We start from the raw sequence: 113,470 nt of genomic DNA, 5'->3' as shown, positions 1-113,470 counted from the left end.
GCAAGACGGGCTCTATGCGCTGGCGGTGATCGATCGCGAACCCTCCACCCGGATCATCGCGGCGCATTCGGACGCGATCGGACCCGGCGAAGGTGCGCGGCTGCGGAAACTGCTTGCCTCGCCCGAAGTGCGGATCGCGACGAGCACGGTCACCGAGAAGGGCTATTGCCTCGCCGGCGACGGCAGCCTCGATTTCGCGCATCCCGATATCGTCCATGATCTCCGGCGCCCTGCCGAGCCTGCAAGTGTGATCGGCTGGATCGTCGCGGGCCTGGGAGACCGCCGCGCCGCGGGGTCGGCGCCCTTCGCGATGCTGTGCTGCGACAACATGACCGGCAACGGCGCCAAGCTCCGCGCGGCATGCGTGGCGCTGGCGCGCGCGCAGGACGCCGGACTCGCGGACTGGATCGCGGACGAAGTCGCCTTCCCCGATTCGATGGTCGATTCGATCACTCCGGCGAGCGACGCCGCATTCCTCGCTGGAGTGCGCGAGACGCTGGGTGTGGAAGACCGTGCGGCGGTCCAGCGCGAAAGCTTCACGCAATGGGTGCTCCAGCGCTTCGATATGGCTGATGTGCCCGATCTCGCTGCGGCCGGTGTGACGCTCACCAGCGATGTGCGGGGCTATGAACAGGCCAAGTTGCGCATCCTGAACGGCGCGCACTCGACTCTGGCCTATGTCGGGCTCGCGCGGGGGCACGAGACGGTGTTCGAGGCGATGTCCGACGGCACGCTCGAAAGTTTCGTCACGCGGCTGGTGCATCAGGACATCGCCGCCTCGCTTGTGCCGGTCGAGGGGCTCGACAAGGCCGCTTATGCCGATGCGGTGCTGAACCGCTTCCGCAACCCGGAGATCCGCCATTTGCTCGCGCAGATTGCGTGGGATGGCTCGCAGAAGCTTCCCTATCGTCTGCTCGATACCACGCGTGCGGCGCTCGACGCCGGGCGCGGTGTCGAGCGGCTGGCGGTGCCGGTGGCGGCGTGGATCGCGTTCGTGCGCCGCAAGGCCGAGGCTGGCGAGACGATCACCGATCCGCTCGCCGATTCGCTCGCCGCCGCCGCGACCAGCGCCAATCCGGTGACGGCGATGCTGGCACTGGAGCCGGTGTTCGGTGCGCGGCTGGGTGGAGACGAACGATACCGCGCCGCGGTGCGCGAGGCTTTCCAGTATTTCGCGCAGGGAGACATTACGCCGCTGCTGGGCCGCTAGCTTTCCGTGCTCCGGCGAAGGCCGGAGCGTTGGCCGCAAGCGGCGCATTCGAAATCCAGCGTTCCGGCTTTCGCCGGAGCACGGCCAGGGTCACAGTGCCCGGGGGCCCTCCAGCCCCAGCACGTGCGTGCAGAGCTGCGCCTGGGGCGTATCGTCGGCCTCCAGCGCGGCGACGGTGACCCAGCCCTCGGCGCGCAGCTTCGCGCCCGCATCGGCAGGGGTGCCGAAGGGCAGAAATAGCCGGCGGCGCTCGCCCGGGCTCAGCCCAGCGTCGAGGATCGGATCGGCGAACAGCGAAAAGCCCACTGCCGGCTCTTCGCGGCCGTCGCCATGGAGGATCGTATAGGTGCCGCCGCGGCCGATTTCGCCGCGTACGCCCTGCGCGAAGATCGAGAAGCCGAGCCAGCTTTGATATTCGAAGCCGTGGCGCTCGGTCGGGTCGAGCGTCAGCGCCGCCTGTCCGTCGATGCTCGCGGCGATCCGGGCGAGTCCGTCGAGCCTGCTCGCCAGCGCATTGCCCGCATCGATTGCGCGCAACCGTTTTATCGCCCCGTCGAACGGCCCCGCGGCTTCGATCAGAGGCAGCCAGCGGGCGTCGATCGCGGCGACGCCGCCTGCGTCCTTGGCGTCGAGCCGGTCGCGCAGCAGCGCCAGCGTGCCGGGATCGAGATCGGCGGCAAGCGTGTCGGCGAGATCGGGAAGCGTGAAGTCGATGGCGATGCCGGTGACGCCCGCGGCCTGCAGCGCCTCGATCGCGACGCGGACCACTTCGATCGCCGCGGCGACGGTGTCGCGCCCGATCAGCTCGCAGCCGAGCTGGCGCATCGCGCGCTGCGGGTTGAGTTCGGAGGCACTCAGCTTGACCACCGCCCCCGCATAGGAAAGCCGCACCGGGCGTGGATGGTGGCCCATCCGGGTTGCCGCGATACGCCCGACCTGGGCGGTCAGGTCGGGCCGTATGGCGAGCGTGCGTTGCGAGACGGGATCGACGAAGCGCACCGCGTTGCGCACTCCGCCCGCCTTGAGCCGCGAGGCCAGCTCGTCGGCGAATTCGGCGAGCGGCGGATCGACTTGCTCATAGCCATAGAGCCGCGCCACCCCGAGCACGCGCGCCTCCAGCCCCGCCGCCGCATCGGCGGCGGGCGGAAGTCGGTCGTGAAACCCCTCGGGAAGTAGGCCGCTCATCGACCCGCCGCTAGCGCACTCAGAACTTGAGCGCCATCGCCGTCTTCACGCCGGGCAGCGCGCGGACCGTGGCGACGAGCTCGGGCGTGACTTCATTGTCGATCGACAGCAGCAGCACCGCTTCGCCGCCGGCATCGCGGCGGCCGAGATGGAAGGTGCCGATGTTGACGCCCGCTTCGCCCAGAGTGGTGCCGAGCCGGCCGATGAAGCCCGGCGCATCCTCGTTGACGACATAGAGCATGTTGCCGATCAGATCGGCCTCGACCTTGATCCCGAACAATTCGACGAGGCGCGGCTGCGCGTTCGAGAACAGGGTGCCGGCGACCGAACGCTCACCCGCCTCGGTCTTGACCGAGACGCGCAGCAAAGTGTGGTAATCGCCTTCCTTCTCGTTGCGGACTTCGCGCACTTCCATGCCGCGCTCCTTGGCGAGATAGGGCGCGTTGACCATGTTCACCGTGTCCGAATGGACGCGCAGGAAACCGGCGAGCACGGCGCTGACGATCGGCTTCTGGTTCAATTCGGCCGCGGCGCCTTCGCTGTGGATCGAGACGCGCGCGATCTCGCCATGCGCGAGCTGGCCGATCAGGCTACCGAGCTTCTCGGCGAGCGCCATGTACGGCTTGAGCCGCGGCGCTTCCTCAGCGGAGAGCGAAGGCACGTTGAGCGCGTTGGTGACGCCGCCCGAGACGAGATAGTCCGCCATCTGCTCGGCGACCTGGATCGCGACATTGACCTGTGCCTCGTTGGTCGAGGCGCCGAGATGCGGTGTCGAGATGAAGTTGGGCGTGCCGAAGAGCGGCGATTCCTTGGCCGGCTCCTGCACGAACACGTCGAGCGCCGCGCCGCCGATATGGCCCGATTCCAGGCCCTCCTTGAGCGCTGCCTCGTCGATCAGCCCGCCGCGCGCGCAATTGATGATGCGGACGCCCTTCTTCGTCTTGGCGAGGTTCTCGCGGCTGAGGATGTTGCGCGTCTGATCGGTCAGCGGCGTGTGCAGCGTGATGAAGTCGGCGCGCAGCAGCAGATCGTCGAGCGTCATCTTCTCGACGCCCATCTCCAGCGCGCGCTCGGGCGTGAGGAAGGGATCGTATGCGATCACCTTCATCTTGAGGCCAAGTGCGCGGTCGGCGACGATCGAGCCGATATTGCCTGCGCCGATCAGGCCCAAAGTCTTGCCGGTGACTTCGACGCCCATGAAGCGGTTCTTCTCCCACTTGCCGGCCTGAGTCGACTTGTCGGCCTCGGGCAGGTCGCGGGCGAGCGCGAACATCAATGCGATGGCGTGCTCGGCGGTGGTGATCGAATTGCCGAACGGGGTGTTCATGACCACCACGCCCTTGGCCGAGGCCGAGGGGATGTCGACATTGTCGACGCCGATTCCGGCGCGTCCGACGACCTTGAGGTTGGTGGCGGCTTCGAGGATTTCCTTGGTCACCTTGGTCGAGCTGCGGATCGCGAGGCCGTCATACTGGCCGATGATCGCGATGAGCTCTTCGGGAGTCTTGCCGGTGATTTCGTCGACCTCGACGCCGCGCTCGCGGAAGATCTGCGCGGCCTTGGGGTCCATTTTGTCGGAAATGAGGACTTTGGGCATTTTCATTCTCCATTCCCTCTCCCCTTCAGGGGAGAGGGCAAGCGAGCGTAGCGAAGCGAGGGAGAGGGGCAGTGATGGAGACGAGCGGCTCGCGATATGCCCCTCTCCCCGACCCTCTCCCCTGAAGGGGAGAGGGAGTTAAGCTGCCTTGGCGGTCACGTAGGCCCAGTCGAGCCAGGGCCCGAGCGCCTCGATATCGGCGGTGTCGACGGTCGCGCCGCACCAGATGCGCAGGCCCGCGGGGGCATCGCGATAGCCGGCGACGTCATAGGCGGCGCCTTCCTTGTCGAGCAGCCCGGCGAACGTCTTGATGAACGCCTCGTCGGCGCCCTCGACCGTCAGGCAGACGCTGGTGGTCGAGCGGATCGATTCGTCTTCGGCGAGATTGCCGAGCCAGTCGCGTGTCGCGACGATCTTCTGGAGCGCGGCGGCGTTGGCATTGCTGCGGGCGATCAGGCCCTGGGCGCCGCCGATCGACTTACCCCATTCGAGCGCGAAGATCGCGTCCTCGACGGCGAGCATCGACGGGGTGTTGATCGTCTCGCCCTTGAACACGCCTTCGGCGAGCTTGCCCTTGGCGACGAGGCGGAACACCTTGGGCAGCGGCCAGGCGGGAGTGTAATTCTCGAGCCGCTCGACAGCGCGCGGGCCGAGGATCAGCACGCCGTGACCGCCCTCGCCGCCCAATACCTTCTGCCACGAGAAGGTCGCGACATCGATCTTGTCCCATGGCAGGTCATAGGCGAACACCGCGCTGGTCGCGTCGGCGAAGCTCAGGCCCTCACGGTTGTCGGGGATCCAGTCGCCGTTCGGCACGCGCACGCCCGAGGTGGTGCCGTTCCAGGTGAACAAAACGTCGTTCGACCAATCGACCTGGTCGAGATCGGGAAGCTGGCCATAGTCGGCGCGGAGCACGGTCGGATCGAGCTTGAGCTGCTTGACCGCATCGGTGACCCAACCTTCACCGAAGCTCTCCCAGGCAAGCGTGGTCACTGGGCGCGCGCCGAGCATCGTCCACATCGCCATTTCGAAGGCGCCGGTGTCCGATCCGGGAACGATGCCGATGCGATGCGTGTCCGGCAGCTGCAGCAGCTCGCGCATCAGGTCGATGGCATATTGCAGGCGGGTCTTGCCGATCTTCGAGCGATGCGAGCGGCCGAGCGATTCGCTGGCGAGCTTCGACGCATCCCAGCCCGGAGGCTTGGCGCAGGGACCGGAAGAGAAAAAGGGGCGGGCCGGCCTGGTGGCGGGCTTGGCAGTGGACGCAGCTGTGGCGTCGGTAACGGCAGAATCACTCATGTCAGTCTCTCCTTGCAGAGAGCACGCGCGGCGTTGGGACCGCGTGGCCCGTCGACGGCCCTAGCGGCGGCGGGCGCGAAGTCAACCCGCGAACTTCTACGGTTTCGACGGCTCGGGCGGCCATTTCGCCAGAAGGCCGCGGTCGGTCATCCAGTCGGTGATCCGTGACGGCCAGTTGCGCAGACTGACCATCGGCGTGCTCTCGCCCATGTTGAACGCATGACCGCCCGCCGCATACATGTGGAGCTCGGACGAGGCGCCCGCGGCGCGATACGCGTTCAGCAAGTCGATGATCGGTTGCGAGCAGCATTGGTCGTCATTGGTCGCGGCCATCAGCAAGGGCGGCGAATCGCGGGTGATCTTCTCCTCGCCGTGCAGCGGGCCCGGGAAGACCAGCACGCCGAAATCGGGACGGGACGAGAGCCGGTCGACTGCGTCGCCTTTGCCCGGCGCGGGGACCGGTGGACTGAGCAAGGTCACGCGCGCCAGCTCGCCCCCGGCGGAGAAGCCGACCACGCCGATCTTGTGCGGATCGAGCTTCCATTCGCCGGCCCGCGACCGGATCGTCCGCATCGCGCGCTCGGCATCCTGGCGGGCATGTTCGAACTTGTACGGCGAATCCTTGCCGCGGAAGAGCCTGTAGCGCAGCACGAATGCCGCGATGCCGCGCTCGTTGAACCAGCGCGCGGCATCGTTGCCTTCGCTGGTGATGACGAGGAATTGGTGCGCACCGCCGGGCATCAGCAACACCGCCGCGCCGGTCTCGCGTCCGGGGCGGGCGGGGAAATAGGTGATGCTCGGGTCGTTGACCGGCTTGAGCCAATAGGCCTCGGCCTGTTCGGGGATATTCTTGCGGCTCTCGAATCCCGGCGCGCCATCGGCCCATAAGGCGATCCGCTGCGGCGTGGCGGGCGGATCTTGCGCCCAGGCCGGCGATGCGAGCAAGGCGAGCGCCCAGGCGAAGGCGGCGAGCAGTCTGGTCATGGGCCTCTCCGGTGCGCACCGTCTCAGGGCGATGCCTTGGGACATGGTAGCGCTACCAATGCGAGAGTCAAACCGGTGCGTCCGTGCGACGAGCAGCAGCGAATCTTCAGAATCGCCATGCTATGCCCGTGACATGCGCATCGGCGTCATGTTCCTCGCTCTATTGCTTGCCGGTTGTGCGGGCGACGACAATGACCGTCCGGCGCCGATTCGGGAGCGCAGATCGGGGCCGATCACGCTCAACCGGCCCACCCCGCGCGAGACGCAGCAATGCTTCGCCGACCTGTCGCGCGAGCGGGTGCGCTATTCGCCGCTGCCCGATCGCGATTTCGGCAGTGGCTGCATCGTCACCGGCGCCGTGGAATTGCTCGATATCGGCGTGCCGGTAACCAATCTCAAGTCGATGCGCTGCCCGCTGGCCCGGACCTTCACTGCGTGGGTGCGCTTCGCAGTCGCGCCCGCGGCCAAGCAGATCCTCGGCAGCGAACTGGTCCGGGTCGAGAGTTTCGGCACCTATTCGTGCCGGGGCATCATCGGCGGCGGCGGACAATCGGGCGCGCGGATGTCCGAGCATGGCCTCGGCAACGCCGTGGACGTGGGCGGCTTCGTGCTTGCCGACGGCCGCAGGATCCGCGTCGAGACCGGCTGGAGGTCAGGCGATCCGGCCGTCCGCCAATTCTTCGAAGTGATCCACAATTCGGCGTGCAAGCGCTTCAGGACGGTGCTCGGCCCCGACTATAATGCCGCGCATTACAACCACCTCCATCTCGACATGGGCCGGGGACCGTTCTGCGCCTAGGCAAGACCGCGCGATCGGCCTAAGCCGAGCCAAATGAGCAACGACACACGCGTCCCGAGCCGCGTCTTCCGCCCCGCGCAGCAGGAAGCCGAGAACGCCAACACCAACAGCGGCACGCCCCAGACCGAACATCCGGCCTATCGGCTTGCGTTTCAGGATATGGATTTCCTTTTGCGGGAGGATCTGCGGCCGGTTCGCTTCCAGCTGGAGCTGCTCAAGCCGCAATTGATCCTCGACGAGGCCAATATCGCCTCGACCTTCGTCGTCTACGGCTCGGCGCGCATCCCCGAGCCGGAAAAGGCGAAGGCGCTGCTCGAGCTCGCCGACACGCCCGAGCAGAAGAAGATCGCCGAACGGCTGATCGAGAAATCGCATTATTACGACGTCGCGCGCGAGCTGGCGCAGATGGTGAGCAACTTCCCGCTCGACGCGGCAGGCAAGCGCCACTTCGTGGTGTGCTCGGGCGGCGGCCCGTCGATCATGGAAGCCGCGAACCGCGGCGCGCGCGACGTCGGCGCGGACACGGTGGCGCTCAACATCGTGCTGCCGCACGAGCAGGCGCCGAACCCCTATGTCACGCCGTCGCTGTCGATGCAGTTCCACTATTTCGCGCTCCGGAAAATGCACTTCCTGCTCCATGCGCGCGCAGTGGCGGTGTTCCCGGGCGGCTTCGGCACGTTCGACGAGAGCTTCGAGCTGCTGACCCTGATCCAGACCGGCAAGATCGATCCGATCCCGGTGCTGTTCTACGGCAAGGACTTCTGGCAGCGCGTCGTCAATTTCGAGGCCCTGTGCGAGGAAGGCGTGATCGGCCCGCGCGACCTGGGCCTGTTCCACTTCGTCGAGACGGCGGAGGAAGGCTGGCGGATCGTCCAGGACTTCTGGCGCGACAAGCAGGCCAAGGGCTGAGGCACACGTCCGCACGGCGACAGGGCGTGCCTCCGGGCATCTCCCTTGTTGCCATGCAACATGCTTTCCCCCATCACCGCGCCTTCGAAAGGAAGCGCAATTGGCCACCCGCGCCGCGACATCGTTGTTCGACGCCGCGACCATCGCCGATCGCTGGATCGCTGATTATTGCGGCCATGTTCCCGACAGCGACGTGCTCTGCGCCAGCGGCCGCGATCCGGCGTGGAGGGCAATGTTCGAGGAACTCGCCGCGGTTTCGGGCGAAGGCCTCGAACCCGCCCGCGAGCGCGCGCAACGCCATGCCGAGGATATCGGCACCGGTTTCCGCATCCCCGACGAAGGCGAGGAGCGCCCCTGGCCGCTCTCGCCCGTCCCGCTGCTGATCGGAAAAGCCGAATGGGACGGCATCGCCCAGGGTGTCGTCCAGCGCGCCGAATTGCTCGAAACCATTCTCCAGGACCTGTACGGCGAAGCGCGGCTGGTCGCCGATGGCCACGTCCCCGCCGCGCTCGTAACCGGCAGCCCCTTCTTCCTTCGCCCGCTCGCCCGGCTCACGCCGCCCGGCGGCCACCATCTCCAGTTCGTCGCCGCCGATCTGTGTCGCGGGCCTTCGGGCGAATGGCGCGTCCTCGCCGATCATCTCCGCGCGCCCGCCGGCGCAGGCTATGCGCTGGAGAACCGGCTGGCGATCGCGCGGACCCTGGGCGAGCTCCAGTCGCGGCTCAACATCGAGCGCCACGCACCCTTCTTCGCCGCCTTCCGTGAAGGCGTGGCGGCGGCGTGCCGGCGCGCCGAGCCGCGGATCGCCTTGCTCACGCCCGGCCGCCTCAACCCGAGTTACGCCGAACAGGCGCATCTCGCCCGCTATCTCGGTTTCCTCCTCGTCGAGGGCGCCGATCTCGCGGTACTCGACGACAAGCTCTATGTCCGCACCATTGCGGGCATGAAGCGAGTCGATGCCCTGTGGCACCGGCTCGATCCGCGACTGCTCGATCCGCTCGCGCTCGATTCGCATTCGACGATCGGCGTGCCCGGCGTGATCGACGCGATCGCCGCGGGCAATGTCGTCATCGCCAACGCGCCCGGCGCCGGGCTGCTCGAAGCACCCGCCTTCGCCGCATTCCTGCCGCGGCTGGCGGAAGTGCTGACCGGCGCGCCGCTCGCGCTTCCCAATATCGCGACCTGGTGGTGCGGGCAGGATGCCGAACGCCAATATGTCGCCGCCAACCTGGAATCGCTGCTGATCGCGCCGGCGTTCGGGAGCGCGCCGCTCGGACTGCCCGCCGGCGAGACGGTGCTCGGCGCGGCGCTGGGCCCCGACGAACGCGCCGCCCTGCTCGACGATATGACGCGCCGCCCGCAAGATTATGTCGGGCAGGAGATCGTCCGCCTCTCGACCATGCCGACGGTGGCCGGGGATGGGCTTGCGCCGCGCCCGTTCACGCTGCGCGTCTTCGCCGCACGCGACGGCGAGGGCCGCTGGACCGTGCTCCCCGGCGGCTTCGCGCGCATCGGCGAGCATCCGGATCCGCGCGCCGCGGTGATGGGAGAGGGGATGTGGTCGGCCGATGTCTGCATCCACGGGCCCGATCCGGTCGCACCGGTATCGCTGCTGCCTTCGGACGACACCACCCAGCTCCGCCGCAATCCGGGCACCCTGCCCAGCCGCGTCGCCGACAATCTGTTCTGGCTCGGCCGCTATCTCGAACGCGGCGAGGCATTGCTCGGGCTGCTCCGCGTCCTGCTCGGCCATTCGATCAGCGCCGACACCGGTGCCGCGCTGGCAGCGGATACCGTCGCGCGCCTCACCCGGCTGGTCGTGGCTGCGGGCGCGGCGCCCGAGCCCAAGGGCTTCAAACGCGCCGATCTGACTCAACTCGCGCGTACCGCGCTGGAAGACGAGGGGGAGTATTACAGCGTCCGCGCGATCAATGGTCAGGCGCGGCTGATCGGCGAGGTCTCGCGCGAGCGGCTCTCGGCCGACATGATCCGCCTGCTCGACGCGCCCTTCCCGCAACGCGGCGTGCTGCTCGACAAAGCGGGCTCGCTCCAGCGCCGCTATTCGGCGCTCAACGGACTGGCGAGCGAGCATATGACGCGCACCGATGCGTGGCGCTTCCACGACATCGGCCGCCGGATCGAGCGCGCATTGGGCGCGATCCGCTTCATCCGCGCCTTTGGCGGCGCGCAGGCGACCAGCGACGATCTGTCGACCCTGCTCGACCTGCTGGACAGCCAGATCAGCTATCGCCAGCGCTACCTGACCGGGATGGCGCGCGTGCCCGTGCTCGATCTGGTGACGCTCGACCCCCATAATCCCCGGGCGCTCGCCTTCCAGGTCGCGGCGATCTCGGCGCATCTCAACACGCTGCCGGTGCTTTCCGACGACGGTCTCGCCGAGCCGCAACAGGCACAGGCGCGCGAGATCGCGGCACTCCTCGTCACCGCCAGCGCGACGCGGCTGAGCGATGCGATGTTGGGCGATCTCGAAACCCGCCTGACGAATCTTTCGGGGGCGATCGCAAGGCGCTACTTCCTGCACGGCGCCGAACCGCTGCGTGCCGCCGGCCTCGTCCTCGCATAACCGGCATGCTGTACCAGATCCGCCACGTGACCCGGTTCGACTATGCCGAGCCTGCCGCTTTCGCCCGCAACAACCTCCGCCTCAAGCCGATCCTCTGGTCGGGCCAGACGGTCGAGGATTACGACCTGATCATCGAGCCGCAGGGCCGCGTGTTTCCCGCCCGCGCCGAGGCGGGTCTCGCCAATGTCGTCCGGCTGGTCGTCGAGCAACCCGCGCGCACGCTCACCATCGAGAGCCGCGCCCGCGTCCGCGTCGATCGTGCGGTGCCGATCCCGGGCCCGTCCGATCCCGATATCGTCCAGATCGCCGAATGGGCGCGGGCGAGTCGCGATGTATCGCCGGCGGGGCCCGCCGCCTATCTGTTCCCGTCGCCGCTGATTCCGCTCGACCGAGAGATCGCCGAATGGTGCGCGCTGGACCTCGATCCCGGGCGCGCCGTGCTCGAAGCGGTGATCGCGCTCGCGCTTCGCATCCAGCGCGAATTCGCCTTCGACCCCACGGCCACGCTTGTCGACACGCCACCCCGCGAGGCGTTCCTCAAGCGCGGCGGCGTGTGTCAGGATTTCGCGCAGATCATGATCTCGGGCCTGCGCGCCGCCGGACTGCCCGCAGCCTACGCCTCGGGCTATATCCGCACCCTGCCACCGCCGGGCCAGCCGCGGCTCGTCGGTGCCGATGCGACGCATGCCTGGGTGCTGGTCTGGGCAGGGCCGCAGCTCGGCTGGGTCGGCGTCGATCCCACCAACGGCATCTGGATGGCGGGCGACCATATCGTCGTCGCGATCGGCCGCGACTATGCCGATGTGGCCCCGATCGACGGGATCGTCCTCGGCTGGGGCGCGCAGAAGATGCAGGTTTCGGTCGATGTCGAGCCGCTGGAACAGATCCCCGCCTGAGGCGGGCTTGCGCAAAGCCCGTCCGGCAACGATGTTCGCGGGCGCACTGCTTCTATAAGGAGCGCACGACATTGGTGATACGAACGGGGAATTGAGTGGCCGATCCTTATGCAACTCTGGGCGTGGCAAGGGGCGCGAGCGAGGCCGACATCAAGAAGGCCTATCGCAAGCTCGCCAAGGAGCTGCACCCTGACCGTAACAAGGACAACCCCAAGGCCGCCGAACGCTTCAGCCAGGTCGCGTCGGCCTATGATCTGCTGAGCGACAAGGACAAGCGCGCGCGCTTCGATCGCGGCGAAATCGATGGCGACGGCAATCCCACCGCGCCGTTCGGATATGGCAGCGGCGGCCCGCAGGGGGGCTTTCGTCCCGGCGGCAGCGGCGGTTTCGATTTCGGCGGCGAAGCGAACGACATCGGCGATATTTTCGAGGGACTGTTCGGCGGCGGCGCGGGGCGGCGCGGCGGCGGCGGATTCAGCGGCGGCTTTGGCGGATTCGGCCGGCGGCCGGCGGCCAAGGGGGCGAACGTCGCCTATCGCCTCGCCGTGGCCTTCGAAGATGCCGCCAGGCTCACGCCGCAGCGGATCACGCTGCGCGACGGCAAGACGATCGACCTCAAGCTGCCCGCAGGCGTCGAAAGCGGCACCCAGATGCGGCTAGCGGGCAAGGGCGAGGAAGGTCCCGGCGGTTTCGGCGACGCTATCGTGACGATCGACGTCCAGCCGCATCGATTCTTCGTGCGCGAGGGCGACGATGTCCGGCTCGATTTGCCGGTCAGCCTGTCCGAAGCGGTGCTCGGTGCCGAAGTGCGCGTGCCTACGCCCGATGGCGCGGTGATGCTCAAGGTCCCCAAGGGCTCGACCTCGGGCAAGGTGCTGCGCCTCAAGGGGAGGGGTTTCCACAAGAAGGCCGGCGGGCGCGGCGATCTGCTGGTCACGCTGATGGTCGATCTGCCGGTCGACGACGATGCTTTGGTCGAGTTCGTGCAGGGCTGGCAGGACAAGGGGAACCCGCGTGGCCGCATGGGCGTCTGAGCCCTTGTGAAAGAAGCGGAATCCGCCGACGCCGCCGAGGCGAAGCCGGGGCCCGGTGCCCGGCTTCGCGCGGCGATGGGCAGGATCGGTTTCGGACCCAGATTCTTCCACGTCATCGGCCGCGTCGTGACGGACACCTTCAACGAAGGGTTCACCTATGCCGGCAATTTCGCATATCTGTCGCTCGTCACGCTTTTTCCGTTCCTGATCGTCGCCGCGGCGATCGCGCAGCTGATCGGTCGCAGCGCCGAAGGGATACGGACGCTCGAGGCGTTCCTGCAGACGATGCCGCCCGACGTGGGGGAAGTGCTCCGCAAGCCCGCTGCCGACGTGCTCCAGGCGCGCACCGGAAATCTCCTGTGGTTCGGCGCACTCGTCGGCTTGTGGACCACCGCCGGCTTCATCGAGACGCTGCGCGGAATCCTTCGCCAATCCTATGGCGTGAAATCGAGCACGCCCTTCTGGCGCTATCGGCTGGGCGCGATCGGCATAACCGTCGCCTCGGTCGTCCTGGCAATGGCGGCGTTCAGCTTCCAGGTGCTGCTGACCGGCGTCGAGCAATTCATCTACCGGTTGCTGCCCTGGGCATCGCAGACGCTGACGATCGTTTCCGCCACCAGGGCATTGCCCGCGTTGGTGCTGTTCGGTGCGCTGTACATGCTGTTCTATTCGCTGACGCCGAGCCGCTATCGGTTTTCGAACTGTCCGAAATGGCCCGGGCCGGCTTTCATCACCTTGTGGTGGCTGTTCGTCACGGCGATGCTGCCGCGCGTGCTGGCGCTGCTCGGCAGCTATGACCTTACTTATGGTAGTCTCGCCGGCGTGATGATCGTATTGATCTTCTTCTATCTGATCGGGCTCGGCATGGTCGCCGGCGCCGAACTCAACGCCGCCCTAGCCGAACCGGTGCCGGACGGAGTAGAGGGGACGCCGAAAAAGGAGAACGGTGCGTCGTGACGGGATTGATGCAGGGCAAGCGCGGGCTGATCATGGGCCTGGCGAACGATCGTTCGCTGGCATGGGGGATTGCCCGGAAGCTGCGCGAACAGGGCGCGGAACTCGCGTTCAGCTATCAGGGTGAAGCACTCGAGAAGCGCGTGCGGCCGCTCGCCGAGCAGCTCGGCAGCGATTTCCTGATCGACTGCGACGTTGCCGACATGACCGAGCTCGACAAGACCTTCGCGACCCTGGCGGAGCGTTGGCCGACGATCGACTTCGTCGTTCATGCGATCGGCTTCTCCGACAAGAACGAGCTGCGCGGCGGCTATGTCGACACCAGCCTCGACAATTTCCTGATGACGATGAACATCAGCGTCTATTCGTTCGTCGCGGTCTGCAAGCGCGCGGCGGCGATGATGCCGAATGGCGGCTCGCTCCTCACCCTCAGCTATTACGGCGCCGAGAAGGTGATCCCGCACTACAACGTGATGGGCGTCGCCAAGGCTGCGCTCGAGACCAGCGTCCAGTATCTCGCGGTCGATCTCGGCCGCGACAATATCCGGGTCAACGCGATCTCGGCCGGCCCGATCAAGACGCTGGCCGCATCGGGCATCGGCGATTTCCGCCTGATCCTGAAATGGAACGAGCTCAACTCGCCGCTCAAGCGCAACGTCACGATCGAGGATGTCGGCGGCGCGGGGCTGTATCTGCTCTCGGACCTCGCTTCGGGCGTGACCGGTGAGACGCACCATGTCGATGCCGGCTACAACGTCATCGGCATGAAGGCCGAGGACGCGCCCGACATCGCATTGGTATGAATTCCCTCTCCCTGAAGGGGAGAGGGAAGGGGCCCGCCGCCGAAGGCGGTGGGAAGGGTGAGGGGATGAAGCGACCGCCCGGTTACGAATCGCTGAAGTTCCAGCGCAAGGCCCGGCGCGACCGCACCGAGCCCGAAAAGCGACTATGGCAAGCTCTGCGCAATCGACAACTCGGCGGAGCCAAGTTTCGCAATCAGGTTTGGTTGGGGCCGTTCCTCGTCGACTTCTACTGCGCCGATGCCAAACTTGCGGTTGAGGTTGACGGCGACACCCATGCGCACCAGCAGGATTATGACGAGCGGCGAACGGCGTGGCTCGAGGAGGAAGGGTTCCGCGTGATCCGCTTTTCGAATGACGAGGTGATGCGGAATCTGGAAGGAGTGGCTTCAGCCATCTCCGCTGCCCTCGTGCCCTCACCCTCCCACTCGCCTTCGGCGAGCGGGCCCCTCCCTCTCCCCCTTGGGGAGAGGGGTCAATGAGCTTCAATTCCTTCGGACGCGTCTTCCGCTTCACTACCTGGGGCGAGAGCCATGGGCCGGCGCTGGGCGCAGTGGTCGACGGCTGCCCGCCGGGGCTGGAATTGTCCGAGGGCGATATCCAGCCTTTCCTCGACAAGCGCCGCCCGGGCCAGTCGCGCTTCACCACGCAGCGGCAGGAGCCCGACCAGGTCCGCATCCTGTCAGGGGTGTTCGAGGGGCGCACCACCGGCACGCCGATCAGCCTGATGATCGAGAATGTCGACCAGCGCTCGAAGGATTATTCCGAAGTCGCGCAGGCCTATCGCCCCGGGCATGCCGATTATGCCTATGACCAGAAATACGGCTTTCGCGACTATCGCGGCGGCGGGCGCTCCTCGGCGCGCGAGACCGCGGCGCGGGTCGCTGCCGGCGCAGTGGCGCGGCTCGCCATTCCCGAAGTGAGGATCCGCGCCTGGGTCGAGGCGATCGGCGGCGATGCGATCGACCCTGCCAATTTCGACGCCGACGAGATCGACCGGAACCCCTTCTTCTGCCCCGACGCCGCGGCCGCCGCGCGCTGGGAGAAATTGGTCGACGACGCGCGCAAGGCCGGATCGTCGCTGGGCGCAGTGATCGCCTGCGAGGCGACCGGGGTGCCGCCGGGCTGGGGGGCGCCGCTTTATGCCAAGCTCGACAGCGAGCTGGCGGCGGCGTGCATGTCGATCAACGCAGTCAAGGGCGTCGAGATCGGCGACGGTTTCGCCGCGGCGACGCTGACCGGCGAGCAGAACGCCGATGCGATGCGGCCCGGCAATGACGGCGTGCACTTCCTTGCCAACCACGCGGGCGGCATCGCGGGGGGCATTTCGACCGGACAGCCGGTGCTGGTGCGCGTCGCCTTCAAGCCGACCAGCTCGATCCTGACGCCGGTCGAGACCATCAACCGCGAAGGCGAGGCGACCGAGATCCGCACCAAAGGTAGGCACGACCCGTGTGTAGGTATTCGCGGCGCGCCGGTGGTCGAGGCAATGGTTGCATTGGTGCTGGCCGATCAGAAACTTTTGCACCGGGCGCAGTGCGGCTGATCCCGCGATAGTGTCGGCTCGCGGTTAATCGGTTTCGTTACAGCGGCGAAGCGTCCCGTCCACGCGCAACCAGCGCGCGGCAGACCCGTTCAATTCCTGCAAGTTGTCTAACTGCAGGAGTGTAAAACATGCGTAAGCTTTCGTTGTTCCTTGCCGGGGCCCTGATCTTCCCGGCCGCCGCGATGGCCCAGTCGACGCCGCAGTCGACCCCGAGCCAGGACCCGTCGGCCACATCGCCCGACAGCACGACGAGCCAGGATCACAAGAAGGACAAGAAAGACAAGAAGAGCGATCCGAGCGCCGACACCAGCACGTCGCCGGCGCCCGACAGCGGCACGAGCGGGAGCGGGACCACCGAGCCGACGCCCGATCCGAGCGCGGCGCCTGCGCCCGAGCCCGCTACACCGACGCCGCAGCGTTAAGCGGCGGGGCCCCGGCGGCAGCGTCGCCGGGGCCCAGCTTTCGACCTAATCCGCGAAGGGATCGCGGACCAGAATGGTGTCCTCGCGCTCAGGGCTGGTCGAGACCAACGCGACCGGGCATTGGATCAATTCTTCCACCCGACGGATATACTTGATCGCCGCGGCGGGCAGTTCCGCCCAGCTGCGCGCGCCAGCGGTCGATTCGTGCCAGCCGGGCATGGTTTCGTAGACTGCCTCCACCGCCGCCTGATCCGCGGCGTTCGACGGATAATAATCCAGCACCTCGCCGCGCAGCTTATAGCCCGTGCACACCCGAATCTCGTCGAAGCCGTCGAGCACGTCGATCTTGGTCAGCGCGATCCCGGTGATCCCCGATACTGCCGCCGACTGGCGCAGCAGCACTGCATCGAGCCAGCCGCAGCGGCGCTTGCGCCCGGTGACCGTGCCGAATTCGTGGCCGCGCGTGCCGAGCCGCTCGCCAATTGCATTGTCCTGTTCGCTCGGAAAGGGCCCCGAGCCGACGCGCGTCGTATAGGCCTTGGCGATGCCGAGCACGAAGCCGACTGCGCTGGGACCGAGGCCCGATCCGGCGGCGGCGGTGCCGGCCACCGTGTTCGACGACGTGACGAACGGATAGGTGCCGTGATCGATATCGAGCAGCACGCCCTGCGCGCCTTCGAACAGAATGCGGCGCCCGCGTCCGCGCGCCTCATTGAGCATCCGCCATACCGGCTGGGCGAAGGGCAGGACGAAGCCGGCGATTGCGCGGAGTTCCTCCACCAACGCGGCACGGTCGATCGGCGGCTCGCCGAATCCGGCGCGGAGCGCGTCGTGGTGCGCGGCGAGGCGATCGAGCTGGGGACCGAGTTCGTCGAGATGGGCGAGATCGCAGACCCGGATCGCGCGGCGGCCGACCTTGTCCTCATAAGCCGGGCCGATGCCGCGCCGCGTCGTGCCGATCTTGCCCGCGCCGCTGGCATCCTCGCGCAGCGCGTCGAGATCGCGGTGGAAAGGCAGGATCAGCGGGCAGGTATCGGCGATCTTGAGCGTGTCGGGCGTGATGTCGATGCCCTGGCCGCGCAGTTTCTCGACTTCGGCCTTGAGGTGCCACGGATCGAGCACCACGCCGTTGCCGATGACCGAGGGCGTGCCGCGGACGATGCCCGAGGGGAGCAAAGAGAGCTTGTAGACCTTCTCGCCGACGACGAGCGTGTGCCCGGCATTGTGCCCGCCCTGGAAGCGCACGACGACATCGGCGCGCTCGGCGAGCCAATCGACGATCTTGCCCTTGCCCTCATCGCCCCATTGGGCGCCGATCACTGCGACATTTGCCATGAATACGATTCTCCGCCTGCCGGGGCGGACCCAAGGCCGCCCTTCGACAGGACTCGGCGACCGGGCGGTATCGGGGCCGGGGGAAGTGCCCCGAAGCCGCGGCGCCAATGGCGTCCGGCGCGGGTCGCGTCAAGTGCCTGGCCGATGATTCGAACAACGAAGCGACGGGAGCGTGGTTGAAAACGATGAAGACAAAGATGGTTTGGCCGCAGCCGCTCGACTTGGGCGCCGGCGGCCCTATGCTGATCGAAACGGGAGAGAATGGATGAAACTGGCCAGCCTGAAGCACGGCCGCGACGGCAAGCTCGTCGTGGTATCGGACGATCTGGCGTGGTGTGCCGATGCGACCACGATTGCGCCGACGCTGCAGGCGGCGCTCGACAATTGGGATCAGGTCGAGGGCGATCTTCGCAATCTCGCCACCGATCTCGGGCACGAGACGATCCCGATGCTGCGCTTCCACGAGCGAATGGCGGCATCGCCGCTGCCCCGGGCATATCAATGGGCGGACGGCTCGGCCTATGTGAACCATGTCGCATTGGTCCGTCAGGCACGCGGCGCCGAGATGCCCGAGAGCTTCTGGCGGGATCCGCTGATGTACCAGGGCGGCTCGGACGGGTTCCTCGGCCCGCGCGATCCGATCCCGCTCGCCGACGAGGCATGGGGGTGCGATCTCGAGGCCGAAGTGGTGGTGGTGACCGGCGACGTGCCGCTCGGCGCCTCGCGCGACGAGGCGCTGGCGGCAGTCCGGCTGGTCGGCCTCACCAACGACGTGAGCTTGCGCAACCTCATCCCGGACGAGCTCGCCAAGGGCTTCGGCTTCTTCCAGTCCAAGCCGGCAAGCGCCTTCTCGCCGGTGTTCGTCACCCCCGACGCGCTCGGCGACTGGTGGAAGGACGGCAAGCTTCATCGCAAGCTGATGGTCGACGTCAACGGCAAGCCCTTCGGCCGCGCGGAGGCGGGCGAGGACATGACCTTCGATTTCGGCACGCTGATCGCGCACGCCGCGAAGACCCGCGCGCTGGGCGCGGGGACGATCATCGGCTCGGGCACCGTCTCGAATCGCGACGCGGATGGCGGCCCCGGCAAGCCGATCGCCGAGGGCGGCGTGGGCTATTCGTGCCTCGCCGAACTGCGCACCATCGAGACGATCCGGGGCGGCAAGCCCGAGACGCCTTTCCTCAAGGCCGGCGACACCGTCCGCATCTGGGCCGAGGATGAAAGGCACCATCCGATCTTCGGGGTGATCGAGCAGACCGTCGGCGGTTAGGGGAGAGTGTGGCGAGCGGGTTCGCGCCCATGGCGAGGGAAGGCACATGAACGATTCGCTGGGATCCGGCGACCGGCCTGGTCTTGGAAGCGAATCGATCTGCCACAGGCCGTCCGACAATGATCTGCTGAGCGAAGTATTGCGTGACCTGCGCCTCGCCCATGCGAGCTATGGGCGCAGCGAACTGACGGCGCCGTGGGGCATCGCCGTGCCGTTCAGGGAAGGGGTGCGCTTTCACGCCGTCATCGACGGCCGGTGCTGGATCCAGGCGGAGAGCTTGCCGCCGCTCCTGCTCGAAAAGGGCGACGTGCTCCTCCTTCCCCACGGAACGGAGCACATCATGTCGGATGCGCCGCGGCGGCGGCCATTGCCGCTTGCGGATGCCGGGCCGGAGCTGGTCGGCAACGGGACGTACAGGCTGAAATCCGGCGGTGGGGGTGCGCGATCCCTGATCGTGTGCTGTACGATCGGCTTCGAGGGTCCCACCGCAAATCCGCTGCTGGAGCTGCTCCCGCACGTGATGCACATCCGCAGCGCCGACCACGACGATGCCGATCTCACCAGTCTCCTCGCGATCATGGCGCGCGAGGTGGAGGGACAGAGGATCGGTTCCGCGACGGTCATGGCGCGCCTCGCCGATATCGTCATGACGCAGGTGATCAGGAGCTGGGTCGAGATGCGTTCCACCGAACTGACCGGCTGGCTGGCTGCCGTGCGGGATCCGCAGATCGGCGCCGCGCTGGCGAGGATCCACCGCTCTCCCGGGGAAAACTGGACGGTCGATCGCCTGGCGGTCCTGGCCGGGCTGTCGCGTTCGAGATTTTCGCAACGATTCAAGAGCCTGCTGTCGGTGTCGCCGGCACGCTATCTCCTGCAATGGCGCCTTCGGCTGGCGGCCTCATGGTTGCGAAACGGATATATGCCGCTGTCCCAGATCGCCTCGGAGCTCGGATATGAATCCGATGCGTCCTTCAGCCGGGCATTCAAGCGCTTCCTCGGCGTATCGCCGGGCGCGGTCCGGAATTCGGAGCGCATCTGAGCGCATCCGAAGCGCGACAAACGGCCAAGAGTTCAGGTGTTCCTGCCATAGCCAGCTCCTGCTCGGCGGATCAGCATGTGTGCCTGCGGCCGATCGCGGATCGCCCATACGAGCAACGCAGGTCCAAAGGGAGACGAGGATGAAATGGGGTATCTGTTTGCTCATCGCGCTGACCGGATCGTCCACGACGCTCGCTCAGGAGCGCACGACGCCTGGCAATCGCTATCTGCCCGCCGACAAGGTGCCCTGGGCGGGAGAAGCCGGGGCGCCGGTTCAACTCGGCGCGCTCTGGGGCGATCGCGCGGAAGGTGAAGCCGGCACATTGCTGCGCACCCCGCCCGGCTTCCGATCCGGCCTCCACTCGCACACCGCCGATTATTGGGCAGTCGTCGTCCAGGGCAGCTGGGAACATTGGGTGCCGTCCACCGGAGAGGGGCGCGGCATCCACCTGGAAAGCGGCGCCCATTGGACGCAGGTGAAGACCCAGCTGCATGAGGATGCCTGTGTATCCGTCGTGCCTTGCACCATCTTCCTGTTCAACAAGCAGCCCTACGTCACCGAATATCCTCCGAGGCCGCGATGATTGCGGGAAAATGGCGCCTTGCGATGGGATCGCTCGCCTTGCTCGCGATCGGGGTGCCCATCGCGGCCAGGTCGCAAGACCGGGAGCCGGTGTCCCGTAGCCTGAGCGTCGCCGCGGACGCGATGCGCTGGCAGCGGCAGACTCCGAATCTTCCGATCATGATCGGTGAGCTGTGGGGGAACCGGCAAGCAGACGGCGGTTTCGGCGAGTTGGTGCGTTTGCCGCCTGGCTTCGATTCTCGCCTCCACGCCCATAGCGGCGATTTTCACGGCGTGCTGGTCAAGGGGGTCTGGATCCACGAAGGGCCGGGCGGCGAAGGCCGTGACAAGCGCCTGCTTCCGGGATCCTATGTCCGCCAGGCGGGCGGGGAAATGCACATCGACCGGTGTGTCAGCGAGGAACCCTGTGTCCTTTTCCTGTTCCAATATGCCCGCGCCGACATCATCTGGCCCGATGGCGATGGCCGAGCCGCGGAACGGAGCGCCCCATGAAGATCCTGTTCATCTCGAGTATGGCGATCGTCGCGCCCGATCCGGCGCAGAGCCGAAAACTCTTCATCGACACGCTGGGATTGCCGCTCGAGCGCCACGAGGGCGACGACTATTATTTCAGCGAGCATATCGGCGGCAGCAGGCATTTCGGCGTATGGCCGCTCTCGCAGGCGGCCGAAGCCTGTTTCGGCAGCCGCGATTGGCCGGCGGATCGGCCGGTGCCGCAAGCCTGTATCGAATTCGAAGTCGAAGACCTGGACAGCGTCGCCGCCGCCGCGGAGGAGCTCGAGGCAAAAGGCTATGCGCTGTTGCACGGCGCGCGCACGGAACCCTGGGGCCAGACCGTCGCCCGGCTCCTCACAATGGAAGGAGTCATCGTCGGCATCTCCTATGCACCCTGGATGCATTAGACCTGATCGGGCGCAGAATTTGTCCCACCAATGGTGCATCCAGGCTTGCGCCGACGATGCACCGTCGATCGCCGGGACCAAACCCCTAACGCTTCTTCAGCGCATCATTGACTTCGATCCAATAGCCGTCGGGGTCCTGCAGGAAGATCTGGCGGACGCCGTCGGTACGCGTGGCGTTGATCGCGCCCGGCGTGCCGGCGATGTCGCTCCAGCCCTGCCCGTGCGCCTTGAGCCACGCCATCACCGGATCGATGCTGGCGAGCGCGATCGCCATGTGGACGCGGCGCGGCTGGGTGACGGGTTCGATGCGCCCGGGCTGGATATGCAATTCGACGCCATTGGCCAGATGCATCCAGCGCGGACCGCCCGGCGGGAAGGGCGAGGGGAACTCGGTCAGGCCGAACACGGCGTGATAGAAATCGATGCTCTTCTGCATGTCCGCCGACCAGATCGCGACATGGTCGAGCCGCGCGACCGGCGCGGGCGTGTCCTGTGCCAGGGCCGGCGCGGCGAGCGGGAGAAACAAGGCAGCGATGAGCAGTGCGCGCAGATTCATTCGGTATCTCCTCTTCGCCGAGCCTATCATCCCAGTGCGCCAGCGGAAGTAGGACCAAAGGTCTAGAAGAGCGATCCCTGCCTTGGTTCGAGCGGCCAGCTGTCGAGCAGTTGATGGCCCTTGCCGTGGACGCTGTTGATCAGCAGGAGTTGCCGGACTTGCCAGCGGATCGGCGAAACCGGCGTGTTGCGCGGCTTCCATTCCTCGTAGGTGAGCGATGCGTGCGGATTGAATGCATAGTCCGGAAGGTCGACTCCGAACGCTTCGAGTCGCGTCACCAGCGATCGCTGGAAATCGCGCACGGCCTGCATCCTGCTGCCGACAAGGGCATTGCCTTTGATCCGGTCGAGCGTGACCTGGAAAGGCTCGGCCTGCAGCGACGCGGCGGCACGGTGGATCAGATCGAGATTCTGTGGCGAGATCGTCCGGATGTCTCCGAACGGCACCAATGTCATGTGGATGCGGTCGACTGCATACTTGCGCGACAGGCCATGCGTTCGGCGCAGACCGTCCATCGCCGCCGCCTGCCCGGCATAGGGCTTGATCATCAGATAGAGCAGCTGGTCGTCGCGGCGCATTTGGCCGGGCGTCTGTTTCCCGAGGGGCGGGATCATCATCGTCATTCTCCTAGTGGAAGTCGCGCGAGCGCACCGGGATCAGGTCGGGCGCCTTGAGGCTGCGGCGCGGCGGCCAGCTTTCGAGCGCGCGCTGGCGCGGCAGTTCGAGCCGGTCGCGCGGGTCGATCGTCCCGCCATGCGTCGCGCCGTCGCCGGGCATGGTCATGTTCGGCAATTCGAGTTCGCCCACTTCGCGCAGCCACGGCGTGAGATCGGTGATCGCCTCGGCGACGAGGTGGATCACGATCCCCTCGCGCTGCACCTTGCCGCGGATCGCCAGCATCGTCGCGGACATCACCGTGCGCCGGTTCGCCTCGAACCGATCGGCCCAGAGCACGGCATTGGCGATGCCGGTCTCGTCCTCGAGCGTCACGAACACCACGCCCTTGGCGCTGCCCGGGCGCTGGCGGACGAGGATCAGGCCCGCGACTTCGATGCGCGCGCCGTCCTTCATCTCCATCAGATCCGCGCATTTCGCGATCCGCCGCGCCGCCAGCCGTTCGCGCAGAAAGGTCACCGGATGCGCGCGCAGGCTGAGCTGGGTCGCGCGGTAATCCTCGACCACTTCGCGGCCCTGGGTCAGCGGCACCAATGCGACTTGCGGTTCCATGGCCTCGGGCACGGTCTGGCCCTCGCGCGCATCCGCGGCGCTGAACAGGTCGAGCGGCTTCTGGCCGAGCCCCTTGATCGCCCACAAAGCCTGCCGTCGATTATGCCCCAGTGCCTGAAAGGCATCGGCACGCGCCAGCCGTTCGAGCGCCGCCGGCTTGACGCCCGAGCGCCGCCAGACATCCTCGATCGAGACGAACGGCGCGCGGGCACGTGCGTCCAATATCTGGTTCGCATCTTCCTGTGACAGCCCCTGCACGATCCGCATGCCGAGCCGGACCGGTTGAAGGCTCTCCCAGTCCTCGTCAGTCCCGCAGAAAGCCGAATGCCGTGGCCGCATGTGGACGCCCTCGGGCACCATCCGCGTATCCCAGTCGCTATCGTTGATGCACACCGGCCGCGCCTCGACGCCGTGCGCCCGCGCATCGCGGATGATCTGCGCGGGGGCATAGAATCCCATCGGCTGCGCATTGAGCAACGCCGTGCAGAACACGTCCGGATGATGGCATTTCATCCAGCTCGACGCATAAGCGATCTTGGCGAAGCTGGCGGCGTGGCTCTCGGGGAAGCCGTAATTGCTGAAGCCTTCGATCTGCGCGACGAGTCGCTCGGCGAATTCGAGGCTGATGTCGCGCTCCAGCATGCCGTTGATCAGCTTGGGTCGAAATTCGCCGATTTCGCCGCTCGATTTGAAGGTCGCCATTGCGCGGCGCAGCCGATCCGCCTCGCTCGGCGTGAAGCCCGCGCCGATGATCGCGACCTGCATCGCCTGTTCCTGGAACAGCGGCACGCCCAGCGTCTTCTTCAGCACTCCCTTGAGCGCCGGCGAGGGATAATCGACCAACTCGGGATTCTGCCGACGCTTGAGATAAGGGTGGACCATATTGCCCTGAATGGGTCCCGGGCGGACGATCGCGACCTGGATCGCGATGTCATAGAAGCAGTCGGGCTTCATCCGCGGCAGCATCGACATCTGCGCGCGGCTCTCGATCTGGAAGACGCCGAGCGTATCGGCCTGCTGGATCATCTCGAAGGTCAGCGGATCCTCGTCCTGCATGAGCGGCGAGGCGAGCGTGAGATGAGTCGCCTTGTGCCGGGCGAGCAGATCGAAGGTGCGCCGCATGCAGCCGAGCATGCCGAGGCCGAGAATGTCGACCTTCATGAAGCCGAGCTCCTCGATATCGAGCTTTTCCCATTCGACCACGCGGCGATCGACCATCGCCGCGGGTTCGACCGGAATCAGGTCGTGCAGCTTGTCGCGGGTCAGTACGAAACCGCCCGGGTGCTGCGACAGATGACGCGGCGTGCCGATCAGCTCGCGCGCGAGTTGCAGGGTCAGCGCGAGCCGCGGGTCGGTGCGGTCGAGATTGAGTGCGTCGGCATGCTTGTCGTCGACGTCGTTCGACCACCCCCAGACCTGCGAGGAAAGCGCCGCGGTCAGATCCTCGGGCAGGCCCAGTGCCTTGCCCACTTCGCGCAGCGCCCCGCGTGAGCGGAAGCGGCTGACCACTGCAGTGAGTGCGGCATGGTCATGGCCATAATTTTCGTAGATCCACTGGATCACTTCCTCGCGCCGCTCATGCTCGAAATCGACGTCGATGTCGGGCGGCTCCTTGCGTTCGGTCGAGATGAAGCGCTCGAACAGCAGCTGGTGCTTGATCGGGTCGATCGAAGTGATGCCGAGCGCGAAGCAGATTACCGAATTGGCCGCGCTTCCCCGTCCCTGGCAGAGGATATGCTGGCTGAGCGCGAACTGGACGATCGAATTGACCGTGAGGAAATAGGGCGCGTAGCCCATCTTTTCGACGAGCCCGAGCTCGTGCGTCAGCAGGTCCTGATGCGCTTTGGAAGGCTTGCCGGCGAACCTGTGCTTGAGCCCGTTCCACGCCAGCGCGCTCAGCGCCTCCTGCGCGGTGCGTCCGTGGATGACGGTCTCCTCGGGATATTGATGCTCGAGCTGGCGCAGCGAGAAGGTGCAGCGTTCTGCGATCGCGAGGCTCGCGTGCAAGGCTTCGGGATAGTCGCGGAAGCGCCGCGCCATCTCCTCGGGCGATTTGAGATGCCGATCGGCATTGCGTTCGCGGCGGAAGCCGAGTTCGTCGATCGTGCACTTCTCGCGGATCGCCGTGACGACGTCCTGCAGCATGCGGCGATCGGGCGTGTCGTAGAGTATGTCGCCGGTGGCGAGCGGAGTGAGCCCGAAGCGTCGGGCGGCTTCGTCCAGCCGGTGGAGCCGCATCGCGTCGCCGGGCCGGCGATGCTGGGTCAGGCAGACATGGCCGCGTGTCCCGAACACGTCCGTCATCCAGCGCAGTGACAAGGGGTCGCCGGGATCGGCGAGACCCGGCACCAGCGCGCCGACCAGTCCTTCCGCGGATTCGGCGAGATCCTCCCAATGGAGGAAGCATTGGCCCTTCTCGCCATGTTGGGAGTCGGCGCGCGACTTGCCGAGCGTGAGCAACCGCGTGAGCCGTGCCCAGGCCGCGCGATCCTCGGGCCAGACGAGCACCGAGCTGCCGTCGACAAGGTCGAGCCGGCACCCGGCAATCATTCGGATATTCACGCCGAGCGCGGAAAACTGCTCCGCTGCGACCAGCGAGCGGACCACACCGCCTACCGAATTGCGATCGACGATGCCCAATGCGGGAAGCCCGAGCAGAGCCGCCTGGCGGAACAGCTCCTCGGGGGAAGACGCACCGCGCAGGAACGAGAAATGCGTCGTCACCTGGAGTTCGGCGTAACTCATCCGAATACGCCGTGGAGATACCAGCTGAGGTCGCCGGTCACGGCGCGTTCGCCGTCGCCCGAACGGAACAGCCAGTAGCGGCGCCCGGCTTCGTCCTCGACGCGGAAATAGTCGCGTACGCTCGCCCGCTCGGCATCGCGCTTCCACCATTCGCCATGGATGCGCTCGGGCCCGTCGGCACGGATCACGCGGTGGGCATGGCCGCGCCAGGTGAAGCGGCGCGGGGCATGATCGGGGAGCTCGGCCATGACGTGGTCGAGCCGCTCGGGGCGGGCGAGCAGCCGCGCCGGCTTGGGCCATTCGGGATGCCAGGGGTGGAGCATCGGGCTACGATCGAGCTGGCCGATATCGTCGATCCTGGTACGCGCGCCGGGACGTGCCGGCGGATCGAGTACGGCCATCCGTGCCACCGAACGTTCGGGCACATCGCTCTCGACCGGACGGCTGCGCCACATCGCGGACAGGCCGATGCGGGTGGCCAGCGTGTCGACCAACGGCGCGAGGTCGGGGGCGGCTTCTTCGTCCAGCCGTTCAGTCACTGGTTCAGCCCCGAGCGGGCTTGAACGACGCAAGTGAAGCGCCATCGCGTCGATGCCGAAGCCGGGTTCGATTTGTTCGATCCGCCGCGTGAAAAGTCTAAGCAAATGAAGAGGATCCCGGTTGGCACGGGCGAGGCCGACGCGGATGCGCTGGGGCACGCCGTCGACACGATCGGCGATCAGCTCGATGCGGAGCGCGCCAAGCCCCCTGGCTTCGAGCGCAGCGGTAAGGCGCGGGACGAGCATGCCCAGCCAATGCTCGATCGCCTCGGGCGTCGCGATCGGTTCGGCGAAGCGCTGTGCAACGGTGATCGGCTCGGGCGGGACGACGGGGTGGAGCGGTTCGGGGAGGCGGCCCAGTGCCCGTTCGAGGCGCATGGCGAGGCCGGCGCCGAAACGGCGGACCAGCGGTGCGCGGGGCATTGCCGCGAGCTGGGCGATGCGCGTGACGCCGAGGCGATGGAGCAATTCGACCGCTGCGGGATCGATGCGCAATGCCTCGATGGGAAGCGGGGCGATCGCTTCGGCATGCTGGCCCGAAGGACAAAGCGTCGGCTGGTGGAAATGCGCCAGCGCCCAGGCCGCGCCAGGGGTGTCGGCGATGGCGATGCGGGCGGTGTAGCCGAAGCGGGCGAGCATGTGGCGCAGGCGGGTCGCCATCGCCGCTTCGCCGCCGTGGAGGTGCGCGACGCCGGTCAGGTCGAGGAACAGAGTATCGTCGCCTTCGATCGCCACGGTCGGGGTCCAGCGCCGGGCCAGCGCGATTGCGAGGCTGGCGAGATGCACCTGGTCGCCTTCCGGGTCGGCATCGCGGATGTCGAGCCCGGCGATCTGCGCGCGCGCCTGGGCGAGCGCCATGCCGGGTGCGAGTCCGAGCGCGCGCGCCTGCGGGCAAGCGGCGGCGATGACGACGCGATTGCCGTCGCGGATGCTTGTGATGAGAGGTGCCAATTCCTCCCCGAGCTTGTCTCGGGGAGGGGGACCGCCGCCATAGCCGGTGGTGGAGGGGCGCGGCGGTTTACCGCCGCGTGCCGCGGCGGCCCCTCCACCATCGCTGCGCGTTGGTCCCCCTCCCCGAGCGGGCTCGGGGAGGAATTGGGAGTGGTCGCCATCCGGCGGCAGCGCGACATGGCCGAGCTGGTCCTCGCGCGCCCAGCGCGCGCCGGGGCGCCAGCCGCCGCCGCGCGGCACCGAACGGGCGGGTTGCTCCTCGGCAGCCAGGGACGCGCGCGGCTCAGGCGGCGCGGCGTGCCGCTCCGCCCGCCGCAGCCTTTCGATCGGCCACATTGGCAGGAAGAGCGCAGCGACCCGTTGCATCGCATGCCTCCACTTGCATCTCGAAGGGCTCGCCGCCTTTCTGGCGCACCAGCGCCAATTGCCAGCGCGCGCGTCCCACACCTTCCACCGGCAGCGGCGTCGAGGGCGCGCAGCCCACGCGCCAGCGCGTCACCGCCGCCGAGGTCGCGCTCAGCGGATCACTGCCTTCGCGCGCATGTCGCCGCATCAGCAATGCGATCGTGCGCCCGCCTTCGGCAGCGAGCTGGAGCCGGCGGCTCGCAGTCATGTCGGCGCGCTTCACTTCGCCGATCACCGCGCCGAGCCCGCGATGGCGCAGGCCTTCCTCCATCACCGCGAGCAATTCGGCATCGTCGCGCGCTTCGGCATAGATCAGGCGCTTATGGTCGAGCCCCACTTGCGACAGGCCCGGCGCGAACAGGTCGCGCCGCCGCACCACCCACAAAACCGGGCCCCAGGCGCGCGCGGCGATTCCCGCCATGAACAAAGTGGCTGCGCAATCCTCGGCCATGTCGCTCGATGCGGCGGCGATCTCGTGCAGCGCGTCGAGCCTCAGCCCGCCATTGGCCAGCCGCGAATCGAGCGCCTGCATCCCGAACGGCAGCACCGGCCGGCGACGGAAACCTTGGGTCTCCATCGCGCGCAATTGCTCGCGAAGCTGGGCAAGGACGGCGGGATCTGGCATCGGGCTGCAGCGGCACCTCACGACTCGGGAACAAGAATGTTCCTATTCTGTTCCAATGGAACAAAGAGTCAACCCGCCAGCGCTGTTGCCTTCGCGCTCTATCGCCCCCTAGTGTCCTGCCATCCTAAAGCACGTCTCCGGGGGGCCCGATTTCCATGACCCAAAAGCTGCGTCTCGCGTTGATCGCCTCGACGGTGCTTGCCGCCATTCCCGCCTTCGGAGCCGCCATGCCGCAGACCCAGACCGCACCCGCTGCCGCCGCGATCGATCCCGCGCCTTTGCTCGAGCCCTGGCCCGGCCCTTATGGTGGGGTGCCGCCCTGGCAACTGGTCAAGCCGGCGCTGTTCCCGCCCGCATTCGAGGCGTCGATGGCGACGTTGCGCACCGAGATCCACGCGATCCGCGATGCGAAGACCAAGCCGAGCTTCGAAACCGTGATCGTGCCGATGCAGCTCGCCGGCGATACGATGGATCGGGTTCAGTCGATGTGGGGCGTCTACACCAGCAACCTCGCGACCAAGGAAGTGCAGGCGATCGACAAGGAGTGGAGCCCGAAGCTCACGGCGTTCTACGACGAATTGTTCCTCGATCCCAAGCTCTTCGCCCGCGTGAAAGGCGCTTATGACAGCCGCGCCTCGCAGAAGCTCGACGCGCAGCAGCTCCGGCTGCTCGAACGTACCTATCGCAGCTTCGTGCGGCGCGGCGCCGCGCTGACCGACGCGCAGCGCGCCGAGGTCACGCGCCTCAATCAGGCGCTCGCCACGCAGTTCAGCGACTTCTCCCGGCGCGTCCTCGCCGACGAGGAGACCTGGATCGTGCTCGATTCGGAAGCGCAGCTCGCCGGTCTGCCCGACAGCTTCAGGGCTTCGCTCAAGGCCGCGGCGGAGGAACGCAATCTGCCCGGCAAATGGGCGGTGGTGAACACGCGTTCCTCGGTCTCGCCGTTCCTGACCAATTCGACCGACCGGGCGCTCCGCGAAAAGGTCTGGCGCGCGTTCATCGGCCGCGGCGACAATGGAGACGTCAACGATACCAAGGCCGTGATCGCCGAGATCCTCAAGCTGCGTCAGCAGCGCGCGGTGCTGCTCGGCTTCAAGAACCATGCGCTGTACCGGATGGACGATACGATGGCCGAGACTCCGGCCAATGCGATGAAGCTGATGCTGTCGGTATGGCCCGCCGCCCGCGCGCGCGTCACGCAAGAAGTCGCCGACATGCAGGCGCTGGCCGACAAAGCGGGCGCCGGGATCACGATCGAGCCCTGGGACTATCGCTTCTATGCCGAGAAGGTGCGCAAGGCGAAGTACGACCTGGATGAGAATGAAGTGAAGCCGTATCTCGAGCTGGGCAACATCCTGCAGGGCGCCTTCTACGCCGCGGGCCGGCTCTATGGCCTTAGCTTCAGGGAAGTGAAGGACGTGCCGGTCTTCGATCCCGCGGTGCGCACCTTCGAAGTCACCGACAGCGCGACTGGCCGCAATATCGGGATCTTCTATTTCGACGGCTATGCGCGGTCGGGCAAAAGGTCCGGCGCCTGGGCGACGCGCTACCGTGGGCAGCAGGAGCTGGGCGGCCATCGCAACACGCTGGCGTCGAACAACAATAATTTCGTCAAGGGCGGCGCGGGTGAGCCGACGCTGATCAGCCTCGACGACGCGACGACTCTGTTCCACGAATTCGGCCACGCGATCCACAGCCTGCTCCAGAACGTCACTTATCCGGGGCTGGCGGGCACGCCGCGCGATTTCGTCGAGTATCCGAGCCAGGTCAACGAGAACTGGCTGCTCACCCGCGACGTGCTCGACAAGTTCGCGAAGCACTACAAGACCGGTGCGCCGATGCCGCAGGCTTTGGTCGACAAGATCGAGAAATCGTCGACCTTCAACCAGGGGTTCGACACGGTCGAATATCTCGCCGATGCGATCGTCGACATGCAGCTCCACGACCGCGAAGTGCCGGTGACCGATGTCGCCGCGTTCGAGCGCGACGCGTTGAAGGCGCTCGACATGCCGAAGGAAATCGCGCTGCGGCACCGGCTTCCGCAGTTCAATCACCTGTTCTCGAGCGACGCTTATTCGGCGGGCTATTATTCGTATCTCTGGTCCGAGACGATGGACGCCGACACCTGGGCGGCGTTCGAGGAGACCGGCAATGTCTGGGACAAGGCGACCGCCGATCGCTTCCGGATCACGTTGCTGTCGACCGGCAACGAGACCGACCGCAAGCTCGCTTATCGCGCGTTCCGCGGGCGCGATCCGGATGTGAAGGCACTGTTCAAGCGGCGGGGATTTCCGGTGGAGTGATTCCGCACCGGGCGGGGAGGCTAGAGCTTCTCCGTCACCGGTAGCGTCGGTTCCGCATCCGCGGGGACTTTGCGGAACAAGGCGCGATCTTCGGGGCTGAAGCCGAACTTGATCATCACGAACAGGAAAGTCACGAGGATCGCCGGCATGCCGAGGCTGAGCTCGGCCCATTCGTAGTGGCGCGGCAGCGAAGTGAAGGCCGCGCCGACCAAGGCGGCCGCGCCGATCGCGACGAAAAAGGCCGGCCGGATGCTCACCACCGACGCGCCGAGCAGGCGGCGGAGCATGATCGCCTTCACCGCCGATCCGATCGTCAGCGAAAGCGCGAGCGCCGCGGCCGGGCCGGCGGCCTGGACCGGCTCCGACCAGCCCTGCGCGCGCGCGACGAACACGAAGACGAAGCTGAGCGCGATCTGGAGCGACAGCACCGCGAGCGAGATCATCAGATTGCGGTGGCGCGCGACGTAGATCAGGCCGGTCTCGCAGACCGCCCCGGTCGAGGCGAGCACTTCGGCGACGAGCAGGATGCACATCGCGCCCGCGCCGACGACGAATTCGGGGCCGATCAGCCCCATCACGCCTTCGGCCGGGATACCGAAGACGACGAGGCAGGCGGCCTGCGCGCTGACGATCCAGAAGCCGACCTGGCGCACTTGCTTGGCGACGGCCTTGCGGTCGTTGTCGGCAAGGCTGTTGGTGACGACCGGCGCGAGGATCGGATCGAAGCTCGACTTCAGCCGCTGCGGGATCGAGGCGACCTGCTGCGCCATGTAATAGATGCCGACCACCGCAGGGCTGAACAGAAGCGCGAGAATGAAGCGATCGACATTGCGCGTCCCCCATTCGATCGCGTCGGCGCCCGCCAGCGGGGCATTCCGGCGGGCCAGCGCGAGGATATCGGCCAGCCGCGGGTGCCATCCGCGCGGCATGCCGTATTCGCGGACAAAGGGTAGTACCGACGCCGCGAGCGCGGCGAGCATCGACAGGACATAGGCGTACATCAGCCCGTCGCGCGACGAGACGTACGAAAAGCCCCACGCCGCGATGCTGATCGTCCACGGCTCGATGATCGCGCGCGCAGTCACCGAGGCGCGGATATTGTGGCGATAGGCCAGAGCCGCGAGCGTGACGTCCGACACCGCGACGGCGAACACCACCAGTGGCAGCAGGCGCTCGAGCCCCATCACATGGCTGTTGGGATACATCACCTGCGGAAAGGCGATGAGCACCGCGCTGGCGATCGCCGAGGCCCCGCATGCCACCAGTACCCCGTCCCAGACGACATGCGCGTGCGGCCGATCGGTGGAGGCAAGCGCCTGGGCGAGCCCGCGCTTGAGCCCGAGGGTGGCGAGCAAGGCGGCGACTTCGATCACCAGCACCGCGATCGCATAGCGCCCGACGATGTCCGGCCCGTAGGCGCGCCCGGCGATGAACAGGAAGGGGAGGCGCGCGGCGAGGCGGAGGATGAAGCCGAGGATATTGGTTCGTCCGCCCTTGGCGAGCGCGTTGATGTCGTCGGCCGCGGGGGCGGGCGCGGATTCGCTCAATGCGCCGCGCCCCAGCTCGGGCCCACTCCGATCTCGACGCCGAGCGGGACGGTGAGCTTGATCGCGGGCTCGGCGGCGGTGGCCATCACGCGTTCGATCACGGGCTTTGCGCGTTCCACATCGCCTTCCGGCAGCTCGAAGACGAGCTCGTCGTGCACCTGCATCAGCATGCGCACGTTCGGCAGCCCCGCCTCGATGAGCGCCGGCCCCATCCGCGCCATCGCGCGCTTGATGATGTCGGCGCTGGTGCCCTGGATCGGCGCGTTGATCGCGGCGCGCTCGCTGCCGCCGCGCTCGTTGGGGTTGGGCGATTTGAGCCGCGGGAAATGCGTCTTCCGGCCGAACAGGGTCGTGGTGTAGCCGCGCGCCTTGGCTTCGTTGAGCGTATCGGCGATGTAGCGGTTGATGCCGGGAAACCGCTCGAAATAGCGGTTGATCATCGCCTGCGCCTCGTCGGGAGTGACGTCGAGACGCCCCGCCAGCCCCCAGCGCGAGATGCCGTAGAGGATGGCGAAGTTGATCGTCTTGGCCCGCCCCCGCGTGTCGCGATTGACTTCGCCGAACAGCTCCATCGCGGTCATGTTGTGGATGTCGTCGCCATTTTCGAACGCGGTGCGCAGAGCGGGCACGTCGGCGATGTGCGCGGCGAGGCGGAGTTCGATCTGCGAATAATCGGCGGCGAGGATGACGTTGCCTGGCTCCGCGACGAAGGCGTCGCGGATCTGGCGGCCCGTCTCGGTGCGGATCGGGATGTTCTGGAGGTTGGGGTCGGTCGAGGAGAGCCGCCCGGTCTGCGCGCCGGTGAGGCTGTAGCTGGTGTGGACCCGCCCGGTCTCGGGATTGATCTGCGCCTGGAGCGCGTCGGTATAAGTCGACTTCAGCTTGGTGAGCTGACGCCAGTCGAGCACCTTGGCCACCATCTCGCGGCCGGGAGAATCCTTGTCCGCCGCGATCCGCTCGAGCTCGTTGACGTCGGTCGAATAGACGCCCGACTTGCCCTTGCGGCCGCCCTTGATCCCCATCTTGTCGAACAGCACGTCGCCCAGTTGCTTGGGGCTGCCGATGGTGAACTTGAACCCGGCGATGGCGTGGATTTCCTCCTCGAGCGCCGCGATCTGCCTGGAGAATTCGTCCGAGAGCCGCGAAAGCACCGCGGCATCGACCTTGACGCCGGCGCGCTCCATCCCTGCGATCACCGAGACCAAAGGCCGGTCGACCATCTCGTAGACGCGCGTCGCGCTCTCATAAGCGAGCCGCGGCTTGAACCGCCGCCACAGCCTGAGCGTCACATCGGCGTCCTCGGCGGCGTAGCGCGTTGCCGCCTTGAGATCGACTTCGTGGAAGCCGAGCTGGTTCTTCCCCGTGCCGACCACGTCCTTATAGGCAATGCAGCTGTGCGACAAATGCGTCGCGGCTAGCTCGTCCATGCCGTGTCCGTGCAGGCCGGCATCGAGATCGAAGCTCATCACGATCGAATCGTCATAGGGCGCGACGTCTATCCCGCAGCGTCCCAGCACGATCATGTCGTATTTCAGATTGTGCCCGATCTTGAGCACCGCCGGGTCTTCGAACAGCGGCTTCAGCTTGGCGAGCATTGTCGCGCGATCGAGCTGGGCGGGTTTCTCGGCGAACATGTCGCTGCCGCCGTGCGCGATCGGAATATAGCACGCCTTGTTGGGCTGGAGCGCCATGCTCACGCCCACCAGCTCGGCACGGGTGGCATCGACTCCGGTGGTCTCGGTGTCGATTGCGACCCAGCCCTGATGCGTCGCCTCGGCGATCCAGCGGTCGAGGTCCGCTTCGGTGACGACGGTTTCATAGGCGTCGTGATCGCAGGGCGGGTCTTCCTCCAGCCCCGGCACTTCGTGATGCTCGACCGGCGCATCCGCCACCGCCGAGAGCCGGTTGAGCAAGGTGCGGAAGCCGTGATGCTCGAGGAATGCGCGGAGCGGCGCATCGGGGATGCCCTTGAGCTCCAGTTCGTCGAGCGGATCGGGCAAAGGCACGTCGCAGGCGAGTTCGACCAGTTTTCGGGAGAGCCGCGCCATCTCGGCATGCTCGATCAGATTGTCGCGCATCTTCGAGGGCTTCATCGTCGGTGCCGCTTCGAGCACTCCCTCGACCGTCCCGAATTCCTGGATCAGCTTCGCGGCGGTCTTCGGGCCGATGCCCTTCACGCCGGGCACATTGTCGACGCTGTCGCCCATCAGCGCGAGGACTTCGCCGAGCTTCTCCGGGCCGACGCCGAACTTTTCCTCGGTGTCCTTCGGCCTGAGCCGGCGATTGTTCATCGTATCGAGCATGTCGACCGAGGGATCGGTCATCAGCTGCATCAGATCCTTGTCGGAGCTGACGATCGTCACCGACCAGCCCTGCGCCAGCGCCGCCTTGGTATAGCTCGCGATCAGATCGTCGGCTTCCCAGCCCAATTCCTCGATGCACGGCAGCGAGAAAGCGCGGGTGGCGTCGCGGATCATCGGGAACTGGGGGACGAGATCCTCGGGCGCGGGGGGGCGGTGCGCCTTGTACTGGTCGTACATCTCGTTGCGGAAGGTGTGCTCGCTCTTGTCGAGGATCACCGCCATATGCGTCGGCCCGTCGGCCTTGTTGAGCTCGTCGACGAGCTTCCACAGCATCGTCGTATAGCCATAGACCGCGCCGACCGGCTCGCCATGCTTGTTGGTGAGCGGCGGCAGCCGGTGATAGGCGCGGAAGATATAGCCGGAGCCGTCGACGAGATAGAGATGGGGCATCGCCGCGGAGATAGCCGAGCGAGCGAGCGGAACAAAGCCCCAAGCGGCCGTCCCGCCCGCCGCCGGTTCAGGCCATCACGACATTCTGCAGCGTGAAGACGAAGGGCGTGGCATTGGGCCCCGCGCCGCCGCCGGTCATCACGATGTCCGCGCTGACGATGCCGAGCAGCGAGATCTCGGTGTTGATTTCCGAGATGATGGCCGAATCGATCACGTCACCCGGCTCGATCTGCGATGCCACGCCGATCCAGATCGTCGGCTTGAACGTGAACACCGCCTTCTGCTGGGGCGCGAGGTTGGTCTTGACCGCGAACAATCTGCCGTCCTTGTAGATCTGCGCATTCACCGAGCCTTGGGACAGGCCGTTGAGCAGCTCGATCTGCTGCGGCGATGTCGCCGGGCCCTGCGGGATCAATTGGTCGCCCGAGGAAGCGAGCACCATCGCGAACCGCTGGCCGAGCGGCGCGCTCTGCTGCGCCGTATAATTGCCCCAGCTGTCGCTCGCGCTGATCGTCTGGGCCATCGGATACGTGAAGGGGTGATTGTCGCCCTGGCCGCAATTTTTGATCACCGTCCAGGCGATCGCGAGCTCGTCGAAGTTCGTCGCCGCGTTCTTCGCGAAGATGACAACCTCGCTATTGTTCACGTCGTTCGAAAGGTTGATGAAATTGAGCTTGATGCTGGGCAAAGCATTGCTTTCCGACGCGGCGGACGATGCGGCCTCGCTTTCGAAGATGACGACCTCGCTATTATTGGTGTCGTTGGACTCGTTGATGAAATTCGGGGTATCGCCCATCGATCTTCTCCCTGCGTGAGGTAAGATATATTCACGCTAGAATTGTGACGATAGCGATACAAGTGTTGGTTTACGTCGCGTCATGGAAGATGATCCCCAGTGTGTGGCGCTTTCCGATGTGAACCGCGCTCACGCCGTGGCGCATCGTCACGCGATAATCGCCTCTGCTGCCGCGTACCGGGCGCTGGTTGACTGCGAACACCACCGTGTCACCCTGCGTGAGTGGGACCACCGCGGCGCGCGATTGCATCCGCGGACGCTGTTCGGTGAGGACGAATTCGCCGCCGGCGAAGTCGCGCCCCGGCTCGGAGAGCAAAGCGGCTACCTGCAACGGGAAGACGTGGTCTCCGTACAGGTCCTGATGGAGACAATTATAATCGCCGGGGCCGTAGCGGAGCAGCAGCGGCGTCGGTCGCGTCTGTCCAGCGGCATGGCATTCGGCGAGCCAGTCGGCATGGGCGGCGGGGAAGCGGCGTTCGAGTCCCATGCGGGCGTGCCAGCGATTGGCGATCCCGGCGAGCGGCGGATAGAGCCGAGTGCGCAGATCCTGCACCGGATCGGGCAAGGGGTAGGCGAAATAGCGATATTCGCCGCGGCCGAAGCCGTGGCGGGCCATGATCACGTGGCTGCGGAAATGTTCGGGGGCGTCGTAGAGCGCCGCCAACCTGTCGCAGGCGGTCGGGTCGAGCAGCCGGGGCAGCACCGCCCAGCCATTGGTGTCGAGCGCCTCGGCGGCGGCGGTCCAGTCGATGTCGTCGGTCATGCGGCGGGACTAGCCCTGCGCCGTCCGCAGCGCGCCCCGCTGCTTGCGCCCGAACTCGGCCGCCGTTCAGCGCGAGGGGCGGCCGCCCGCCATCATCGAGCCGGAAGGCCGGTGATGCGCGACGATCGCGCTCGCCACCGCCTGCATCAGCAGCTGGCGCTCGCGGATCGGGCGCGACGTGTCGCCGATCATCACTGCGATGGCGTAGGAGCGGCCGTCGGGCGCGGTGAGGATGCCGACATCGTTGAAGCCCGCGGTGCGGCCGCCGAGATCCTGGCCGGTGCCGGTCTTGTGCCCATAGAGCCAGCCCGGCGGGACCGCGCCGCGCACGCGCGCCTTGCCGGTCTTCGCCCCGTCCATCGTGGCGAGCAGCCACGCGGTGGAATTCGCCGAGAGCAATTCGCCGCGATACAGCCGGGCGAGCGCATCGGCGATCGAAGCCGGCGCCGCGCCGTCGGGCGGATCCTTCACATAGGCCTCATAAGCGGCGAGCCGGACCGCAGGCGAAAGCCTCGAGCGGGCGACGGCAAAGGCATTGCCCACCGAATATTCGGGCTTCCATGCGAGCCCGGCAGTGCCGGCCTGGAGCAATTTCTCGCCCGGGCCGAAGCGGATCGTGCCCAATTGCTTGCGGGCGATGAAGTCGCGCACCGCCTGCGGGCCGCCGACGAGGCGCAGCAACTTGTCGTTGCAGGTGTTGTCGCTCATCTGCATCGCGCGGCGCATGATCTCGGCGACGGTGGTGGTGTAGCCGACATCGCCCTTCACCAGCGCGGCGACCGGCTGGTGGAACAAAGTGAAATCGGCGCGCGTGATGGTCAGCGGGTCATCGAGGCGGATCTCGCCGCGATCGACTGCATCGAGCACGGTCATCGTCACCCAGAGCTTGCTCACGCTCTGCTGGGGCAAGGGACGGCTGGCGGTGACGTTGCTGGCGGTCCAGCCATCGTCGATGCTGGTCACGGCCACGCCGACCAGCCCGTTGAAGTTGCGGGTGATCCCGTCGAGCGAAGTGACGAGTTCGGCCGGTGCCGGGACTCGAGGCCTGGCCGGCGCGGCGACCGCGGCCGGGAAAGGCACCAGCACGCTGTAGCTCGGCGCGGGCAGATAGGCGGCGAGCTGGGTATTCTCGTGCACTGCGCAGCCGAGCAGCATCGCCGGGCCCAGCCCCGCGACGGTCAGTGCCCGCTCCACTTTCGAGAAACCCAGAAATTTCTTCACAAACGCAACCCCTTGCCCTCATGCAACATGCGGCGAACGCGACTCCCAGCAAAGCCCGGCCCAGCGGCGATGCGACGAATCCGGTAACGATAGCGACGAATCGTGAAAGGAGCGGAAACCAGCATCACCATTCGTCTTAAATATAGGGCAGAACCCGATATTTCGCCATCGGGGGAACCCCTAGGGCACCAATATCGTATCCACGGCCACATCGAGCGTTTCCGGAAAATCGAGCGTGTAATGCAATCCCCGGCTCTCCTTGCGATGGAGCGCCGAGCGGACGATCAGATCGGCGCTTTCGAGCAGGTTGCGCAGCTCGATCAGATCCCCGGTCACGCGGAAATGGCCGTAATAGTCGTTCACTTCGCCGCGCAGCATCTGGATGCGGTGCGCGGCGCGCTCGAGCCGCTTGGTCGAGCGGACGATGCCGACATAATTCCACATAAAGCGGCGGATCTCGGTCCAGTTCTGCTTGATCACCACTTCCTCGTCGGAATCGGTGACGCGGCTCTCATCCCATGGCCGGATCGCGGGCGGCGGAGCGAGATCGCTCCAATTGGCGGCGATGTGACGCGCCACCGCCTCGCCGAACACGAAGCATTCGAGCAACGAATTGGAGGCGAGGCGATTGGCGCCGTGCAGCCCGGACTGGCTGACTTCGCCCGCGGCGTAGAGATTGGGCAGATCGGTGCGGCCGTCGCGATCCACCACCACGCCGCCGCAGGTGTAATGCTGGGCGGGGACGACCGGGATCGGGCCCGTGGTCATGTCGATGTCGAGATCGAGCAGCCGGGCATGGATCGTCGGGAAGTGCTGCTTCACGAAATCCGCGCCCATATGGCTGATGTCGAGATGGACGTAATCGAGCCCGAAGCGCTTGATCTCGGCGTCGATCGCGCGGGCGACGATGTCGCGCGGCGCGAGCTCGAGCCGCTTGTCGTAATAAGGCATGAAGCGCTTGCCGGTCTGCGGATTGATCAATTGCCCGCCCTCGCCGCGCACCGCCTCGGTGATCAGGAAGTTCTTGACCTCGAGATTGTAGAGGCAAGTCGGGTGGAACTGCATGAATTCCATGTTGGAGATGCGGCAACCCGCGCGCCACGCCATCGCGATGCCGTCGCCGGTCGCGCCGCGCGGCGCGGTCGAGAAGAGATAGGTCCGCCCCGCGCCGCCGGTGGCGAGCACGGTGGCGTTGGCGGTGAAGAGTTCGACGCGGTTGGTGGCACGGTTGAAGGCATAGACGCCCCAGACGTTGCCGGCGCCCGAATAGCGTTCCTCGTGCCGGCTGGTGGCGAGATCGATCACCACCATGTCGGGGACGAGGGTGATGTTGGGATTGGCGCGCGCCGCCTTGAGCAACGCCTCCTGCACCGCCCAGCCGGTGGCGTCGTCGACATGGACGATGCGGCGATGGCTGTGCCCGCCCTCGCGGGTGAGGTGGAGCGAATTGCCGTCGGTGTTGAACGGCACTCCCAATTTGGCCAGCCGCTCGATCGCGGCCGGCGCGTTTTCGACGACCATCTCGACCGTGGCGCGATCGTTGAGCCCGGCGCCGGCGACGATCGTATCCTCGATATGGTTCTCGAACGTATCGCCGGGTTCGAGCACCGCGGCGATCCCGCCCTGCGCCCAGGCAGTCGAGCCTTCGTTGAGCGCGCCCTTGGCGAGCACGGTGACCCGGAAGCGCGCCGCGAGGTTGAGCGCCGCGGTGAGCCCGGCAGCGCCCGAGCCGATGACGAGGATGTCGCTGGTGTGAGGATCGCCGGCCATATCGCTTTTGCTGGTGTGTCTTCCGCTGGTTGGGCCCCGACTAGGCGCTAAGCGCGGTTGCTGGCAAATGGAGAGAGATATGCGCCGCCATAGCCTGGGTTTCGTCGGTCTCGCGCTCGCCGTCTTCTGCGTGCCCGTCGCTGGGGCCTGCGCGCTCGGCGAGCCCGGCAAGGCATGGCACCGGCGCTGAGGCCGAGCGCGCCCCGCTTCCCATATGCTTGCCGCTCCTTCATATCCGAGGAAAGCGGAAGCCGCGTCTGCGCGGAATATCCGATCAAGAACGCAATCGAGAACATGCCAGAGGGGATCCAACGCATGCGCGTGAAGCTTTCGAACTCGGCCCTGGCCATCGCCGCTGCCGTCTTCGCCTTCCCTGCCGCCGCGCAGCAGCCGAAGCGCATCATCGACGTCGGTCCGCCGTTCGAGGCCGAGTTGGTGGCCGACCTCCAGGAGCCCTGGGCCCTTGCCTTCCTGCCCGACGGGCGGATGCTGGTGACGGAGAAGCGCGGCGCGCTGCATGTGGTGACGCAGGACGGGCAGGTTTCGCCGGCGATCGCGGGCGTGCCGGCGGTGACCTACAATGTCCATGGCGGCCTGGGCGATGTCGTGCTGCATCCCGATTTCGCCAGGAATCGCCTGATCTATCTGACCTGGGCAGAGGCCGGCGACGGCGGCACCAGTGGAGCCGCCATGGGCCGCGGCCGACTGAATCCCGACGCCACGCGATTGGAAAACTTCGAGGTGATCTGGCGGCAGTCGCCGAAGGTCGCGCAGGAGAGGCACTATTCCTATCGCATGGCCTTCTCGCCGGACGGCCAGCATTTGTTCGTCACTTCCGGCGACCGCTGGACTCCCGAGACCGCCCAGAACAATGCCGACAATCTCGGCTCGGTGCTGCGCCTCACCCCCGACGGCAAGGCCGCGCCCGGCAACCCGCTGTACGAAAATGGCGGTCTGGCAGCCGAGATGTGGGCCTATGGCATCCGCAGCCCGGTCGGCATCGCCTTCGACGCCAAGGGTGAATTGTGGGAAGTCGAGATGGGTCCCCGGGGCGGCGACGAGTTCCAGAAAATCGAAAGGGGAGCCAATTACGGCTGGCCCCTGGTCTCCTATGGCGACGAGTATCGGGGCGGCAACATCCCCGGCCATGACACCCGGCCCGATCTCCGCGCACCGGAAGAATACTGGAATCCGGTCATTTCGCCGACCAGCATGATCTTCTATTCGGGCGACCTATTCCCCGATTGGCGAGGCTCGGCGCTGATCGCCGGCCTGACCTCGAAGGCGCTGATCCGCGTCACCTTCCAGTGCACCTTGGCCTTTCGCACCATCTGCGAGGCGGAGCGTTTCCCGCTCGGCGGCCGTTTGCGCGAGGTCGAGCAGGGGCCGGACGGCGCCGTCTGGGTGCTGGAGGACGGCGGCAAGGACGACCCCGCCGCCGGCCGATTGATGAGACTGACGCCGCGTCCGAAGGTGCCGTCGACAATGCGCTGAGCCACGGCTCTCGCTGCTATCGCTAAAGCGGCGGCTTCCCTCGGCAGCGGTCCTATCCCCCCGCCCGGGTCAGGTTGAGGAACACGTCCTCCAGATCGGCTTCGCGCGTCGAGACGTCGACGATGCCGTAGCCGCCGCCCTGGACCGCGCCGAGCACTTCGCCGGCATTCGCCTGATCTTTCCGGTAGGTGATCACCAGCGTCCGTTCGGCCCTCAATTCGATCTTCTGGAAGCAGGCATTTTCGGGCAGCGCCGGCACGTCGCGGTCGACGGTGACTTCGACCACTTTCTCCTGCGCCATCCCGACCAGCTCGCGGGTCGGCTTGTTGGCGATCAGCTTGCCGTGATTGATGATCGCGATCCGGTCGCAGAGCTGCTCGGCTTCCTCGAGATAATGCGTGGTCAGCACCACCGTCACGCCGCGCGCGTTCAACTCGCGGACATAGGCCCAGAGCTGTTGGCGAAGCTCGACATCGACGCCCGCGGTGGGCTCGTCGAGGACGAGCACGGGGGGCGAATGGACCATCGCCTTGGCGACCATCAGCCGGCGCTTCATGCCGCCCGAGAGCGTGCGCGAATAGGCCTCGGCCTTGTCCTCGAGATGCACGGCGCGCAGCAGCCCCATCGGATCGCGCTGCGCCTTGGGCACGCCGTAGAGCCCGGCCTGGATCTCGAGCGTCTCGCGCGGCGTGAAGAAGGGATCGAAGGTGATCTCCTGGTTGACGATGCCGATGCTCGCCTTGGCGTTGCGCGGATGCGCGTCGACGTCGAAGCCCCAGATCGTCGCGCGGCCTTCGGTCTTGTTGACCAGCCCCGCGAGAATGTTGATCAGCGTCGACTTGCCCGCGCCGTTGGGCCCGAGCAGTCCGAAGATCGTCCCTCGCGGCACATCGAAGCTCACGCCGTCGAGCGCGCGCTTGCCGCCGGCGTAGGTCTTGCAGAGATTGTCGATCTCGATCGCGGCCTGAGTCATGGATGCCGCTCTAGGCTGCGGGGCGGCGCTCGCCAAGCGTTCACAGCCCGTTATCCCGGCTTTCGCCGGGGTGACGAAGCAATTGTCGAGGCGGCAGCCGCTTGCTATCGGCGACTCATGATCGCACCGCCCGAGACCATCCGTACCAGCCACGCCCGCGTCGCCTGCGACGGCAGCGGCCCCGGCGTGCCTGCCGCCTTGGGCCATCCGCGCGTGTTCCTGCAGATCGACGAGCATGGCTATGTCGATTGCGGCTATTGCGACCGCCGCTTCGTGCTGATCGGCGGGCCTGCCGACGGCGCCGACCAAAGCCGATTGCCCGATCACCCGGCTGGCGCGAGCGTCTGACGCTCCTATATCGGAGGGCATGTCGATTCCGTCCGATCCCCGCGCGTTCCTGTATCGCGAGCTTGACCCCGAAACCGCCACCCGCCTCACCGCCGACGCGCTGGCCGGCGCCGAAGACGGCGAACTCTATCTCCAATATCGCAAGACCGAGGCGTTCGGCTTCGACGACGGCCGGCTGAAGACCGCGAGCTTCGATACCCAATCGGGCTTCGGGCTCCGCGCCGTCTCGGGCGAGACCACGGCCTTCGCGCACGCCAATGAGATCAGCCCCGCCGCGATCCGGCGCGCGGCCGCAACCATGGCGCTGATCGAGCCGGGCAAGGCGGGCAAGGCGCCGCCGCCACAGGGCAACAACCGCCATCTCTACACCGATGCCGACCCGCTCGATCTCGTCCCCTTCGCCGACAAGGTGAATCTGTGCCAGACGATCGACGCCGCCGCGCGGGCGCGCGATCCGCGCGTGGCGCAGGTCTCGGTGGGGCTGACCGGATCCTGGGGCGTGGTCGAGATCGTCCGCCCCGACGGCTTCATCGCCACCGACGTGCGGCCGCTGGTGCGGCTCAACGTGTCGATCGTGGTCGAACAGGAAGGCCGCCGCGAAACCGGCAGCTTCGGCACGGGCGGGCGCACGCTCTACGATCGGCTGTTCGAACCCGAAACCTGGAACCGCGCGATCGACGAGGCGCTGGCGCAGGCTTTGGTCAATCTCGATGCCGAGGACGCGCCGGCGGGCGACATGACGGTGCTGTGCGGCCCCGGCTGGCCGGGCGTGCTGCTCCATGAGGCGGTGGGCCACGGGCTCGAAGGCGATTTCAACCGCAAGGGCACCAGCGCGTTTTCAGGGCGGATCGGCGAGCGTGTCGCCGCGCCGGGCGTCACCGTGGTCGACGACGGCTCGATCCACGATCGCCGCGGCTCGCTGTCGATCGACGATGAGGGCACGCCGACGCGCGAGACGGTGCTGATCGAGGACGGCATCCTCAAGGGCTATATGCAGGATCGGCTCAACGCGCGGCTGATGGGGGTCGAGCCGACCGGCAACGGCCGCCGCGAATCCTTCCAGCACGCGCCGATGCCGCGGATGACCAATACCTTCATGAAGGGGGGCAAGGACGACCCGGCCGAACTGATGTCGCGCGTGAAGAAGGGCATCTACGCCAAGAGCTTCGGCGGCGGGCAGGTCGACATCGTCTCGGGCAAGTTCGTCTTCTCGTGCACCGAGGCCTATCGGATCGAGAACGGCAAGCTCGGGGCGCCGATCAAGGGCGCGACGCTGATCGGCGACGGGCCTTCGGTGCTGACGCGCGTCACCGGCATCGGCAACGACTTCGCGCTCGACGAGGGTGTCGGCATGTGCGGCAAGGGCGGGCAATCGGTGCCGGCCGGCGTGGGGCAGCCGAGCCTGCTGGTCGAGGGGCTTACGGTGGGCGGTACGGCGGCTTGAGTCCGAATCAATCCTCTCTCGCGAAGCGGGGGAGGTGTCATGCGCAGCATGACGGAGGGGGCCTCTCCACAAACGAAGCGCCTGCGGCCAAGCCCCCTCCGTCGCCTTCGGCGCCACCTCCCCCGCTGCGCGAGGGAGGATTTTAAGCCCGCCTCGAAACTGAGTCTTTCGTGCCACACCACCAGCGCTTGCGCCTGTGGATAACTTCTTGACTCAACATCTGCCCCGATGCCCGAATGTTCTGCAGCGTTAACGCTTTAGCAGCCATTTTCGTTAACCAATGTTTGCTTGACGACGGACTCCGCGTGCCCCGAATACGGGGGTTCGGGCAAGGGAGTGAGACGCAGATGGGGGTATTGGAAAAGGTGAGTGCGCGGGACCGCACGGCGAGCGCGCCGGTGCCGGTACTGCCGCTCGACACCATCCTGCGCGGCGATTGCATCGCGGCGATGCGCGCGCTGCCGGCCAAGTCGATCGACCTGATTTTCGCCGATCCGCCCTACAACCTCCAGCTGGGCGGCGACCTCAATCGCCCCGACGGCAGCCATGTCGACGCCGTCACCGACGAATGGGACAAGTTCGACAGCCTCGCCGCCTATGACAAGTTCACGCGCGAATGGCTGGCCGAGGCGCGGCGCATCCTGAAGGACGACGGCTCGATCTGGGTGATCGGGAGCTATCACAACATCTTCAAGGTGGGCTCGGCGATCCAGGATCTCGGCTTCTGGATCCTCAACGACATCATCTGGCGCAAGGCCAATCCGATGCCCAATTTCAAGGGCACGCGCTTCACCAACGCGCACGAGACGCTGATCTGGGCGTCGAAGGGCGAGAAGGCGCGCTACACCTTCAACTATCGCAGCATGAAGACGCTCAACGACGAGCTGCAGATGCGCAGCGACTGGGAATTCCCGATCTGCGGCGGGCAGGAGCGGCTCAAGAAGGACGGCTACAAGGTCCATCCGACGCAGAAGCCCGAGGCCCTGCTCTACCGCATCCTGCTGGCGACGACGAAGAAGGGCGACGTGGTCCTCGATCCCTTCTTCGGCACCGGCACCACCGGCGCGGTCGCCAAGAGGCTTGGCCGGCGCTGGATCGGGATCGATCGCGAGGGCGTCTATGTCGAGGCGGCACAGGCGCGCATCGACGCGGCGCTGCCGCTCGACGAATCGGCGCTGACGACGATGCAGGCGCCCAAGGCCGCGCCGCGCGTGGCCTTCGGCCAGCTGGTCGAGAACGGCTATCTGACGCCCGGCACGGTGCTCACCGATTCGAAACGGCGGCATCGCGCCGTGGTCGGGGCCGATGGCTCGCTCAAGTGCGGCGATGCGGCCGGATCGATCCACAAGCTCGGCGCGACGCTGCAGAACGCACCGTCGTGCAACGGCTGGACCTGGTGGCATTACGAGGACGAAGGCACGCTCAAGCCGATCGACGCGCTGCGCCAGACGTATCTTTTGGCGACCCAGCCGTAACTGCTCCCACCCTCCCCTGAAGGGAAGGGGCTTGCTAGGGTCACCTGATGGACCTTCCCCTCAACGCCCGGCTCTACCTGCGTCCCGTCCAGTTCGTCGACACGCCGGTCGGGCATGACGACGGGCAAATCGCGCGATTGGCCGGCGGGCTGTGCTGGTTCGCGGCATATGAGCTGATCGCGGTCGAGGGCGGGAAACGCATCCTCCAGCGCACGATCGCGGTTACCGATCTTTCGGCCGACGAACGTCTGCAGGCGCTCGCCGCGCGCATCTCGGCGCCGCGCGTGCCGCTCAAGCTGGGCGAGCGGGTGGTGCGGCTCGATCAGCCGCAGGTGATGGGCATCCTCAACGTCACGCCGGACAGTTTTTCCGACGGCGGCAAGCATGTCGGCGACCCCGCCGCGGCGGCGAAGGCCGGTGTCGACCTGAGCGTTGCCGGTGCCGCGATCGTCGATGTCGGCGGCGAATCGACTCGGCCGGGCGCGGCGACGGTGTGGGAAGGCGACGAGATCGAGCGGACCGTCCCCGTCATCGAGCGGCTGGCGCGCAGCGGCGCCGCGGTGTCGATCGATACACGCAAGGCGGCGGTGATGGAGGCGGCGCTCGGTGCGGGCGCGCATCTGGTCAACGACGTGTCGGCCTTGCTCTATGACGAACGCGCGCTCGAAGTGGTGGCGAAGGCGGGCTGCCCGGTGGTGCTGATGCACTCGCCCGACCCGGCCAAAACCGGGCATGAAGGCGGCAATTACGGCGACGTGCTACTCCACGTCTATGACTGGCTCGATCGCCGGGTCGACGAAGTCGTGGCCAGGGGAATCGATCGCGAACGCGTGCTGATCGATCCGGGCATCGGCTTCGGCAAGTCGCTCCAGGACAATCTCGCGCTGCTGAACGGCCTCGCCTTGTTCCACGGGATCGGCTGCGGCGTGGTGCTCGGCGCCAGCCGCAAGCGGATGATCGGCGCGCTTTCGAACGAGGCGCCTGCCGAGGCGCGGCTCGGCGGTTCGCTGGCGGTGGCGATCAAGGGCGCCGAGCTGGGCGCCCAGCTGATCCGCGTCCACGACGTGTTCGAGACCGCGCAGGCGCTGCGCATATGGCGCGGCATGCGCGACGCCGCGCTGCTGGCGCGCTAGAGATTGATCCGGCTCCATTGAAACACTTGTGTTCCCCGGCGAACGGATCAAAGATGAATCCTCAACCTAGGGCAGGAGACCGCGGGCGATCAGCGCGGCGGCGAGAAGGCCGAGCAGGGTGCGGACGAAGTGGAGATTGCCCCATTTGACCAGCAGCGCGCGGGTCTCGGGCCCGGCCTGGTCGAGTTCGGTCGCCTTGAGCTTGCCGTTGGTGCTCCAGACGACGAGCAACGTATAAGGCACGTTGAGGAACAGGACGAAGCCGCCGGCGAGCCAGAACCAATTGCCCTGCCAGCGGTACCAGGCGGCCGCGCCGAGCACGCCGCCCAGGATCGCGAGGCTCGCCTGCAGGATGGCGGCGCGGTCATAGGAAGGTTTCCATTGGGTCAGTGCGGCCCGGTCGTCGAGCTTCATCCGCGCGGGATGCTCGGCGAAGGAGACGTAGAGCGCGGCGCCCGCGAACAAGGCTGCACAGATCAGAGCGGCGAGTGCGAGCATGGAGCCTCCCGATCCTGCTATAGCGTATAGCCGCCGTCGCTGACCAGCGTCGCGCCGGTGATCAGCGCGCTTTGATCCGAAAGCAGGAAGCCGATCTGCCCGGCGATCTCCTCGGGCTTGGCGTAGCGGCCGAGCGGCGTGGCGATCGCCGCCATCTCGGCAAAGGCGGCCTCGCGGCCGACCTGGGCGGCCCGTTCGGCGAACATCGGGATCGCATCCCATACCGGCGTCTCGACGCCAGCGGGAGCGATGGCGTTGATTCGGATGCCGTGCGGCGCGCCTTCCTTCGCGGCGACCTTGGCGAGGTGGATCAGCGCCGCCTTGGACGCGCCATAAGCGGCGACGCCGGGCTCGGCCTTCACGCCGGCGGCGGAGGCCGTGAGCACGATCGATCCGCCGCGCCCGCGCATCGCGCGCATCGCGGCGCGCAGAGTCAGGAAGGCACCGTCGAGATTGACCGAGAGGATGTGCCGCCACGCCTCGAGGCTCAGATCGGCGATCGTCCCCGCGCCGGCGACACCGGCATTGACCACCGCATGGTCGAGGCCCGCCAGATCGAGCCCGTCCCACAGGGTTTCATCCCGCACGTCGCCGGCCACCGCCTCGTGCGCGAAGTCGGCGGGAATCGGATCGCGGTCGACGAGGATCAGCCGCGCGGCGCCGCGATCGGCACAATGGCGGGCGACTGCGAGGCCGATGCCGGACGCGGCGCCGGTGACGAGGATGGACTTGCCGGAAAAGCTGGACATGGTGCCGGTCTAGAACAAGGCGGGCGCGCCGGCCATCGGCGGGCGGAACCGCTTGACGCTGCCCGCGCACGTCGCGACAGCAGCGTCGGATGGGAGAGCAGTCGTGATGCGGAACGCTGCGAAGATCGAGTGGAATCGCGGCGATCTGCTCGTCCTGCCCATCCTGCTTCTCGCCGCCGCACTGCGCATCGCCACCGCGGGCTATTCGCTGTGGTTCGACGAGATCGCCGCGATACGTCTGGCCGATCAGCCGCTCGGATTGCTGTGGAGCGGGTGGATGGCGCGCGAGGCCAATCCGCCGCTTTATTACACACTGCTCAAGGGCTGGATGGCGCTGTTCGGCGCGAGCGATCTTGCCGTGCAGACGCTCTCGGTGGCGATCGGCACGGCGGGCATCGGCGCCGCGTGGTGGCTGGCGCGGCGCATCGGCGGCACAGGGGCGGGGCTGATCGCGGCGGCGCTCCTCGCCGTCTCGGCGGCACATCTCGATTTCTCGCAAGAGGTGCGCGGCTATATCCTCACGCACAGCGCGGCATTGTTCGGATGCGTCGCGATGACCGCGTATCTCGAACGGCCGCGGGTGCTGCCGCTTCTCGGCTATGCACTCGCCGCACTCGTGGCGCTCTACGCCCATACGACGATGATCGTTTTCGTCGCTTTGGCCAATCTCGCGATGCTCTGGCTGCTGCGGCGCGACCGGCGTGCATTGGCGCTGTGGCTGGCGGCCAATGCCGCGGTCGCGTTGTTGTGGAGCTGGTGGGCGTGGATCAGCCTGGGCCAGGCCGAGGCGGCTGGCTCGGCGTTCGGATGGATCGACCGACCCGATCCCGGCGAGGCGCTCGGCATGACCGGCGTGACCTATCTCCCGCTCTATCTAGCCGGCCAGAGCGTGCTGTTCCTGCCTCTACTGACGCTTGCCTGGCTGGTCGGTTTTGCGTGGTTCGCCGCGAGCGATCGCCGGCCAGCCGTGATATTGCTCGCGGTGTTGGCGGTCGGGGCGCCGCTTTTGCTCTGGGCGCTGAGCCAGGCGGTGCCGATATTCCTGCCGCGTACCTTGTTCTGGGCCGCGGGCCCGATGGCCGTGCTGGTCGCGCTGGCACTGGCGCGGGTGCCCGCGCCGCGCGTCCGGCTGGTCCTGCTCGGCCTGTTGCTCGCGCTGGAGGCGGGCGCGCTGTTGCGCTGGCTCCCCACCCGCGAGAGCGAGGCATGGCCACAGGCGATCGCGGCGATCGAACGCGTGAATCCGCATGCCGTGGTGCTGGTGCAGGGCGACGCGATGGGCGTGGCGACCCGGCATTATATGGCGGGAAGCGGTCTCCGGCTGGTGATCGCGGCGCGGCCCGCCGGTGCGCTGGATCGCTGGGCCGAAGGCCTCGTCACCGCACCGCGAGTCGACGCTGCGGCCGCACGGGTTCTGTTGACGCGGCAACGCGCGGTGTTCACGCTTCGGCGCGGCGATTACGATCCCGGGAAACTGCTCGCGCAGGCCGGTATCGAGCAGCCGCTGCCGGCCGCGACGCGCGATCGCCAGCCGCACCTCAGTCTATGGCGGGTGACGCCGGCAAAGCCCTAGGCGGCGCTCTGATCGATCCCGAGCTCGCCAAGCTTGCGGTAGAGCGTCGAGCGGCCGATGCCGAGACGGCGGGCGACTTCGGTCATGCGGCCGCGATAATGGCCGATGGCGAGGCGGATGACGTCGGCCTCGATCTCGTCGAGCGCACGCAGATTGCCGTCGGGACGGAACAAGGTGACTCCGGCATTGCCCGATCCCTGCGGCACCGGCCCGCTGCCTGCGGGGCGGCCAGCCGCGAGCTGGGCGATCTGCGGGAAGTCGGCGCGGGCGAGGCCATCGCCGTCGCAGAGGACGGCGGCGCGGAAGAGTGCGTTCTGGAGCTGGCGGACATTGCCCGGCCAGTCATAGCTGCCGAGCAGAGTCAGCGCGTCGTCGGTGATGCCCAGCGGCCGGAGCCCGGGCTGCTCGGCGATCCGCGCGAGCAGATGGCGGGCGAGCGCGGGGATGTCGCCAGCGCGTTCGCGCAAGGGCGGGATCGTCACCTGCACGACGTTGAGGCGATAATAGAGGTCCTCGCGGAAACGCCCCGCCTCGACTTCGGCGAGCAGGCTCTTGTTGGTCGCGGCGATGACACGGACGTCGACTTCGCGGGGATGACGCGCGCCGAGCGGCTGGATCTCGCCCGACTGGAGCACGCGCAGCAACTTTACCTGTGCGTCGAGCGGCATCTCGCCGACTTCGTCGAGGAACAAGGTGCCGCCATCGGCGTCCTGGAAACGGCCGATCTTGCGCTCGAACGCACCGGTAAACGCGCCCTTCTCGTGCCCGAACAGTTCCGATTCGACGAGATTGGCGGGGATCGCGCCGCAATTGACTGCGATCGCCGGCTTCTTGTTGCGCGGGGAAGCCGCGTGGATCGCCTCGGCCACCACTTCCTTGCCGACGCCGCTTTCGCCTTCGATCAGCACCGGTACGCGCGCGCGGGCGGCCTTGGCGGCGATGGCGAGCGCGGCGCGGAACTGGGGGGCGCTGCCGACGATCTCGTCGAAGGCGAGGCTGACCGAGAGCTTTTCGGTGAGGGGACGCAGCTCGCCTGCAGTCAAACCGCCGATCGCCGCCTCGAGCGCGGCGAGCAGCCGGTCCGAAGCGATCGGCTTGACGAGGAAATCGGTGGCGCCTGCGCGCATCGCGCTGACCGCGGCGGCGGCCGAGCTGTTGGCGGTGAGCACGAGGATCGGCAATTGCGGACGGCGTTCGCGCAGCTCGCCGATCAAGGCAGCGGCATCGGCGTCGGACGAGGCGTGATCGAGGATGATCGCGTCGAGCGCCATGCCGTCGGGGGTGCCGAGCATCGCGATCGCGGTCTCGGATTCGCCCGCGAAGATGGTGCGCCAGGCGCGGCGCGCAGCGATTGCCGCGACGAGGCGGCGCTGTGCCGGTTCGTCGTCTATCAGCATCAGGAGGCGCTGTCCGTTGCGCGTCATCCGTCTGTCCCTAATGTCCCGTTTCAGGGCATTGCATAGACCGCAACCGGTAAAGGCCGGCTTAAGCCTGCGCGCAACCGATGTTTGCCGCGGCGGGGTTGAGGGGATGCGGTGCGGCGGTTAAGGTCCGGCAAAATTTGCGCATAGGGGATGAGGACGCATGGCCGACACGGGCGACAACAGCACCGAAGTTCAGGTGCACGCCGAGACCTATAGCGGCTTCACCAAGCTCATGCTCTGGGGCACGATCGCGTCGTTCGCGGTGGGCGCCTTCGTCGTCTTCATGATCGCCAGCTGAGGTGAAGATCGCGGTGCTCAAGGAGGCCGCCGCCGGCGAGCGGCGCGTCTCCGCGACTCCCGAGACCGTCAAGAAGTTCGTCGGTCTGGGCGCCACCGTCGCAGTCGAGGCGGGCGCGGGCGAGACCGCGTCGATCGCCGATCAGGGCTATGCCGATGCGGGCGCGACCATCGGGGCACGCAGCGACGTGCTGGCCGATGCCGATATCGTGCTGGGCGTGCAGGGGCCCGATCCGGATGCACTTCCTGGTTTGAAGCAGGGGACGTGGATCGTCGCCGGGCTGAACCCGTTCGGCGAGCGCGCGCGAGTGGATCGTTATGCCGCGCTGGGCGCCGAGGCGCTGGCGATGGAGTTCATGCCGCGGATCACGCGTGCGCAGTCGATGGACATATTGTCCTCGCAGTCGAATCTCGCCGGCTACAAGGCAGTGCTCGACGCGGCCTCCGAATATGGCCGCGCCTTTCCGATGATGATGACCGCGGCGGGCACGGTGAGCGCCGCCAAGGTCTTCGTGATGGGCGTCGGCGTGGCGGGACTGCAGGCGATCGCCACTGCGCGACGGCTCGGCGCGCAGGTTTCGGCGACCGACGTGCGTGCGGCGACGAAGGAGCAGATCCAGTCGCTCGGCGCCAAGCCCATCTTCGTCGAGAATGTGAAGGGCATCGAGGGCGAAGGCACCGGCGGCTACGCCACCGAGATGTCCGACGAATACAAAGCGGCGCAGGCGGAGCTCGTGTCCTCGCATATCGCGAAACAGGACATCGTCATCACCACGGCGCTGATCCCCGGGCGTCCTGCGCCGCGGCTGATCAGCGACGCGCAGATCGCGAGCATGAAGCCGGGCAGCGTGATCGTCGATCTCGCCGTCGAGGCTGGCGGCAATGTCGAGGGCGCGGTCGCGGGCGAAGTGGTGACGGTCCACGGCGTCAAGATCGTCGGGCACAAGAATGTCGCGAGCCGGCTGGCCGCGGACAGCTCGGCGCTGTTCTCGCGCAATTTGTTCAACTTCCTGAGTGCCTTCTGGGACAAGGAAGCCGGCAAGCCCGTGCTCGACGAGGAAATCGGCAATGCGATCCGCCTGACGCAGGGCGGCAAGGTGGTGCACGAGAGGTTGCTCGCATGAACAATCCTCCCCTGAAAGGGGAGGTGGCGCGCGCCAGCGCGACGGAGGGGTGTCACCCTTTGCGCTGGAGTACTGCTCTTTCGACCGGGACACCCCTCCACCACGCCTGCGGCGTGGTCCCCCTCCCCTTTCAGGGGAGGATTTGAGCGATGCTGCAAGGGTCGCCTGAGAGCAACCGTCGCGCCAAGGCGTTGCGCAAGCAGCTTTCCCTGCCTGAAGTGCTGCTCTGGGCAGCACTCAAGGAAAGGCCCAGCGGTTTCAAGTTTCGCAGCCAACACGGTGCCGGGCCTTATGTCGCAGACTTCTATTGTCACGAAGCGCGACTGATCATCGAGGTGGATGGCGAGAACCATGGTTTCGGTGACCGCCCAGCGCGCGACCGAGTGCGCGATGGCTGGTTCGACGCGCGAGGATTGGACGTGATGCGCATTCCTGCGCGCGAAGTGCTGCGCGATCGGGACTCGGTTGTTCGTGGAATCGTCGCGCGGGCCGAGCAACGGCTTGCCGATCAAGGAACGCAATAATGGACTTCATCTCGATCCTGTCGATCTTCGTGCTGGCGTGTTTCGTCGGCTATTACGTCGTCTGGTCGGTCACGCCGGCGCTGCACACGCCGCTGATGGCAGTGACCAATGCCATTTCCTCGGTGATCATCGTCGGCGCGCTGATCGCATCGATGGCGGCGGGGGCCGAGATCGCCAAATGGCTGGGGCTGGTCGCGGTCGCATTCGCCAGCGTCAACATCTTCGGCGGATTCGCCGTCACCGAACGCATGCTCGCAATGTACAAGAAGAAGGAGCGCTGAGTTGCACGAGGCCGCTCCCGTAAACCCCTGGGTCGCGCTCGCCTATATGGTGGCGGGCATCTGCTTCATCCTCGCACTGCGCGGGCTTTCGAGCCCCGCCACCAGCCGCCGCGGCAATCGGCTCGGCATGATCGGCATGGCGATCGCCGTGATCACCACTTTGGTCACGCATGAGATCGCCAGCCCGATCGAATTGGGCGCGGCGATCCTGATCGGCGGAGCGATCGGCTGGGTGACTGCTCGCCGCATCGCGATGACCGCGATGCCGCAGCTCGTCGCGGCGTTCCACAGCCTGGTCGGCATGGCGGCGGTGCTCGTCGCCGCGGCGGCCTTCCTCAATCCGCAGGCCTTCGGGATTGCCGATATCGTCATTCCGTTGATCGGCGAGCCTTTCGCCAGCATCCGCCAGGTCAGCCGGATCGAAATGGGTCTCGGCGTCGCGATCGGTGCGATCACCTTCTCGGGATCGGTGATCGCGTTCCTGAAGCTCAACGGCAATATGAGCGGCAAGCCGATCATGCTGCCCGGCCGCCACGTCATCAATCTCGGGCTGATCGCAGCGATCCTGGGCCTGATCGCCTATTTCGTGACCGACCAGAGCCCCTGGGTCTTCTGGACCGTCACGGCGCTGAGCTTCCTGATCGGCTTCCTGCTGATCATCCCGATCGGCGGCGCCGACATGCCCGTCGTGGTGTCGATGCTGAACTCCTATTCGGGCTGGGCGGCGGCGGCGATGGGGTTCACGCTCCACAACACCGCGATGATCATCACCGGCGCATTGGTCGGCAGCTCGGGCGCGATCCTGAGCTACATCATGTGCCGCGCGATGAACCGCAGCTTCATCAGCGTGATCGCGGGCGGCTTCGGCGGCGACAGCGGCGGCGGCGCGGCGGCGGCCGCGACCGATCGGCCGTGGAAGCGCGGTTCGGCCGAGGATGCGGCGTTCCTGATGCAGCAGGCCGAGCAGGTCATCATCGTCCCGGGCTACGGCATGGCGGTGGCGCAGGCGCAGCACGCGCTGCGCGAGATGGGCGACAAGCTCAAGGAGCATGGCGTCCGCGTCAAATATGCGATCCACCCGGTCGCGGGGCGCATGCCCGGGCACATGAACGTGCTGCTCGCCGAGGCGAACGTGCCCTATGACGAAGTGTTCGAGCTCGAGGACATCAACAGCGAGTTCGCCCAGACCGACGTGGCGTTCGTGATCGGCGCCAACGACGTGACCAATCCCGCGGCCAAGACCGACAAGAGCTCGCCGATCTATGGCATGCCGGTGCTCGACGTCGAAAAGGCCAAAACCGTGCTGTTCATCAAGCGCTCGATGGGGGGCGTGGGCTATGCGGGCGTGGACAATGAGCTATTCTATCGCGACAACACCATGATGCTCCTGGCCGATGCGAAGAAGATGGTCGAAGAGATCGTGAAGTCATTGGATTGACACGACCTCGGGTCCGGATCGGGGCAACCACTCGATCCGGAACGGAGGATTGAAGGCCCACCCGCCGTGCGGATCGCCTTATAACCTCCGAAACGGAGGAAATCGGACTCACCCGTTTCGGAGCCATGCGGCATCTCCGGAACAGAAGATGAACCTGAGGCAGGCGATGGCGAGATTGACCATGCTCCACGAGGGCCCGGGCGAGGGCTATGCCAGCAATGCGCCGATTGCGCTGATCGTGGCGGACGACGCGAAGGCGGCCAGCGAGGCCATCGTCGCGCTCGAATTGGCCGGATGCATCGCGCGAAAGCCGATAAGCTTCGCGGAGGCCTCGGCCGATCTCAGCAACTATGACGGGCTGGACCTCATCCTGATCGAGGCGGCGGCGGCACCCGACGCATTGCTGGATGTGGTGCTGGTGCGGGCGGACACGTTGGCGCGCGAACGCTCGCTCGGGGTCGTGGCGACGGTGCTGCCCGAGCAGATCGACGCGGCGGCGGCGCAATTGATGGGGCCGCGGGCGCAATTGCTCTGCAATCCCGGCGAGGCGGACCGGGTGAGCGCCATCTCGACTGCGAAATGGCGCGCGCGTGGCGTGATGGACGACGTCAATCGCGAGGCCGAATCGGCGCGGCTACGGCGGCTGAGCGAGGAAGTCGCGCGAATCGCGGAGACGCTCGCCCGGCTGACTCGCGGCGACGATGCCGAGCCGCGCGGCGGCGTGCGCGATCGTGGGACCGGCTATCGCGGGCCGGACGCGGGACCCGCAGTGGAAGTTGCGTCGGCCGAGATTCGGGCAGTGATCCGCGCACGGCGGCTGCGCGCGCAATTCTTCGCCGACGAGCTGTTCGCGGATCCCGCCTGGGACATGCTGCTCGACCTGTTCGCCGCCGAGCTCGAGCGGCGTCAGGTCTCGGTCTCGAGCCTGTGCATCGCCGCGGCGGTACCGCCCACCACGGCGCTGCGCTGGATCGGGACGCTGCACGATGCGGGGCTGTTCGAGCGGCAGGCCGATCCGAGCGACAGGCGGCGTGCCTATATCGGACTCAGCAGCAAGGGACTCGAGGGCATGCGGAGCTATGCCGGCGCAGTGAAACGGGCGGGATTGCACCTGGTGTGAAACCGGGCCTTGCCCCCGCGCGCCGCTTTTGGCATCGGCGGGGCGCAAGGGCGGTTAGCTCAGTTGGTAGAGCATCTCGTTTACACCGAGAGGGTCGGCGGTTCGAGCCCGTCACCGCCCACCATATCGACGATCTTTGTCGTGCCCGGTTAAAACCGCCTCATATCCGAAATAAGAATGCCTCCGCTTTCGGCTGCTTCGTGCCCCCACATTCGGTCATGCGGCACGATCGCCCCACCGTCCAAAAGCAGATGTTCCTTCATCCAGGCGGCAACCGACACGCAGTTGGGATAAGGCTTGGCAGGTGAAGTGGCCCGGCGACCAAATGCCGAGAACGTCTAGACAGTGACCACCACCTTGCCGATCTGCTCGCCGGCCTCGAGATACGCATAGGCCCCGCGAATCTCCTCCAGGGCAAATGTGCGGGAGATGATGGGACGGAAAACGCCGGAGGTCAGATTATCCAGGATGAACGCCTTGGCGGCCATTAGCTTCGCGGGGTCCCGGACAAGCTCGTGAACCAGATATCCGCGTATCGTCAGACTCTTCGCCAGCAATGCTGCCGGCGGCAAGTCACTTGTGCGGGCGTCCTGGGCACCATAGCTGACGATAATGCCACCGGCTGCCACCGCGGCGACCAACTCGGGGAGCAGCCGTCCTCCCACGGCGTCGAGGATCACTCGGGGACCTCCATCGCCCGAGATGTCGCGGATTGCGACGGCCACGCCGTCTCTATCGCTGGTCACGACATGTGCGGCGCCCGCTTCGAGCAGCGCGGTCCGCTTGCTGTCCGACCTGGTCACCGCAATCGAGAGGCCGCCCACCGCGTTCACGATCTGGATCGCCGCCAGTCCTACGCTGCTCGATGCGGCTGTGATGACCACGTGGTCGCCGGCATCGAGCTCCCCCGGCCCAATCAGGGCTCCGTACGCGGTCAGATACGCCATCCACGTCGCCGCCGCTTCGTCGAAAGACTGGCCGGCCGGCATCGGGACGACGAACTCAGCCGGGAAGTTGACCAATTCCGAATGGACGGGTCGCTGCCGCATCGAGATTGGTGGGATGAGCGCGACGTGATCCCCGACCGACAGCCCGGTGACGCGAGGCCCGACACTTTCGACAATGCCTGCCGCCTCTAGTCCGGACCCAGAGGGAAGCTCGGGCCGTTCGATGTAGATGCCGCTGCGGAACAAGGATTCGGCGCGGTTCAGACCGAGCGCGCGAACATCTATCCGCACCTCGCCTTCCTGCGGCTCCGTGACCGGATTCTCCTCGATCTCAAGGACCTCGGGACCGCCAAGGCGATAGAAGCGAACAATCCTGGCCATGCGGCACTCCTTCAGAAAATGACGTAATCGTGCCTGGACAGGATGTGGCCATGGATAAATGGCGTAGAGAGCGAGGCAATCGGTAACCGGAGTATGGAATGGATCGACTCTCGAGCATGGCGACCTTCGTCAAGGCCGTGGACCTGGGGTCCTTCGCCGCTGCTGCGGAGGCAAGCGGGCTATCGCCGACGATGGTGGGCAAGCACGTTCAGTATCTGGAGACGCGGCTCGGCGTGCGGCTCCTCAACAGGACGACTCGCAGACAAACTTTGACGGAGTTCGGGCGTGCCTATTACGACCGATGCCGGACGATCCTTCAAGAAGTCGAGGCCGCCGACGCGCTCGCATCCGACCATCTCAACACGCCTCACGGCACGCTGCGCGTGACGATGCCGGCACTTCTCGGCAGGGTATGCGTGGCACCGCTGTTGATTGAGCTGGCGGGCCGGCACCCCACACTTCAGCTCGACATGTCGATGGACGATCGGATCGTGGATATTGCCGCGGGAGCCTATGACCTGTCGGTGCGCACTGGGCAGCCCGAAGACCAAACAGGCCTGAAAACGATGCGGCTGGGAAGTCACCCCATGGTCGTGTGCGCCTCGCCCCATCTGCTGGACGCGGTGGGGGCCCCACAGACGTTGGCAGACCTGACAGAGCATCACGCCGTGATGTACGCCCGGCCAGGATGGAGCCACACCTGGCTGTTCCGTGAGGAGGACGGCCGGACCGTCGAGGTCTCGCCTTCAAGCCGCTTGCGGCTCAATGATCTGGCCGCGGTCGCCGACGCGGCTGCGGGCGGAGCCGGCTTGGCCTGGATCCCATGGTGGTTGGCAAGGCCTTATCTGGACAACGGTTCGCTCGTCGAAGTGCTTGGCGGCCGGCATTCCTTCGCTTTCGAGAACCACGCCGTGTGGCCAGAGGCGAGGCATCTGCCACTCAGAGTCCGACTGGCGATCGAAATACTGGCTGCGGAGCTCCCAGCCCGCCTCGCACCATCGTCCGCCGCGAGTGAAGGGAATGCGGCCGGGTAAGCATCTCCTCGCATCGCCCACATATCTCTTATGATGTTCCCTCTAATGCTTCGCGCCCGCATTGCCGTCGTCGGCGGCACGAGCGTCGATCCTGAAATCGGCCATTCGCTGATGTGCTCGTCGCGATAAACGGCAATCCGCCGGCCGCGTTATGTCGAGGTGCACGCAATGAAGCTGCGATCCTCACGACCTTATTCGATCTAGAGAGGAGCGCGGTCGGGCAGATCAAATCGTACTGGCGCCAGCTCGGCTTCGACGGGCAGATCCGACATGGCGCCTTCGTTCAGGAACTTCATGGCGGCGCTCCACAGATCGGGCCGATCCCGGAGCAATTGCAGCGAACCGGCGTGCTGACCGCGATGCACGATGATCGTGCGGGCGTTGGGATAGTAAGGCAGGATCCCGAACAGATTTTCGATGGGTGTGTTGGTATCCCAATCTCCCTGGACGAACAGGATAGGGGTATCGTCCCTCGTCGGCAGCCGGAACGCGTCGCCGAGGTCCTCGGTCGGCCAAGTGTCTGCAGAGGCGAGGTAGGTCGCGAAATTCCACGGTCCGATGATGTCCAGCGCGGGGTCGGTCAGGAGCTGGCGCTCGCGCTTTGCGCCGACGCCGGTGGCCGTATCGATCAGCGGTGAGATCAGATTGGTGTCGAAAGCCTTGCGGCCGTCGATCACTTCCCGCGCCCAGCGATCATAGCGTCCATGGTAGAGATCGATGACGAAGGCCGGCCAGCCGGCGGCGGTGGCGGCATGGTCGACGAGCGATTGCTGGAAGTCCCCGAGCCCGATCGTAACGGCAGTGGGCCCGCCGGCCTCGCCCGCTAGCGTCACGACGATCGGGCCGGTCGCCAGTCGGTCGCGTACCGCGCGAGCGGCCGCCATCAATCCGCCGGCCGGAATGTAAGGCTGCAGCGCCTTGTCCTGCTCGGCTTCGAACGCGATCCGCTGCATGGCGGCGTAGACCTGCGAGGGCATGTCGTAGCCATTATTGAGCGGTTCGACCGCCGAGATGAGCGCCCGCGCGACGATTCCGGGATGGCGCTTCATCACAGCGAAGCTCCACTGCGAACCGAAGCTCGCTCCGAGTAGCGAGATGCGCGGATAGCCTAGCGCCTGACGCACCGCGTCGACATCGTCGGCGCATTCGGCGATCGTATAGCCGGCAAGATCGTGCCCCGGGTTCCTGGCGCTGGCGGTTTTCGCCAGCGCCAGGGTCACTGCGACATTGTCCGCAACCGTGGTCGGACGATCCAGCGGCATCGCCGGATAGCGCAGCTCGAGCATATCGCCCCGTATCGTGAATCCGCGCTGCTCGACGATGACGAGGTCGGCACCGGCACTATAGTCCAGCCAATATCGCAGCCGGTGCCGTGCGGACGCGCTCTTGTCGCCGATCGTGTTGAGCAGGGTGAGGCCAGGGCCGCCGACGAGCAGGAAGATCGGCGGCGCCTTGGTCGCCACGCGTGCCTTCACGCGGAGGACGCCAACGCCGATCTGGCGACTCTCGCGTTTCGAGCGGTTTTCCGGAACGAGTATCGTGCCGATTTCGTAATGGACGGGCCTGCCGTCGGAGGCGGTTTCCACTCCCGGTGTGAGGACCAGCCCGGTCGACGCGTCAGCGGCTGCCGCCGGCGACGGCGACGCGGCCAATGGACTTGCCGCGAGGAGGCAGAGAGTGAGCGATCGAGTGAGGTTGCGCATGCGTCGCCTTCCAGTCATTGATCCTGTGTTGGCCGGATCGAAGGGGGGCCAAGGGGCCGATCTCGCCCTGCAACAATCGCCGGGACAGTCCCGCTTTCTAGCGATAGCGCCCGTCATATTGGCGTCCGATCGGTGAACGGCAGGATCAGGTCGGCAGGCGGCAAGACCATGGAGGAATTCGCTCTATAAGGCGGATCATGATCCGGCTCGCGGCGATCCTTCTGGTATTCCTCCTCGCGCCGCCCGTTCGGGCAGCCGATTTCCTCGACGTGCGCGACGTCGTCCTGTGCGCCGTTCCCGCCGGGACTCCGCCGGCATTCACCGAACCGTCATGCCGCAGCACGACGGTGGATGCGATCGACAGCCAGGACGGACCGGTCTGGATCAAGGCGATCATTCCGCTGCCGCGGAGCGATCGGCCGCTCGGTCTACGGATCGCCGCTATGGCGGCGAGCGAGGTCTGGTGGAACGACACTCGCCTCGGGGCGAACGGCAGGCCGGGCACCGACGCATCGGCCGAGACACCCGGTACGTTCGACGCAGTCTGGCCGCTTGCGCCCACTATCCTCCGACCGGGCGACAATGTCCTGGTCGCGCACCTCTCCTCCTGGCACCAGCCCTGGCGCGTAGGACATCCCGTCGTGCAGATCGACGTCGAGGAATATACCGGGCCGCAAGCGCCTCTCCTGCGCTATTATCTTCCTGCCTTGGCGACCGCCGGCATCTTCGCCATCGCCGCGATCTTCTTCGGCGGCGCGTGGTTCGCCGACCGCCGCAACTTGGGCTCGCTCGCTCTTGCTGCCTTGTCGGCCGCGACGCTGGCGCAATTGGCGGCCGAAGTGTCCCGCGGAGTCCTGGCCCTTCCATATCCCTGGCAGGGGCCGCGTCTGCTCATCATCATGATCTGCGCGAGCGGGGTCGGCATGTCGATGCTCGCCTATGCGGCATGGCATTATCGGCGCGATACCCTGGCTGCCTGGGTATCGGGAGGAGCGGTTGCCATGATCAGCGTGTGGCTGTTGCCGATCGCCGAGGATGCGCGATCGATGCTGGTCCTCGCACTTGGCGCATCGGGCGCAATCGCCGCCGTCTCCACCGCCGCCAGACGGCGCGACGGAAAGGGGCTGCGCGCCGGCCTTCTGCTGGCCGCGCTGGCGGTCTTCATCACCCTGCTGGCGCTCCAGCCGGATTTCCTCGACGGTGCGCAATATCTCACGCTGGCGGGGCTGGCCGCCATTCTGTTCGCCGACCAGATCCTTGTCCTCAGAAGGGCCCAGCGCGAGGCGGCGAGCGCGGCGATGCGCGCGGCGGGTCTGGAGACGGCGCTTCTGCGGCAGAGCATCGCGCCGCATTTCCTGCTCAACACGCTCAACAGCCTGGTTGAGTGGGTCGAAAGCGATCCGAAAGCCGGCGTCGAAATGATAGAATTGCTCGGCGACGAGTTCCGCACCCTCGCAAGGATCGCCGGGCAGCCGCTGATCGCGCTCGACGAGGAGATCGGGCTTTGCCGCGCCCATCTGAGATTGATGGCGTTTCGCACCGATGCCAGGCTCGGGCTCGATGTTGATGGAGACACCGCAACCCTCCAGATTCCCCCCGGCATCCTTCTCACACTGGTCGAGAATGCGCTGGTGCATGGCCGATATGCCGACGGCGCAAGCTTCTCGTTGAAGATCGTCCGCGCCGGGCCCCTGCTCGGTTTGCTCGAACTGACGACACCCGCAAGCCTGCGCGGCGGTGACGGATCCCTCAGGACGGGGACGGGGCTCGCTTATATCGGTGCCCAGATTGCGGCGGCGTTCGGAGCGGAGGCCACGGTCGATGCCCGGGCCGTGAGCGGCAGCATCTGGCGCACCACCATCGTCACCGGCGCCCTCTCATGAGACTGCTGCTGGTCGAGGATGAAGCATCCGCGATGCGCCGGCTGGTTCGGCTGGTTGGCGATTATCTGGGGAATCGCGCTTCATTCTGCTGCGTCGATCATGTCGCGTCGGCCGTCGAACAACTCGAAACCGTCGCTTTCGATGGCATCCTGCTCGATCTAAACCTCGGCGGCAGCGACGGGTTCGAAGTCATGCGTGCGGCCGGACGGACACCCTGCGTGGTCGTGTCGGCGCATGCCGACCGCTCGCTCGAGGCCTTCGACCATGCGGTGCTGGACTTCGTGCCCAAGCCGATCGTTCCGGCAAGACTTGCCCGCGCACTCGACCGGCTCGCCGCGATGGACGCCGGACAGCGGCGTCCATCGCTCGTCGTGCGGAGCATCGGCCGCGCCGAGATCGTCGATTGCGATGATCTGGTCCGTATCCAGGGAGCCGATGATTATGCCGAGCTGGTGACCATCGACGGCAGGCACTTGCTCCACGACGGCGGCCTTACCCTGCTCGAGCGACGCCTCCCGCCGAATTTCATTCGCGTCCACCGCTCGCACATCGTCAATGTCGCGCATGCTTCGGCGATCGTCCGCCAGGAGGGGGGCGCCGCTCTCAGGATGGCAGGTGGCCAGTTCGCACCCATCAGCCGACGTCGGCTCCAGATGGTCGAGCGCCGTTTACTGGAGGGCCAAGCGTCTCCCGGGGGCTGCCAGTGATGCCGGCCGGCAAGAGATCGCAAACAGGAGAAGCATGCGCGGATGGACGTTGGCGGCGGCAGCGGCGGCCGCATTGCTCCCCGCGTGCGGGGCGCGGTCACGTCTCCTGATGTCCTGCGCGATCCGCATTCGCGTCTTTTGCCATCCGGTTCCGGGATTTTGTGCCCGGCATTCGAGTGAAGCATAAACCGCGCCGCATCAGCGCGATGCGCTCTCTTCACGACCGACATGAATGGCCGGAGCCCGTCGCCTCAGCGGATTTTCGCTACCGCCTGGACATAGTCCGAATCGAGCGGATCGGTGGAGCATTGGGTATCTGGATGATAGGCGAGCGCGCCAAGAAGCCGCAGCACTTCTCGCGAATCGCGCGTAATTTTCCTATGCCGCGCTATCGGCGAAATGGCAGAGATGCGATGCAAGAGATCGATTGCCTGCCCCTCGCAACCCGTCTTGACGAGTGACAGTCTAAGCAGTTCCGCAAGCCGATCGTCACTGGCCGGCGCGGGAATATTGTCCAGTGCGCTGGGCGGTATGTAGGGGATCGGACGATCCCGGTCGAGCCGATCCCGACTGCTTACTGCCTCACTTGCATAGAGTCCGGCCAAGCCCGCGAGGAAACGCCCTTGCCTGCTCGGGCCGGCCGCCTCCCCGGCGCGCAACGCCATGATCTTGATGCGCAACAGGAAATCAAGCTCGCGCACACTTCGAGTCATTCCGACTGCCGCGGTCGGAAGTGCAATCGTGTCGCGCCCGGAGACGTCGAGCAAACCGACGTCGTCGTCCGCTGAAAGCCGCGCGCTCGAAGGCAAACTCGCGCCCCTTTCCGCATTCAGAACGGCAAGACGTTCGGCCAGGATTGCGTCGATCGATCGGGGGGACGCCGGCGTTCCCAGACTGGCCGGCATCGTGGCTATTGAAACGAACACTGCCACGGCAAGTAGCTCGATCTTACCCTTCGACGCTGACACGCTACCCCTCCCATCTAGAGGTGTCCGGCGGTTCGCTCGCGTGATCGATGGTTAGATCGCGCGACAAGGGAGCGCCATGTAACATGAAATTACCACCACAATGGCGAATTCCGTCGATTTTTACACTGCTTATCCGAGTAACGCAATCAAGCTGTGATTTTATGTGATATATTCGTGATACAATTGTTTCTTTACGACATTTTGCATTGACCGGATAAACGGGTATGGCATATCCGACAAGTGTCGTGTGCAGCGTTACCATCTGGCTCGTGACGGAGCAACCTTGGAGGGCTTTCATGCGCGTTCTTTCCGAAGAAGACCTGCAGACTATCTCTGGTGGGCTGTATTCAGTACCGGAGCCGATCGAGGGCGGCGGCGATGTCGGTGACTATGTCAATATGACCTATATTGGTGATAGCTACGAAATTACGCCGACCGACATGATCAGTGATCAGGCGCTGGTCGACTATCAGTCTGCCGCCAATACAATGGATAGCGCAGGACTGACCAACTATGTCGCCGCCAGCGCGCAAGATTTCGGCATTCCGGTTGGGCCGTTCACGATTACGCCAATTTACAATCCGTTCAGCGGACCCAACGACATCCGCTACGGTGCCAAGGCGAAGGTTCGCTGCTAACTTGCCTCCGGACCGGGGTCGTTCGGCTCCGGTCCAATTCTTCAAGAATCGTAGCGCTTCCCGCGCCTGGTGGCATCGTGACTTTCCAAAATTCAATCGATCCGGCTGCGGATAGCAGGTGGGTTCGCCCCCTCGTCATCGACAATTCTCCGGTCGACCGGGAAGGCGAGCAACTGCTTCGGCGGTTAGCAGTGCTGCCAATTCGCATGCGGCGCCGGCTATTGCGTGGCTGGTTCGTGGCCGGATGCACATTCGGGCGGTTCAAGCCCAGCTTGCGTGAAGTCACGCGCGTGGCCACCGTTCTTCATATGCCGTTACGCGCTGCCTATCGCGTGGTGCGGCTGTCCTATTTCCACGACCTGCTGTTCGCGATGGAGTGGTGCGCACTGGCGTCGCGCCCGCTTCCAGGATTGCTGCGCGATGCCGACTATGTCGTCTCTTCCGATCCGGAGACGATCGAACTGGCGGCTGGCCTTCCGGCGGTAATTGTCGCGCTACCCCATATGGGTCCTTATTCTGCGTCGATCGCCTGGCTGGCCGAGCGCTATTTTCGGGGGCGCGAGATCATTCTCGTTAGAAGCAAGCAGGCCACTCCCGAAGAACACCAATCGCTTGAGCGGCTCGACGCTCTCGGCGTTACTCTCCGAATATTTTTCATCGACAGGCAAGATGAGTTCATCGAATTGCTTCGTGCGGTCCGTCGCGGCGCAGTGTTGATTACGCTGGTCGACCTGCCACAGCAATATGGCCGTTCGGTCGAGGCCGATATTCTATGGCGACCTGGCCGGTTGGCGATGGGCGTATCGGATCTGGCCGCGCTATGCCGCGCGCCGATCCTGCTGCTGCGGACGCGCTGCGATGGCGTCCGCGATACGATCCTTGTCGAGGGCATGATCGATGTCGCCGCTTGCGACGCCGTATCGCGCAACCATACCGCAGGGCTGATCGCGCGATTTCTCAGCCGCGCCGTCATCGCCAGCCCAGCACAATGGCATTTGTGGGACCGGCTCGAGGAGTTCTATGCCCCTGCGGATGCACGAGCTTGATCCGGCGCCCCGCCAACCCGCGTGGCGGCGACGACATGGACTCGCCGGTGCTGCTTGCGCAACCGGTGGTGCATTGGCTGGTCACGGCCCTGTTCGGCACGATCCTCCTCAGCGGCCTGGCAATCGCGCTGCTCGGCAGCTACAGCCGTCGCGAGACGGTGCGCGGCGAAATCGTCGCGCGCGACGGCTTCACGACGGTCGCCAGCGAGCGCGCAGGCACGGTCGTCGAACTCAAGGCGAAACTGGGCGATCGCATACAGGCTGGTCAGCTCCTCGCAATAGTCCAGGTCCCGCGCATTGTCGCGAGCTCAGGTGACACCGCGGTGATGACGATCGGGCGACTGCAGCGAATGCGCGCCAACATGGACCTGCAAACCGCCGATCTCGAGCGCTCGCTCCGCGAGTGGCAGGGGCAGCTGGCAGACCTGAATGCCACATCCGAAACTTCGCTGCACTCGATCGCGCGGAACCTCCGCGCGGTCCAGGGACAACGTCAGATTGCCGAGCGTCGGCTCCGCGCGCTCAGCACGCTCGCGGACAGCGGCTTTGTCACCGAGACGACACTTGACCAGTTACGCAGCACCATCCTTCAAATCGATCAGGCGATGGCGAGTTCCGACTTGCGCAATGCAGAGATCAGGCGCGAGCGGGCCGACCGGCTGGCTTCGATGCACGCCGAGGAGCGCGCGCTGCGGCAGGGACTGCTCGACCTGCGCAACCAGCGGCTTCAGATCGACACCCAGATCCACGATCTCGAATCGCAGGAGTTCGTGCGGATCATTGCGCCCGCGTCGGGCGAGATCCGCGCCAGTTCAGTGCGTCCGGGGCAACGGATCGAGGCGGGAGATCGCCTCTTCGCACTCGCCCGGCCCGGATCCGAGCTGGTGGTGTCGCTGGACGCGCCGTCCGCCGCGATCGGCTTCATCGAACCGGGCCAGCGCGTCGTCCTCAAATACGATGCCTTCCCCTACCAGGCATTCGGCATCCGCTACGGAACGGTGAGCGCGGTCCAGCAGGTTTCGCTCGATCCCGACGAGCCGGCGAATGAAAAGGCGCAAGGCCGGCGCTTTCGCGTCGAGGTCCACCCCGATGCTCCTTATGTCAACGCCTACGGCCAAGCTCGTCCGCTCAAGATCGGCATGGCGTTGACAGCCGAAGTCACACTCGAGAGGCGCCGTCTGATCGACTGGTTGCTTGAGCCGCTTTATTCAATGCGGGGGCAAATTTCATGAACCCGCTGGCTGCCTTCAAGCGGCGCCTGCCGATGGTGATGCAGGACGCAGACGGCGAGTGCGGCCTCGCCTGCCTCGTGATGGTCGCCCAATGGCACGGCCACCGGCTGGATCTCAACTATCTTCGCAACGCCTTTCCCACTACGCGCCAAGGGCTGAACCTTGCCAATGTCTCGCGCGTGGCGGGGCAACTCAATTTTGCGTGCCGCGGGCTCCACGTCGATACGCTCGACGAACTGGCGCTGGTCCGGCGCCCCGCGATCCTGCACTGGGACAGGAACCATTTCGTTGTGCTGGAGTCGATCCGGTACGGGCGCTACACCATCCACGATCCCGCCGGCGGCGTACGCACCTACGGTACCGCCGAATTTGAACGCCATTTCTCGGGGGCTCTGCTCGAACTCCAGCCCAGCGATTCATTCGCCGAGATCGTTCAGGAGAAGCGCTACACCCTCTCGAAAATCCTGCGGCTGACCTATGGCCTGCGCACTTCGGTCATGCAGGTCGTAACAGTCGCGCTCACCGGCAGTCTGTTGTCGCTGGCGCTGCCGGCGATCGTGCAGGTTGCGATCGATTCGGTGGTACCCAAAAGCGATTTCAATCTGCTTCAGATCCTGGCGATCGCGATCTTCTTCGTCTCGGCAACTGCCGGCCTTGCCGAATGGATGCAGAGGCGCATCGTCGCCAATGCCGGCAGTGCCTTTTTCGCGCAGCTAACTCGCAACGCAGTCGGGCACATCTTTCGTCTGCCCTTACGCTATTTCGAATCACGCCATCCCGGCGACGTTGCGACGCGGCTCGATTCGATCGAGCAGGTCCGTTCAGTCGTCACCAATTCGCTGGTGGACGCGATCGTTGACGGCGCCATGCTGATACTCTGCGGCATCTTGATGTTCCTCTATATCCCTTCGCTTGCGGCGATGGTGACCGCAGTTTTCCTCGCCGTAATTGCTATCCGTCTGCTGCTCTACCCGGCCATGCGGCGCGAAGGCGCGGTGGCATTAAGGGCCAAGTCCGAGGAGCGTTCGCGGCTGATCGACAATCTGCGCGCCGCCGCCGCACTCAAGACCGCCAACGCCACTGTCAATACCAATGCCCGTTGGAACGACAGCCTCGTGCGCGCGGTCAATGCCGGCTTCCGCGTAGGGCTGATCGAAGCCAACGCGGTGCTGCTCGTCGAAATCGTGACTGCGCTCGGCACCGCGTTGGTGCTTTATTTCGGTGTGCTCGCGGTACTCACGCAATCGGTGACGGTGGGCATGCTCTATGCCTTCTTCACCTATCGCGGGATGTTTTTCGACCGGATCGACAAGCTGGTGAAGGTGATGAACGACGTCGCGATGCTGGCCAACAACATGGGCCGTCTGAGCGACTTTCTCGAACAGAATGTCGAGGCGGCCGGCCGGGCAATGGATCGTCGCATCCGTACCTCGGTGACGCTCTCCGGCGTCACTTTTCGCGCTGGCTTCGCCGACAAGCCGATCCTCTCCGATCTCTCTCTGACGATTCCGCTGCGCGACATGTCGATGATCGCCATCGTCGGCGCTTCGGGGTCGGGAAAGACCACATTGCTCAAGCTACTCGCGGGGCTGTACTCCCCGAGTGAGGGCCAGCATCTGGTCGACGGCATTCCACTCGCTGCTTGGGGACTGGCGCCCTATCGCGACAATATCGGCCTGCTGCTCGGCTCGGACAAGTTGCTTCGCGGCACGGTGATCGAGAATGTCACCTGCTTCTCACCGGCGCCCGACATGGCCCGCGTGGATGATGCGCTGCGTCTGAGCAGCCTCGACGAAGTGGTCAACGCCCTTCCGCGCTGCGCCGAGACGATGGTGAGCGAGGAGAATGGCGTCCTGTCGAGCGGGCAGCGCCGCCGTCTGATGCTCGCCCGGGCGCTCTATCGCGACGCCTCGCTGCTGCTGCTCGACGAAGTCACTTCGAACCTCGACTCCGAGACGGTCGACATGCTGTTGCTGCGGCTCGCGGAGATTCCCGCGACCAAGCTCATTGCTACTCACGATCCGCGCGTAATCGCACGCTGCGCAACGGTTTACGAACTTGTGGGCGGCCGACTTGTGCCGAGCGGCGGAACGGGAACCATGGCGGCATAGGGGGGAAGAACGATGCCTGAAGTCGAGCAAGCGTATTCGATTATCGCTGAGGTTCTTGCGCGCTCGATCGGTGAGGAAATCGTGGTCACGCCCGACACGCAGCTATCGGCCTTGGCGCTCGATTCGCTCAGCCTGGTCGAAGTGATTTTCGAGATCGAGGAAAGGTTCAACGTCGAGCTGCCATTCAACATCAATGATTTCGCGCGGGACCAAGGACAGGAAGGCACCGTCGGCGACCTGATCGCGATGGTGGTCGCCGCGCAAGCGGCAAAGGGTCGCGCGGCTTGAAGCGAGTCGTCGTCACAGGCATGGGTGCGGTCAGTTGTCTTGGCAACAGCATGACCGAGACCTGGCGCGCCGTTGCCGCTGGCGAATCGCGCTTCGCTCCTCCGACGCAGCCTGAGCTTTCCGGTTTTACGCGCCCGGTCGGCCAGGTCCGCGACTTCGATCCCGCAGGTCGGTTCACGCGCGAGCGGCTCGCGATGCTCGATCCAGTCGCACAATATGCCCTCGCCGCGTCCCGGGAGGCGCTGCTGGCAGCCCGCGTCGCGCCGGACGACATCGTTCCGGAGCGCTTTGCTTGCGTCGTCGGTACGGGCGCGGGCAGCCAGGTCACACAGGAAGAGGCATCGCGGAAACTATATACGAGCGGCAGTCCGCGCCTTCATCCGCTTACTGTGCCGCGCAGCATGTTCAGTGCGGTGGCGAGCCAGATCGCAATCGAGCACGGTATCAAGGGCGTCGTTTACACCGTCGCCAGTGCCTGCGCTTCTGCCGCTCATGCGATCGGTCAGGCATTTCAGCTTGTTCGCACCGGCTTGGCGGATGCGGCAATAACCGGCGGCAGCGAGGCGTGCCTCGCGCCGGGATGCCTCGCAGCCTGGCAGGCCCTTCATATCGTCGCCGAGGACACCTGTCGCCCCTTCTCTCGCGAACGCGGCGGTCTCGTTCTGGCGGAAGGCGCGGCAATGCTAATGCTCGAAGAGCGTGACGCCGCACTGGCCCGCGGCGCCACGGTATTGGGAGAAATCATCGGCTTCGGGGCCTGCTCGGACGCCGGTTCGATCACCTCGCCAGACGCAGGAGGTATGGCGCGCGCCATGCGGTTAGCGCTCGCTGACGCCGAACTGGCGGCGAGCGCAGTCGACGCGATCAACGCACACGGCACCGGCACTCAAGCCAATGATCGCTCCGAATGCGAGGCAATCGCGGAAGTATTCGGGGACCGCGCCACGACGCTGCCGGTCACTGCCACCAAGTCAACGCTCGGCCATGCACTCGGCGCGTCGGCCGCGCTGGAATTGGCAGTGACACTGAGTGCACTTGGCGCGCAATTCATCCCGCCAACCGCCAATTTTCTCACGCGCGATCCCGACTGCCCGATCGACTGCGTCCCCAATTTCGGGCGCAGTGCGACACTGGCGCACATGATCTCCAATTCATTCGCCTTCGGCGGCCTCAATGCCTCGATTCTGGTGCGGCATGCCGATGCCGCGTAATTCACAGGGGGAAAGACGATGCGCTTTTTAATGCCGTTCGCCGCCATATTGCTTGTGCCCGCAGTCGAATGCCAGGCGCAGGGTTCGGATGACGCCGAGCAGTTCAGTGGGCCTCACTTGGGTGCGGAGGCGGGCGCGACCGATCATCACTTTATTGTGACGGAGACTGGTCCGCACGGCTCCATCGACCGCAACGTAACCAAATGGGGTGTCGGAGGCGCCCTGTTTGCGGGCTATGACGTGGCGGTCGGCGGCCGGATGATCGCGGGTGTGGAAGGTGCGGTACAGTTTGGCGGCAGCACGCCATCGACGATCGCCGGAGGCCAACGCTTTGCCATCAAGCCGCGCTGGGGATATAGCGCCGTCGCGCGACTGGGCTACGCCGCCACCCCGGAATTGCTGCTCTATGCCGGCGGCGGTTATGGCGGGCATCGCTACAACCTCGACGTTCCGCCGGGCACCGCTGAATTTGACGCGTGGAACCAAAGCTTCGTCCTGACCGGCGGCGCCGAGTTTCGGACCGGCGAGAATACGGCGTTGCGCGCATCGTTCCAGCATCTCGATGGCACGCGCAATCAGGCCATGCTCGGCCTGCTCGTGCGATTTTGACGCGGAGTATGCCGGGGCGGTCGTGGATGCCGGCAATGCTGGCGATCATGCTGGTGTTCGGCTGCGCACATGGCGCGCGCGCGCAATTATATGCGCCGCGCAGCCATCCGCCTGCACCGAAGGCGTGGCAGGAACAGGCGCCCGAACCAAAGACCGTGCGGACCTCCGACGGTCTGGTGCTGAAGGGACTTTACTGGAGAGGGCGTGCCGAGCTGCCGCTCCTGCTCTTCTTCCAGGGCCGGTCCGGCGATCAGATGGATGCCGCACATTATGCCGAACCATTCGCCCTCGCCGGCTATCCGCTGCTGATCGCTTCCTATCGGGGCTATGGGGGCAATCCAGGCTCGCCGGATGAGGCGGGACTCACCCGCGACGGCCTCGCGTTTATTACGCTGGCGCGGGGCCTGCATCCGGAAGGGAAAGTATATCTCGTTGGCCATTCGCTCGGCGCCGCCGTGGCCATGAATGTCGCCGCGGAAGTGCCTGCGGACGGCATAATTGCGCTCGGCGCCTTCCCTGACCTTCGCTCCGTCGCGCCCAAATTGCTGCGGGGCTTCCTCGCCGATCGATATTCCAATTTAGATACCGCACGCCGGCTCACCACGCCGATCGTGCTGATCTACGGTCGAAACGATGACGTCGTTTCTTTCGCTCAGGCGCGGCAGCTGCTCGAGGCGACACCCTTGGATTCGCTATTGCTCGTTCTGGACAAGCAGGACCATCGCCCCGACTTGGCGCTGATTGCGGCTATCCTTCCAGCGATATTCGCTGCGGGGAAAGGCGAGTTCAACCCGCTGATTGCGGAAGCAAAAGCGCGAACTTTCGCAATTTTCCGAAAAGAACCGGCATCTTCGTCCTTGCCCTCTCCGCCAAAGCCTGCCGATCCGCAGTGATCGTCTTCCCTTCAGACCCCACGCGCGGTTTCCTTCAGCTTCATCGTGATTGCGCCATGTTCGGGGCGCCTGATCGACCAGCGTTTTGAAGGGACGCATTGCGCGTTTCCGCACGCCAGCGCGCAAGGGCGTCCAGTGCCGGCCTCAGGCCGGTGGCCAGATCGGGCGAGCAGATAGACCTGGCTGGCATGCGGCGGCTGTAGATGGTGCTGCTCGACGAGCTCCCCGCTTTCCAGAGCGCGAAGCCGGTCGGTCAATATATTGGTGCTGATCCGGGGAATCGCCGCCCTCGGATCCGAGAAGCGATGCTCGCCCGCGCCGAGACGAAGCAGTATCTGCAATGTCCAGCGTCCTTCGACGTTCTCGAGCGGATCCTCGATCGGACCGGCGCCTACTCGAAACGCGCGATGCCGGCGTTCAGGCAAGGACGGCTGCCACGCGCGTCGCCATCGCTTCCCGTGCTCTTGGCGGCGGGTGGGACGCTCGTCGGGCCGTTGAGCTTTGGTTTTCACGCCGGACCGGGGCGTCGAGGCAGTTCCGATCCCATCCGGGCAAGCCGCTGAAAATCGCGTGATCGCCGCCGCTTCGCCAACGGCCACTTCCCGCCGATCGCGAAGGCTCAGCTCGCTTTGTAGGTCGGCGTGCCGTTGGCGTAGTTCACCGTGACATAGGCGTTGTCGCAGACGTTGATACCCGACCAGACCGCGCTGGTATCGTCGGCGAAGGTCGCCTTGATGTCGTATTTGCAGCCGGAGCCCTTGTCGAAATGCACGGTCATCCGTTTGCCCGGCCCGGTTACGCCTTCGCGCTTCATCTCGGGATCGACCTTGTTGGCGACCCAGGTGCCCGCGCCGCCGGCCGAGATCTCGACGCTCTTGATCGGCTTGCCGGTGTTGTTGACGAGGACGAAGTCCCAATCCTCGGCCAGCGCCGGCGCGGCGAACGTCATCGCGGCGGCGATCGTCATCGCTGTTTTGATCATCGCAGTCCCCTCCTGCATTTGCCCTTTTCTGCTCCGCAGAGTGCGCCTCTGCGGGGCGCTCGGCAAGGGGGAAGCGGTGCTCTCTAGAGCGCGCGGACGAGCCGCACCGCACAGGCGATCCATGGCGGATCGGAGACCACCTGCTGGCGCGCGCCGGCGCCCAGGGGCAGCAAGTGGAGCTTGTCGCCTTCGCGCCCGATCAGCCGGCCGAACAGGAAGCGTCCCGCGGGACGGGGCACGAGCACGTCGCGGTTGAGCGCGCGGGTATAGGCCTCCGGCGCCAGCCGATCGCACCAGATCTCGTCGCCCGCACGATAATCGCCGATGCCTCCGCCGACGGTGACTGCGACCATCCCCGCCTCGCCGCGCGGCGGCACCACCGATGCGGCGCGGCGCGGCGCCTGCGCGCCGCTGCCGTCGAGCACCGCGGCGACGGCGATCTCGGGACGATCGGGCAGGCGGACCAGATCTGCCGAATCCACTCCGAGCGCGTCGGCGATGCGATTGAGCCAGCCGACCGAGACGGTTCGCGTACCGGTTTCGAGCCGGCCGATCGTCTGCGCGGTGGTGGGCGGGACGCAGCGCCGGGCGACTTCTTCCAAGGTAAGTCCCTTGGCGCGCCGCACCTCGCGGATTGCCGTGATCATCTGCGCAACTCCTAACCGATTTGGTTTTTTCTCTTTCCTACAAACAGGACTCCGTGGCAAGAGAAACGAATCGGAACAAAAGGAGATCGAAATGCGCAAGCTGGCAGAGCGGAATATCGACGGCTTGGGCGTCGCGAGCGTCGCGGCGCGGCGGACGGGCCGGCGGGTGACAGTGAATCTCGCCGAATCGCCGCTGACATGGCTGCGGTCGCGCGGCCGCATCGACGCGCGGCAATTCGAGGCGGGCGAGCGGCTGCGCGCCGATTACGAGACTGCCGCTCTGGGGCCGCGCGTGACGATGCGCTGGGATGCGAGCCCGCGTGCCGGCGGGCGACGCGGTCCTCCCGAAGCGCTGGATCCGACACTCGCGCAGATCGCGGCGAAGCGGCGTTTCACCGAAGCGGTGACGGCGGCCGGCCCGGGACTTTCGGATGTGCTGTGGCGCGTGGTGTGTGCGGGCGAGGGATTGGCCGCGGCGGAGAAATCGCTCGGCTGGCCGAGCCGCGCCGGCAAGCTGGTGCTCGGTTTCGCGCTCGATCGAGTCGCCGATCACTATCGGCTTCCGTGACGGCTCAGCCCTCGGCCACCGCTTGCGGTGCTGCTTCGTCGGACGGCGCTGGGCGCGCGAGAAAGCGGCTATAGGCCCAGCTTATCCCGATCAGCGCGACCCCGAGTGCTAGGAAGGACAGGATGCGCAGCACCCCGTCGAGCGCGGCGGCATCGACAAGGAAGACCTTGAACGTGACCAGGGTCAGCAAGGCGAGCCCGGCGATGCGGAGATCATGGACTTCGGCGGTGATGCCACGCCACAGCCAGAACAATGCGACGCCGAGCAAGGCGGCCGAATAGCCGCCATTCTCGAGTGTGGTGACCGGCCCGGTGAGCAGGCTGCCATGCGTCGCCTGACGGACCAGAGCGAGCGCTGCGACGATGGTCAGCAGGGCGGCGCCCGTGCGCCACGGCTGCTTGTCGGACAGCGTCCACAGCCAGAAGGCGGCGAGCGCGGCGTGGAGCACCGCGGCGTTGAACAGCGGGATAGCGCCTACCGCCTGCGCCTCGATCGCGGGATTGAAGATCAGCAGGTCGAACCAGGCGAGGCGCAGCAGCCCGAGGCCCAGCAGGATCATCGCGAGCGAAGGAAAGCGGCGGCTGCGGAGCAGATACCATCCCGCGGCGAGGCAGGCCTGTGTCAGCAGCGCGCGCTCGACGAAGCCGATCGCCACGAAGCGTTCCGGCGTGGCGATCGCCAGCGGCTGCTTGGCGAGCACATAGAGCAGCAGGATGCCGACGCCGATCGCGACGCTGCCGACGAAGCGGCGCGCGCGGCCGAGCTGGCGCGCATCGAGCAGGATCGCGAGCAGGGCGATGGTCGGCAACGCGAGCGTGCGGAACAGGTCGGGCAATGCCGGGATGCGGAGCAACGGCAAGCGATCGCCGCCCAGAGATGCCGAGATCAGATCGGCCAATCCCATCAGCGGCACTATGCCGGCGAGCAAGGCGGCGAGATAGGGCAGTGCCGGAAGCGCGAACAATGCAGGTGCACGCGCGGCGCGCGCCCAGCCGGCGAGGCCTACCAGCACGAGGGTGAGTGGGAGCCCGAGCCACGCATCCGGCACGAACTGCGCAAGCCCCAGCGCCGCGAGCAAGCCGGCGAGCAGGCTGGCGGCGGTGAGGACGATATCGTCCTTCTCGCTCTTGCGCCGCCACGCCATGTGCGCACAGGCGATGGCGGCGAGCAATTCGAGCGTACCCCATCCGACCGGTGCGAACAGCGACGGCGCGCAGCCATGCGCGACGAGTAGTGGTCCCGCGGTGCCGCCGAGCGCGAGCGCGGCCCAGCCGCGGTCCCGGTTCGCGAGCAGATGGCCGGGCACCGCGAACAACAGAGTCGCGACGATCGCGGCGAGCGGCGTCGCGCTGCGTTCGGGCTGAAGCAAGGCGAGCCCCTCGAGCACCAGCAAGAACCCGAGCGCTGCGAACGCGGCGGGCAGATAAAGCGATTGGCGCCACGACAGGAACAAGGCCGCGGCGGCGAGGACCAGATAGAAGCTCCAGGCGAGCGCGCTGAATTCGAGCGAGGGCGCGAGCGCGAGCAACTGGACGAAGCCGGCGACGAGCGGGGCGAGCCGCAGCCAGGGATTGCGCGTTCCGGTGGCGGGCAAGGCAGCGCTGGCGCAGGCGGCGAGCAACATAGTGAAGGCGCCGACAGCAGATAGATCCTGGTCACGCCCGTGCAGCGCGGCGATGAGGAAGTTGATCCAGCCGAACCCGGCGATGCTGGCGGCGAGCGCGAGCCAGCCCCAGCCGCGATGGATCGCCAGCCCGAACAAGGCGGCGATGAACAAAGCGAGATAGACGAGCAGCGGCCCGATGCCCGCGGCGTCGAACCCGGCCACCAAAGGCGCGACGAAGCCGCCGATCAGCGCCATCACCGCGGTGGGCGGGCCGTGGCGCAGGGCCAGCCCCATCGCCGCGGCGGTGACGAGGACGACGGCGACGAAGGCAGTGAGCGGCGCGATCAGATGGTAGAGCGCGGCCGCCATGTAGAGCGTGCCGTACAGGCTCGCGACGCCGGCGCCGGCGAGCACCTGCGCGACGCGCGGATCCTCGGCCGTTGCAGGGAACCGTCGCGCGGCCTCACTGGCGGCGATCAGCACCAGGCCGAACAAGGCGGCGATCGCAGTGCGTACGGCGGGACCGAGCAGCCCGCTCTCGATCGAATAGCGCACGAGAAAGAAGCCGGCGAGGACCAGCGCCGCGCCGCCGATCCAGATGGGCAGGCGACCGCCGATCAGCGATTCGAGATTGAGCGCAGGCGGCGCAGGGCGGGGCGGCGGTGCGGTACGCGCCGCCTGCGCCGGCGGCCGCTGCGCGGCGGCGGCGATCCGGGCGGTGGCGCGCTCGACCGCATCGGGAACGGTTTCGACACCGGCCTCCGCGAGGGGCGGCGCGGCAGGTGCGGCGAAACGGGACTCGCGCTCCTCTATCCCCGTCACGAGTGACTCGACGCGGCGCAACTCCTGTTCCAATATCGTCAGGCGCCGCAGGACCACGAAGAAGGCCACGGCGACGCCAGGGACGAGCAGGAACAGGAAGACTGTCAACGGCTTCTCCTTGGCACAGCGGATTCGCGCTGTCGTGGCGTATCAGGTGTTCCCCCGGGTCCGGAGTGCCGGTTTCGCAGCATGATGGAGGGGAATGTCCGATGATCGTATTTGGTTCGACACTTTCGCCTTATGTACGCAAATGCATGGTGTTCGGGGCGGAAAAAGGGCTGGAGCTCGAACTTCAGCCGGCCGGGTTGGGCCGCGGTGGTCCCGATTTCCAGGCGGCCAGCCCGTTCGGCAAGATACCCGGCTTCAAGGACGAGGATTTCCTGATCTCGGATTCGTCCGCGATCGTCGCGTATCTGGACGCCAAATATCCCGAGCCGAACCTGATTCCGCGCGAGCCGCGGGCCCGGGCCCGGACGATCTGGTACGACGAGCTGGCGGACACGATGATCATGGCGGCGGGCACTGCCATCTTCGGCAATCGCTTCGTCCGGCCACGCGTGCTCAAGCAGGAATGCGATCACGAGGCCGCGGATTGCGCCGAGCGCGACCTGCTGCCCCCGCTGTTCGACTATCTGGAGAACGTGATCCCGGCGAGCGGCTTCCTCGTCGAGGACCGGATCACGCTGGCCGACATCGCCGTGGCGAGCCCGTTCGCGACTTTGGGGTGCATCGGCGTGAAGGTCGATCCCAAGCGGCATCCGCGTACGGCGGGCTATGTCGAGGCGATCCTCGCGCGGCCGAGTTTCGCCGAGACCATCGGCAAGGATCAGGCGCTGGTGACCGCGATGGGCGGGCCGGTAGGCGCGCAACAGGCCGCGTGAGGGAGTAGCCATGCCGCATGCCGCACCCTAAATGGGCGGTATGCGGCTCGCCTTCGTCAAATGCCATGGATCGGGGAACGACTTTCCCCTTGTCGACGCGCGCGCGCTCGATCTGAGCGACGCGGAATGGGCGGGCGTGGCGCGCGCGCTCGCCGATCGGAACGGTCCGGTGGGCGGCGACGGATTGCTGCTGCTGACTGCCGGTGACGACAGCCACGCCTTTGGGATGCGGATGTTCAATTCGGACGGGTCCGAGGCGGAGACGTGCCTCAACGGACTGCGCTGCGTGGCGCGTGCGGGGTTCGAGGCGTTCGGGATCGATGCGGCGGAAGTGAAGCTCAAGACCAGCTCGGCGAGCGTCGCGCGCGAGGCGGGGCTGGCCCCGGGCGTGGCGACGGTTCGTACCCAGGTGGGGCCGGCCTCGATCGCGCTAGCCGATGTCGGCATCCGCGGCGCGCTGGATCAATTGCCGAGCGATCGCGCCTTCACTGCAGTGGCGATGCCCAACCCGCATCTGGTGACGTTCGTGGACGCGATCGACGAGGTCGAGCTGGTGGCGCTCGGCCAATGGTGCGAGAGCGGTCCGGCGCTGATCCCGGGACGCGCCAACGTCTCGTTCGTCGAGCAGCGCGGGCCCGACCTGTTCGTGCGGACCTTCGAGCGCGGCGTCGGGCTCACCGACAGCTGCGGCAGCGCGATGGCGGCCTCGATATTGTCGGCGGCATTGACCGGCCGTGTGCCGTTCGATGCCGATGTGCGCGTGTTCAACAAGGGCGGGCTGGTGCGCGGGCGCGCCGGCGCCGATCGCATGGTGACGATCAGCGGCAATGCGACCTTCCTCTACGACGCGAGCATCGAAGTGGATCCGGCGACCGCGACTGCCGGAGCGCCGGTGGTGCACAATCGCCGCGAAGGCGAGGCGCAGGCGTGGGACGCGGCGGTGAAGGCACTGGCCTGAGCTGGCCACGCTCGCGGCGCGTGACCAGCCTGGCCTGACGGGCGGCCGGACACGAACCGACGGTCGGAAGGGCCGGCCTCGCGATGGCGTCAGAACTGGAGGTTCAGCGCCAGCGCGAAGGTGCGGCCGAAATAGGCCGTGTATAGCGGGTCCTGCCGCGTCGTATCGGTGTAGAGCCGGTTCCGCTCGTTCGTGATATTCTGCACTTCGGCGATGAGCTTGATGTTCTTGTTGATGTTGTACGAGGCCGAGGCATCGACGAAGATCGAGCTTGCCGCGCCGTTGGCGTCGCTGTCGACCGGGCCGGGAATGCCGGTGAGATACCCCGAACGATAATTGACGGTCGAGCGGATGCTGAAGCGATCATCTTCATAATAGACCGTGCCGCTGGCCGTCTCCGGCGACAGGCCTACGAGCGGGGCAGTCACCGCCAAGGTCGGCTGGCCGGTGACGGGGTTGGTCTGCAGGATATAGTTGATGTTCGACCGTACCCGCGTGAAATTGGCCAGCGCGCCGAAGTTGCTGAGGAAGCCCGGGAGGAAGCGGAAGGGCAATTGCACGTTCACTTCGATTCCACTCAGCGGGCCGCCGGGCGTGTTGTTGCTGCGCGAGAAATTGAACAGTTCGGACGGGCTCGCGGTGCTGCCGGAGAGCAACGAGAGCGGCAGATTGAGGTCGCTGAACGGCACCAGCTGGTTCGTGTTCTGGATGTAGGTCTCGATGTTCTTGTGGAAATAGGCGACCGACAGCAGCGAGCCGGGCGCGAAATACCATTCGAGCGCCGCGTCGAAAGTGTTGGCGCGGATCGGATCGAGGAACGGATTGCTGGCCGATCCGGTACGGATGACGGCATTGACGCTCGCGCTCGGGATCAGCTGGCCGTAGGAGGGGCGCGACATCACCCGCGCCACGGACACGCGGCCGATCAGGTTCGAAGCCAGGTCGATCGCGACGTTGACCGACGGCAGCCAGTCTTCATAGGTGCGCGCGACGGGGGTTATCACGCCGAGCGTCGGATATTGCGATCCGGCCGGCGCGTTGACGGGGATCGTGCCCTCCGTGTTCAACTGGGTATGGACGTAACGGACGCCGGCGTCGCCGCGGACCGTGAACGGCAGCGTATCCTCGGTGGTGAACTTCACCATCAGATAGCCTGATTTGTATTTCTCCTCGACCCGGCCATAGGCGCTGCCGCATTCGATGCCGCACAAAGGATAGCTGTCGAAGTTGACCGCCGCGCGGAACTTGTCCGGGTCGATCGCGGCGAAATCCTGCATGTTGCCGCCGAGATTCTTGTTCACTCCCGTGGTGGTGAACGTCAGGTCGCTGAGCGAAACGCCCGCAGGCAGGATCTGTGGCAGGCGATAGACCGGTGCCAGGTCGAACTGGCGCTGGGTATAGGTGCCCGTGCGATATTGGCCGCCGGTCTGCACGGTGAAGCCGGGCGTCGCCGTCCATTCGGTATTGAGCTCGAACGTCTTGCTGACGATCTTATTGCGGCGGTCGAAATACGATATCTGGCCGCGCTGGTTGCCATCCGGCCGCGGCGGCCCGAACGAGAAGAGCGTCGGATCGGTCGGATCGACGCCGTAGCTCAGCTTCGGAATATCGGGGTTGTCGCGGAAGTCGATCGAGAAATTGTCGGTGTCGTTGGCGTCGATCGCCACCTGCAGCTTGTTGTCCTGCAGCACCGAATCGGAAATGCCGGCGAGACCGTAGGCACGGAAGCTGTCGCTGAAGCGATGATCGAAGTTGAAATTGACCTGACGGAAGGTGGAAGTGAACTTGTCGTTCTGCATTTCCGAACGCAGGTCGACGCCGTCCCACAAGCCGTGGATCAGCGATCCATTGTCATCGACCTCGATCTCCTTGATCGACATCATCGGCTGGCCGCCGTTCGACAAGGTGCGCCCCATCGATCGCGCGTCCAGCATCGTGTCGAGGCGATCGACCTTGAACCGCGCGTAGAGGCCGTCGAGGGAAATGTCGGTGTCGTCGGTCGGCTTCCATTGCAGCGTCAGCGATCCGGCGATGCGCTCCTGCTCCTGGCTCGACTTCACCGGGCGGGGCAGGCGCGGAAGGAACACGCCGCCGCCGGGCCGCCCCGATACGCCGGTGCGGCTCATGACATAGTCGTACGCTGCCTTGGTGCTGGTGCGCGGATTGCCGGTGCTGCAATTGTTCGCGTCGGCGCCGACCGAAACGCCCGGGTTGCCGACCGTGTTGTTCGGGCCGGGGCTGGTGACGGCGACGCCCTGATAGGTGTAGCCGATCGGGGTGCAGAACGGGAAGATGATCGACGTCGGCGTCGTCTGGCCCGGCAACAGCACCGACTGCGACTGGCCGGCGACATAGGTCGGCAGGATATCGACCGCCGAATAGGCATATTCCTCGATATGCCGCCGCGAATAAGCGATGCTGCCGAGCACGCCGAACGTGTCGCCGAACTTCTTCGACACCAATGCCGACAGGCGTGGGTCCGCCTTCTTGCTGATGTCGTTGTAGATGCCGCGCGCAGTGGCGGAGAAGACGAAGTCCTTCTTCTGGTCGAACGGCTTGGGCGCGCGCAGGTCCACCGTCGCGCCGAGCGATCCTTCCTCCACGTCGGCGGAAGTCGTCTTGCGCACCGTCAGCGACGAGAAGATTTCGGTCGGGAAGGTGATGAAGTCGAAGGAGCGCGACGTACTCACGCCGCCGCGGATGTCGGTCCCGGTCACCTGCGAGACGCCCTCCATCCCGTTGATGCGCACGCGCGTGAATTGCGCGCCGAGCCCGCGGACCGAGATGTTGCGGCCTTCGCCGCCGTCGCCGCGCGACAGCGCCACGCCGGGAACCCGCTGCATGGATTCGGCGAGGTTGGAATCGGGAAACTTGCCGATGTCCTCGGCGACGATGCTGTCGACCGCGGCGGTTTCCTGCCGCTTCACGTTCAATGCGCTGTCCAGCGATGCGCGGAAGCCCTGGACGACGATATCCTCGGCCTGCGGAGCGGCATCGCCCTGCGGTGCGGATGGACTGGCGGCGCTCTCGGTTTGGCCGGTGGCGGGCGCCGGCTCCTGCCCGGCCGTTTGGCCCAAGGCGGGCGACGCCAGCGCCAGCCCAATGAAACTCGTCGAAATCAGCAGTCCACGCTTGTTGCGCCGGTTGCAGTTCACATCGCCTCTCCCAATAGGCCCAGACGCTCCGGCGATCGCCGATGCGCTGCCGACAATCGACTTTTGTCTTTCTCGTCGGCGGGCCGGAGGTATCATCGCCAATTATATATGACAATAGTGGTCTGACAGTTGCCGTTGATGTGGCATGACCAAAGTGCCGCTGCGGACAATCTCTGTATTTGAGATAAAGTCCCACAAAATGGATAGAAGCCGAATTCTAGTATCGACCGCGAGAGCATTTCCCCAGTGTCGGCAGGCGTCCGCTGCTGTGGATCCGCTCCCCGATAAAAATGTCTGACAACCTATTGCACGTGGTCAGGCCACAAATTACTGATGGGGCAGAACAGGCCGCAAATTGCGGTGATAACGGCGATAACGCCATGCGAGAGTGGCCCGCTCTCGCAAGCGAATGAGGGAGAGCAGCATGGCCCGGGGAATCGCGTTTCTGGCCGTGGCTGCGGCGCCGCTCCTGAGCATGATACCGGTTCCGGCGGCAGCGCAAAGCCCGTCGCAATGGCGTGACATAACGCCGCGCGCAGGTCTCGCGGGCTGGCACACGGCCGGTGGCAAGGCTGGGTTCGAAGTGGCGAACGGCGAGCTCGTCGGGCGTGCCGCGCCGGGGAAGGCGAACAGCTGGCTGGTCTCCGACGCGCAATATGGCGACTTCATCCTCGAATTCGACGCCAGGACCGATCAGGTGCTCAATTCCGGCGTGATGATCCGGGGCCAGAGCCGGCCCGATTATCGGGACGGCGTCGTCCACGGCTATCAGGCCGAGATCGATCCGTCGCCGCGCGGCTGGAGCGCGGGCATCTATGACGAGCAGCGCCGCCAGTGGCTCTACACGCTCGGCCGCAACGAGGCCGCGCGGCGCGCCTTCCGTTCCGGCGACTGGAATCACTATCGGGTCGAGGCGATCGGCAATCGCCTGCGCACCTTCATCAACGGCGTGCCGGCGGCGGACATCGCCGACGATACCGATGCGCGCGGCTTCATCGCCTTCCAGGTCCACGCCATTTCCGACGCGGAGGCGAGCCGGCAGCCCGAAGTGCGTTTCCGCAACGTCCGGATCGTCACCGACGCGCCGGCCCGCTTCGCATCGCGGGCGACGCCGCTGGAGCAGCAGGGCTGGCTGGCCAACCGGCTGACCGACGCCGAGCGGCGCGCCGGCTGGAAATTGCTGTGGGACGGCAAGACGACCAGCGGCTGGCGCAGCGCCAAGGCGGCGGACTTTCCCAAGAAGGGCTGGTCGATCCGCGACGGGATCCTGTCGGTCGACGGCGCGAACGGAGCCGAATCGACCAATGGCGGCGACATCATCACGACGCGCGACTATCGGAATTTCGAGCTGTCGGTCGATTTCCGGCTGACGCCCGGCGCCAATAGCGGGATCAAATATTTCGTCGACCCGAATTTGCTGAAGGGCGAAGGTTCGGCGATCGGGCTGGAGTTCCAGCTGCTCGACGATGCGCGCCATCCCGATGCCAAGATGGGCCGCGACGGCAATCGCACGCTCGGTTCGCTCTACGATCTGATCACTGCGCGCAACCTGTCCGATCCGGACAGCCCGAACAAAAGGTTCAACCCGCCCGGCGAATGGAACCGCGCCGTCATCGTCGTGCGCGGCCGGCATGTCGAACATTGGCTGAACGGCTTCAAGGTGGTCGAGTACGAGCGGGGATCGCCCGAATTCCGTGCGCTGGTCGCTGAGAGCAAATATGCGAAATGGCCGAATTTCGGCGAAGGGGAAGCGGGTCCGATCCTGTTGCAGGACCATGGCAACCACGTCGATTTCCGCTCGATCAAGCTGCGCGAATTGTGAAGGGACCGGAATCGATGCTGGACCGGCGGACGATGATCAAGGGCGCGGGCGCGACATTGGGCCTGGGGATCAGCGCGCGGAGCTATGCGCAGATCAGGGGCGCCAACGATCGCCTGCGCGTGGCGGTGGTCGGCGTGAACGGGCGCGGGCAGGCGCATATGAGCGCGTTCACCAAGCTGCCGAACGTCGCCGTCACGCATCTGGTCGACGTCGATTCGCAGATATTGGCGAAGCGCGCGGGCGAATTCACCGCCAAGGGAAATCCCGCGCCGGAGACGGTGCACGACTATCGCCGGATGCTCGAGAGCAAGTCGATCGACGTGGTGACCGTCGCCACGCCGGACCATTGGCATGCCAAGCTGGCGATCGATGCGATGGACGCCGGCAAGCACGTCTATCTGGAGAAGCCGATCGGGATGGTGCCGGCCGAGGGCGAAGCGCTCATCGCCGTGCAGGCGCGCACGAAGCGCAATCTGCAGGTGGGCAACCAGCAGCGATCGAGCCAGGAAACGCGCCAGCTCGCCGACCTCATCCGCGCCGGGGAACTGGGCGAAGTGTACGAGGCGCAGACCTGGTACGCGAACAACCGCGTCTCGATCGGCCACGGACAGGAGATCGCCCCGCCGGCGCATCTCGACTGGGATCTGTGGCAGGGGCCACGCCCGCGCGGGCCTTACCGCTCGAACCTCGTGCCCTATAACTGGCACTGGTTCTGGAAGTACGGGACCGGCGAGACCTGCAACAACGCGATGCACGAGCTCGACGTGGCGCGCTGGCTGATGGGCCTCACTTATCCCAAGACCGTCTCGGCGCGCGGAGCGAGGCGATTCTATCGCGGCGACGACTGGGAAATGTACGACACGCTCGCGCTCGACCTCGTCTATGCCGACGGCCGCACGATCCGGTGGGACGGGAACAGCTGCAACGGCATCGAGCGCTATGGCCGCGGCCGCGGCGTGCTGTTCCTGGGCACCAAAGGGTCGGCGATCGTCGATCGCAACGGGTTCGAGCTGTTCGATCTGGCGGGCAAGCCGATCCGGAAGGTCGTCGCGGCGGCCAGCTCCGAAACCACCGGGACGGTCGGCGAGGGCGCACTCGACGTCTATCATGCCGGCAATCTGGTCGACGTGATCCGCGGCCGGGCGAAAGCGCTCGCCTCGCCGATCCGCGAAGGGCATATCAGCACGACGCTCTGTCATCTGGGAAACATCGCCTATCGTACCGGCGCGGTGCTGACCCTGGACGAAGCGAGCGGCAGGCCGTCGAGCCCCGAGGGGATGAAATTGTGGTCGGCCGATTATGAACCTGGCTGGGAGGTGAAGGCCTGACGCTCGCCGCGATCCCGACGCATGTCGAGCGCTTCGTCGCAATGGGTACCCGAGTCGAGCTCCACGGATTCGGCGCGCTCGGTGACGACGCGATGACGGACGCGCGGCGCGCGATCGAGGCTGTCGACGACGCGCTCACCATTCACCGCCCCTCGGCGACGACCGCGCTCAACGAATGCCTGATGGCCGGCAGGGAAGCGGCGGTGGACGATCCTCTGCTGTTCGACGCGCTGGTCGAGATCGAGGCGGCCCATGCGGCGACGCAGGGGCTGTTCGATCCCGCGGCCGATGCCCGTCACGGTGCGGCGGGATGGCATGCGATTTCGTTCGATCGCGAGAATGCGCGCGTCCGGGCCTCGCAGCCCGTCGCGCTCGACTTCGGCGGGTTCGGCAAGGGTTTCGCGCTGGACCGGGCACGCACGCTGTTGCGGAGCGCGTGTGTCCCGTCGGCCCTGCTGTCCGCAGGCGAGAGCTCGATCGCGGTGGTCGGCGAACATCCGCTTGGCGGGGGATGGACGTTTTCCCTCCCGCACCCGCTGCTGCCCGGCCGCGTCCTCGTCGAACTCGAGCTGAGCGACGAGGCCCTCTCGATTTCGTCCACTGTCGGCGCGGGCGCGGACGCGCCGGATCGCGCGCCGATGATCCGGCCGACCGACGGGGCGATCGTCACCGGCATGCGCACGGCGATTGCGGTGGATCGCAGCGGTGCGAAGGCGGAAGTGATGAGCACTGCGTTGCTCGTCGCCGACGATGCGCAGGCGGCCCGCTTGCGGGAGGAGCGGGCGCGCCGCTTCCTGTTTGATTTTACGCGTGAGGGCGGCGATGCCCGATCGCCAGTTGGGACCGTTACAGAATGATCGACAAGGATTTCGACCTCACGCGGCGCTCGTTCCTCGACCATGTGGTCAAGGCATCGGCGGGAATCGCTGCAGCCGCGCCCTGGGCGGCTTTTGCCGCCGGTGCGGAACCGGCGCAGACCGATCGCGTGCGGCTCGGCGTGATCGGTACGGGGGATCGCGGCCGGACGCTGATCCGGAACCTCCTGAAGACCCGCAACTGCGTCGTCGCGGCGCTTTGCGACGATTACGAACCGCATCTGGCGCGGGGCCGTGCGCTGGTCGATGCGGGTATTCCGGCCTTTGCCGATCATCGCGCGATGCTGGATGCCGGCGGGCTCGACGCGGTGGTCATCGCGACGCCGCTCCATGTCCATGCGCGTCACGCCCTCGACGCGTTCGACGCCGGGCTGCACGTGTGGTGCGAGAAGGCGATGGCGCGGACGATCGCCGATTGCGGCGCGATGGTGAAACGCGCGCAGGACAGCCGCAAGGTGCTTCAGATCGGGCATCAACGGATGTTCAACCCGACCTATCTGAACGCGCTCCGCCGAGTGAAGGCCGGCGAGATCGGCACGATCACCCAGATCCGCGCGAGCTGGCATCGCAACACCAGCTGGCGCCGCCCGGTCCCCGCCGACAGCACCGACCGCAGGCTCAACTGGCGATTGTATCGCGAGAGCTCGGCGGGGCTGATGACCGAGCTCGCCACCCACCAGCTCCAGGTCGCCAACTGGTTCCTCGACGCCGCGCCCACCCGCGTGATCGGATCGGGAAGCATCTGCTTCTGGAAGGACGGGCGCGAGGTCTATGACCATGCCGCTCTGGTCTATGACTATACCGACGGCAGGAAGCTGGTCTGGAGCTCCTTGCTCAACAACGCCCGCTACGGGTGCGAGGAGCAGATCCAGGGGAACAAGGGCACGATCGAACCTGAGCTGGGCCGGATCTTCAAGGAGAACCCGCCCGGCGTGCCCGCGCTTCGCAAGATGGCGCAGGACGTGAAGGAGGGCCGCAAGCGCCCCGTGCCGATCGGCGGCGCGACATGGTTTCCCGAATTGCCGGTGACCACGCCCGGGGAGTCGCTCGGCTGGGGCGAATATGACGAGACGATGCTGCAGTTCGAAGCGTTCGGCGAGGCGGTGCGCAGCGGGACGCCGGTTCCAGGCCTGCTGCGCCAGGCCTATTATGCGAGCGTGGCCTCGCTGATGGGCGAGCAGGCGATGGATAGCGGCAGGCCCGTCGATTGGCCGTCGTCGCTCGTCAATGTCTGAGGCAGGACCGGAGGCGGCGCATAGCCGCCTCCGGTAGCCAATACGGGACGCGTCAGGCGAAGATCGCCTCGAGATCCGCCGGCGCCACGCCTTCCTTGACGTTGCGCAGTTCGACATAGATGCACGACTGCACCGTCACCATCACCATGCTGCCCAATGCGCTGATCACCGAGGTGACCAGTGCAGTGACGATGATCGAGCCGCTCGCGGCGACTGCGACGGACAGGATGCCCGCCGGAATGCTGAGCAGCCACAGCCCGACGACGACCAGCAGCATCGTCAGGAAGATCCGCCAGCGCGCGCCGCGGGTGAGATCGAGGCTGCGCCCGAAAGCTTCGAACACGCCGACCTTTTCCTGAACATATACCGGCACCACCACGGACCAGCAGAGCCACAGGATGATGCCCGGAACGATCAACAGCAGCATCGCGAAGCCGACGCCCAACGACAGCAGGATGCCGATCCCGATCATCGGCAGGATCATCGCCAGGCCGACGGACAGGCACTGCGCGAAAGTCGGCTTCTCACCGGAAAGATGCAGAACGGTAGCGCGGGTGAGCGCCGCCTGGAGCACGGCGCCGGTGACGACGGCGACGATCCAGCCGGCAAAGATCGGCCCGAGATAGGCCGGGCTGAAGATCGTGCCGAGATCGGGCTGACCCGTCGCGAAATTGACGTTGACGCTAGCCTGCCACGCATTCAGCGCAAAGGCGGGTATGCCCGCCAGGATCAGCGCCAGCCCGGCGAACAGCGCAAGATTGGAACCGATCGTCGCGATCGATCGCGAGATGACGCTGGCGATTTCGTACTGCCCTTCTCCGACCTCGGCCATAATTCCCCCTGTTCCGGCGATCGAACTCGCCGTTCGGCAAAGTGAACCGAAACTATGGCCCAAGTCCAGCCTGAATGGCTTTTCAGGCCCGGGAGGATCGGTTAGCCTCCGCATCGTGGGGGCAGTCACTGCAATGGCGGAAGGGTCCGCGTCGGAATCGATCGCGGCGGCGCATGCGAAGCTGCGTGCGCGAACCGACATCCAGTTCGAGCTGCCCGCGACCCAGCCCGCCGAGATACCCCCCTGGCTGCGCTGGCTCGGGCGGGTGCTCGAGCCGCTCGGCCCGCATATGACCTGGATCTTCTGGACGTTGGTCGCATTGGGCGCGGCGACGATCCTGTGGCTCATCGTGCGGAGCCTGCTGCACAAGCGCGGCCAGGCGGATGCGCACGCCGCGCCCGAAAGCGAAGTCGCCCTTTGGCGTCCCGAAGAGAAAGTGGCGCGCGCATTGCTCGCCGAAGCGGACGCCATGGCTGCCGAGGAACGCTACGAGGAAGCGGCGCGGCTGCTGCTGCATCGCGGCCTGGAGGACATTGCCCGCAATCGTCCGCGGCTGCTGCGCCCCGCACTGACTAGTCGCGAGATCGGCGCGATGGCGGGACTGCCCGAGCGCGTCCGCGCCGCTTTCGTGGCGCTCGCCATGCCGGTCGAGCGGAGCCTGTTCGGCGGGCGCAGCCTCGCGCGCAGCGATTGGGAGGAAGCCCGCGCGGCCTATGGCGCGTTCGCGCTGCCGGGATCGTGGAAATGAGCGGCGCATCGGCCCCGGCCTTCACGATGCGCGCGGTGCTCATTCTCGTCGCAATGGCGATCGTCGGCTTCGTCTCGTTCCTGCTGCTGTTCGCTTATGCCGACGAATTGCGGCCCGCGCAGAATGGCGGCACGCACGCACTCTCGACTTCGGCGGTCGGGTTCGCCGGGCTGGCCGATCTGGTCAAGCAGACGCGGGGCAATGTGCGCATGGTGCGACGCGAGGCCGATCTGGGGGACGATGTCCTGCTGGTGCTGACTCCGGGCCCGGGGACCAAGCCGGCGGCGATCAAGGCCATCCTCGATCGTCGCGAAGGGGAAGGCGTGCCGACGCTGGTGATCCTGCCCAAATGGATCGCCGTCCCGCTTCCCGGCAAGCCCAATTGGGTGCGCACCACCGGCGTCATTCCCGGGAGCATGGCGGCGCTGCCGCTCTCGGAAGTGAGAGAAGTGACGGTGGGTTCGCCTCCAGGAGAGGCCCTGCGCACGATCTCGGGCGCCGGCCTCGAAACGATCTACGCCGCGCCGGACGGCGCCGCGCTCGCGGCCACCGTCGAGGACAGCTTGCTCACGATCGTCGCGGACCCCGATCTGTTCGACAATCAGGGGCTCGCCACGCGCGAAGGCGCCGAGCGGGCTATGGATATCCTCGACGAAATCGGCGCGGGCGGCGGGGTCGCCTTCGATCTCACGCTCCACGGCTTCGGCCGCAATCCCAATCTGCTCAAGCTCGCATTCGAAGCGCCGTTCCTGCCGCTCACCTTGTGCGTGCTGGTCGCGGCGTTGCTCGCCGGCTGGCACGCGATGCTGCGCTTCGGGCCCACCGCCTTGCCGAAACGCGGCGTGGCGTTCGGCAAGGGCGCGCTCGCCGACAACGGCGCGGCCCTGCTCCGCCTCGCGCGACGTCGCCACCGCACCGGCGCGCGCTATGCGGCGCTGATGCGCGAGACGGCCGCCGCGAGCACCGGCGCGCCGGCCGGGCTGAGCGGCGACGCGCTCGACCGCTATCTCGATCGGCTCGATCCCGACGGCGAGCCCTTTTCGCACATGGCGGCCCGCGCCGCCGACGCCCCAGACACGCGTCGCCTGCTCGATGCAGCGCGCGATCTCTATCAGTGGAAGAGGACCGTGACGCGTGAACATCGATGAAGTGAAGGCGCTCGGCCAGGCGATCCGCAGCGAAGTGGGCAAGGGCGTGGTCGGCCTCGACGATGCCGTCGAGCTGATGCTCGTCGCATTGTTCGCCTCGGGCCACATCCTGCTCGAAGGCCCGCCGGGGACCGCCAAGACCTTCCTCGCGCAATGCTTCGCCCGCGCCGCCGGGCTCGATTACGGCCGCATCCAGTTCACGCCGGACCTGCTGCCGGGCGACATCCTCGGCTCGAACCTGTTCAACTTCCAGACCTCGTCCTTCACGCTCACCCGGGGGCCGATCTTCACCGAGCTGCTGCTCGCCGACGAGATCAACCGCACGCCGCCCAAGACGCAGGCGGCCTTGCTCGAGGCGATGCAGGAGCGCACCGTCACGATCGACGGCGTCGACCATCGGCTGAGCGATCGCTTCATGGTCGTCGCCACGCAGAACCCGATCGAGAATCAGGGCGTCTATCCGCTTCCCGAGGCGCAGCTCGATCGCTTCCTGTTCAAATATGTCGTCGGCTACCCCTCGGACGAGGAGGAACGGCGGATGGTCGCGGCGATGGGCAATCGCTTCGGCACGCCCCACCCCGAGGATTGGGGCGTGACGCGTGTCGCCGATGCCGCGACGATCCGCGCCGCCGCCGACGCCGTCTCGGTCAATCGCCTCGCCGACGAAATCGTCGATTATGTCGTTCGCCTCGTCCGCGCGACGCGCAATACCGGCGATCTCCAGCTCGGCGCATCGCCGCGCGCCGCCGCGACGCTCGCCGCAGCCGCGCGTGCCTATGCCGCGCTCGACGGCCGCGACTTCGTGCTGCCCGACGACGTGAAACGTCTCGCGCCGGCGGCACTGCGGCACCGCGTTTTGCTGTCTCCCGCGGCGGAGATCGACGGGCGCTCGGTCGACGCCGTGGTCGCGGCGCTCGTCGAGCAGGTCGAGGCGCCGCGTTGATACGCCCCACGCGGCGAAGCGTGCTGCTGCTGGCGGCCGGCGCGCCGCTGGCATTGCTGCTGGGCGTGATCGTTCCGCATTTGTGGTTCATCGGGCTGGTCTGGGTGCCGCTTGCGCTCACTTTGATCGGGCTCGATGCGCTGTTCGTTCCGGCGTCGCCCGATTTTCAGCTCCAGTTTCCGGGCGCCGTCGAGATCGGTGCGCCATTGGTCGTCGAGATCACGGTCGATCGCAGCGGGGATTCGCCGCTCGCGCTCGAGTTCGCGATCGCCACCGGGCCGCGTCTCGTCCCGCTCGCCGATGATCGCGTCCGCCTCGGCCCCGACGAGCGGACTGCCCTGATCGCCTTCACCCCCGTCCGGCGGGGATCGGACGGACTTCGGCAATTATGGCTGCGCTGGACCGGGCCGCTCGGACTCGTCTGGCGCCAGCGTGTCGAAACGCTCGGTCGCAATGTGGTGATCACGCCCGACATCCGGCCGGTGCGCGCTGCGGCGGCGATGCTGCTGCGTGACGCGCAGGTGGGCGAGATGGTGCGGATCGACCGCGGCGAGGGGAGCGAGTTCGACGCACTGGCCGAGTGGCGCTCGGGCATGGAGCGGCGCACGATCGACTGGAACCAGAGCGCCCGCCATCTCAAACTGCTCGCCCGCGAGAATCGCATCGAGCGCAATAACCAGGTGGTGTTCGCGATCGATGCGGGCCGGGCGATGTGCGAACCGGTGGCCGGGCTTCCGCGGATCGATCGCGCGATCAGCGCGGCTTTGCTCGCGGCCTATTCGGCGCTCAAGCTCGGCGATCGGGTGGGGCTGTTCGGGTTCGATTCCAAGCCGCGTATCACCTCGGGCACGGTTTCGGGAACGCGCGCCTTTCCGCTGATGCAGCGGCTCGCGGGCGAGCTCGACTACAGCACCGCCGAGACCAACTTCACGCTGGCGCTGGCGACGCTCGCGGGCGATCTGACGCGGCGCTCGCTCGTGATCGTCTTCACCGAATTCACCGATCAGGCGGGTGCCGAGATGATGATCCGCGCGGCCGCGAGCCTGATGAAGCGGCATCTCGTGCTGTTCGTGGTCCTCGAGGACGCCGAGCTGGAGGGAATCGCCGCGGCCGAGCCGCACGAGATCGACGATGTGTCGCGCGCAGTGGCCGCCGCGGCGATGCTTCGCGAGCGCAGGATCGTGGTGTCGCGCCTGCGCCACCTCGGCATCCATGTGCTCGAGGCGGCACACGACGCCGTCGGGCCGGCACTGGTGCGCCAGTATCTCGACTTCAAGCGAAGGAATTTGCTGTGAGCGCGTCGGACCTGAGCAGCGGCCGTTTTCGCGCCGCGCGCGAGCACGACTGGGATCGGCTCGAGGCGCTGATCGACCGAGTCGAGCGGGGTCGGGCGCCTTTGCTCAGCGATGAGGATCTGTTTGAGCTTCCTGTTCTCTATCGCGCGACATTGTCGTCGCTCTCGGTCGCGCGCGAAACGTCGCTCGATGCCAATCTCGTCGCCTATCTCGAATCGCTCGCGACGCGCGCGTATTTCATCCTCTACGGCGTCCAGCCGCCCTTGTGGCACCGGATCAGCGGGTTCTTCGCGCACGCCTGGCCCAAAGCGATCCGCGCGATCGGGCGCGAGACGCTGGTGGCGGTGCTGCTGATGCTCGTCGGCGCGCTTGCCGCCTATCTGATGGTGATCCGCGATCCGGCCTGGTTCTACGCGATCGTGCCCGAGGATCTGGCGGGCGGGCGCGGCCCCCAGGCCTCGCCCGACGAACTGCGCGCGGTCCTCTATCATTCGGAGGGGCCGCTCGCCTTGTTCGCGGCGATGCTGTTCACCCACAATGCGCAGATCTCGCTGATGTGCTTCGCACTGGGCTTCGCGTTCGGCGTGCCGACGGTGCTGCTGCTGCTCTACAATGGCTGCATCCTCGGCGCCTTCCTCGCGATCCACGTGTCCAAGGGGCTCGGTCTCCAGGCCGTGGCCTGGCTCTCGATCCACGGCACGACCGAATTGTTCGCGATCGCGCTCGCCGGCGCCGCGGGGCTTCACATCGGCATGGCGGTGGCCTTTCCCGGCCGGGCATCACGCGGCGACGCCGCGGTCTCCGCGGGCCGCACCGCGGCGATCGCGATGCTCGGCGTGGTGGTGATGCTGGGCGTCGCCGGCATGCTCGAGGGCGTCGGCCGGCAGGTGGTGCAGAATGACGCCGCCCGCGCCGCGATCGGTGGCGTGGCCCTGCTCGGCTGGCTCCTCTATTTCTACCTCATGCCGGTTCGCGAGGACCTGGATGGCTGATCGCCACGCCCCCGCCGCCCGGAGCGACCTGCGCGAATTCGTGACGCCCGAAGGCGTCGACCTGGGCCTCCATCTCGGCAGCGTCGGCGAACGCGCCGGGGCTTTCGTGCTCGACTTGCTGATCATCGGCGGCGTGTTGCTGGCGTTCACGCTCGTCGCGATCTTCATGCTCATCGGCGCCGCGAGCAGCGGGCCGGTCGCGCTCCAGGCAGTCGCGGCGATCTGGCTGCTCGGCTTCTTCGTGCTGCGCAATTTCTATTTCACTGCGTTCGAGCTCGGCACGCGATCGGCGACGATCGGCAAGCGAGTCATGAAGCTGCGCGTGGTCGCGCGCGACGGGCGGCGGCTTTCCGGGCACGCGGTCGTCGCGCGCAATGCCATGCGCGAGCTCGAATTCTTCCTGCCGCTTTCCTTCCTCGCCTACGAGAGCAGCCAGGGCCTCGCGGATTTCGCGATGTCGGCCGCGGGGCTGTTGTGGAGCGGCGGATTCCTGCTGTTTCCGTTGTTCAATCGCGATCACATGCGCGTCGGCGATCTGATCGCCGGAACCTGGGTGGTGCGCCTCCCGCGGCGGCAGCTCGGCGCCAGCGTGGTCGGTCACGAGGCGCTCGATCGCTATGCGTTCACCGACCAGCAGCTCGTGGCCTATGGCGAATTCGAGCTCCAGAAACTCGAGGAAGTGCTGCGCCGGCAGGACGAGCTCGCGATGATCGTCGTCGCGCGCACGATCCGGACGCGGATCGGCTGGATCGGCCCCGATGGCGACGAACTGGCGTTCCTGCGCGCTTATTATGCCGCACTCTGCACGCGGCTCGAGCGCGGCATGCTGTTCGGCAAACGGCGGCGCGACAAGCACGAGGCTGCGTAGGGCCGCATCGACATTCAACCGCGAAACTCCCCTCCCTGCAAGGGAGGGGCGGGGGGTGGGTGCGAGCGTAGCGAGCCCATCGAACGGCTCGGGAAAAGAAGGAAAGGCCGGGCATCGAGCCCGGCCTTTCCTTACCCACCCCTAACCCCTCCCTTGCAGGGAGGGAATCTGATGCCGCTCAGCTCGCTTCGGCGATCAGCTTCGCCGCCGGCCCGCCGACCCAATCGGTATCGCCCAGCATCCGCCAGATTTCGCGTCCGTTCGAATCGTAGAGGATCGTGGTCGGCAGATTGACCCCCATCTGCAGGCTGAACGCCGTTTCGGGGTCGTGCCACGCCTGCAGCTTCCGGAACTTCGCCTTTTCGAAGAAGGGTGCGATCTTCGCCGCCTCGAAGTCCTGGCTGATCGTCAGCACCTGCAGTCTCTCGCCCTCGCGTACCGCCAGCGCGTCGAGCGTCGGCATTTCCTTCACGCACGGCGCGCACCAGGTCGCCCAGAGATTGAGCAGCACCGGCTTGCCGCGAAAATCGGCGAGCGTGGCTTTCCTGCCCTTGGGATCGGTGAAGGCGAAGGTCGGCGCGGCCTCGCCCTTGTGGCTGCGGTCGAGCTTGTCGAGCTTCGCCGGCACGGCTTCGTCGGCGACATTCGCGGCGTTCGCTTGCTGCGGCTGCCCGGATTGCCTATCGCAGCCGCCGATCAGGCTCGCTGCGAGAAGGAGAAGCGCAATCGTTGGGCGCAAGGACAGCTCCAATGCCATGTGGGGTGGGCGTTTCGCCGAAGGCCCGTCTGCGGTCATGCGTGAGATAAACGCCTCGATTCCCTTCGACAAGCGAATGTGGCGGCAGGACCTCCGCGGGTCGCAGGCGCATGCCGCGATGCTGGGCAAGCAGGGCATCGTCTCGGCCGAGGACGCCGCGCGCATCGCCGAGGGACTCGCGCAGGTCGCCGCCGAGTTCGAGGCCGAGGGCGTCCCCGACGATCTCGCGCTCGAAGACATCCACATGCTCGCCGAGGCGCGGCTGGCGGACCGGATCGGCCCCTCGGCGGGCCGGCTCCACACCGCGCGCTCGCGCAACGACCAGGTGGCGACCGATTTCCGCCTCTGGGTGCGCGACGCGATCGACCAGGCCGAGGCGGCCTTGGGCGGGCTCCAGGACGTCTTGCTCGCGCGCGCCGAGGAACATGCCGAAAGTGTGATGCCGGGTTTCACCCATCTCCAGAGCGCCCAGCCGGTGACGCTCGGCCATCATCTGATGGCCTATTTCGAGATGTTCGCGCGCGATCGCTCGCGGCTTCGCGATGCCCGCGCGCGGATGAACCTGTGCCCGCTCGGTTCCGCGGCGCTGGCCGGCACCGGCTTCCCGCTCGATCGCGATGCGACGGCGGCGGCGCTCGGCTTCGACGGTCCGACGCGCAATTCGCTCGATTCGGTTTCCGACCGCGACTTCGCGATCGAGTATCTGACCGCGGCGGCGCAGTGCAGCCTGCACCTCAGCCGGCTCGCCGAGGAGTTCGTGATCTGGGCGAGCCAGCCCTTCGGCTTCGTCAGCCTCTCCGATCAATGGTCGACCGGCAGCTCGATCATGCCGCAGAAGCGCAATCCCGACGCCGCCGAGCTGGTGCGCGGGCATAGCGGGCGGATCACCGGCGCGCTGGTGTCGCTGATGATGACGATGAAGGGCCTGCCGCTCGCTTATTCGAAGGATATGCAGGACGACAAGCCGCCGGTGTTCGAGGCGCACGACCTTCTGGGGCTCTGCATCGCGGCGATGACCGGGATGGTCGAAAGCGCGACCTTCCGCACCGATCGCATGCGCGGCCTGGCCGAATCGGGCTTCGCCACCGCCACCGATCTGGCCGACTGGCTGGTCCGCGAGGCGGGCGTGCCGTTCCGCGAGGCGCACCACATCACCGGCCGTGCCGTTGCGGCGGCGGAGGCGCAGGGCGTCCGGCTCGATCAGTTATCGATCGATGCGCTCAAGGAAATCGACGCGCGGATCGACGATCGCGTATATGGGATTCTCAGCGTCGATGCGTCGGTCAACAGCCGCACGAGTTTCGGCGGCACCGCGCCGGTGCGGGTCCGTGCGGCGATCGCCGCGGCCCGCAAGGCGCGTGAGGAGGAAGGTCGATGAAGCGGCTGCTGCTTTTGGGAGGACTTCTTGCGTTAGCCGGCTGCGGCGCGCGCGAAGGTCTCAAACCGGCGCCGGGCCAGGCGCTGCCGCCGGCGCCGTTCGGCGCCACGGCGACGCCGACCCCCGACGATCTGCTCAAGCCGCCGGTGCAGACCCGCCCCGCGCGAAGCGACGACCTGATCGAGAGTACGGACAAGAGGCGCAGCGACAAGTTCGATCTGCCGCCGCCCAACTGACGGAAAATCATGGACCATTTCAATCTGATCGACGGCGAGCTGCACGTCGAGAACGTGCCGCTCGCGCGCATCGCCGCCGAAGTCGGCACGCCCGTTTACGTCTACTCCGCCGCGACTTTCCAGCGCCACGCGCGGGTGTTCCGCGACGGCCTGGCCGGGATCGAGCGCAAGCATCTCGCCTTTGCGGTGAAGGCGAACCCCAATCTCGCGGTTTTGCGCCTCCTCGCCAATGAAGGCTTCGGCGCCGACGTCGTCTCGGGCGGCGAACTTGCCCGCGCGCTCGCCGCCGGCATGGCAGCCAAGGACATCGTCTTCTCAGGCGTCGGCAAGACCCGCGCAGAGCTCGATCAGGCGCTGGGCGTCGGGATCGGCCAGTTCAACCTCGAGCTCGAGGAAGAAGGCGTCGTGCTGTCGCAGCTCGCCGCCGCGCGCGGGCTACGCGCACCCGCCACGTTGCGCGTGAACCCAGATGTCGATGCCGGCACGCACGAGAAGATCTCCACCGGCCGCGCCGAGAACAAGTTCGGCCTGCCGATCGACGAAGCGCCGGCGATCTTCGATCGGCTCGCGCCGCTGCGCGGGCTGAACCTGCGCGGCGTCGCCGTCCATATCGGCAGCCAGCTCCAGAGCCTCGCCCCGCTCGAACGCGCGTTCGAACGCGTCGGCAGGCTCGTCGCCGATCTGCGCGCTTCGGGCCATGTCATCACCCATGTCGACCTCGGCGGCGGGCTCGGCGTGCGCTATCGCCAGGGCGACAATCCCCCGTCGCCGGCCGAATTCGGCGCGATGGTGGAGCGCGTCACCAGGGACTGGGACGTCGAATTGATGTTCGAGCCGGGCCGGGTGATCTCGGCCAATTCGGGCGTGCTCTTGACCGAAGTGCTCTGGGTCAAGCCGGGCGCGGTCAATCCCTGGGTGATCGTCGACGCCGCGATGAACGATCTCGCGCGCGTCGCGATGTACGATGCCTGGCACGATTTCGAGGCGGTGCGCCCCACCGGCGAGAAGATGATCGCCAATGTCGCGGGGCCGGTCTGCGAGAGCAGCGACGTCTTCGCCAAGGGGCGCGAGATCGATGTCGTCCGCACGGGCGACCTGGCGATCTTCCGCAGCGCCGGCGCTTACGGCGCGACGATGGCGAGCACCTACAACAGCCGCCCGCTCGTCCCCGAAGTGCTCGTCTCGGGTGACCGGTTCGAAGTGGTCGCGGGCCGCATCTCGGCCGAGGCGATCATGGCCGAAGAGCATGTGCCGGACTGGCTTGGGTCCATACCCCCGGCTGGCGACGGTCGTGACGGAGCGAAATCTGGCGCACAGGTAGGAGCTAGGAGTGAGCGATGCTGATGCATCGTGATCGACGACGCGACGCCGCTGTGCGCCAGATTTCGCCCGCCGCTGCGCGGTCGCCCGGGGAGGCCCGCTGGCGGCGTCGCCGCTGCTTGCGCGTAGCGTCAGCTACGCGACTGCGCACCGCTCCTTGCCAGCGGACCTCCCCGGACGATCACGGCCATCGCCAGCCGGGGGTATGGACCCTATGAGCCTCGCCGCCCTGCCGATCTTCGTGAAGCTGGCGGGGCGGCCGGTCATCCTGATCGGCGCGGGCGAGGCGGCGGAGGCCAAGCGCCGCCTGCTCGAGCGCGCCGGCGCCAGGATCGTCGGCGAGGAAGCCGAGGCGGTGCTCGCGATCGTCGCCACTGAAGACCCCGAGCCCGTGGTCGCGCGGCTGCGTGCGCGGGGCGTGCTGGTGAACACAGTCGACCGGCCCGATCTCTGCGACTTCACCGTGCCCGCGATCGTCGACCGCGATCCGGTGCTCGTGGCGGTCGGTACCGGCGGGGTTTCGGCGGGACTGGCGGCCGCCTTGCGCCAGCGGCTGGAGGCATTGCTGCCGGCGAGCCTCGGCGCGCTCGCCCGCGCGCTGGAAGCGGCCAAGCCCGCCATCCGCAAGCATTGGCCCGAAACCGGCGAACGCCGCCGCGCGCTCGGCGGCGCGCTGGCCGGGCCGCTCGATCCGCTTCGGGATCATGCGGGGGATGCAGTGGAGGCTTGGCTCGCCGGTTCGGCGGCGGTCGAAACGGCGATGCTTCGGTTCACCCTCGCATCGGCCGATCCGGATGACCTCAGCCTGCGCCAGGCGCGGGCGCTTGCGCAGGCCGATCGCGTCTTCCATCATCGCGACGTGCCAGAGGCCATACTCGACCGCGCCCGCGCCGACGCGCTTCGCATCGCTTGCGATACGGTGCCGGTCACGCCGGCCGCCGGCCTGTCGGTTTACCTCGAGATGGGCAGATGAGCGGCTTCGCCTATGTGGTGGAGGACGGCAAGGTCGAGTCGCCGCCGCTCAAGCAGGCGCTCGGCCGCCGCGCCGGTCTGGTCTGGATTCATCTCACCACCAATGACGAGCGCGCCAAGGCGTGGCTCGGGGGTGAGGCGGGCCTGTCGCCTTATGTCATCGAAGCGCTGACTGCCGCCGAGACCCGCCCGCGCTGCGACGCGGTCGGCGAAGGCGTGGTGATCAACTTGCGCGGGCTTTCGTCGGAGGAACTCGAGACCTCCGATCTGCTCGCGTCGATCCGCATCTATGCGCTGGGCGGCTGCGTCTTCTCGGTCACGCGCAAGGCGTTGAATGCCCTCCATCCGGTGCGCGAGCTGGTCGAGGCAGGCAAGGTCCTCGATCCCGGCGATCTGATCGCGGCGCTGGCGCAGGCGATCACCGAGGAACTCGATCCCGTCGTCGCCGATCTCGGCGATTCGCTCGACGATTGCGAGGAGCAGATCGCCTCGCGCCATGCCTTCGAGTTGCGGCGGATGGTCAATCGCGCGCGCAGCCAGGCGATCGGCTTGCGCCGTTTCCTCACGCCGCAGCGCACCGCGCTGGAGAAGCTCGCCGCGATGCCGAACGACTGGCTCGGCGACGATGATCGGCTCCATCTCTCGGCCGCAGCCGATCGTGCCGCGCGCATGGCCGAGGAGCTGGAAAGCATTCGCGAGCGTGCGGCGCTGGTCCACGAAACGCTCACCGATCTTCGCGCCGAGCAGATCGACCAGCGCTCGCTGATCATCGCGGTGGTGGCGATGGTGTTCCTCCCGCTGACCTTCATCACCGGGCTGCTCGGCATGAACGTCGCCGGGATACCCTTCGCGCATGAGCCATGGGCGTTCTGGGGCGTGTTCTGGATATGCGCGGCGATGGCAGTGGCGATCGCGGCTTATTTCGTCCGCCGGCACTGGTTCGAGCGCTAAGCCGCGTTTCGCTGCAGGGCGAGTTCGTCGTGCAACCGGCGGATCGAGCTCATCAGTTGCGAACGATCGGTGCGCGCCGCGGCCAGCTCGGCCTTCGCTTCGCCCAGCTCGATCGCGCGGGCGGCGATGCGCGCATCGAGCGCGAGATTGGTGCGCTTGAGCTCCTCGATCCGGTCCGCGCGCGCCAATATCCGGTCGATGCGCGCGGCGAGCTCGTCGAACGCGAACGGCCTGGCCAGCCAGTCGTCGGCGCCGGCGCGGAACGCCTCGATCGCGCGGCCCGCATGGCCCAGAACGATCACTGGCAGATCCGTGGTATCACGCGCGCCGCGAATTTCGTTGACCATGTGGAGGGCGGAATTTTCGGGCGTCAGCACGTCGATCAGCGCGAGGTCGAAGCCGCGCGCCGAGATGAGCTCGAGCGCCTGCGGCGCGGATTCGGCCAGCACCACCAGATAGTCGAGATTGCCCAGCCGCTGGGCGATTTCGTTCAGGCTCGCGCGGCAGCTCCCGGCCGCCAGGACGGTACGCACCGCCTTGCGGCGCGCGCCCGCAAGCCGCTGGGCCGAAGCCTGATCCATTCGCGCTCAAACCCCCCGGTTCCAAAGCGCTACACTAGCCGCAAAGGCCTCACAAAAACGTTAAGCATGCGAAATCATCGGCGCAGGAAATCGAAGATCTGGCCCACCATGATCTCCATCTGCGGATTGCATTTCGCGATGGCGTCGCCGGCCTCCGCGGTGTTGATCGCGAGCCCCATCGGGGTCGGCCAGCCGCGCAGCGAATGCGTGATGGTGCGTAGCGCCTGCAGCGTCGAAACCGCCGCCTGCCAGCCGGCGGCCGTCGCGATCAGGCCCACCGGCAGCCCGTCGAAATAGACGCGCTCGTCGGCCCGCAACTGCTCGACATAATCGAGCGCCGTCTTGACCAGTCCGGACAAGGTCCCGTGATAGCCGGGCGATCCGACGATGACGGCGTCGGCGGTGCGCAGCGCGGCCAGATAGCGGCCGATCGCGGCGTGGCTGTCGGCATTGCCGGGCTCGTAATGCGGAAAGGCGATGTCGTCGCCCGTGAGCAAGGTGACGCGCGCGCCGCGCGCCTCGGCGATCTCCAGCGCCGCCGCCAGCAGGCGCCCGGTGGTGGATTCGGTCCGCAAGGTTCCGCCGAGGGCGACGATATGGGGTGCGCTCATGACGATCCCGCTAGCCCAAAGGGGCGATCCGCGCCAGCATCGTCACTGCGCGCTACGCTCTGGCCGGATAGTTTTGCCGGCCCGGTCGTTCACGCTTCCAATCCGCAGGAGGCCCGATGCTCGAACATGTCCCGCACTGGCTGGGAAGCGCGCTCAAGGGATTGCGCGCCGGAGTCGACAAACTGGCGATCGCGCAGCGCGAACTCGGCGCGTTCGAGGCGCTGCATCTCGCCAGTCCCGCCTTCGCCAATGGTGCCCGCCTGCCCGAGCGGTTCACCGCGGATGGCGAGGGGGTGTCGCCGCCCTTGTTCTGGACCGGGGTGCCCGAGGGTACCGAGCGCCTCGCGCTGATCGTCGAGGACCCGGACGCGCCCGCGCCGCAGCCCCTGGTCCACGCCGTGGTCTGGGATTTGCCGCCCGAGGACGGCGAACTGAAGGAAGGCGCGATCCGTGCCGATGGTGCAGGCGATCACGGTGGCACCGATGTCGGCCGCAACAGCTTCTTCGGCGAGGGCTGGCTGCCGCCCGATCCGCCGACCGGCCACGGCGTGCACAATTATGCCTTCCAGCTGTTCGCTTTGGGACCCGGCCCCGATGCCGGAGAGAGTCCCGGCCGCAGCGCGATCGTCCGCGCGATGGCCGGCCGTGTGCTCGCGGCAGGCGTGCTCACCGGCACCTATTCGCGTGGCGAGGAGGCGCCCGGCGGAAGGATTCAGGCCGTCGGCGCGACGCCGGCTTGACAATGTTCTCTAAATGTTCTATGCGGGGCCGAGGCTCTTGACATGTTGAATGCTCCGCGTGGCTGGACGCGGCACCACGCACCGCGCAGGCACTGCGTTTTCGCCTAACCTTTACTAACCTTTCGATCGGCGTTCAGCCGTTGACGATCGTCCCGCCATTGGGGTGCAGCACCTGCCCCGACATGTAGCTCGCATCCTCGCAGGCGAGGAACAGGAAGCAGGGCGCGACTTCGTTGGGCTGGCCGGGCCTGCCCATCGGCGTGTTCTCGCCGAAATGCTCGACCTTCTCCGGGCTCGCGCCGCCCATCGGGTTGAGCGGGGTCCAGATCGGCCCGGGCGCGACGGCGTTCACGCGGATGCCCTTCTCGATCAGATTCTCGGAAAGGCTGCGCGTGAAGGCAGTGATCGCGCCCTTGGTGCTCGAATAGTCGAGCAGCTCCTTCGAGCCCTGATACATGGTGACCGACGTGCAGTTCACGATCGTCGCGCCCTCCTTCAGGTGCGGCATCGCGGCCTGGGTGAGGAAGAACATCCCGAAGATGTTGGTCTGGAAGGTGCGCTTGAGCTGCTCCTCGGTGATGTCGGTGATATGCTTGTCGGGATGCTGCTCGCCGGCATTGTTCACCAGCACGTCGATGCGGCCGAACTTCTCGATCACCTGCGCGATCGCGCGGTCGCAAAAGGCCTTGTCGCCGATATCGCCGGCGATGGTCAGCGCCTCGCACCCCTCCTGCCGGACGATGTCCGCGGTCATCGCGGCATCGTCATGCTCGCAAAGATAGAGGATCGCGACATGCGCGCCTTCGCGGGCATAGAGCGCGGCGACGGCACGGCCGATGCCGCTGTCGGCGCCGGTGATCACCGCGACCTTGTCCTGCAATCGGCCGGAGCCGGGGTAACGGGGCTCCCAATCGGGCTTGGGCTCGAGCGCGCTCTCGTGTCCGGGCAGCGCGTCCTCGTGGATCATGTCGATCGTGTCGGTGTCGCTCATCGGCTGGCTCCAGTGGAGGGGTTGCCGAGAGAACCGGTGCGGAACGCCGGAGGTTCCGCGTCTTGTCGCCGCCCGCAGGCGGCGGGGCAGGGTTCAGGCGATGAGCGCCGAACCCTGCGTTGCGGTGGCGAGGATCATCGTCGCGGTGAGACCGAACGAGACCAGGCCAAGCATGATGCTGCGTACCATGGTGATCTTCTCCTTTTCAGCGCGCCGGATCATGCGATCGGAACGACGGGGGTCGAAAAGACCACGAAAGCGACAGTGAAGAGCACCGAGCCGAGGACGGCGAGGGTGCGGTGAAACGAGTCGAGACGAGCGGTCATGGTTCTTACTCCCTGGTTGGCGGCGTCCGGATCATCCGGCGGCCGATGCCAGGATATTAGCAGGGAGCGTGCCAATTCTTGTAAGCTATTGAAAATCATGGATTGGTGTTCTGCGTTGTGGAGAATTTGGGAAAATGCGCGCCACGTGTTGGTGTAAATTACCAATCGCAAGCGGACAATCGCTGTCCGATATCGGTCACCCGATGTGGAGGCAGTTCCGTCCCGCGGTCTTGGCGGCGTAGAGCAGCCGGTCGGCGCGGTGGAACACGGTCGACAGCCCTTCGCCCGCCTCCGCAGGGGCGAGTCCGGCCGAGAAGGTGATCTCGCCGAGCGGCGCGTCGGTTTCGCGCAACCGATAGCGCTTGGTCGCGACCGTGGCCCGGGCGGTGTCGAGAATATGGCGCGCGGTGCCGAGGTCGACGCCGGTGAAGAGCACCGCGAACTCCTCGCCGCCATAGCGGGCGACCAGATGCCCTGCGCAGGTCTGGCTTAGCGCCTCGGCGATCGCCTTGAGGACGCGGTCGCCGACGGCATGGCCGAAGCGATCGTTGACCGACTTGAAATGGTCGACGTCGCAAACCGCGACGCAGATCCGTGTCCCGGATGCCGCCTGTGCGGCATAGGCTTCCTCGAGCGCCCGGCGGTTGGGCAGGTCGGTGAGCGGATCGCGCCGGGCATTGTCGCGCGCTTCCTCCAGCTTCTCTCGGAGCTCGCTGGCTTCGCGCGTCGCATGCGCGAGCTGGGCTTCGGTGCTGTGGACGCGCTCGATCATCGCGGCGGTGATCCGGGCGACCTCTCCGATCGCGATCGAGCCGTCGGCGTCGGTGGAGCGCGAAATGGCTTCGGCGCTCGCGGCCAGGTTCCTGCCGAAATCCTCGGTCTCGGCGCGGATGGCCGTGACCATGTCCTGGAAGCCTTCGACCTGCATCTGGGTCTGCGCGACGAGGCCGTCGGCCTTTTCCTTCGCGCCCTTGCCGTTCTGGACCGGCTGGAGATCGCAGCCCAGCGTCTCGATGTCGCGCTGGGTGAGGCGGACGCCGCCATCGGTCAGGGCGTGGACCGCACGCGCGAGCGGTCCTTCCGGATCGGCGAGCAGATGATAAGCGAACGCATAGTTGCCGGGATCAGGGTCGAGCCGCTGATCGACCAGAAATTCGCCGATTCGGTCGTAAAGACGGTGCGAGGAATCGCTTCCGTTTGCCGCCCGGACGGCCCTTGCGCCGGCCATAGCCCCTAACCCCTGTGCATCTCGGTTGCGGTATCCTTGCGGTCCCGCCGCATATCTGTTGCATCAGGGTCTAACGGCGAACTGCTAATATCCGGTGAGCAAATGCTTTCCCAAGAATGAAGCCGGGGGCCGGAATCAGCTCCGCTTCCCGGCCTTGTACTTGCGGACCACGTCGAGCGTCATCTTGATATGGTCGTTCGGGCTCATATCGGTGTGCGCGAAGAGGATCTTGCCGTTGGGGGCGATCACATAGCTGGTGCGGCTGGTGATCGTCGTCGGCGTGCCGTCGGGCTTGCGGAGCAGCACGTCATAGCCCCTGATCACTTCCGGGCTCGCGGCGGCCACTGCGAACTTGCCCGCGCAATGCTCGCTCGAAAAAGCGACGAGCTTGTCGACATTGCCTGCGGTCATGCCGATCACGGTGGCGCCTGCCGCAGTGAAATCGGGGAGCGCCGCGGCAAAGGCCGCCGCCTCGACATTGCAGCCGCCGATGAACGCCGCGGGGAAGAAATAGAGCACGACCGGCCCCTTTTTGAGCGCGGCCTTGAGATTCACGCTCAGCGGCTTGCCCGCCATTGCGCCCGCCGCGCTGAAATCGGGTGCCACGGCGCCGGGAGCGAGCGCCGCCTCGACCGGCAGCGACAGCGGCAGGAGCAGGGCGGCGAGGAAAAGCTTGGTCCGCATGGCATTCACTCCAGGAATTGGACCGGCCTATCGCGTCAGTGCGATGCCGATCCGTGCATGGGTATCGTTACGTCGATAGTCGTCGAGCGCCTCACCATAGCCGGTAAAAGCCTGGCCGAAGAGATAGAATCCGATGCCGCCGCCGATCGGCGCCAGCGGGTATGAGGCAAACAATTCGGCGCCGCCGCGACCGGTCTCGAAATTGCCGCGGCCGGTGATCGCGACCTTGAGGCCATTCTCCTGCCGGATCGCGGCCGTGAGCGCGGTATAGCCGAGATAGTCCTTCACGTCGGGCGCGGTGCCGAACCGGCCGACATAGAACCAGGCCTGGGGCGCGACGTCGAGATGCCAGTCGCCGCCGAGATCGAAGCTCTTCTCGACGCGGCCGAAGATACGATTGACGTCGATCGAGTTTACCATGCCGCGGCCGTTCGAATCGTGCCGCCAGCCGATCGCGACCTTGGTGGTCTCGTCGAACGGGATGTCGGCATAGACTTCGGGCGAATAAATGGTCGAGCGGAACGGCCCCGAGGGCTCGGCCAACGCCCAGAACATCGTCTGGGTATAAGCGAAGCGCAGATTGCCGAGCTTGAGCGGGGCATCTTCGGCGAAGGGACGGAAGGCGAAGCTCATCTGGAGCTTGCCGCCCGCATCGCCGGTGCCGAACACGCCATAAATGGGCTCGTGCGGTTCGAACCGGTCGAGGAAGGCGGACGAAGAGCCGGTCGAGCTCTGGACGACGGTCTCTTCGGCCGGGATCTTCGCGGCCGGATGCTGGTCCGAAGGCGGGATGGCGACATTCGCGATGCTCACGGGAACATAGCGCGCCTTGGCGAAACCGCCGGGCGCAATCGTCGGCGTAGGGCCGGGCGCGCGCTCGAGCACGAGGCGAGTGCCGTCGACTGCGGTCACTTCGATCTGGCGCGGTCCGGCATCGGCGACGGGGGCGGCGGTCTCGTTGACGAGGAAGACCTCGACGCCGCGCAGCGCCTCGGCTTCGGAGGCGGGCTGGGCCGGCACCGCACGCACCTGGGCGGCGGCGGGCGTGGCGACGAAAATGCCGATGACGAGCGGGACGAGACGCATGGCCGAAACGACTGGCAGCGCATTGTGACCTTGGCGAGTCAAAAACGGGCGGGTAGGGCAGCGGGCATGCCCGTTTCCGAGACCGATGTCGCGCTCGCCCAGCGCCTTGCCGATGCCGCCGGAGCGGCGATCCGACCGCGCTTTCGCGGTTCCTTCGGGCTCGAGGCCAAGGAGGATCTGTCGCCGGTGACGCTCGCCGACCGCGAGGCGGAGGAGGCGATGCGCCGGCTGATCATCGCCGAACGGCCGATGGACGGGATCATCGGCGAGGAGTTCGGCGTCCGCGAAGGCAGCAGCGGCCGCCAATGGGTGCTCGATCCGATCGACGGGACGCGGGCCTTCATCGCCGGACGGCCGATCTTCGGCACCCTGATCGCGCTGATCGAGGATGGCTGGCCGCTGCTCGGAGTGATCGACCAGCCGATCATCGGCGAGCGCTGGGTGGGTGTCGCGGGGCGTCAGACCCTGTTCAACGGCAAGCCCGCCCAGGCGCGCGCTTGCCGCGAACTCAAGGGCGCGATCCTCGGCACCACGTCGCCGGCTCTGTTCGACGACGACCAGCTCCATGCCTTCGAACATCTCGATGCCGCGGTGACGAGCACGGTGCTCGGCGGCGACTGCTACAATTATGGCTGTGTCGCCAGCGGCTGGCTCGACATCGTCGTCGAGGCCGGGCTCAAGCTTCACGACTTCGCGGCGCTCGTCCCCGTGGTCGAGGGCGCGGGCGGGCGGATGTGCGACTGGCAAGGCGATCCGCTGCACGCGGGCAGCAACGGCGAAGTGATCGCCGCGGGTGATCCGGCGCGGATCGAGGAGATCCTCGAAGCGCTGGCCTGCCGGGGACATTGACTCCGCAAAGTTGCGGGAGTCGCAGACGCCTCTATTCCTTCACCGGTCCGCCGATCGACCAATGGTGGCCGAACGGATCGACGACCTGGCCGTAGCGATCGCCCCAGAACTGGTTGTCGAGCGGCATGCGGATCGTGGCGCCCGCGGCGACGGCGCGCTCCCACCATTTGTCGGCATCGTCGACCTGAAGATGCAGCGTCACGCCCGCGGGTACCGAGATCCCGCCGGTATATTCGGGGAAATCGTCGTTGAGCATCACCGAACCGCCGTTGATCTTCAGATGCGAGTGCATGATCCGCTTGCCGTCATCGGCGAGGTGACGGAGCTGCTCCTCGGCGCCGAACGCCGCCTGGTAGAAATCGACGGCTTCGCTGCCCTTGCCCTCGCGGATCGTCAGATGCGCGGTGACGCCATCCATCGGGCCCTGATTCTCGGCCATGCTCGCTCTCCTTCGAGTCGGATGCGGCGAGTATAGCGGTTCAGAAAATTCCGAGGAACTTCTTGCGCTGCTTCTGGCGTTCGCCCTGCGAGACCTTGCCGCTTTCGGACTTGGCGGTGGTGCCCTTGCCGACATCGTCGCGGGGCTTGCCCTTGTCGGTGCGCTGGGCGCGGGCCGAGGCGCCGGCGAGCACCGGGCCGCAATCGGCGGCCTTGGCGTCGCCGATGTCGACGAACGCGATCACCGTCGCGAACGGGCTGGCGAGCACGCCGAGCCCGAGCCCCGCCCCGGCGCGCGCGACCAGCTCGGGGCTGATCACGTCGATGCCGGGCTTGGCGAAATAGCCGCCGATTCCCACCGGCGACTGGCCCGAGAACAGGCTGAACTTCTTGCTGTCCGCGCGGAAGGCGAGATCGATCGTCTCGTTCTTGAAGCTGAACCCGCCGCGGCCGAGCATCACGTTCTTCTCGGTATCGATCAGGATCGGATCGGCTGCGGCGATTCCGTTTCGCACGCTGAAGCCGATCAGCCCGCAATTGATCTGCACCGGCTCCTTCAATTTCTTCTCGAACATCTTCTGGATGAACACGCCGATGTCGAGTTCGGAGAGCTGGACGTTGCGCGTCCAGAAACTGCCCTTGGGCAGGATCACGGCGATGCGCCCATTCGAATTGGCGAGTGAATCGCGGACACTGTTGCCCGATCCGGTCATCTGCACGCGCGCCTTCAAGGTGCCCGTGGTGCCCGATTCCTCGACGCCGAAGCCGGCGAGCAGCACACCCATCGGCGTGGGGGAGAGGCGGATGTCGTAATCGGTGAAGACGGGATCGCGGCGGGCATTGATCGTGATGTCCGAGCTGACTGTGCCGCGCGCCATGCTGAAGTTCAAAGGGCTGAGCTTGAGCAGGCGATCGTCGAGGTCGAGCCCGAGCGTGATGTTCGAGACGGGCAGGCTCTCGGCGCGGACGGTGCGCACCGTCCAGTCGACCTTGGCATCGAAATTCCTGAGCGCCTCGACGCGGAGCGGGGCATCGGGGAGGATGCGCGGGGTGCCCGCGGCCTGCGTCACCACCGCGCCTGCTGCTGAGGCTTGCGGGCTGTAGCCGATAAAGGGCCCGGCATCGACGATGTCGAGCACGCGCGTGGCGAGATTGGCGGTGAGCAGCAGCCGCGGCTCCTTCATCGCCACGGTGAACCTGCCTGCTAGATCGCTGGCGCCGAAGCGGCCGCGCAGCCGGGTGAAGCGCCATTCGTCGCCGCTCTTGGTGAGATCCGAACGCAGCCGATAATTGCGCGTGTCGGGGACGGCGATGCCCGCGACCGCGAAGACGTCGGCAAGATTCTGGCCGCGCGCGTCCATATGCAGGTCGGCGCCCTCGATCTCGGTCGCGCCGGGGAGCGTGCCCGACACGTCGATGCGGGTACGGACGCCCTCGACCTGGAGCTGGAGCTGATTCTGCCCGCCGGCCACGGTTGCGTTGGGGGTGAGCAACGCCCCGGCCATGGTGAAGCGGGTGCCCCGCGCGGTGCCGGTGCCGTCGAAGCGGATCGCGCTGGCGAAGGCGGTGTCCTTCGCCTCCACGGTATGGATGCGGATGCCCGCCGCGATCCGCATCCGCGGATTTACATAGCGGACCAGCGTGCCCTGAACGAGCGCGCGGCGGATGATCGGCAAGTCGAGCGGCTCGCCTTTCTCTTCGCTGAAGGTCCAGGTGTTGCGCCGGCCCGCCGCATCCCATTGCAGATCGACATGGCCGTCCTCGAGCCCGAGCCAGTTGATCCGGTGGTTTCCGGTGATCAGGCTCCAGGTGGAGATTCGCGAATCGATCTTCTTCGCCGAGAAGAAATTGCCGCGGCCCGCCCATTCGGGATTGGAGATGGTCAGTCCCTCGGCGAGGAACTTGACGTTGAACGGCGCGAAATAGAGCTGGAAGTCGCCCGCCACCTTCACGTCGCGGTGCGTCTGGCTGGCGACGATCCTCTCGAAGGCTGGCTTGAGGAAGCGCCCCTTGGTGACGAACAGAATCGTCCAGGCGAGGACGAGCAGTCCGAGGATCGTGGTGACGACGGCGATGACGCTGGCGAGCGGCGTGCCGAGCGCGCGGACTGGCTTTGCCGGAGCATCGTCCGGGGGTGGCGCCTCCTGTGCGGCGCCGATAGGCGAGTCCCGGTCTGCCATTGTAACAAAAAGCCTGTAAACCCTAGGGGTTCCCGACTCAGGTTGCATTGCGGCGAGAGTGAGAGTATGCGCCCCGCTTTCCTCGAACGTCAGGAACACGCCCGGCCATCAAGGGCTGCCGCGGCTGTTCGCGCGTTCGAGTTTGCAAGGAGACCAAAATGCCCAAGCTCAAGACGAAGAGCGGCGTCAAGAAGCGCTTCAAGCTCACTGCCACTGGCAAGGTGAAGCACGGAGTCGCCGGCAAGCGCCACCGACTGATTTCGCACAACGCGAAGTACATCCGCCAGAATCGCGGCACTTCCGTGCTCGCCGACGCCGATACCGCCCGCGTTCTCGCGTGGGCGCCGTACGGCCTGAAGTAAGGAGCCCGGAACCATGGCACGCGTCAAACGGGGTGTTACCACCCGCGCCAAGCACAAGAACATCCTGGAACAGGCGAAGGGCTATCGCGGCCGTCGCAAGAACACGATCCGCATCGCGCGGCAGGCCGTCGAAAAGGCCGGCCAGTACGCGTATCGCGACCGCAAGGTTAAGAAGCGGACCTTCCGTGGTCTCTGGATTCAGCGCATCAACGCCGGCGTCCGCGCCGAGGGCCTGACCTATTCGCAGTTCATGCACGGGCTGAAGCTCGCCGGCATCGAGCTCGACCGGAAGGTGCTGGCCGACATCGCGATGCACGAAGGCGAGGCGTTCAGCGCCATCGTCGCGCAGGCGAAGGCGGCACTGCCCCAGGCCGCCTGAGGCGACCTGCAGCGATCGAGAAACGGGGCGTCGGTGGTATCCACCGGCGCCCTTTTCTTTTCCTTTTCCGTCACCCCGGCCTTGTGCCGGGTCCACCGGGATGCTGACGGAGAAGCAAGAGGCGAGATCGTCTCGCCTGAGGAACAGTGGACCCCGGCACAAGGCCGGGGTGACGATGACGGGTTTGGGCCGCGGTGGCCCATGGCGGGAGGCGAAGAATGGCGATGCAGACCTGGTGGCTCTACGTCACGGCCGTGTTCCTGATCGCGGGGACGCCCGGGCCGAACATGCTCCATGTGATGGTGCAGAGCATCCATCACGGACCGCGCCGCGCGCTTGCGTCGATGGCCGGGCTGATGAGCGCGGTCCTGCTCTGCCTGCTCGCCTCGGCGGCGGGTCTCGGCGCTTTGCTCAAGGCGGCGCCGGGGCTGTACGACGTACTGCGCTATGCCGGTGTCGCCTATCTGGTGTGGCTGGGTATCAAGGCGTGGCGTGCGCCGGTGGGCGCCGCCGCGAGCGATCCGCACACGCGGCGCTCGGCTGGCGCGCTCTATGCGACGGGGCTCGCCACCGGGCTGTCCAATCCCAAGCTGATCATCTTCGCCGCGGCGCTCTTTCCGCAGTTCCTCGACACGAATCGGCCCTTCTGGATCCAACTCGGCGTTCTGGTGACGAGCTTCGTGGTGATCGAGGGTTTCTGGTACGGCGTCTATGCGCTGGGCGGACGCTCGCTGGCCGGCTGGCTCGCGCCGGCCAACCGGCAGAAGCTGTTCAACCGCGCCACGGGCGTGATGTTCATCGGCTTCGGCGGGGCGCTGCTCGGCAGCCGCGTCTAGGCTCTGTCCTGTCCACGCGGAAGCCGTCTTCTCTGTTCGCTTCGAGCGAAGTCGAGAAGCGTTTACCCTGTCACCGTGTCTCGACTTCGCTCGACACGAACGGTTGGATTAATCCAAAAGACAGTCTCTTAGCCGTCGAGATACGCGCGGTAGAACACCGTCCGGAACTTGCGCGTCCAGGGGAGGACCAGCTTCGGCTTTCCCTTGAGAATGCTCTTCACGATCTGCTTGACGGCCCAGAGCGGGTGATCGGTCCGGCGGCTGAAATGCTCGATCCGCCCGAAGCCGAGGCGCCCGAGCGTCTGCTTCATCTGCTCGATGCCCGAGAAGGTCAGGTGATCGGGCAGCAGCAATTCGCCGGGATAATCGGCGCGCGAGGGCAAGTCGCCGCCATTGCCCGTCTCGATGAACAGCGAGCCGCCGGGCTTGAGCCGGGCGCGGATCAACCCGCCGAAATGCTGGAAGTCGGGGACGTGCGAGAAGACGTTGATGATCGAGATCACGTCGTAGCTGCCGGTCACTTCCTCCAGCGTCTGGGTGGTGATCGGCACCCCGCGCTGCTGCGCGCGTGCCACCTTCACTTCCATCGGATCGATGCCGCTGGCCTTGGCGTCGGGCAGCGCGCGCTGGACCGCCTCGACGAACTCGCCATTGCCCGCGCCGACGTCGAGCCAGCTGAGGTCCTTCTCGCCGTCGAAGAATCGGCGGACGATGCCGGCGTAGAAAGGCACTTTCCAGCCCTGGCGACGCAGCCGCTGATCGAGCGTGCCGTCCTCGGTCGGGTGGACGCCGTCGCGCGCGGCGGCGGAAATATCCTCGGCGCGCGGGCGCTCGCGGATATAGACCGTGCCGCAGCCGGTGCATTTGACCGCGGCATAGCCGTTTTCGGACGCCCAATGCCGATGCCCGTCGCTTTCGCAGCAGGGACAATCGACGGTTTCGAGCCTTGCCTGCATCAACATCGGTCGCCTCCATACGTACAAGTCGGCGGCGGTGACGTCTCATGATCGCGGATCGGCGAGAAGGGGGCTGCGTCATCCTGCCCCGCGCCCGCGACGGGCCGTGCGCGGAGGCGAATCTTGCGCCCAAGGGTTGACCTCGTGCGCACTCTGGGGTTCGGGCCTTTTCCATGACCACCGATCTCGAACAATTGCGCAGCGACCTGCTCGCTTCGATCCAGGCCGCGACCGGGCTCGACGCCGTCGAGGCGCTGCGCGTCCATGCGCTCGGCAAACAGGGCGCGATCACCGGCCTGCTCAAGACGCTGGGCGCGATGAGCCCCGAGGAGCGCCAGGAACAGGGCCCGCGCATCCACGGCCTGCGCGAGGCAGTGACTGCGGCGCTCGCCGATCGCAAGGCAGTGCTCGAGCGGCTGGCGCTCGATGCGCGGCTGGCGAGCGAGACGCTGGACATGACGCTGCCGGTCGATGCGGTTCCCGCGGGCTCGGTGCACCCGGTGAGCCAGGTGATGGATGAGCTGGCGGAGATCTTCGCCGATCTCGGCTTCGCAGTCGCGACCGGCCCCGAGATCGAGGACGACTGGCACAATTTCACCGCGCTCAACATCCCCGAGAGCCACCCGGCCCGGGCGATGCACGACACGTTCTACATGTCTCCCTCTCTCCGCTTGCGGGGAGAGGGCCGGGGAGAGGGGCCTGTCGACAACGCTCCGGTCATGCCCCTCTCCCCTGAAGGGGAGAGGGAGCAGAAAATGCTGCTGCGCACACACACCTCGCCGGTGCAGATCCGGACGATGCTGGCCAACAAGCCGCCGATCCGGATCATCGCGCCGGGCCGGGTCTATCGCTCGGATTCGGATGCGACGCACACGCCGATGTTCCACCAGATCGAAGGGCTGGTGATCGACAAGGGGATCACGCTGGGTCACCTCAAATGGACGCTCGAGACGTTCCTCAAGGCGTTTTTCGAGCGCGACGACATCGTGCTGCGCCTGCGCCCGAGCTATTTCCCCTTCACCGAGCCTTCGGCCGAAGTCGATGTCGGCTACACGATCAAGGACGGCAAGCGCGTGATCGGCGGATCCGAGGGCTGGATGGAAGTGCTCGGCTCCGGGATGGTGCACCCCAAGGTGATCGCCGCCTGCGGGCTCGATCCGAACGAATGGCAGGGCTTCGCCTTCGGCACCGGCGTCGACCGGCTGGCGATGCTCAAATACGGGATGGACGATCTGCGCGCCTTCTTCGACGGCGATCTGCGCTGGCTGCGCCACTACGGCTTCTCGGCGCTCGACGTGCCCACGCTGAGCGGGGGAGTCGGCGCATGAAGTTCACGCTGAACTGGCTCAAGGAGCATCTGGAGACGACCGCTTCGCTGGACGAAGTCGTCGAGGCGCTGACGCGCGTCGGTCTCGAGGTCGAAGGCGTCGAGAATCCCGGCGAGAAGCTCGCCGCTTTCCGCGTGGCGAAGGTGCTCACCGCCGAACGCCATCCGCAGGCCGACAAATTGCAGGTGCTGACCGTCGATACCGGCGAAGGCGCGCCTTTGCAGGTCGTCTGCGGCGCGCCCAATGCCCGTGCGGGTCTGGTCGGCGTGCTCGGGCTTCCCGGTGCGGTGGTGCCGGCCAACGGCATGCAGCTCAAGGTCGCCGCGGTGCGCGGCGTCGAATCGAACGGCATGATGTGCTCGACGCGCGAGCTCGAGCTCGGCGACGATCATGAGGGCATCATCGAGCTGCCCGCGGATGCGCCGATCGGCATGTCCTATCCCGATTATGCCGGCCTCAACGACGCCGTGATCGACGTCTCGATCACGCCCAACCGGCAGGATTGCATGGGCGTGCGCGGCATCGCACGTGATCTCGCCGCGGCGGGACTGGGGACGCTCAAGCCGCTCGAGATCGATCCGGTGCCGACCGGCGGGGCTGGCCCCGAGGTGCGGATCGAGGCGCCCGATGGCTGCCCGGCCTATTTCGGGCAGACCGTCAGCGGCGTGACCAACGGCGCGTCGCCCGACTGGATGCAGCTGCGCCTCAAGGCGATCGGCCAGCGCCCGATCTCGGCGCTGGTCGACATCACCAATTATGTGATGATCGATCTCGGCCGCCCGCTCCACGTCTACGACAAGGCGAAGCTCAGCGGCGCGCTGGTCGTCCGCAAGGCGAAGGCCGGCGAGCAGGTGCTCGCGCTCAACGAAAAGACCTATACGCTCGACGAGAGCGTGACGGTGATCGTCGACGCGAACGGCGTGCACGATATCGGCGGGATCATGGGCGGCGAGGACACCGGCGTGTCCGAGAGCACCACCGACGTAGTGATCGAATGCGCCTTCTTCGATCCCGATCACATCGCCCGGACGGGCCAGAAGCTCAATCTGACCAGCGACGCGCGCTCGCGCTTCGAGCGCGGCGTGGATCCGGCGTTCCTCGAAGACGGCATCGCGATCGCGGCGCGCTATGTGGTCGATCTGTGCGGCGGATCGGCAAGCGAAGTCACCCGCGCCGGGCAGGCGCCGACCGCGCTGCGCAGCTATGTCTACGATCCGGCGCTTGCCGAGACGCTGGGCGGTCTTGCCGTGCCGGCCGACCGTCAGAAGGCGATCCTCGAAAGCCTGGGGTTCGTCGTCGACGGCGCGTGGAACGTCACCGTGCCGAGCTGGCGCCGCGACGTCGACGGGCCCGCCGATCTCGTCGAGGAAGTCATCCGCATCGAAGGCATCGACAAGGTGCCCTCGACACCGCTCGACCGCATTCCCGGCGTCGCCCGTCCGACCGCGACGCCCGAGCAGAAGTTGGAGCGCAAGCTGCGCC

The 113,470-nt window shown here is 66.5% G+C and carries 105 protein-coding genes and 1 tRNA gene (2 of these 106 running past the window's edge); 66 read left to right on the top strand and 40 right to left on the bottom strand.

The genetic code is table 11. The features are described from left to right. A protein-coding gene (locus BR78_RS0114110) for a mannitol dehydrogenase family protein (protein WP_025587643.1) crosses the window boundary here: on the top strand, positions 1-1,210 show its 3' portion. 221 nt of this gene lie to the left of the window's left edge; only the last 1,210 of its 1,431 coding nucleotides appear in the window; the start codon falls outside the window, past its left edge; it ends in the stop codon at positions 1,208-1,210. Between the two features lie 90 nt (positions 1,211-1,300). Here the strand turns inward: BR78_RS0114110 and BR78_RS0114105 are convergent, their stop codons facing one another. The 4 genes from BR78_RS0114105 to BR78_RS0114090 all read right to left on the bottom strand — a co-directional run bounded on the left by BR78_RS0114105 (position 1,301) and on the right by BR78_RS0114090 (position 6,275). After that, the gene (locus tag BR78_RS0114105) at positions 1,301-2,395 is read right to left on the bottom strand and encodes an ATP phosphoribosyltransferase regulatory subunit (RefSeq protein ID WP_025587641.1); all 1,095 of its coding nucleotides are present in this window, start codon (positions 2,393-2,395) and stop codon (positions 1,301-1,303) included. A 19-nt stretch (positions 2,396-2,414) separates the two neighbouring features. After that, entirely contained in the window at positions 2,415-3,992 is a 1,578-nt protein-coding gene (serA, locus tag BR78_RS0114100) for a phosphoglycerate dehydrogenase (RefSeq protein ID WP_025587639.1), read from the bottom strand. 138 nt (positions 3,993-4,130) lie between these two features. Then, positions 4,131-5,291 (bottom strand): phosphoserine transaminase, encoded by a 1,161-nt coding sequence (locus BR78_RS0114095; RefSeq protein WP_025587637.1) that lies wholly within the window; start codon positions 5,289-5,291, stop codon positions 4,131-4,133. A 96-nt stretch (positions 5,292-5,387) separates the two neighbouring features. Beyond that, complete coding sequence (locus tag BR78_RS0114090) at positions 5,388-6,275, bottom strand: alpha/beta hydrolase (RefSeq protein WP_029936801.1); 888 nt, start codon at positions 6,273-6,275, stop codon at positions 5,388-5,390. A gap of 133 nt (positions 6,276-6,408) precedes the next feature. Between BR78_RS0114090 and BR78_RS0114085 the strand changes: the two genes are divergently transcribed. From BR78_RS0114085 to BR78_RS20585, 10 genes are all read left to right on the top strand, one after another. Beyond that, positions 6,409-7,074 (top strand): extensin family protein, encoded by a 666-nt coding sequence (locus BR78_RS0114085; RefSeq protein ID WP_025587588.1) that lies wholly within the window; start codon positions 6,409-6,411, stop codon positions 7,072-7,074. A 33-nt stretch (positions 7,075-7,107) separates the two neighbouring features. Next, positions 7,108-7,983, top strand: a complete 876-nt coding sequence (locus BR78_RS0114080; RefSeq protein ID WP_025587586.1) for an LOG family protein — start codon at positions 7,108-7,110, stop codon at positions 7,981-7,983. 100 nt (positions 7,984-8,083) lie between these two features. Beyond that, positions 8,084-10,567: a circularly permuted type 2 ATP-grasp protein gene (locus BR78_RS0114075; protein ID WP_025587584.1), complete on the top strand. Its 2,484-nt coding sequence runs from the start codon at positions 8,084-8,086 to the stop codon at positions 10,565-10,567. A 5-nt stretch (positions 10,568-10,572) separates the two neighbouring features. Beyond that, complete coding sequence (locus BR78_RS0114070) at positions 10,573-11,463, top strand: transglutaminase family protein (RefSeq protein WP_025587582.1); 891 nt, start codon at positions 10,573-10,575, stop codon at positions 11,461-11,463. A 95-nt stretch (positions 11,464-11,558) separates the two neighbouring features. Continuing rightward, positions 11,559-12,497 (top strand): DnaJ C-terminal domain-containing protein, encoded by a 939-nt coding sequence (locus BR78_RS0114065; RefSeq protein WP_025587580.1) that lies wholly within the window; start codon positions 11,559-11,561, stop codon positions 12,495-12,497. Positions 12,498-12,503: 6 nt separating this feature from the next. Continuing rightward, positions 12,504-13,454: a YihY/virulence factor BrkB family protein gene (locus tag BR78_RS0114060; RefSeq protein WP_025587578.1), complete on the top strand. Its 951-nt coding sequence runs from the start codon at positions 12,504-12,506 to the stop codon at positions 13,452-13,454. Then, a complete protein-coding gene (fabI, locus tag BR78_RS0114055) occupies positions 13,451-14,254 on the top strand; it encodes an enoyl-ACP reductase FabI (RefSeq protein WP_025587576.1) in 804 nt (267 codons plus the stop codon). The genes BR78_RS0114060 and fabI overlap by 4 nt, the downstream gene beginning before the upstream one ends. 65 nt (positions 14,255-14,319) lie before the next feature. Further along, complete coding sequence (locus BR78_RS0114050) at positions 14,320-14,733, top strand: endonuclease domain-containing protein (RefSeq protein WP_049810769.1); 414 nt, start codon at positions 14,320-14,322, stop codon at positions 14,731-14,733. After that, positions 14,730-15,797 carry a chorismate synthase gene (gene aroC, locus BR78_RS0114045; RefSeq protein WP_025587562.1) on the top strand — a complete coding sequence of 356 codons (1,068 nt, stop codon included), beginning with the start codon at positions 14,730-14,732 and terminating at the stop codon, positions 15,795-15,797. Before BR78_RS0114050 ends, aroC begins: the two co-directional genes overlap by 4 nt. Before the next feature lie 128 nt (positions 15,798-15,925). After that, positions 15,926-16,219: a hypothetical protein gene (locus BR78_RS20585; RefSeq protein WP_025587563.1), complete on the top strand. Its 294-nt coding sequence runs from the start codon at positions 15,926-15,928 to the stop codon at positions 16,217-16,219. 45 nt (positions 16,220-16,264) lie between these two features. Here the strand turns inward: BR78_RS20585 and BR78_RS0114035 are convergent, their stop codons facing one another. Beyond that, entirely contained in the window at positions 16,265-17,554 is a 1,290-nt protein-coding gene (locus BR78_RS0114035) for an adenylosuccinate synthase (RefSeq protein WP_025587565.1), read from the bottom strand. 265 nt (positions 17,555-17,819) lie between these two features. On the opposite strand from BR78_RS0114035, the gene BR78_RS0114025 reads away from it, so the two are divergent. The 5 genes from BR78_RS0114025 to BR78_RS0114005 all read left to right on the top strand — a co-directional run bounded on the left by BR78_RS0114025 (position 17,820) and on the right by BR78_RS0114005 (position 21,347). Next, positions 17,820-18,824, top strand: a complete 1,005-nt coding sequence (locus tag BR78_RS0114025; protein WP_025587567.1) for a fumarylacetoacetate hydrolase family protein — start codon at positions 17,820-17,822, stop codon at positions 18,822-18,824. Between the two features lie 46 nt (positions 18,825-18,870). Then, a complete protein-coding gene (locus BR78_RS0114020) occupies positions 18,871-19,863 on the top strand; it encodes an AraC family transcriptional regulator (RefSeq protein ID WP_025587568.1) in 993 nt (330 codons plus the stop codon). A gap of 139 nt (positions 19,864-20,002) precedes the next feature. Next, positions 20,003-20,446 carry a DUF4437 domain-containing protein gene (locus tag BR78_RS0114015; protein ID WP_025587569.1) on the top strand — a complete coding sequence of 148 codons (444 nt, stop codon included), beginning with the start codon at positions 20,003-20,005 and terminating at the stop codon, positions 20,444-20,446. Next, complete coding sequence (locus BR78_RS0114010; protein ID WP_331280246.1) at positions 20,443-20,937, top strand: DUF4437 domain-containing protein; 495 nt, start codon at positions 20,443-20,445, stop codon at positions 20,935-20,937. The genes BR78_RS0114015 and BR78_RS0114010 overlap by 4 nt, the downstream gene beginning before the upstream one ends. Further along, positions 20,934-21,347 (top strand): VOC family protein, encoded by a 414-nt coding sequence (locus BR78_RS0114005; RefSeq protein ID WP_025587573.1) that lies wholly within the window; start codon positions 20,934-20,936, stop codon positions 21,345-21,347. Before BR78_RS0114010 ends, BR78_RS0114005 begins: the two co-directional genes overlap by 4 nt. Before the next feature lie 85 nt (positions 21,348-21,432). Here the strand turns inward: BR78_RS0114005 and BR78_RS0114000 are convergent, their stop codons facing one another. From BR78_RS0114000 to BR78_RS0113980, 5 genes are all read right to left on the bottom strand, one after another. Then, complete coding sequence (locus BR78_RS0114000) at positions 21,433-21,903, bottom strand: VOC family protein (RefSeq protein ID WP_051683343.1); 471 nt, start codon at positions 21,901-21,903, stop codon at positions 21,433-21,435. Between the two features lie 62 nt (positions 21,904-21,965). Then, a complete protein-coding gene (locus BR78_RS22010; RefSeq protein ID WP_029936798.1) occupies positions 21,966-22,520 on the bottom strand; it encodes a 2'-5' RNA ligase family protein in 555 nt (184 codons plus the stop codon). A 10-nt stretch (positions 22,521-22,530) separates the two neighbouring features. Next, positions 22,531-25,875, bottom strand: a complete 3,345-nt coding sequence (locus tag BR78_RS0113990; RefSeq protein ID WP_029936797.1) for an error-prone DNA polymerase — start codon at positions 25,873-25,875, stop codon at positions 22,531-22,533. Next, entirely contained in the window at positions 25,872-27,731 is a 1,860-nt protein-coding gene (locus tag BR78_RS0113985) for a DUF6504 family protein (protein WP_029936796.1), read from the bottom strand. The genes BR78_RS0113990 and BR78_RS0113985 overlap by 4 nt, the downstream gene beginning before the upstream one ends. Beyond that, positions 27,649-28,395: an ImuA family protein gene (locus tag BR78_RS0113980; RefSeq protein ID WP_081855786.1), complete on the bottom strand. Its 747-nt coding sequence runs from the start codon at positions 28,393-28,395 to the stop codon at positions 27,649-27,651. The genes BR78_RS0113985 and BR78_RS0113980 overlap by 83 nt, the downstream gene beginning before the upstream one ends. Positions 28,396-28,550: 155 nt before the next feature. Between BR78_RS0113980 and BR78_RS0113975 the strand changes: the two genes are divergently transcribed. Then, on the top strand, positions 28,551-30,698 hold the full coding sequence (locus tag BR78_RS0113975) for a M3 family metallopeptidase (RefSeq protein ID WP_029936794.1): 2,148 nt from the start codon (positions 28,551-28,553) through the stop codon (positions 30,696-30,698). A 20-nt stretch (positions 30,699-30,718) separates the two neighbouring features. Here the strand turns inward: BR78_RS0113975 and BR78_RS0113970 are convergent, their stop codons facing one another. From BR78_RS0113970 to nadB, 7 genes are all read right to left on the bottom strand, one after another. Then, positions 30,719-32,245, bottom strand: coding sequence for a lipopolysaccharide biosynthesis protein (locus BR78_RS0113970; RefSeq protein WP_029936793.1), 1,527 nt, complete (start codon positions 32,243-32,245; stop codon positions 30,719-30,721). Then, positions 32,242-34,998, bottom strand: coding sequence for a DNA polymerase I (gene polA / locus BR78_RS0113965; protein WP_029936792.1), 2,757 nt, complete (start codon positions 34,996-34,998; stop codon positions 32,242-32,244). The genes BR78_RS0113970 and polA overlap by 4 nt, the downstream gene beginning before the upstream one ends. Positions 34,999-35,065: 67 nt before the next feature. Then, on the bottom strand, positions 35,066-35,794 hold the full coding sequence (locus BR78_RS0113960) for a hypothetical protein (protein ID WP_197021378.1): 729 nt from the start codon (positions 35,792-35,794) through the stop codon (positions 35,066-35,068). A 70-nt stretch (positions 35,795-35,864) separates the two neighbouring features. Next, positions 35,865-36,557 carry a 2OG-Fe(II) oxygenase gene (locus tag BR78_RS0113955; protein ID WP_029936790.1) on the bottom strand — a complete coding sequence of 231 codons (693 nt, stop codon included), beginning with the start codon at positions 36,555-36,557 and terminating at the stop codon, positions 35,865-35,867. Between the two features lie 66 nt (positions 36,558-36,623). Continuing rightward, a complete protein-coding gene (locus BR78_RS0113950) occupies positions 36,624-37,712 on the bottom strand; it encodes a serine hydrolase (protein ID WP_051683369.1) in 1,089 nt (362 codons plus the stop codon). Between the two features lie 62 nt (positions 37,713-37,774). Beyond that, entirely contained in the window at positions 37,775-37,909 is a 135-nt protein-coding gene (locus BR78_RS22325) for a hypothetical protein (RefSeq protein WP_269320212.1), read from the bottom strand. 49 nt (positions 37,910-37,958) lie between these two features. Next, on the bottom strand, positions 37,959-39,548 hold the full coding sequence (gene nadB, locus BR78_RS0113945) for an L-aspartate oxidase (protein ID WP_029936788.1): 1,590 nt from the start codon (positions 39,546-39,548) through the stop codon (positions 37,959-37,961). Between the two features lie 315 nt (positions 39,549-39,863). On the opposite strand from nadB, the gene BR78_RS0113935 reads away from it, so the two are divergent. Next, positions 39,864-41,042: a PQQ-dependent sugar dehydrogenase gene (locus BR78_RS0113935; RefSeq protein WP_037566872.1), complete on the top strand. Its 1,179-nt coding sequence runs from the start codon at positions 39,864-39,866 to the stop codon at positions 41,040-41,042. A gap of 52 nt (positions 41,043-41,094) precedes the next feature. Here the strand turns inward: BR78_RS0113935 and BR78_RS0113930 are convergent, their stop codons facing one another. After that, a complete protein-coding gene (locus BR78_RS0113930; protein ID WP_029936786.1) occupies positions 41,095-42,015 on the bottom strand; it encodes an ABC transporter ATP-binding protein in 921 nt (306 codons plus the stop codon). 117 nt (positions 42,016-42,132) lie between these two features. Between BR78_RS0113930 and BR78_RS0113925 the strand changes: the two genes are divergently transcribed. The 4 genes from BR78_RS0113925 to folP all read left to right on the top strand — a co-directional run bounded on the left by BR78_RS0113925 (position 42,133) and on the right by folP (position 46,415). Continuing rightward, complete coding sequence (locus BR78_RS0113925) at positions 42,133-42,363, top strand: zinc-finger domain-containing protein (protein ID WP_029936785.1); 231 nt, start codon at positions 42,133-42,135, stop codon at positions 42,361-42,363. A 19-nt stretch (positions 42,364-42,382) separates the two neighbouring features. Then, positions 42,383-43,807 (top strand): metalloprotease TldD, encoded by a 1,425-nt coding sequence (gene tldD, locus BR78_RS0113920; RefSeq protein WP_029936784.1) that lies wholly within the window; start codon positions 42,383-42,385, stop codon positions 43,805-43,807. A 347-nt stretch (positions 43,808-44,154) separates the two neighbouring features. Then, positions 44,155-45,282, top strand: coding sequence for a site-specific DNA-methyltransferase (locus tag BR78_RS0113915; RefSeq protein WP_029936783.1), 1,128 nt, complete (start codon positions 44,155-44,157; stop codon positions 45,280-45,282). A gap of 47 nt (positions 45,283-45,329) precedes the next feature. Beyond that, a complete protein-coding gene (gene folP / locus BR78_RS0113910; RefSeq protein ID WP_029936782.1) occupies positions 45,330-46,415 on the top strand; it encodes a dihydropteroate synthase in 1,086 nt (361 codons plus the stop codon). A gap of 66 nt (positions 46,416-46,481) precedes the next feature. On the opposite strand, the gene BR78_RS0113905 is transcribed toward folP, so the two are convergent. Continuing rightward, a complete protein-coding gene (locus BR78_RS0113905; protein WP_029936781.1) occupies positions 46,482-46,913 on the bottom strand; it encodes a DUF1772 domain-containing protein in 432 nt (143 codons plus the stop codon). Positions 46,914-46,930: 17 nt separating this feature from the next. Further along, positions 46,931-47,662 (bottom strand): SDR family NAD(P)-dependent oxidoreductase, encoded by a 732-nt coding sequence (locus BR78_RS0113900; RefSeq protein ID WP_029936780.1) that lies wholly within the window; start codon positions 47,660-47,662, stop codon positions 46,931-46,933. Positions 47,663-47,768: 106 nt separating this feature from the next. Between BR78_RS0113900 and BR78_RS0113895 the strand changes: the two genes are divergently transcribed. Next, complete coding sequence (locus BR78_RS0113895) at positions 47,769-49,235, top strand: glycosyltransferase family 39 protein (RefSeq protein WP_029936779.1); 1,467 nt, start codon at positions 47,769-47,771, stop codon at positions 49,233-49,235. On the opposite strand, the gene BR78_RS0113890 is transcribed toward BR78_RS0113895, so the two are convergent. Next, positions 49,232-50,659, bottom strand: a complete 1,428-nt coding sequence (locus BR78_RS0113890) for a sigma-54-dependent transcriptional regulator (protein WP_029936778.1) — start codon at positions 50,657-50,659, stop codon at positions 49,232-49,234. The two genes, BR78_RS0113895 and BR78_RS0113890, sit on opposite strands and share 4 nt — an antisense overlap. Before the next feature lie 160 nt (positions 50,660-50,819). On the opposite strand from BR78_RS0113890, the gene BR78_RS21385 reads away from it, so the two are divergent. From BR78_RS21385 to BR78_RS0113855, 7 genes are all read left to right on the top strand, one after another. Next, positions 50,820-50,957: an aa3-type cytochrome c oxidase subunit IV gene (locus tag BR78_RS21385; RefSeq protein WP_081855784.1), complete on the top strand. Its 138-nt coding sequence runs from the start codon at positions 50,820-50,822 to the stop codon at positions 50,955-50,957. 1 nt (position 50,958) lies between these two features. Continuing rightward, on the top strand, positions 50,959-52,080 hold the full coding sequence (locus tag BR78_RS0113880; protein ID WP_029936777.1) for a Re/Si-specific NAD(P)(+) transhydrogenase subunit alpha: 1,122 nt from the start codon (positions 50,959-50,961) through the stop codon (positions 52,078-52,080). 149 nt (positions 52,081-52,229) lie between these two features. Continuing rightward, positions 52,230-52,604 (top strand): endonuclease domain-containing protein, encoded by a 375-nt coding sequence (locus BR78_RS0113875; protein ID WP_025560862.1) that lies wholly within the window; start codon positions 52,230-52,232, stop codon positions 52,602-52,604. Further along, complete coding sequence (locus BR78_RS0113870) at positions 52,604-52,885, top strand: NAD(P) transhydrogenase subunit alpha (RefSeq protein ID WP_025560861.1); 282 nt, start codon at positions 52,604-52,606, stop codon at positions 52,883-52,885. Before BR78_RS0113875 ends, BR78_RS0113870 begins: the two co-directional genes overlap by 1 nt. A 1-nt stretch (position 52,886) precedes the next feature. Next, the gene (locus BR78_RS0113865) at positions 52,887-54,323 is read left to right on the top strand and encodes an NAD(P)(+) transhydrogenase (Re/Si-specific) subunit beta (RefSeq protein ID WP_025560860.1); all 1,437 of its coding nucleotides are present in this window, start codon (positions 52,887-52,889) and stop codon (positions 54,321-54,323) included. A 148-nt stretch (positions 54,324-54,471) separates the two neighbouring features. Then, the gene (locus BR78_RS0113860) at positions 54,472-55,443 is read left to right on the top strand and encodes a hypothetical protein (protein ID WP_231478265.1); all 972 of its coding nucleotides are present in this window, start codon (positions 54,472-54,474) and stop codon (positions 55,441-55,443) included. A 48-nt stretch (positions 55,444-55,491) separates the two neighbouring features. Continuing rightward, positions 55,492-55,567: transfer RNA gene (locus BR78_RS0113855), tRNA-Val, on the top strand. Between the two features lie 214 nt (positions 55,568-55,781). Here the strand turns inward: BR78_RS0113855 and BR78_RS0113850 are convergent. Beyond that, positions 55,782-56,771, bottom strand: a complete 990-nt coding sequence (locus tag BR78_RS0113850) for a zinc-dependent alcohol dehydrogenase family protein (RefSeq protein WP_025560858.1) — start codon at positions 56,769-56,771, stop codon at positions 55,782-55,784. 116 nt (positions 56,772-56,887) lie between these two features. Here BR78_RS0113850 and BR78_RS0113845 point away from each other — a divergent pair, with 116 nt between their 5' ends. Then, positions 56,888-57,805: a LysR family transcriptional regulator gene (locus BR78_RS0113845; RefSeq protein ID WP_197021377.1), complete on the top strand. Its 918-nt coding sequence runs from the start codon at positions 56,888-56,890 to the stop codon at positions 57,803-57,805. Positions 57,806-58,005: 200 nt separating this feature from the next. On the opposite strand, the gene BR78_RS0113840 is transcribed toward BR78_RS0113845, so the two are convergent. Beyond that, complete coding sequence (locus tag BR78_RS0113840) at positions 58,006-59,508, bottom strand: alpha/beta fold hydrolase (protein ID WP_025560856.1); 1,503 nt, start codon at positions 59,506-59,508, stop codon at positions 58,006-58,008. A gap of 197 nt (positions 59,509-59,705) precedes the next feature. On the opposite strand from BR78_RS0113840, the gene BR78_RS0113835 reads away from it, so the two are divergent. Both BR78_RS0113835 and BR78_RS0113830 read left to right on the top strand, forming a co-directional pair. Next, a complete protein-coding gene (locus BR78_RS0113835; RefSeq protein ID WP_025560855.1) occupies positions 59,706-61,391 on the top strand; it encodes a histidine kinase in 1,686 nt (561 codons plus the stop codon). Then, positions 61,388-62,098 (top strand): LytR/AlgR family response regulator transcription factor, encoded by a 711-nt coding sequence (locus tag BR78_RS0113830; protein WP_025560854.1) that lies wholly within the window; start codon positions 61,388-61,390, stop codon positions 62,096-62,098. The genes BR78_RS0113835 and BR78_RS0113830 overlap by 4 nt, the downstream gene beginning before the upstream one ends. 251 nt (positions 62,099-62,349) lie before the next feature. Here BR78_RS0113830 and BR78_RS0113825 read toward each other — a convergent pair whose 3' ends face one another. Continuing rightward, the gene (locus BR78_RS0113825; protein ID WP_049811565.1) at positions 62,350-63,066 is read right to left on the bottom strand and encodes a hypothetical protein; all 717 of its coding nucleotides are present in this window, start codon (positions 63,064-63,066) and stop codon (positions 62,350-62,352) included. 296 nt (positions 63,067-63,362) lie between these two features. Between BR78_RS0113825 and BR78_RS0113820 the strand changes: the two genes are divergently transcribed. From BR78_RS0113820 to BR78_RS0113785, 8 genes are all read left to right on the top strand, one after another. Further along, a complete protein-coding gene (locus BR78_RS0113820; protein WP_025560852.1) occupies positions 63,363-63,704 on the top strand; it encodes a hypothetical protein in 342 nt (113 codons plus the stop codon). A 290-nt stretch (positions 63,705-63,994) separates the two neighbouring features. Continuing rightward, entirely contained in the window at positions 63,995-64,750 is a 756-nt protein-coding gene (locus BR78_RS22185) for an LpxL/LpxP family acyltransferase (protein WP_231478264.1), read from the top strand. After that, positions 64,693-65,982: an HlyD family secretion protein gene (locus tag BR78_RS0113810; RefSeq protein ID WP_331280251.1), complete on the top strand. Its 1,290-nt coding sequence runs from the start codon at positions 64,693-64,695 to the stop codon at positions 65,980-65,982. Before BR78_RS22185 ends, BR78_RS0113810 begins: the two co-directional genes overlap by 58 nt. Continuing rightward, a complete protein-coding gene (locus tag BR78_RS0113805) occupies positions 65,979-68,093 on the top strand; it encodes a peptidase domain-containing ABC transporter (protein ID WP_029936774.1) in 2,115 nt (704 codons plus the stop codon). The genes BR78_RS0113810 and BR78_RS0113805 overlap by 4 nt, the downstream gene beginning before the upstream one ends. A gap of 12 nt (positions 68,094-68,105) precedes the next feature. After that, entirely contained in the window at positions 68,106-68,381 is a 276-nt protein-coding gene (locus BR78_RS21765) for an acyl carrier protein (protein ID WP_025560847.1), read from the top strand. After that, the gene (locus BR78_RS0113795) at positions 68,378-69,592 is read left to right on the top strand and encodes a beta-ketoacyl-[acyl-carrier-protein] synthase family protein (RefSeq protein WP_029936772.1); all 1,215 of its coding nucleotides are present in this window, start codon (positions 68,378-68,380) and stop codon (positions 69,590-69,592) included. The genes BR78_RS21765 and BR78_RS0113795 overlap by 4 nt, the downstream gene beginning before the upstream one ends. Before the next feature lie 18 nt (positions 69,593-69,610). Next, positions 69,611-70,201, top strand: a complete 591-nt coding sequence (locus tag BR78_RS0113790) for an outer membrane beta-barrel protein (RefSeq protein ID WP_081855781.1) — start codon at positions 69,611-69,613, stop codon at positions 70,199-70,201. A gap of 35 nt (positions 70,202-70,236) precedes the next feature. Next, the gene (locus BR78_RS0113785) at positions 70,237-71,094 is read left to right on the top strand and encodes an alpha/beta hydrolase (protein ID WP_051683341.1); all 858 of its coding nucleotides are present in this window, start codon (positions 70,237-70,239) and stop codon (positions 71,092-71,094) included. An 11-nt stretch (positions 71,095-71,105) separates the two neighbouring features. Here the strand turns inward: BR78_RS0113785 and BR78_RS21375 are convergent, their stop codons facing one another. The 3 genes from BR78_RS21375 to BR78_RS0113770 form a co-directional block, all read right to left on the bottom strand. After that, positions 71,106-71,693 carry a winged helix-turn-helix transcriptional regulator gene (locus BR78_RS21375; protein WP_231478263.1) on the bottom strand — a complete coding sequence of 196 codons (588 nt, stop codon included), beginning with the start codon at positions 71,691-71,693 and terminating at the stop codon, positions 71,106-71,108. Between the two features lie 20 nt (positions 71,694-71,713). Next, positions 71,714-72,076: a hypothetical protein gene (locus BR78_RS0113775; RefSeq protein ID WP_029936769.1), complete on the bottom strand. Its 363-nt coding sequence runs from the start codon at positions 72,074-72,076 to the stop codon at positions 71,714-71,716. Positions 72,077-72,159: 83 nt separating this feature from the next. Next, on the bottom strand, positions 72,160-72,723 hold the full coding sequence (locus tag BR78_RS0113770) for a helix-turn-helix domain-containing protein (protein WP_029936768.1): 564 nt from the start codon (positions 72,721-72,723) through the stop codon (positions 72,160-72,162). A gap of 91 nt (positions 72,724-72,814) precedes the next feature. On the opposite strand from BR78_RS0113770, the gene BR78_RS0113765 reads away from it, so the two are divergent. Beyond that, positions 72,815-73,291 (top strand): DUF6456 domain-containing protein, encoded by a 477-nt coding sequence (locus BR78_RS0113765; protein ID WP_029936767.1) that lies wholly within the window; start codon positions 72,815-72,817, stop codon positions 73,289-73,291. Between the two features lie 4 nt (positions 73,292-73,295). On the opposite strand, the gene BR78_RS0113760 is transcribed toward BR78_RS0113765, so the two are convergent. Next, positions 73,296-75,827, bottom strand: coding sequence for a DUF2339 domain-containing protein (locus tag BR78_RS0113760; RefSeq protein ID WP_051683340.1), 2,532 nt, complete (start codon positions 75,825-75,827; stop codon positions 73,296-73,298). A gap of 101 nt (positions 75,828-75,928) precedes the next feature. Here BR78_RS0113760 and BR78_RS0113755 point away from each other — a divergent pair, with 101 nt between their 5' ends. After that, positions 75,929-76,600 carry a glutathione S-transferase family protein gene (locus BR78_RS0113755; protein WP_029936765.1) on the top strand — a complete coding sequence of 224 codons (672 nt, stop codon included), beginning with the start codon at positions 75,929-75,931 and terminating at the stop codon, positions 76,598-76,600. A 40-nt stretch (positions 76,601-76,640) separates the two neighbouring features. Further along, positions 76,641-77,558, top strand: a complete 918-nt coding sequence (gene dapF / locus BR78_RS0113750) for a diaminopimelate epimerase (protein ID WP_029936764.1) — start codon at positions 76,641-76,643, stop codon at positions 77,556-77,558. A gap of 89 nt (positions 77,559-77,647) precedes the next feature. Here dapF and BR78_RS0113745 read toward each other — a convergent pair whose 3' ends face one another. Beyond that, positions 77,648-80,713, bottom strand: a complete 3,066-nt coding sequence (locus BR78_RS0113745; protein ID WP_197021376.1) for a TonB-dependent receptor — start codon at positions 80,711-80,713, stop codon at positions 77,648-77,650. Positions 80,714-81,137: 424 nt separating this feature from the next. On the opposite strand from BR78_RS0113745, the gene BR78_RS0113740 reads away from it, so the two are divergent. Genes BR78_RS0113740 through BR78_RS0113725 form a run of 4 tightly spaced genes read left to right on the top strand, consistent with a single transcriptional unit; the run spans position 81,138 to position 85,973 of the window. After that, positions 81,138-82,535, top strand: a complete 1,398-nt coding sequence (locus tag BR78_RS0113740) for a 3-keto-disaccharide hydrolase (RefSeq protein WP_231478262.1) — start codon at positions 81,138-81,140, stop codon at positions 82,533-82,535. Between the two features lie 14 nt (positions 82,536-82,549). Continuing rightward, positions 82,550-83,863, top strand: coding sequence for a Gfo/Idh/MocA family protein (locus tag BR78_RS0113735; protein WP_029936761.1), 1,314 nt, complete (start codon positions 82,550-82,552; stop codon positions 83,861-83,863). 41 nt (positions 83,864-83,904) lie between these two features. Continuing rightward, positions 83,905-84,720: an FAD:protein FMN transferase gene (locus BR78_RS0113730; protein WP_051683339.1), complete on the top strand. Its 816-nt coding sequence runs from the start codon at positions 83,905-83,907 to the stop codon at positions 84,718-84,720. Continuing rightward, positions 84,717-85,973, top strand: coding sequence for a Gfo/Idh/MocA family protein (locus BR78_RS0113725; protein ID WP_029936759.1), 1,257 nt, complete (start codon positions 84,717-84,719; stop codon positions 85,971-85,973). Before BR78_RS0113730 ends, BR78_RS0113725 begins: the two co-directional genes overlap by 4 nt. Positions 85,974-86,025: 52 nt before the next feature. Here BR78_RS0113725 and BR78_RS0113720 read toward each other — a convergent pair whose 3' ends face one another. Beyond that, a complete protein-coding gene (locus tag BR78_RS0113720) occupies positions 86,026-86,805 on the bottom strand; it encodes a hypothetical protein (protein WP_051683338.1) in 780 nt (259 codons plus the stop codon). Positions 86,806-86,938: 133 nt separating this feature from the next. Here BR78_RS0113720 and BR78_RS0113715 point away from each other — a divergent pair, with 133 nt between their 5' ends. Genes BR78_RS0113715 through BR78_RS0113690 form a run of 6 tightly spaced genes read left to right on the top strand, consistent with a single transcriptional unit; the run spans position 86,939 to position 92,799 of the window. Continuing rightward, a complete protein-coding gene (locus BR78_RS0113715; RefSeq protein ID WP_029936757.1) occupies positions 86,939-87,553 on the top strand; it encodes a hypothetical protein in 615 nt (204 codons plus the stop codon). Next, positions 87,550-88,701, top strand: coding sequence for a DUF4350 domain-containing protein (locus BR78_RS0113710; protein WP_029936756.1), 1,152 nt, complete (start codon positions 87,550-87,552; stop codon positions 88,699-88,701). Before BR78_RS0113715 ends, BR78_RS0113710 begins: the two co-directional genes overlap by 4 nt. Continuing rightward, on the top strand, positions 88,688-89,644 hold the full coding sequence (locus tag BR78_RS0113705; protein ID WP_029936755.1) for an AAA family ATPase: 957 nt from the start codon (positions 88,688-88,690) through the stop codon (positions 89,642-89,644). Before BR78_RS0113710 ends, BR78_RS0113705 begins: the two co-directional genes overlap by 14 nt. Continuing rightward, positions 89,641-90,939 carry a DUF58 domain-containing protein gene (locus BR78_RS0113700; protein ID WP_029936754.1) on the top strand — a complete coding sequence of 433 codons (1,299 nt, stop codon included), beginning with the start codon at positions 89,641-89,643 and terminating at the stop codon, positions 90,937-90,939. The genes BR78_RS0113705 and BR78_RS0113700 overlap by 4 nt, the downstream gene beginning before the upstream one ends. Next, the gene (locus BR78_RS22380; RefSeq protein ID WP_029936753.1) at positions 90,936-91,931 is read left to right on the top strand and encodes a stage II sporulation protein M; all 996 of its coding nucleotides are present in this window, start codon (positions 90,936-90,938) and stop codon (positions 91,929-91,931) included. Before BR78_RS0113700 ends, BR78_RS22380 begins: the two co-directional genes overlap by 4 nt. Continuing rightward, positions 91,924-92,799: an RDD family protein gene (locus tag BR78_RS0113690; RefSeq protein ID WP_037566722.1), complete on the top strand. Its 876-nt coding sequence runs from the start codon at positions 91,924-91,926 to the stop codon at positions 92,797-92,799. The genes BR78_RS22380 and BR78_RS0113690 overlap by 8 nt, the downstream gene beginning before the upstream one ends. 178 nt (positions 92,800-92,977) lie before the next feature. On the opposite strand, the gene BR78_RS0113685 is transcribed toward BR78_RS0113690, so the two are convergent. Then, positions 92,978-93,538 (bottom strand): TlpA family protein disulfide reductase, encoded by a 561-nt coding sequence (locus BR78_RS0113685; RefSeq protein WP_331280245.1) that lies wholly within the window; start codon positions 93,536-93,538, stop codon positions 92,978-92,980. Between the two features lie 16 nt (positions 93,539-93,554). Here BR78_RS0113685 and argH point away from each other — a divergent pair, with 16 nt between their 5' ends. The 5 genes from argH to BR78_RS0113660 all read left to right on the top strand — a co-directional run bounded on the left by argH (position 93,555) and on the right by BR78_RS0113660 (position 98,413). Beyond that, a complete protein-coding gene (argH, locus tag BR78_RS0113680) occupies positions 93,555-94,934 on the top strand; it encodes an argininosuccinate lyase (RefSeq protein WP_029936750.1) in 1,380 nt (459 codons plus the stop codon). Further along, on the top strand, positions 94,931-95,170 hold the full coding sequence (locus BR78_RS0113675; protein ID WP_029936749.1) for a hypothetical protein: 240 nt from the start codon (positions 94,931-94,933) through the stop codon (positions 95,168-95,170). The genes argH and BR78_RS0113675 overlap by 4 nt, the downstream gene beginning before the upstream one ends. Positions 95,171-95,179: 9 nt before the next feature. Further along, a complete protein-coding gene (gene lysA, locus BR78_RS0113670) occupies positions 95,180-96,514 on the top strand; it encodes a diaminopimelate decarboxylase (protein ID WP_081855777.1) in 1,335 nt (444 codons plus the stop codon). A 190-nt stretch (positions 96,515-96,704) separates the two neighbouring features. Next, the gene (locus BR78_RS0113665) at positions 96,705-97,463 is read left to right on the top strand and encodes a precorrin-2 dehydrogenase/sirohydrochlorin ferrochelatase family protein (RefSeq protein ID WP_029936747.1); all 759 of its coding nucleotides are present in this window, start codon (positions 96,705-96,707) and stop codon (positions 97,461-97,463) included. Beyond that, the gene (locus tag BR78_RS0113660) at positions 97,460-98,413 is read left to right on the top strand and encodes a CorA family divalent cation transporter (protein ID WP_029936746.1); all 954 of its coding nucleotides are present in this window, start codon (positions 97,460-97,462) and stop codon (positions 98,411-98,413) included. Before BR78_RS0113665 ends, BR78_RS0113660 begins: the two co-directional genes overlap by 4 nt. Here BR78_RS0113660 and BR78_RS0113655 read toward each other — a convergent pair. Together BR78_RS0113655 and BR78_RS0113650 are read right to left on the bottom strand one after the other, a co-directional pair. Then, positions 98,410-98,994, bottom strand: a complete 585-nt coding sequence (locus BR78_RS0113655; protein ID WP_029936745.1) for a response regulator transcription factor — start codon at positions 98,992-98,994, stop codon at positions 98,410-98,412. The genes BR78_RS0113660 and BR78_RS0113655 overlap by 4 nt on opposite strands. A gap of 74 nt (positions 98,995-99,068) precedes the next feature. Continuing rightward, positions 99,069-99,605: an NADPH-dependent FMN reductase gene (locus tag BR78_RS0113650; protein WP_029936744.1), complete on the bottom strand. Its 537-nt coding sequence runs from the start codon at positions 99,603-99,605 to the stop codon at positions 99,069-99,071. 116 nt (positions 99,606-99,721) lie between these two features. Here BR78_RS0113650 and BR78_RS0113645 point away from each other — a divergent pair, with 116 nt between their 5' ends. Beyond that, the gene (locus tag BR78_RS0113645; protein ID WP_029936743.1) at positions 99,722-100,345 is read left to right on the top strand and encodes a YbhB/YbcL family Raf kinase inhibitor-like protein; all 624 of its coding nucleotides are present in this window, start codon (positions 99,722-99,724) and stop codon (positions 100,343-100,345) included. A gap of 133 nt (positions 100,346-100,478) precedes the next feature. On the opposite strand, the gene BR78_RS0113640 is transcribed toward BR78_RS0113645, so the two are convergent. From BR78_RS0113640 to BR78_RS0113615, 4 genes are all read right to left on the bottom strand, one after another. After that, positions 100,479-101,336, bottom strand: a complete 858-nt coding sequence (locus BR78_RS0113640) for an SDR family oxidoreductase (RefSeq protein WP_029936742.1) — start codon at positions 101,334-101,336, stop codon at positions 100,479-100,481. 522 nt (positions 101,337-101,858) lie between these two features. Continuing rightward, a complete protein-coding gene (locus tag BR78_RS0113625; protein WP_029936741.1) occupies positions 101,859-102,890 on the bottom strand; it encodes a GGDEF domain-containing protein in 1,032 nt (343 codons plus the stop codon). A gap of 135 nt (positions 102,891-103,025) precedes the next feature. Next, entirely contained in the window at positions 103,026-103,574 is a 549-nt protein-coding gene (locus tag BR78_RS0113620; RefSeq protein ID WP_029936740.1) for a peroxiredoxin, read from the bottom strand. A 27-nt stretch (positions 103,575-103,601) separates the two neighbouring features. Then, positions 103,602-104,660: a phospholipase A gene (locus BR78_RS0113615; protein WP_029936739.1), complete on the bottom strand. Its 1,059-nt coding sequence runs from the start codon at positions 104,658-104,660 to the stop codon at positions 103,602-103,604. 66 nt (positions 104,661-104,726) lie between these two features. Here BR78_RS0113615 and hisN point away from each other — a divergent pair, with 66 nt between their 5' ends. Next, complete coding sequence (hisN, locus tag BR78_RS0113610) at positions 104,727-105,509, top strand: histidinol-phosphatase (protein ID WP_029936738.1); 783 nt, start codon at positions 104,727-104,729, stop codon at positions 105,507-105,509. 31 nt (positions 105,510-105,540) lie between these two features. Here the strand turns inward: hisN and BR78_RS0113605 are convergent, their stop codons facing one another. Next, the gene (locus BR78_RS0113605) at positions 105,541-105,948 is read right to left on the bottom strand and encodes a VOC family protein (protein WP_029936737.1); all 408 of its coding nucleotides are present in this window, start codon (positions 105,946-105,948) and stop codon (positions 105,541-105,543) included. Positions 105,949-105,988: 40 nt separating this feature from the next. Beyond that, positions 105,989-108,127: an AsmA family protein gene (locus BR78_RS0113600; protein WP_029936736.1), complete on the bottom strand. Its 2,139-nt coding sequence runs from the start codon at positions 108,125-108,127 to the stop codon at positions 105,989-105,991. Positions 108,128-108,285: 158 nt separating this feature from the next. On the opposite strand from BR78_RS0113600, the gene rpmI reads away from it, so the two are divergent. The 3 genes from rpmI to BR78_RS0113585 all read left to right on the top strand — a co-directional run bounded on the left by rpmI (position 108,286) and on the right by BR78_RS0113585 (position 109,704). Beyond that, entirely contained in the window at positions 108,286-108,489 is a 204-nt protein-coding gene (rpmI, locus tag BR78_RS0113595) for a 50S ribosomal protein L35 (protein ID WP_029936735.1), read from the top strand. A gap of 13 nt (positions 108,490-108,502) precedes the next feature. Further along, entirely contained in the window at positions 108,503-108,868 is a 366-nt protein-coding gene (rplT, locus tag BR78_RS0113590) for a 50S ribosomal protein L20 (RefSeq protein WP_029936734.1), read from the top strand. 218 nt (positions 108,869-109,086) lie between these two features. After that, the gene (locus tag BR78_RS0113585; protein WP_029936733.1) at positions 109,087-109,704 is read left to right on the top strand and encodes a LysE family translocator; all 618 of its coding nucleotides are present in this window, start codon (positions 109,087-109,089) and stop codon (positions 109,702-109,704) included. Between the two features lie 128 nt (positions 109,705-109,832). Here BR78_RS0113585 and BR78_RS0113580 read toward each other — a convergent pair whose 3' ends face one another. Beyond that, positions 109,833-110,666: a class I SAM-dependent methyltransferase gene (locus BR78_RS0113580; RefSeq protein WP_029936732.1), complete on the bottom strand. Its 834-nt coding sequence runs from the start codon at positions 110,664-110,666 to the stop codon at positions 109,833-109,835. A 167-nt stretch (positions 110,667-110,833) separates the two neighbouring features. Here BR78_RS0113580 and pheS point away from each other — a divergent pair, with 167 nt between their 5' ends. Together pheS and pheT are read left to right on the top strand one after the other, a co-directional pair. Then, the gene (pheS, locus tag BR78_RS0113575; protein WP_029936731.1) at positions 110,834-111,988 is read left to right on the top strand and encodes a phenylalanine--tRNA ligase subunit alpha; all 1,155 of its coding nucleotides are present in this window, start codon (positions 110,834-110,836) and stop codon (positions 111,986-111,988) included. Beyond that, positions 111,985-113,470: the 5' portion of a phenylalanine--tRNA ligase subunit beta gene (gene pheT, locus BR78_RS0113570; protein WP_029936730.1), read on the top strand. It continues 905 nt past the right edge of the window; only the first 1,486 of its 2,391 coding nucleotides appear in the window; it begins with the start codon at positions 111,985-111,987; the stop codon falls past the right edge of the window. Before pheS ends, pheT begins: the two co-directional genes overlap by 4 nt.

This window comes from Sphingomonas sp. UNC305MFCol5.2, from assembly GCF_000712135.1.
Classification (GTDB): domain Bacteria; phylum Pseudomonadota; class Alphaproteobacteria; order Sphingomonadales; family Sphingomonadaceae; genus Sphingomonas.
The sequence above is the reverse complement of the archived record's forward strand: the minus strand, read 5'-3'. Positions and strand labels throughout refer to the sequence as shown.

Excerpts from the sequence above, each read along its gene's own strand:
- BR78_RS0114015 (WP_025587569.1), top strand. The coding sequence starts at position 20,003 with ATGAAATGGGGTATCTGTTTGCTCATCGCGCTGACCGGATCGTCCACG.
- BR78_RS0113870 (WP_025560861.1), top strand. The coding sequence starts at position 52,604 with ATGGACTTCATCTCGATCCTGTCGATCTTCGTGCTGGCGTGTTTCGTC.
- BR78_RS0113890 (WP_029936778.1), bottom strand. The coding sequence starts at position 50,659 with ATGACGCGCAACGGACAGCGCCTCCTGATGCTGATAGACGACGAACCG.
- BR78_RS0114005 (WP_025587573.1), top strand. The coding sequence starts at position 20,934 with ATGAAGATCCTGTTCATCTCGAGTATGGCGATCGTCGCGCCCGATCCG.
- BR78_RS20585 (WP_025587563.1), top strand. The coding sequence starts at position 15,926 with ATGCGTAAGCTTTCGTTGTTCCTTGCCGGGGCCCTGATCTTCCCGGCC.
- aroC (WP_025587562.1), top strand. The coding sequence starts at position 14,730 with ATGAGCTTCAATTCCTTCGGACGCGTCTTCCGCTTCACTACCTGGGGC.
- BR78_RS0113710 (WP_029936756.1), top strand. The coding sequence starts at position 87,550 with ATGAGCGGCGCATCGGCCCCGGCCTTCACGATGCGCGCGGTGCTCATT.
- BR78_RS0113930 (WP_029936786.1), bottom strand. The coding sequence starts at position 42,015 with ATGACTCAGGCCGCGATCGAGATCGACAATCTCTGCAAGACCTACGCC.
- BR78_RS0113755 (WP_029936765.1), top strand. The coding sequence starts at position 75,929 with ATGATCGTATTTGGTTCGACACTTTCGCCTTATGTACGCAAATGCATG.
- BR78_RS21765 (WP_025560847.1), top strand. The coding sequence starts at position 68,106 with ATGCCTGAAGTCGAGCAAGCGTATTCGATTATCGCTGAGGTTCTTGCG.
- rpmI (WP_029936735.1), top strand. The coding sequence starts at position 108,286 with ATGCCCAAGCTCAAGACGAAGAGCGGCGTCAAGAAGCGCTTCAAGCTC.
- BR78_RS0113785 (WP_051683341.1), top strand. The coding sequence starts at position 70,237 with ATGCTGGCGATCATGCTGGTGTTCGGCTGCGCACATGGCGCGCGCGCG.
- BR78_RS0113605 (WP_029936737.1), bottom strand. The coding sequence starts at position 105,948 with ATGGCCGAGAATCAGGGCCCGATGGATGGCGTCACCGCGCATCTGACG.
- BR78_RS0113985 (WP_029936796.1), bottom strand. The coding sequence starts at position 27,731 with ATGCAACGGGTCGCTGCGCTCTTCCTGCCAATGTGGCCGATCGAAAGG.
- BR78_RS0113900 (WP_029936780.1), bottom strand. The coding sequence starts at position 47,662 with ATGTCCAGCTTTTCCGGCAAGTCCATCCTCGTCACCGGCGCCGCGTCC.
- BR78_RS0114085 (WP_025587588.1), top strand. The coding sequence starts at position 6,409 with ATGCGCATCGGCGTCATGTTCCTCGCTCTATTGCTTGCCGGTTGTGCG.
- BR78_RS0113690 (WP_037566722.1), top strand. The coding sequence starts at position 91,924 with ATGGCTGATCGCCACGCCCCCGCCGCCCGGAGCGACCTGCGCGAATTC.
- BR78_RS0113835 (WP_025560855.1), top strand. The coding sequence starts at position 59,706 with ATGATCCGGCTCGCGGCGATCCTTCTGGTATTCCTCCTCGCGCCGCCC.
- BR78_RS0113975 (WP_029936794.1), top strand. The coding sequence starts at position 28,551 with ATGACCCAAAAGCTGCGTCTCGCGTTGATCGCCTCGACGGTGCTTGCC.
- BR78_RS0114105 (WP_025587641.1), bottom strand. The coding sequence starts at position 2,395 with ATGAGCGGCCTACTTCCCGAGGGGTTTCACGACCGACTTCCGCCCGCC.
- BR78_RS0113655 (WP_029936745.1), bottom strand. The coding sequence starts at position 98,994 with ATGGATCAGGCTTCGGCCCAGCGGCTTGCGGGCGCGCGCCGCAAGGCG.
- BR78_RS0113650 (WP_029936744.1), bottom strand. The coding sequence starts at position 99,605 with ATGAGCGCACCCCATATCGTCGCCCTCGGCGGAACCTTGCGGACCGAA.
- BR78_RS0113915 (WP_029936783.1), top strand. The coding sequence starts at position 44,155 with ATGGGGGTATTGGAAAAGGTGAGTGCGCGGGACCGCACGGCGAGCGCG.
- BR78_RS22010 (WP_029936798.1), bottom strand. The coding sequence starts at position 22,520 with ATGATGATCCCGCCCCTCGGGAAACAGACGCCCGGCCAAATGCGCCGC.
- BR78_RS0113990 (WP_029936797.1), bottom strand. The coding sequence starts at position 25,875 with ATGAGTTACGCCGAACTCCAGGTGACGACGCATTTCTCGTTCCTGCGC.
- BR78_RS0113860 (WP_231478265.1), top strand. The coding sequence starts at position 54,472 with ATGAACCTGAGGCAGGCGATGGCGAGATTGACCATGCTCCACGAGGGC.
- BR78_RS0114070 (WP_025587582.1), top strand. The coding sequence starts at position 10,573 with ATGCTGTACCAGATCCGCCACGTGACCCGGTTCGACTATGCCGAGCCT.
- BR78_RS21385 (WP_081855784.1), top strand. The coding sequence starts at position 50,820 with ATGGCCGACACGGGCGACAACAGCACCGAAGTTCAGGTGCACGCCGAG.
- BR78_RS0113720 (WP_051683338.1), bottom strand. The coding sequence starts at position 86,805 with ATGGCCGAGGTCGGAGAAGGGCAGTACGAAATCGCCAGCGTCATCTCG.
- BR78_RS0113615 (WP_029936739.1), bottom strand. The coding sequence starts at position 104,660 with ATGCGTCTCGTCCCGCTCGTCATCGGCATTTTCGTCGCCACGCCCGCC.
- BR78_RS0113770 (WP_029936768.1), bottom strand. The coding sequence starts at position 72,723 with ATGATCACGGCAATCCGCGAGGTGCGGCGCGCCAAGGGACTTACCTTG.
- BR78_RS0113820 (WP_025560852.1), top strand. The coding sequence starts at position 63,363 with ATGCGCGTTCTTTCCGAAGAAGACCTGCAGACTATCTCTGGTGGGCTG.
- tldD (WP_029936784.1), top strand. The coding sequence starts at position 42,383 with ATGTCGATTCCGTCCGATCCCCGCGCGTTCCTGTATCGCGAGCTTGAC.
- BR78_RS0113805 (WP_029936774.1), top strand. The coding sequence starts at position 65,979 with ATGAACCCGCTGGCTGCCTTCAAGCGGCGCCTGCCGATGGTGATGCAG.
- BR78_RS0113810 (WP_331280251.1), top strand. The coding sequence starts at position 64,693 with ATGGCATTTGTGGGACCGGCTCGAGGAGTTCTATGCCCCTGCGGATGC.
- BR78_RS0113625 (WP_029936741.1), bottom strand. The coding sequence starts at position 102,890 with ATGGCCGGCGCAAGGGCCGTCCGGGCGGCAAACGGAAGCGATTCCTCG.
- BR78_RS0113665 (WP_029936747.1), top strand. The coding sequence starts at position 96,705 with ATGAGCCTCGCCGCCCTGCCGATCTTCGTGAAGCTGGCGGGGCGGCCG.
- BR78_RS0113585 (WP_029936733.1), top strand. The coding sequence starts at position 109,087 with ATGGCGATGCAGACCTGGTGGCTCTACGTCACGGCCGTGTTCCTGATC.
- BR78_RS0113850 (WP_025560858.1), bottom strand. The coding sequence starts at position 56,771 with ATGGCCAGGATTGTTCGCTTCTATCGCCTTGGCGGTCCCGAGGTCCTT.
- BR78_RS0113730 (WP_051683339.1), top strand. The coding sequence starts at position 83,905 with ATGGGTACCCGAGTCGAGCTCCACGGATTCGGCGCGCTCGGTGACGAC.
- BR78_RS0113725 (WP_029936759.1), top strand. The coding sequence starts at position 84,717 with ATGATCGACAAGGATTTCGACCTCACGCGGCGCTCGTTCCTCGACCAT.
- BR78_RS0113765 (WP_029936767.1), top strand. The coding sequence starts at position 72,815 with ATGCGCAAGCTGGCAGAGCGGAATATCGACGGCTTGGGCGTCGCGAGC.
- BR78_RS0113600 (WP_029936736.1), bottom strand. The coding sequence starts at position 108,127 with ATGGCAGACCGGGACTCGCCTATCGGCGCCGCACAGGAGGCGCCACCC.
- BR78_RS0113840 (WP_025560856.1), bottom strand. The coding sequence starts at position 59,508 with ATGCGCAACCTCACTCGATCGCTCACTCTCTGCCTCCTCGCGGCAAGT.
- BR78_RS0113875 (WP_025560862.1), top strand. The coding sequence starts at position 52,230 with ATGCTGCAAGGGTCGCCTGAGAGCAACCGTCGCGCCAAGGCGTTGCGC.
- pheS (WP_029936731.1), top strand. The coding sequence starts at position 110,834 with ATGACCACCGATCTCGAACAATTGCGCAGCGACCTGCTCGCTTCGATC.
- BR78_RS0114020 (WP_025587568.1), top strand. The coding sequence starts at position 18,871 with ATGAACGATTCGCTGGGATCCGGCGACCGGCCTGGTCTTGGAAGCGAA.
- BR78_RS0113645 (WP_029936743.1), top strand. The coding sequence starts at position 99,722 with ATGCTCGAACATGTCCCGCACTGGCTGGGAAGCGCGCTCAAGGGATTG.
- BR78_RS22325 (WP_269320212.1), bottom strand. The coding sequence starts at position 37,909 with ATGGTGATGCTGGTTTCCGCTCCTTTCACGATTCGTCGCTATCGTTAC.
- hisN (WP_029936738.1), top strand. The coding sequence starts at position 104,727 with ATGCCCGTTTCCGAGACCGATGTCGCGCTCGCCCAGCGCCTTGCCGAT.
- polA (WP_029936792.1), bottom strand. The coding sequence starts at position 34,998 with ATGCCCCATCTCTATCTCGTCGACGGCTCCGGCTATATCTTCCGCGCC.
- BR78_RS0113580 (WP_029936732.1), bottom strand. The coding sequence starts at position 110,666 with ATGTTGATGCAGGCAAGGCTCGAAACCGTCGATTGTCCCTGCTGCGAA.
- BR78_RS0114000 (WP_051683343.1), bottom strand. The coding sequence starts at position 21,903 with ATGAATCTGCGCGCACTGCTCATCGCTGCCTTGTTTCTCCCGCTCGCC.
- BR78_RS0113955 (WP_029936790.1), bottom strand. The coding sequence starts at position 36,557 with ATGACCGACGACATCGACTGGACCGCCGCCGCCGAGGCGCTCGACACC.
- dapF (WP_029936764.1), top strand. The coding sequence starts at position 76,641 with ATGCGGCTCGCCTTCGTCAAATGCCATGGATCGGGGAACGACTTTCCC.
- BR78_RS0113740 (WP_231478262.1), top strand. The coding sequence starts at position 81,138 with ATGGCCCGGGGAATCGCGTTTCTGGCCGTGGCTGCGGCGCCGCTCCTG.
- BR78_RS0114025 (WP_025587567.1), top strand. The coding sequence starts at position 17,820 with ATGAAACTGGCCAGCCTGAAGCACGGCCGCGACGGCAAGCTCGTCGTG.
- BR78_RS0114050 (WP_049810769.1), top strand. The coding sequence starts at position 14,320 with ATGAAGCGACCGCCCGGTTACGAATCGCTGAAGTTCCAGCGCAAGGCC.
- nadB (WP_029936788.1), bottom strand. The coding sequence starts at position 39,548 with ATGGCCGGCGATCCTCACACCAGCGACATCCTCGTCATCGGCTCGGGC.
- folP (WP_029936782.1), top strand. The coding sequence starts at position 45,330 with ATGGACCTTCCCCTCAACGCCCGGCTCTACCTGCGTCCCGTCCAGTTC.
- BR78_RS0113895 (WP_029936779.1), top strand. The coding sequence starts at position 47,769 with ATGCGGAACGCTGCGAAGATCGAGTGGAATCGCGGCGATCTGCTCGTC.
- BR78_RS0113735 (WP_029936761.1), top strand. The coding sequence starts at position 82,550 with ATGCTGGACCGGCGGACGATGATCAAGGGCGCGGGCGCGACATTGGGC.
- lysA (WP_081855777.1), top strand. The coding sequence starts at position 95,180 with ATGGACCATTTCAATCTGATCGACGGCGAGCTGCACGTCGAGAACGTG.
- BR78_RS0113830 (WP_025560854.1), top strand. The coding sequence starts at position 61,388 with ATGAGACTGCTGCTGGTCGAGGATGAAGCATCCGCGATGCGCCGGCTG.
- serA (WP_025587639.1), bottom strand. The coding sequence starts at position 3,992 with ATGCCCAAAGTCCTCATTTCCGACAAAATGGACCCCAAGGCCGCGCAG.
- BR78_RS0113775 (WP_029936769.1), bottom strand. The coding sequence starts at position 72,076 with ATGATCAAAACAGCGATGACGATCGCCGCCGCGATGACGTTCGCCGCG.
- BR78_RS0114095 (WP_025587637.1), bottom strand. The coding sequence starts at position 5,291 with ATGAGTGATTCTGCCGTTACCGACGCCACAGCTGCGTCCACTGCCAAG.
- BR78_RS0113980 (WP_081855786.1), bottom strand. The coding sequence starts at position 28,395 with ATGCCAGATCCCGCCGTCCTTGCCCAGCTTCGCGAGCAATTGCGCGCG.
- BR78_RS0113950 (WP_051683369.1), bottom strand. The coding sequence starts at position 37,712 with ATGCTGCTCGGCTGCGCAGTGCACGAGAATACCCAGCTCGCCGCCTAT.
- BR78_RS0114080 (WP_025587586.1), top strand. The coding sequence starts at position 7,108 with ATGAGCAACGACACACGCGTCCCGAGCCGCGTCTTCCGCCCCGCGCAG.
- BR78_RS0113935 (WP_037566872.1), top strand. The coding sequence starts at position 39,864 with ATGCGCGTGAAGCTTTCGAACTCGGCCCTGGCCATCGCCGCTGCCGTC.
- BR78_RS0113715 (WP_029936757.1), top strand. The coding sequence starts at position 86,939 with ATGGCGGAAGGGTCCGCGTCGGAATCGATCGCGGCGGCGCATGCGAAG.
- BR78_RS0114090 (WP_029936801.1), bottom strand. The coding sequence starts at position 6,275 with ATGACCAGACTGCTCGCCGCCTTCGCCTGGGCGCTCGCCTTGCTCGCA.
- BR78_RS0113845 (WP_197021377.1), top strand. The coding sequence starts at position 56,888 with ATGGCGACCTTCGTCAAGGCCGTGGACCTGGGGTCCTTCGCCGCTGCT.
- BR78_RS0113620 (WP_029936740.1), bottom strand. The coding sequence starts at position 103,574 with ATGCGGACCAAGCTTTTCCTCGCCGCCCTGCTCCTGCCGCTGTCGCTG.
- BR78_RS0113905 (WP_029936781.1), bottom strand. The coding sequence starts at position 46,913 with ATGCTCGCACTCGCCGCTCTGATCTGTGCAGCCTTGTTCGCGGGCGCC.
- BR78_RS0113925 (WP_029936785.1), top strand. The coding sequence starts at position 42,133 with ATGATCGCACCGCCCGAGACCATCCGTACCAGCCACGCCCGCGTCGCC.
- argH (WP_029936750.1), top strand. The coding sequence starts at position 93,555 with ATGTGGGGTGGGCGTTTCGCCGAAGGCCCGTCTGCGGTCATGCGTGAG.
- BR78_RS0114010 (WP_331280246.1), top strand. The coding sequence starts at position 20,443 with ATGATTGCGGGAAAATGGCGCCTTGCGATGGGATCGCTCGCCTTGCTC.
- BR78_RS0113790 (WP_081855781.1), top strand. The coding sequence starts at position 69,611 with ATGCGCTTTTTAATGCCGTTCGCCGCCATATTGCTTGTGCCCGCAGTC.
- rplT (WP_029936734.1), top strand. The coding sequence starts at position 108,503 with ATGGCACGCGTCAAACGGGGTGTTACCACCCGCGCCAAGCACAAGAAC.
- BR78_RS0113660 (WP_029936746.1), top strand. The coding sequence starts at position 97,460 with ATGAGCGGCTTCGCCTATGTGGTGGAGGACGGCAAGGTCGAGTCGCCG.
- BR78_RS0113640 (WP_029936742.1), bottom strand. The coding sequence starts at position 101,336 with ATGAGCGACACCGACACGATCGACATGATCCACGAGGACGCGCTGCCC.
- BR78_RS0113675 (WP_029936749.1), top strand. The coding sequence starts at position 94,931 with ATGAAGCGGCTGCTGCTTTTGGGAGGACTTCTTGCGTTAGCCGGCTGC.
- BR78_RS0113960 (WP_197021378.1), bottom strand. The coding sequence starts at position 35,794 with ATGGGCGATACCCCGAATTTCATCAACGAGTCCAACGACACCAATAAT.
- BR78_RS0114035 (WP_025587565.1), bottom strand. The coding sequence starts at position 17,554 with ATGGCAAATGTCGCAGTGATCGGCGCCCAATGGGGCGATGAGGGCAAG.